Consider the following 115343-nt stretch of genomic DNA (forward strand, 5'->3'; position numbering starts at 1 on the left):
ATAGGTTACGTAGGTGTGAGTTGGCGGTACCAGCTTCGAAGTGGAAGTTTATTGAAAAGGCTTCGAAAATGAATGTTGATGCTGTTTTCCTTGATCTTGAGGATGCGGTTGCACCATCTGAAAAAGGAAATGCCAGAAAAAATATTATTACTGCTTTAAATGAATTGGATTGGGGAAGTACAACTCGGATAGTAAGAATAAATAGTTTAGATACAGAATTTGCCTATAAAGATATTATTGAAGTTGTAGAAGCTGTAAAAGAAAACATTTTTATGTGGTAGAAACACTTCTTTCCCAATTGGAAATGGCAAATAATATTAGTAAAAGAATTGGTATTGAGTGTTTAATTGAAACAGCACAAGGGACGAGTAAAGGAAGCTGACCGTTTGGATGCAGAAATTGAGAATTGGACACGTCAACACAATCTAGATGATTTAATGGAAAAATTAAACTCGGGATGTATTCCAGCTGGTCCGATATACAATATTGAAGACATTATGAAAGATCCACAATATCATGCTCGTGATATGTTTATCACATTGCCTGATGAAAGAGTCGGTGAAATTGTTATGCCAGGTATTGTACCAAAATTAAACGAAACACCAGGAGAAGTTAAGTGGGTAGGACCTGATTGTGGTACGCATACGGAAGAAGTTCTTACCAAATTGGGGTATTCACAGAAACAAATTGAAGGTTTACAAGGAAAAGGCGTTATTAAAGCTGTATCAAAGGTCAACTGATTGAAAGTTCAATCTGAACAATGGTGTTAAATGTTTGAGAACATTGAGAGGAGTTTTTGTCTATGACAGTAAATGAATTTGATTTAATCGTCCTTGGAGGTGGAACGGGTGGTTATGTAGCTGCCATTCGTGCGAGCCAGTTAGGGATGAAGGTAGCCGTTGTTGAAAAAGACAAACTTGGAGGGACCTGCCTTCATAGAGGGTGTATACCAAGTAAAGCACTTCTACGATCAGCTGAGGTCTTTCATACAGTTTCAAAAAGTCCTGAATTTGGAGTAGAAGCTTCAAATTTATCGATTAATTTCCTAAAGATGCAGGAACGAAAGCAAAGAATCGTTGACCAACTGCATAAAGGTGTTCAATATCTTATGAAAAAAGGAGAAATTACGATTTTTCATGGGGATGGACGGATACTTGGTCCTTCCATCTTTTCACCACAAACGGGAGCAGTGGCAGTTTCCTATAAGGATAAAGAAGCAGAAATATTAGTTCCTAAAAATTTACTAGTAGCGACTGGTTCTAAACCTAGTACTCTACCTCGCTTAGAAGTAGATGGAGAATTTGTTCTAACTAGTGATGAAGCACTCGAACTTGAACATCTTCCTAAGTCTGTCCTCATAGTTGGAGGAGGGGTAATTGGAATAGAATGGGCTTCGTTACTTAACGATTTAGGTGTTGAGGTCAAAATTGTAGAATTTGCAGACCGTATCTTACCACTTGAAGACGTTGAAGTAAGTAAGGAAATGACTCGTTTATTGAAAAAAAGGAAGGTTAAAATTCAAACGAATGCAAGAGTACTACCCGATACCCTTTCAAAGGAAGGGGGTCTAGTAACAATTGACGCTGAAAAAAATGGAGAATTAGTTTCTTTTAAAACGGAGAAAATTTTAGTTTCAGTTGGGCGTAAAGCCAATGTCGAAAACATCGGAATTGAAAATACAGAAGTGGTTGTTGAGCAAGGTGTTATTCAAGTAAATGAATGTTTTCAAACGGCTGAAAGTCATATTTATGCTATCGGTGACGTAATTGGTGGGTTGCAATTAGCACACGTAGCTTCTCATGAAGGAATTCTGGCAGTAGAACACATGGCAGGATTAAATCCACATCGAATGAATTACGATCAAGTACCGAAAATTACCTACAGCCGTCCCGAAGTTGCTAGCCTAGGTCTGACAGAAGATCAAGCAAAAGAGCAAGGTATTAGTATTAAAACAGGTGTATTCCCATTTAAAGCGATTGGGAAGGCTTTAATATACGGTGAAGATGACGGATTTGCCAAATTAGTCATTGATGAAAAAACGAATGATTTACTCGGGGTCCATATGATTGGCCCGCATGTTTCGGATTTGATTGCAGAGGGAGCACTGGCAAAAGTTTTAGACGCAACTCCATGGGAAATTTCTAAAGCCATACATCCTCATCCTTCTCTAGCTGAGGTCTTAGGTGAAGCTGCCCTTGCGGTAGATAACCTAGCAATTCATTCATAGATTATTAAATTTACTAACGAATCTTTTTGTAATCCTTATATATAATCATAAATTTCAATAAAATTAGGAGGGAAGTTTATATGGAAAGATTAGCTTCTACAGAAGTAAAAAATAGGCATACTGAGTTAGGTTTGTCAGATGAACAAGTTATTAGTATGTATCGTGATATGCTTTTGGCACGAAAGGTGGATGAACGGACTTGGCTCCTAAACAGGGCTGGAAAGATCCCATTTGTACTCTCGTGCCAAGGACAAGAAGCAGCACAAGTAGGAGCGGCCTATGCGCTTGATAGAAACAAAGACTTCTTATGTCCATATTATCGCGATATTGGTGTAGTGACCGTCTTTGGTATGACGGCAAGGGATTTAATGTTAAATTCATTTGCAAAAGCTGAGGATCCAAACAGTGGAGGACGACAGATGCCAGGGCATTTTGGTGGTAAGAAATATAGAATTCTTACTGGGTCTAGTCCAGTAACGACTCAAGTTCCCCATGCAGTTGGTATGGCTTTAGCTGGAAGGATGGAAGGTAAGGATCTAGTTGTTTTTACTTCGTTTGGTGAGGGTTCAAGTAACCAAGGAGATTTCCATGAAGGAGCTAACTTCGCAGGTGTTCATAAATTACCCGTCATTTTTTTCTGTGAGAATAATAAATATGCCATTTCAGTTCCATATGAAAAACAAGTCGCTTGTGAGAGTATTGCTGACCGAGCTAAAGGATATGGTTTTCCTGGAGTTAGTGTAGATGCAAGTGATCCATTGGAAGTCTATAAAGTTACTAAAGAAGCAGTGGATAGAGCTAGACGTGGAGAAGGACCAACATTAATTGAAGCCCTATGTTTCCGCTTTACACCGCACTCATCTGATGACGATGACCGGGGTTATCGACCAGAAGGAGAAGTAGCAGAAGAGAAGAAGAAAGATCCGCTTCCGTTGTTTAATGCCTATTTAAAAGAAGTGGGTGTACTAACAGCAGAGGTAGAAAAAGAAATTCATGATTGGGTGGATAAGGAAGTGGATGAGGCAACAGAATATGCTGAAAATGCCCCAGCTCCAGCACCAGAAAGCACGCTAAAACACGTATATGCAGAAAAGGGGGAATAATATATGCCAGTGGTTTCCTATATCGAGGCTATTAATCAAGCAATGAGAGAGGAAATGGACCGTGATCAAAAAGTATTTGTTTTAGGAGAGGATGTAGGATACAAAGGTGGTGTATTTAAGACCACTCAGGGACTATATGATGAATTTGGGGAACAACGCGTATTAGATACTCCATTAGCCGAATCAGCCATTGCTGGTGTCGCTATTGGAGCCGCTGCTTATGGCTTAAGACCAATTGCTGAGATGCAATTTGCAGATTTCATTATGCCCGCTGTTAATCAAATCGTAAGTGAAGCTGCAAAAATGAGGTATCGTTCAAATGGTGATTGGAATTGTCCTCTTGTTATCCGTGCTCCATATGGGGGAGGAATACATGGAGGACCTTATCACTCACAATGTATTGAAGCGATGTTTTGCAACATACCTGGTTTGAAGGTGATTGCACCATCAACTCCGTATGATGCAAAAGGAATGTTAATTTCAGCAATCCGGGATGAAGACCCTGTCCTTTATTTGGAACACAAGCGATGTTATCGACTGATTAAAGGAGAAGTACCCGTTACGGAATATACTGTTCCAATTGGAAAAGCTGAAGTAAAAAGAGAAGGCGAAGATATTACCGTAATATCCTATGGATTAACTTTACACTTTGCTTTACAAGCTGCTGAAAAATTAGAGAAGGAAGGATATAGTACACATATTTTAGATTTGCGTACACTTTATCCTTTAGATAAGGAATCGATTGTTGCTGCCGCTCAAAAAACGGGGAAAGTCCTAATTATCCATGAAGATAATAAAGAAGGAGGCGTTGGGGGAGAAGTTTCCGCTGTTATCTCAGAGGAATGTCTGTACGATTTAGATGCCCCAATTAGACGTCTTTGTGGTCCAGATGTTCCAGCTACACCCTATAACGGTGGTATGGAGAAGTTTTTTATGCTAAATCCAGATAAGGTGTACAAAGCAATGAAAGAGTTAGCAGAATACTAGAATTAGAGGTGGTAGTTAATGAAAGAACAGGTTTTAATGCCGCAACTTGGAGAAAGTGTAACAGAAGGTACCGTAGTAAAATGGTTCGTTAAAGCGGGAGATCAAGTAAAAAAATACGAGCCTATTTGTGAAGTTGCAACCGATAAAGTAAATGCCGAGGTACCTTCAGTCCAAAATGGAACGATATCTGAAATTATTGTTCAGGAAGATGAAACCGTTTCCGTAGGGGAGTTAATTTGCTATATTACTACAGATGCTACAGGTTCAGAACCAACAGCCGATAATCAAGTAGTAGATGCAAGTTCTACTTTTGTAGAAAATAAGGAAAATGAAAGTTCAGGTACAAAGAAAAGATATTCACCAGCTGTACTAAAACTTGCACAAGAAAATAACTTGAATTTAGAAGATATCGAAGGCACAGGAAATGGTGGGAGAATTACTAGAAAAGACATTTTGGAAATTTTAGAAGGAAAGCGTCAAGTAGCCGCAACCGCAGTCCAAGAAGTGGAACACTCAATCGTTTCGGAAGTCCCGAATTCAGAACCAATACAGGAAGTATCTAAGAAAGCAGCACAAAATAATCGGACTCCTTCTTCTAATGTATCCCATGATGGAGATCAAATCATTCCTGTAACAAGTGTCAGGAAAACGATCGCAAACCGAATGGTCGAAAGTAAACAGACTGCTCCACATGCATGGATAATGGCTGAATGTGATGTTACTAATTTAGTAGAATTTCGAAACAAAATAAAGGGTGAATTCAAAAGTAAGGAAGGTATAAATCTTACATATTTACCTTTCTTTATTAAGGCAGTAGTAGAGAGTTTGAAGGAATATCCAATTCTGAACTCACAGTGGACTGATGAACAAATTATTGTTAAAAAAGCGATCAATATATCGGTGGCTGTCGCTACTGAAAAAGAGTTGTTTGTTCCTGTTATTAAGGATGCCGATCAAAAGAGTATCTTCGGTTTAGTAAAATCTTTAGATGAAATTGCGAGGAAAACGAGGGAAGGAAAATTATCGATGAATGATATGAGCGGTGGGACATTTACTGTAAATAACACAGGTTCATTTGGTTCCATTCTCTCTAACCCAATTATTAATCAACCACAAGCAGCCATTTTAAGTGTTGAAGCGATCGTGAAACGCCCAGTTGTAAAGGATAATATGATCGCTGTACGTGATATGATGAACATTTGTCTTTCGTTGGACCACCGTGTTTTAGATGGACTAGTTTGTGGACGATTCCTTCAGAGTGTTAAAGAAAAAATAGAAGGTTTTGGTTCAGATACAAAGATTTATTAAGGGCTGGATTGAGAATTTACTCATAGGGAGGAAGATATGAAATTGCGTAGATTTTTTTCTGAATGTTATAAAGGGCAATTAGCTAAAGCAGCCATTAGCGCAGAAAATAAATCATTAATAGCTCAAAAATATATTATTAATGTGGGGGCATTAATAAGTGGGTAAAACAATATAATTTAGATGTTTTTAAATTGGAAAAATGAATATAATATTTGAAAATAATAAAACATTAATAATTCAATCTGCAATTAACTTATATAGTGAGAAAGGGTTTGAAAAAACCACTATCAATGATATTGCTAAATTTGCTAATACTAGTGTTGGTAGTGTTTGTAAGTATGGTGAAAGTAAAGGGAATATCCTTTTTTTGGTGATTGCAAGTATATACGAGGAACTCATGGAAAAAATAATTGAATTTGGTGAACAAAGAAGTACAGATCGAAACCTTTTTCAAGAGTTTATATCATTTTATATTAGAACTATAGATGAAATGAAGGAAGAAATACAAATCATTTTTAGGCATTCAAATAGCATACCTAAATATAAACGTAATTTATTAAAGAAAAAAGAAGAAAATCTTTATAAAAAAGTAGAAGAATTAATTAATTTATCTATCCGAAATAAGGGTATTTCTATAGAAAATTCAGATGTGAATCTCTTAACACACAATATAATATTTGCTAGTGAAATGTTGGCAATACGCTCACACGCGTTAGAAAATACAGTTGAAATGTATATTGATTTTTATGTTAAATTATTTCGAAAGGTTATATCGAAATAATATGTTATTAATTGCTAGTAATTAAGGGAAATTTGATATTTATCAGTTTTGGGTTCGTTATGTAAAGCCAGGTGAGTAAAATTAAGCTCTAAGTATAAAAAAAGTTTCTTAGAAAAAGTTTAGGAGTGAAAAAATGCATAAACTCAATAATGAAATTTTATTAGAAACATATAATAATGCTTTGCTATTTAATATTAATGAAGATTTTATAAGTTTAGTAGAGAAAGAAATAAATAAAAGATTAAGGAATGGATTACTTAACACGGATGCTTTATATAAAAAGTTAGGTGCTAAACACGTAGAGGTTATACAATTGCAATTGTGACACAACAATTAAGTATATAACAAAGCTCAGAGGACTTATAAAATGATAACAAACTTTAATGTATAAAAGGGTAGTTTATGAATATGTGGACTATCCTTTTTTCATTATTTGAATGTATCAAGTAAAGTAATTTTGGAATTTATGAAACCAAAAGAAAGAGAAGAAGTGATGAGCGAGAAAAAGCAGGATAAACAAAAGCTAGAAGAAGATGATCTTATTTAAGGACATTGGAGACTGGCTTGATTTAAATGAAAGTCCAGAATGTAACGGCACAGAGTAGCGAGTGAAAGTCCCGAAGTTAATGAGTAACTTCGGGACGTGATTAAGTCGCGTTAGCGATTTTGTTTTTTGTATCGAATTAGTTATTGCAAAAATCAAGGAACGTGTCTTTTACTTCAAATATTTAGCCATAACGTTATATATCAACGTATTGGCTTTCTTTAACAAATCCTAACGTCCTTTTCGCCTCTTTGACAGGGGGGAGATCGTGCAATTGGTAGAAAAGGGTATGTTTTATTATTTAAACTGAAGTTTTAAAAAAACTTTTCTTTTCTAACCTCTTGGAAAATAAGATGTATTGATGACCACATTTTGACCACATTTTAATAAAAAACAGTTCTTTTTCTTCAAGAAATTAATTTTAGGAGAATCAGTGAAACTGTTGACATATCAAGGTTTCTTGGCACTTGTTGATATAAGCTGAAACATAAGACTCTAGATTGACAGGGTGGAGGTCGGCGGTTCGATCCCGTCACGGGTCACCATACATATTAATGTTTAACCCCTTGTCCTGCAAGGGGTTTAGTTGTGTTTGTAGTTTTACTACTTGACCACATTTTGCTCCTCAAAATCGTTTTGACCATATTTTGACCACATAATATTTCAAATTAGTTTTTATTAATTATTACAATAGATGATAGCTATGAGTTAATTTAAGGCATCAATTCGGATGATTTTAACGATTAATAGATTTAAAGGACCGTGTAGGTCTAAATACTTAATTTGATAAATGAGAAAGAACCACATAGTATATTCCGTGGTTCCTTAATGGTTATTTAATATTTAAATGTAAAACTTTCTCTTCATTTGTTTTCTTTTTTCTTTTCCTGTCTTGGGTCTATACCAATATCAATATATTAGACTTCGGTCAATTTAATTTGGAGAGTGTTTCAATTATGAAATAAAACTTTTTAAAATTAAGACATTTGTTGTTAATAAAAAGCTAAGGAAAACTCTTAATAAGTTCTAAAAGGAAGATACTATAAGGATTTCTTAGATTAAATATTTTTTGGCATGAAAAATGCATTGCAAAGAATATAGTCATATTCATACGCATTCATAGATTGAAACTTAGAAAAAAATGAAAGGAGAAAATATTACGTTCTTAAGAGAAAAAAATGAAATATTAAGTGTTATAATTTCAGATCCTAGGCGTCTATTACAAATAATACTTCAATTTTGATTTCTGGTACTAATAAGGAGAATTTAATTACACCATTAAATTAGGTTTTAGATAAAAATTAAGAAGGGTGATTTTTATGTCAGAAAAACTTGTTCTAATAGAGAAAAAAGGAAAAATAGCTTACTTGATTTTAAATAGACCTGATAAATTGAATGCTCTAAGCGTAGAATTGTTTAATGATTTCGACTTGGCTTTAGACGAAATTGAAACCGATAATGAAATCAGCGTTGTGATCATTAAAGGTAGCGGAAAAGCGTTTTGCGTAGGTTATGATGTTGGTTCATATGAAGAACCTAGTGTGACAGAAGATAGAGATTATCTTGAGGTATGTACAAGACGTTGGATTAGATTATGGGAGTTTCCAAAGCCAGTCATCGCACAGGTTCATGGGCACGCCCTTGCTGGTGGAACACAGCTCCTCGCATGCTGTGATATCGTAATCACCGACAAAAATGCCAAATTTGGTTTCCCTTCTTTACCATTAGGAGGAGGGTTTGTAGGGATTTATTGGGGTTGGCATGTTGGACCACAAAGAGCAAAACTACTAGATCTTACTGCAGGTAGTAGAATTAGTGGCGAGGAAGCAACTGAATACGGAATTGCTGCTAGGTGCTTTGATGGTGAAATCCTAGAAGAGGAGACTTTAAAAATTGCTCGTGGGATAGCAAAAACACCTGGAGATGTTCTTAAACTCAAAAAAATGGCCCATAATCGCATAATGGATTTACAAGGATTCCGTACAGGGATAATGTACGGTCCTGAACAAGATGCTATTATTCATACTGCAGACGGGATTAAGCTTATGTATCAGAAAATCAATGAGCTTGGTTTAAAAGGTGCCATTCAGTGGTTTAATGATCAGGAAGTATAAAGAGTATTTTCAAATGAGACAGAGGTTGGTTAAAGAATAAAATATTTAGATTGAGGTGCTAGGTTTTGATAAAGGTAAATAGGCAAATCTTGTTAGCAAAGCGACCAGAAAGTGTGCCTGATGAATCTACTTTTAAAATGGTAGAAGCTCAAATCCCTGTTCCAGATGAAAACCAAGTTCTGGTTCGAACCCATTATTTATCTGTAGATCCATATATGCGAGGAAGAATGAAAAATATAAAGTCATATGCTAAACCATTCCAAATTGGTGAACCGCTTACAGGTGATAGTATTGGGGAAGTCATTTTGTCAAAAAACCCAGACTTTAGTGTAGGTGAGATGGTAATAGGGACGTTCGACTGGGCAGATTATTCATTAAGAGATGGATCGGAATTACGTAAAATTAACCTTGATGAGGCTCCAATTACAACCCATTTGCATGTAACAGGAATGACTGGTTTAACAGCCTATTTTGGTTTACTTGACATTGGAAAACCAAGACCTGGTGAAACGGTTGTAGTTTCGGGTGCAGCGGGTGCGGTTGGTATGGTTGTAGGTCAAATAGCAAAGATAAAGGGTTGTAGAGTAGTAGGAATTGCTGGTTCTGATGAAAAATTGAAATATTTAAAGGAAGAACTTGGTTTTGACGATGTGTTGAATTATAAAAAAGTTCATGATATCTATCAAGAACTGGAGAGAATTTGTCCAAAAGGAATAGATGTTTATTATGATAACGTCGGTGGAGAGATTACAGATGCTACTATTTCTTTATTAAACTTTTATGGAAGAGTTCCATTATGTGGACAGATATCGATGTTAAATTCAGAAAATATCGAAAATGGACCGCGGCTGTTTACGCACATCATCAGGAGGAGCATACTTCTCAAAGGCTTTATTTATAGTGACTATAAAGATCGCTTTGAAGAAGGAAGGAAAGCCTTGGCGCAATGGATTAAGGAAGGAAAAATTAAATACAAAGAAAATATTGTGGAGGGTCTAGAAAATGCTCCAGATGCTTTTTTAGGACTTTTCCGTGGTGATAATCTGGGTAAGCAACTTGTGAAAATTGGAGAATAATATTTTTGGACGTGTTACTTCACGATAATTCTAATAAATTTTCAAAAATGGTTGGATTGGGGGGATTACCATGATGGATACACAATTGACAATTGATACTTTATTAGTGAGAGCTGAAAAGTATTTTACAAAAAAGGAAGTCATTTCAAGAACATCAACAGGAATCACTCGCTTAACATATGGAGATTTTGCAAAAAGAACGAGGGCTTTAGCTAGTGTACTAGACATTCTAGGTGTAAAGTATGGTGATAGAGTTGGTACATTTGCATGGAATGACCATCGTCACCTAGAAGCATACTTTGCAATTCCTAGTATGGGTGCAGTGTTGCATACAATAAATATTCGCCTTTCATCTGACCATTTAAAATATATCATTAATGATGCAGAGGACAAGGTTTTACTGATCGATCAAGGTCTTTTGCCAATGATTGAAAATATTAAAGATGAAATCCCTACTGTTGAAGCTTTTATTGTACTTTCAGATAACGAGGAATTACCAGAGACGAACCTTAAACCTATCTATCATTATGAAAAGCTATTGAAAGAAGGAAATATAAACTTTTCATTTCCTGATAATTTAAATGAAGATGACCCAGCAGGCATGTGTTACACTTCAGCAACAACAGGGAACCCAAAAGGAGTTTTATACACACATAGAAGTATTGTGTTACATAGCATGATGCTCGGACTAGCTGACACGTTTGGTATTTCTGAGTCAGATAGAGCCATGCATGTAGTTCCTATGTTTCACGTAAATGCGTGGGGATTTCCATTCGCTTCTGTCTGGTTTGGTACTACACAAGTATTACCGGGTCCCAATTTCACGTTTAATACAATTGGAGAATTAATTGAAACAGAAAAGGTCACGATCACTGCTGGAGTTCCAACCATCTGGATCGGATTGTTGAATGAATTGAAAACCAATATGTATGATTTATCAAGCTTGCGTTTTATAGTATGTGGTGGCGCTGCTATGCCAAAGGGAGTCATTCGCACATATCAAGAGAAATACAATATTCTTTTTGTTCATGCGTATGGAGCAACAGAAACAAGTCCAGTTACAACGCTTTCTAGATTGAAAAGCTATCAACAAGAAATGGAAGACGAAGATAAACTGGAGTTTATATCAAAGCAAGGAATTCCTGTTCCGGGAATTGAATTAAAAGTAATCAATAATCAGGGAGAAGTGGAGAAGAACGGTAAAGATATGGGTGAAGTACTATTACGAGGACCATGGATTACAGATCATTATTACAACAAACCAGAAAAAACTGCTGAGGCGGTAAAAGATGGTTGGCTTTACACAGGAGATATTGCAACAGTCGATTTTGAAGGAAACATTAAAATCGTTGATCGAACAAAAGATTTGATTAAGAGTGGCGGAGAATGGATTTCTTCTGTAGATCTTGAGAATGCATTGATGGCTCATGAAGGTGTTTCAGAAGCTGCTGTGATCTCGGTTCCGCATGAAAAATGGCAAGAACGTCCTGTAGCTTTTGTTGTCAAAAATGCAACGTATGGAAAAGTAACAAAAGAAGTGCTATTGGATTTTTTAGAGCCACAGTTTGCCAAATGGTGGTTGCCAGACGATATCATCTTTATCAATGAAATACCAAAAACTTCTGTAGGTAAATTTTTAAAACGAAAGTTACGAAATGATTTTAAAGATTATTTTATAAGTGGCTAATGTAAGACATTAAGTAGGAAAAATATCTAAAAAAAATATAGCAAACCGAAACGCGTTCCAACAAAATGTAAGTGCTTACAAATGATGAATAAGCAATATCTACGCAAAGAGGAGGAAAAAATTTATGGTTAGTAAGGATCCAGTGAGAACAGAAAATGAGAATAAGGAGGCAGCTGCTTCTTATAAAAAAGAGATGGGGTACTGGAATTCAACATTAAATTATTTACTAGAAGAAGATAAAGAATTCTTTGAGATTTATAAAAAATTAGTTTCTACTCCTTACAAAAATAATATTATTGATGCAAAATCCAGGGAATTAATCAATGTTGCATTAAGCTCCTCTCCAACAAATTTAAGTAAGGATACATTGAAAATGCACATTGAAAACGCTGTTAACCAAGGTGCGACAGAAAGAGAAATATTAGAAGTTTTTAAACTAGTAAGTGTGTTAGGTATGCATACCTGTGCTGTTGGAGTTCCGATTCTCGTAGAAGAAACCAGCGAATTTAAAGACGCAAAACTGAATGCAAACCAGGAGAAGTTAAAAGAAAAGTTCGTTGAAAAGATGGGCTATTGGCATGATTTTCGAAACACTCTCTTACTAAATGATGAGCATTTCTTTGAAAGTTATTATCAATTTCTAACGAATCCTTGGGATAGTGATATTTTAAGTCCAAAATTAAAAGAATTCATCTACATTGCGATCGATAGTGCAACAACTCATCTTTTTGATGTTGGGATTAGGGTCCATATTCAAAATGCCCTAAGATATGGCGCGACATTTGAAGAAATTATGGAAGTGTTGAAACTAACAAGTGCTCAAGGTGTGGATACCTTTTATGCAGGAATTGAGATATTAAATTCAGTAATTGCTGAAAAGGAATAGTTTTATGTGACACTATTAAACAGCAGGATATGTTGATATAGTAAGAGTTTGTTTATTGCAGAATTTACCATTACTGGTATGGGTAATACATTTTATTAAGCTAAAATTTTAAGATAAGGGGTGCTAAAGGTGACGATTTTAGGAAAGGATATGACATTTGGATTATTTTTCTTGAATTCTGTAGCTCCGTGGAAAACTGATGCAGAAGAATTGCGTGATGGTTTAGAGCAAATTAAGGCCGCAGATCGATTAGGTTTTCACTCCGCTTGGATTGCAGAGCATAATGCACGATTATACGGTGTCGTTAGCTCTACACAAGTATATCTAGCAGCAGCAGCGGCTCAAACCTCAAATATTAAGTTGGGTTCTGCAGTCTCAAGATTACCTCTACATCATCCGTTACAGCTGGCGGAAGATATGGCTTTAGTAGATATTATCAGTGATGGCAGATTATATTTGGGAGTTGGGAAAGGCTATGATGCCTTGGAATTTGAGGCATATAATATGGATTTCGATGAGAGGCATGAAAAGTATCTAGAGTCATTAGATATTCTGACAACAGCATTAAAGAATAATAGAGTATCTTATTCTGGAAAGTTCTATGATATTAAAGATATTCCAGTCTATCCCAGGCCCGTTCATCTTGAAGGACCGCCTATTTTTGTGATGGTATCTGGTAATGATGCTTCGATGATAAATGCAGCTAAACAGGGACATTCATTCGTATTAGGTGGAATAACAAATGAAGATACGAACCATAAGATAGAGTTGTATAAAAAGACAGCTGTAGAATCAGGTTTTTCAGAAGAAGATATAACAAATGCAATTGCAAGATCAGGAAAACTATTGTTCTGTAATGTCGCGGAAACTACTGAAAAAGCCCAAAAAGAGTATAGACAAGGTTTAGAATGGTATATGGGTGAACGAGATAATCGACCAACATTTGGAGTAGTGCAGAGGGAAAGACATTTAGATTATGATAAGTTCTTAAAATCTGATAATGCAATAATTGGGTCTCCAGAAAAAGTAATCGAAGACATTCAAAAATATAAAGAAATAACAGGTCTAAATAATATTATTTTATGGATGAATATTGGCGGTCAACCACAAAAACAGGTATTGAATTCGATGGAATTGTTTTCTGAAGAAGTTTTACCGCATTTTACAAAAAAGAATACTATAGTCAAATAAATAATTTTAAAATTCAAAATTTTAAAGCACCTTGGTTGAGTTATGGATATTCAGGAAGGGGGTGGTCTATTGTTCTATTGATGAAGCTATATGATCATAAAAGAAATTAGTGCATTTACAAAAAATTGCTAATGGGGGGAATACGAATGAAAAAAGTGTTTTTAAATTTTACAGTATTAATATTGGCAATAGTGTTCTTAGCAGCATGTGGGCAAGTTGAAGATACTTCATCGAACGAATCCTCAAATGAATCTTCAAACGAGTCTACAAACGAGTCAAATAATAGTGGTGAAACTTATGAATTAAACTATAACGTTCTTGCTCCACCCACTCATCCATATACAAAAAACGTTTCAGAACCTTGGGCAGAATTTGTCCACAATGAAACAAATGGAAGGGTTACAGTTCATCTTTTTCCTAGTGCTGCACTTGGAACTCCAGATACTGGTTATGATGATGTTAGCGGCGGTGTATTTGATGTAGGACTTTTGTATGCAAGTTCTGACAAGAATGATATTTTGTACCCGCTATCGATTGGAGACTTGCCTTTTGCAATTCCTAACCCTGATGTAGCAGTTAATGTAATGAATAAATTTTATGATAAGTTTTTGAAGGATACATTTAAAGACGCAGTATGGCTAGGTGCTTCCTCAACCGATACATCACAGCTATACAGTACTGATCCAATAGCAACAGTTGAAGATACTAAAAGCAGAAAAATAAGTAATAGTTTATATTCTAGAAACCAATTAATCGAAATGTGGGGTGCAGTTCCAGTCTCAATTGCCAATACAGAATTATATGAATCTGTTGAAAGAGGAATAGTTGATGACATTATTTATAACACAACTGGAGCGATAGGTTTTAACTTAAATGAAGTTGCACCTTATATGACAAAACTTGATTTAGGTGTTTCTTCTAATGGGTTATTTATTAATGCAAATGCGTTTAATCAATTCCCAGAAGATCTACAAAAGCTTTTTGTAGAAAAATTAGGTCCAAAACATCAAGAATTAATGGCTAATCTTTATATGTCTTCAATGGAAAACTCTATTAAAGAGTTTGAAAACCGAGTGAAAGATAAGGGAGGAAAAGTTATTGTTCCAGAATCTGCAGAATTAAATAAGTTTAAAGAACCTGCTAAAAAAATGTGGGACGAGTGGGTAACCGAAGCGAATAAGAGAGGTTATCCAGGTGATGAAATGATGGAGTTCTTCAAACAAGCTCTAGAGGAAGAAGGAGTGGAAATTCCATTCTAATAGTTTACTAAATTGTTTTATCTTGACTAGGGATTATTCTATTCCTAGTCAAATTCCTTCATTATTTTACGGAAAGAAGGCATTGTTATGAATCTTTTCTTAAAAACGATTAATTACATTACCTCGATAAATAAATGGGCAGCTTATTTTACTTCTATACTGATGGTAGTCATGGTTGGCATTTTCGCTGCTGCAAGAACTTTAGGGTATCCGATTGTTGGAGATATCGAACTGGTGCAATTTACAATGGTGTTAATGATTGTGTTTTCACTCGCTTATACTGAAAAAACAGATTCACATGTATCTATTACATTACTATATGACCGATTACCTTATAACTTCCAGTTAGTGTTAAAGCTGGCAGCGAAAGTATTAACAATTGCTTTTTGTTTCCTTGTGTGTTGGGTATTTCTTTCAAAAATGGAATTTTCATCAACATCTAGTTTATTAAAGATCGTCTTTTATCCTTTTAAAGTAATGTTAATCATTGGTTTCTTTGCATGGGGACTTGAAGCATTCCAAAGATTTATTGTTGAACTGAAAGAGAGAAAGGCGGCTAATAATGCTGTTGAAGTGAGCGAGAATGTAAAATATTTTGCTAATGGGGAGTGAGCCTAGTTGTCAGTTTCTATCGTTGGTTTAGTTGTAATACTATTCGTTTTTCTTCTAATGTTCTTACGTATTCCTATTGCGATTGCGATGGCAATTCCCGCTAGTGTTGGGATCCTCTATTTAAAAGGATGGCCTACTTTGTTATCAGCGTTGGATACGATTGTTTGGACGAAAAGCTATTCCTATACCCTAACGACAATCCCGTTATTTGTATTAATGGGGCAGTTAATTTATTCTTCGGGAATAAGCAATGAATTATATACTACTTTTCGTAACTGGTTTAGTGGTTTAAGAGGCGGATTGGGAATGGCCACGATTGGATCATCCGCTATGTTTGCTGCCGCATCAGGGTCTAGTTTAGCCACAACAGGAACCATTGGCGTTATGGCCTCAAAAGAAATGTTAGCTGCTGGTTACAGTAAAAGCTTAACGGGAGGTTCTATTGCTGCAGGCGGAACACTAGGTATTCTAATCCCTCCTAGTACGATGTTTATCATATATGGCATGATGACAGAGCAATCCATTGGTAAGCTATTAATGGCGGGAATTATACCAGGAATCCTACTTACTCTATTTTTTATCATCACCATTTATGTGGCCAGCATCATTAACCCAAGTTTAATCACAAATGAAAAAGAAGAAAAAGTCAGCTGGAAAGAACGCTTTAATTCTTTAAAATCTACGATATGGATTCTTCTTCTTTTTATCATTGTTTTAGGCGGGATGTACTTCGGTATTTTTACAGCTACTGAATCGGCTGGAGTAGGTGCTTTCGGGGCGTTTATGATTGGCTTAGTACGCAGAAAGTTAACTATACCAAAAGTGAACGAAGCTGTTTTTGAAACTATCAAAACAACTGGATTTATTTTTGCGATAGTAATAGGAGCATTTATCTTAAACTATGTGTTAACGATTACCCGTGTTCCGCATTTAATATCCGACTTTTTGTTTTCAGCAAATCTTTCGCCAGCTATGTTCTTTCTTATAATTGTTATAATGTATATCATTTTAGGCGCGTTTATGGATACGCTTTCAATGATCGTAGTAACCATACCAATTATTTTACCATTAGTCGAAGCGGTTGGATTTGATTTAATTTGGTTTGGCGTCATTATTGTACTTGTTGTCGAAATGGGATTAATTTCTCCACCCGTTGGAATGAATTGTTTTGTATTGAATGGGGTTGTAAAGGAATTACCACTTACGCAAATTTTTAAAGGAGCATTCTTATTCATCATTCCGATTTTAGCCCTGGTTACATTGCTTTACATTTTCCCTGAAATTGCATTATTTATTCCAAATTCAGTGAAATAGAAGTTGTAAGAAAAAATAATTAGAAGCTTGCACTTACTAGAAGGGACCATTTCCACTTGTACTCCAAATAGTACTAGATACCTTTCTTTTGGTGAACATTGTAATATACATCTAAGACTTTTACTTTATGTGTCAAATGGAAATTAAAAAGAAGGAGTTTTATATGAAAAAAGATTTAAGAGAATTTGAAGAAGAGTTAATGAAAAATAACAATTTTCGAAATTTACTTGGAATCCAAATAGAAGATATAAGTGAAGGGTTTGCAGTTCTTTCTTTACCAATACGTGATGACTTGAAACAGGCGGGTAATATGGTTCATGGGGGAGTTCTTTCAGTTCTTATAGATTCCGTTATTGGTACAGCAGTTAGGACAGTCTTGAACACAAATGAGTATTCTGTTACGGCTGAGATGAATATTAACTACTTTAGACCAGCAATAAAAGGGAAAATCATTGCAGAGGGAAAGGTACTTAACAGAGGAAAACTTTTAATTGTTGGAGTAGCGGATATTAAAGATGAAGAAGGTAGATTACTAGCAACAGGAAGAGCAACGTTTGCAGTAAAGAGAAAGAATGGATAATAAATGTGGAATATCATTCCATATAAACGGAGGGAATTATGAAGTTCATTAATTCAGTTGCGGGTAAGATTGGACTTGAGCAATTAGGAAAGACTTTAATTCATGAACACGTCAGAACAAGGTCTGAGTGTGTACCAGTACAATTTCCTCGTTTATATGATGCTGAGGAAGAGTATCGATTGGCCATGGAGCAAGTAGTTGCAGTTAGGGATAGAGGTGTGAAAACAATCTTTGATCCTTCTGTAATGGGTTTGGACAGAGATGTGAGCTTTATGAAGAGAGTTTCTCAAGACTCAGGTGTTCAAATCATTGCAGCTACAGGTATATTCACTTTTCATTATTTACCGACACGATTTGAGGCAAATGACATTGATTTTATGGCTGAACAGTTTGTAAAGGACATTGAGGAGGGGGTTCAAAATACCGAGGTAAAAGCAGGATTTTTAAAATGTGCTACGGAAATTCAAGGACTTACTCCGGGTGTTGAGAAGGTATTAAGAGCTGTGGCAAGAGCACATCATCGAACTGGGGTTCCAATTATGACTCATTCCGCTCCTTCAGAAGAAACTGGGTTGTTGCAAATTCAGATATTTGAGGAAGAGGGAGTAGAACTAAATAATGTATTGATTGGTCATTGCGGTGATACTGATAATTTGGATTATATCGAGAGGGTCCTTGATAAAGGTGTATACATTGGATTGGACCGTTATGGTATTACAACTACCATCACTACAGAACAAAGAAATAAAACGGTAAGAACTTTGATAGAAAAAGGTTATGTAAAACGGATGTTTTTATCTCAAGATTATTGTTGTACAACAGATCGTCTTAAGCCAGAAAGTCTTAAAAAATCTCTTCTCCCCGATTGGTCGATGACTTTTTTACTTGATAAAGTAATTCCAACACTTTTATCACAAGGAGTTACTGAAGAAGAAATTAACATCATGATGAATGAGAATGTAAAAGATTGGTTGAGTTAATTGAGACAGACTATTCATCTAATTTCATTACGATAATAGGTATGACTGTAACTGAATAAAGAAGAATTATTTATAAGGAAGCAACTCAAATTGTGAATATATTCATTTTAAAGTTCATGATTTGGTTGAGATATAAAAGACACCGTAGATTTGCAAACATTTAGCAACAACAGCACTTTAAGAAAGGACATGAGGAAATAAACTAGTAAAAACATGGAGGTGACCAATAATTTAGTATTAGGGTAATTCCGATTAAAAATTTAAATTATTAAAAAAGAGGAGGAAGAAAATATGGAACAAACAATGAATTTAAAAAATAAGGTGGTTAATTTTTTACAAGGAAATAAAAAACTATTTATTAATGGGAAATGGGTAGAGTCAGTAAGCGGAAAGACATTTGAAACAAAAAATCCTGCAACGGGAGAAGTTTTGACATTAGTATCTGAAGCACAGGAGGAAGATGTAAATCGTGCTGTTGAGGCAGCTAGAGAGGCCTTTGATAATGGTCCATGGTCAAGAATGAGTGCTTCGGAAAGAAGTCGACTTATTTATAAATTAGCTGACTTGATGGAAGAAAATCTTGAAGAGCTTGCCCAACTTGAAACAATTGATAATGGGAAGCCGATTAATGAATCTCAGGGCTTTGATGTACCAGCAGCGATTGAGCATTTTCGTTATTATGCCGGTTGGTCTACTAAAATAGTTGGTCAAACGATTCCAGTTAACGGTAATTTCTTTAATTATACAAGACATGAACCTGTTGGTGTAGTTGGACAAATCATTCCATGGAATTTTCCACTACTTATGGCAGCATGGAAGTTGGGCGCAGCACTAGCAACTGGATGTACAGTAGTATTGAAACCAGCTGAACAAACACCATTAACTGCATTATACTTAGCTGGATTGACTGCAGAAGCTGGATTCCCTGAGGGGGTTGTAAATGTTATTCCTGGATTTGGAGAGACAGCAGGTGAACCACTAGTAAGGCACGAAAAAGTTGACAAAATAGCCTTTACTGGATCAACAATAGTAGGTAAACAAATAATGCGTCAAGCCGCTGATACAGTTAAGAGAGTGACTTTGGAACTTGGTGGTAAGTCACCAAACATTGTTCTTCCAGATGCTGATTTGACTAAGGCTGTACCAGGTGCATTTATGGGTATCATGTTTAATCAGGGGCAAGTTTGTACGGCAGGTTCTCGTCTTTTTGTACAGAAGAAAGCATATGATAATGTCTTAGCTGATCTGATCTCTCAATCAAAGAGTATTAAACAAGGACCTGGAATAGATACAGGAACACAAATGGGTCCATTAGTATCTGATGTACAGCAAAAGCGAGTATTGAATTACATTGAGAAGGGACAAGAAGAAGGTGCAGAGTTGCTGACAGGTGGTAGAGATCCATTTGATCGTGGTTATTTCGTAGAACCAACGATATTTTCAGCTGTGAAGGATGATATGACAATAGCAAGAGAAGAAATCTTTGGTCCAGTTCTAGTTGCGATGCCGTTCGATGATATAGATGAAGTCATTCAACGTGCTAATAATACCCCATATGGTCTTGCTGCCGCGGTATGGACTGAAAATGTACGTAATGCGCATTATGTGGCAAGTAAGTTAAAAGCAGGAACGGTTTGGATCAACAGTTATAATGTTGTTGATGCTGCTTCACCATTTGGTGGCTTTAAACAATCTGGAAACGGCCGTGAAATGGGGTCTTATGCACTAGACAACTATACAGAAGTAAAAAGTGTTTTCGTAAATATGGATAATTAATTAAGTATTATAAAACATAGAGGGGTCACTAACAGGAATCTTCTACGTAATGACTTGTGTAAAAAATAGAACATTAGTACTATATTACTCTATTTTCTTAGAAAATAACTAATGCTATTTATTGACAGGAAGTCCAATTTCATATCATGAGGTTGTTCCAAGTAGAGTTTTTATGGCTATTTGGAGCAACCTCATTTTTATGACTCGTATTGTGTTTTAAACTACTTTAATATCCTTAAACTCTCAAATAGAAATTATGAACTATGGGCTGGTAGAGAATGAAACAGTTTTCAATTCAATAAAAAAGCATTAGGAGCGGAGGCATTCCTAATGCTTGAGTTAGGTATTTAATTTTAGATGAATACTGTTATTTTAACTTATCAAAATGCTAATTTTGTTAAAACGTGATTCTACTGGGCTGTATAACCGCCATCTATGATTAACTCTGAACCAGTTACATATCGAGACTCATCAGAAGCTAAATAAAGAGCACCATAGGCAATATCGATCGGGTTTCCTAATCCTGGCCAAGGGATTTTATCTTTCAAAGGATGTTCCCCGTTTTTGCCTCCTGACATTTCTGTTTCAATGACACCAGGGTGGATAGAGTTGACTCGAATAAAATCTTTTGCAAGCTCAATTGCAGCAGATTTGGTCATTAACCTTACTGCCCCCTTTGAAGCATGGTAGGCTGTGCTTCCTGGACTTCCAACTAATCCTGAGCCTGAAGAAGTATTAATAATAGATCCCTTTCCTGAAGTTTTCTTTATTAACGCTGCCCCGTATTTCATTCCTAAAAAAGTACCTAATGTGTTTATTGATTGGATCTTTAAGAATTCATCCACTGATGTTTCTGCTAATCCATTTCTGCTCAATATTGCTGCGTTGTTTAAAAGAATATCTAATTGACCAAATTCTGCTTCTGTTTTTGAAATGACCTCTTGCCAATCTTCTTCACTAGAAACATCTTGTTTAATACCGACCGCTGTTCCTCCAGCTGTTTTAATTGATTCAACTGTTTCGTGAAGCCCTTTTTCATCAATATCAGTAACTATTACTTTTGCCCCATTTTTAGCAAATAATATGGCCTCCTCTTTACCAATACCATTTGCTGCTCCGGTAATAATGGCAACTTTATTTTCTAATCTATTCTCAGCCATGGTTTTAAACTCCCTTTCTAAAAAAATTTTAATTAGAACTCTCATCTATGTGACTATAAGAAATCGATGGTTTTTATAGTTTTATATAATTTCGTCACTGGGCTATATATCCACCGTCTATGACTAGTTCTGTACCAGTTACATAGCGGGATTCATCAGAAGCTAAGTAAAGAGCACCGTAGGCAATATCAATTGGTTCTCCATATTCTGGCCAAGGAATTTTATCTTTTAAAGGGTGTTCTCCATTCTTTGCTCCCGACATAGGTGTCTCAATAACACCAGGGTGAATAGAATTGACTCGAATAAGGTCTTTAGACAACTCTAGCGCTGCAGATTTGGTTATTAGTCTTACTGCTCCTTTTGATGCATGATAAGCAGTGTTTCCTGGACTGCCAACGATTCCATACATAGAAGAAATATTAATAATTGAACCTCCACCTGTTTTTTTCATTAAGTTAGAACCGTGTTTCATTCCTAAGAAAACACCATCAGTGTTTATGGATTGAACCTCTTGAAACTGTTCTAGTGAGGTTTTATCTAATCCATTTCTTGTTCCTATCCCTGCATTGTTCATAAGTATATCTAATCTACCCAGTTCTTTCTCTGTTATTGAGATTACGTTTTGCCAATCTACTTCTTGAGAAACATCATGTTTAATAGCGATAACTTGTCCGCCGTTCTCCTTGATTAATTGGGTTGTTTGATGAAGACCATCCTCATTAATATCTGTTACAACAACCTTTGCCCCATGTTTAGAGAATACAATTGCTGTTTCTCTTCCTATTCCACTACCAGCTCCGGTAATGATAGCAACCTTATTTTGTAAGCGATTTAACGCCATTGCGTTCATCATCCTTTCTAAAACAGTATTTTATTTTTTCTCTATTACTTTAAATTGCAAGAAATATGCCAGAATTCAAATTTTGATAGAGACAAAACCTTTGGTGCGTTTAGAATGAAATTTACAACGCAAAAAATACTTTGAAGCCGTCGTTATTACATATGCGTACATCTCTTTTGATGTTTAATTTTTATCCCGTTTAACTGGCGCTAAGACTCACACTTCAAGGCTTTGAGGGAACAAAAAGGACTAAGTGGAAGATAAGCGCAAGTAACAACCCGATTGGTTCAAATAATATTCAGTGGGAATGAAGTTTTACTTTATGGAGGCCACTTACTTACACTCAGAAAGATGTTTAGTTAATTATAGTGTTTTATTCGTTTCATTTTTGAAACTTATACTATTTAAAGAAACATTAAAATCTAAAATATTTTTTTCTAGAATAGAATAAATTAATAAATTTTACTTGAATTAAATCTTCAAAACCGCATGGTCTATATAGTTTGAACTTTTTTCACTTAAATACTGTAAAGTTTGGCACATAACTTGCAAGTATGTGATTAAGCAAGTAAGAAAGGAGATATGTATGAAGAATGATTTGAAACCACTATTTGAACCAGAACGAATTGCAATAATTGGTTGTTCCCCAGATGCAAAAAAGATTGGTGGTAGACCTTTTGATTACTTAATCAAATATGGATATCAAGGACAGATATATCCTGTTAATCCGAATTATAAAACAATCCGAGATTTACCTTGCTATGAAACGATATTGAGTGTTCCAGATGATGTTGATCTGGCTATTATCGCACTACCACAAAAATTAGTACTCAGCACGTTTCAATCTTGTATCGAAAAGAAAGTTAAATCTATTGTTATTTTTAGTGCTGGTTTCTCTGAATTGGGTGAGCAGGGCAAGATAGAACAGGAACAAATTACAAAACTTGCAAAAGAACACAATATCCGAGTGTTAGGTCCAAATTGTTTAGGTCTATTCAATGTTAACAAGGGCATGTACGCTACCTTTTCAACAATATTAGAGGAAGAAGAGCCTCTTCACGGCGGCAGAATTGGTTTTGTAAGTCAAAGTGGAGCATTTGGCTCACATGTTTTTACATTAGCGAGACAGCATCAAATTGGATTTAGTCATTTTGTTGCTACTGGCAATGAAAGTGATGTTGATGTAGCAGACTGTATCAAATTTTTGGTTGAAGACGAGAAAACAGATGTTATTGCATGTTATATAGAAGGTGCAAAAGATGGGAAAAAATTAATCGAAGCGTTTCAGCTGGCTGCGAAAAAGAAAAAACCTGTTGTGGTATTAAAAGTAGGAAAAACAGATGTAGGAATGCAGGCAGCAATGTCACATACTGGTTCACTAGTTGGTTCTGATTCGGTCTATGATACGATTTTTAATCAATATGGCGTGTACAGAGCGGAGACGATTGATGAATTTATAGACATCGCCAAGGCTTTTGCAGAACTGCCAGAAGTACAAGGAAACCGTGTTGCAATTTTTACCGTGTCTGGCGGCGTTGGCATCATGCTATCAGATCAGGTAACTGAACATGGTCTCACCTTACCTGAAACACCTGCAAATATACAAGACAAATTAAAATCAATTCTTCCTATCGCAGGAGTGAAGAACCCGCTTGATACAACAGCACAAATATCATATATGCCTACTTTATTAGAAGAGTTTATGGAAGCGGTTTTAGGAAGCGGGCAATATGACGCTGCGATTGTATTTTTAGGTTTCTCTGGTTTAAAACCAGATTCACTGAATACGAATATTAAGTCAATTCTTAAAATAAAGGAGCTGTTTCCCAAAATCCCAATGGTAACAGTCACACTATGTAATCCAGAATCTAAGAAATTAATTTATGATTCAGGCTTAGTATTAAACGAAGATCCAACAAGGGCAGTGAAAATGCTGTCAGCCTTATATAAGTCAAGGAAATCCATGGAGCTTAGCCAAAAAGTAGAAAGTCTAATAGATAGTCTAATAGATCAAGAGGCAATCGATATTGGAAGTTTGGTTTCCGTTGATACAAAAGAATTAACTGAATATTCAAGTAAACAGATAATTTCACAATTTAATGTGCCAATTACAGAAGAAGGATTGGCTCAAAATGCCAAAGAGGCCATTCGACTTGCTAACTTAATAGGCTATCCTGTTGTGTTAAAAGGAATGTCACCTCAAATTTTACACAAGACAGAAAAGGAATTGGTTCTTTTAAACATTGAAAATGACAAGGAAGTGGAAGAAGGATTCCATCAGCTGAAAGCCATTATTGATGAAACTGAAAATGCCGAATTTGAAGGTGTGTTAATTCAGGAAATGCTTAAAGAAGAATCGGTGGAAATGTACGTAGGTTCTAAGAGAGACCCTGTTTTCGGGCAAATGGTTCTTGTAGGGCTAGGTGGCATTTTTATTGAAGTGTTCAAAGATGTGGCCATGAGAAAAGCGCCTGTTTCAATTGAGATGGCTCACGAAATGATAGAAGAATTAAAATCCAGTGCCATACTGAAAGAGTTTAGAGGTAAGGCTCCGTATGATGTAACAGCTTTAAGCAAGCTGATTTCACAATTTAGTTATTTGATTAATGCTCTTGAAGATCAAGTGGAAGAAGCCGACTTAAATCCAACCATGGTATATAAGGATGGAAAAGGCGTAAAGGTTGCAGACGCATTAATGAAGTTATTATAAATGAACAAAGAGGAGGAATTAAACAATGAATTTTACCATGCCTGAAGAAACAGTAGAAATTATTAGCGGATTGAAACAATTTATTGATAAGAGGGTCATTCCTTTAGAGGAGAAAAATGCCGATTTACTCTACAATGAAAGAAATTATTATTTGGAAGATGGTAGACATCATCCGAAGGTAGAGGAACTGAGAAAAGAAGTAAGAATGGTATCAGCAGAAGCGGGATTTTATACGATGTTTGGAGACAAGGAACTTGGTGGTGAGGAGCTTGGTCCGATTACGGCCCTTTTGGTTCAAGAAGCTATTGGGAAAAACTATCCAGATCGAAAGCTGATTGATCCAATTGTTATTCCATCTCCTTTTACAAATGGACTTACTCCTGTATTGCGAGGTTTGAAGCAGGAACTGAAAGACGAGTACCTCGAAGGGATCCGTACGGGAGAGAAAACATTGTGCTTTGGATTAACAGAACCTGATGCAGGATCTGATGTATGGGGAATGAAAACGAAAGCAGTCAAGGATGGAAATGAGTGGGTAATTAATGGAACCAAACAATGGATCACGAATGCACCATATGCCGACTATTGTATGTTATTTGCCGTAACGAATCCTGATCTGCAGGCTAGCAGAAAAGGCGGAATTACTTGTTTCTTTGTGGATACAAAGAGTGAGGGCTTTACCGTTGATTCTGTAATACCAGTCATGGGTGAATTGGGTGGTGAAGCTGGAATTATTAGCCTCGATAATTTACGGGTACCTGAAGAAAACATTATTGGTGAACTGGATAATGGATTTTCAAAGGCGATGCACGGAATTAATAATGGGAGATTAGGAATGAGCGGGAAGTGTATTGGATTAGCTCAATGGGCTCTTAAGCAAGCAGTCGAGTATGCGAATATCCGGAAGACGTTCGGCAAGACAATCGGTGAACATCAAATGATTCAACATATGTTGGCAGAATGTGCAATGGATATCTATGCTGCCCGAAATATGGCCCTTCATTGTGCTTGGAAAATTGAAAATACGAAAAAACAGCCTGTGAAAGAGATTTCAATGGTAAAAGCTTACTGTACGGAAATGCTGGGGCGTGTCTATGACAAGGCGATGCAGATTCATGGGGGAATGGGTATTTCCAATGAACTGAAATTAGAAGCCGGATACCGATTTGCTAGAATACTACGTATCCCAGATGGAACATCTGAAATTCATCGACGTACAATCGCCCGTAGTCTGTTAAAAGGAGATCTTAACTTTAATTAGTCAAATTGTGGTTATTGTAAAATTCTAAAAATGACACCGTTTTCAAAGGTTTGAAAAAAATTAAAGAATTAGTAAAAGAGAGGATTTTAGAACCATCATTATATTTAATAAAAGAGGTAAACATATGGCCAAAAAAAATAGACAATTTTTATTAGCTGAAAGACCTGTAGGGTTACCAGATGATTCAACGTATAACTTTATAGAAACTGATCTTCCTAAATTAAAGGAAAATGAAGTCCTTGTCCAAGGTGAGTACTTATCTGTAGATCCTTATATGCGTCGAAGAATGAGCGAAGGACAATCCTATATAGAACCATTTAAACTGAATGAACCGTTAAAAGGTGGAACGGTTGGTACAGTGATTGAATCAAAGCATCCAAGCTTCCAACAAGGTGATACGGTGACTGGTCTTCTTGATTGGGCAGATTATACGGCTGTTCCTGGCGAGCAGTTACGCAAAATTGACCGAGACCAAGCTTCGATTACGACAGCTCTTCATGTGAATGGGATGCCAGGATTAACCGCCTACTTTGGGTTGCTAGATATCGGCCAACCGAAAGAAGGAGAAACCGTAGTTGTTTCAGGAGCAGCTGGTGCTGTTGGAATGGTAGTTGGTCAAATCGCTAAGATAAAAGGATGCCGTGTTGTCGGTATTGCAGGCTCTGAAGAAAAAAATGCTTATCTAATAAACGAGCTAGGTTTTGATGCAGCTATCAATTATAAAACGACAAATAACATTGGCCAAGAATTAAAGGAAGCTTGCCCGAATGGAATTGATATTTACTTTGATAATGTCGGTGGAGAAATATCAGATGCTGTATTTTCACTTTTGAATTTCCATGCTCGTGTCGCTCTTTGTGGTCAAATTGCTCATTACAATGATACGAAAGTCGAAATGGGACCAAGATTTTTAACAACTTTTTTGAAACGAAGTTTGCTATTAAAAGGGTTTATTGTTACCAATTATTCAGATCGACACGAAGAAGGCACTCAACAATTAGCCAAATGGTTAAGTGAAGGAAAAATTAAGTACAAAGAAAACATCGTCGAAGGATTAGAAAACGCCCCTGATGCATTCCTTGGATTATTCCGAGGCGATAATCTTGGGAAGCAACTAGTAAAAATCAGGTAATAACTGTTTGTGATCATACAAACTAAAATCTCTAAAACTCTTATAAGCACGTAACTAGAGAAGTGCTGACGGTAAGAATCCAGATAAGGAGGAAGACGATGAAAATAGCTGTCATCTCAGGTACATTAGTAGGCAGTAAGCCTGCTGTATTGGCAAATCAGGCAGTGGTAAATTTGCAGCAAAAAAATATTGAGGTTGTTTACATTAATTTCAAGGATTATGAGCTTGAGTTTTGTGATGGTCGGCCAATAAATCAATATAACCAAGATACCCAGGAGTTAATTCGTTTACTTAATGATGTTCAAGGTTTCATTATTACGACTTCTATTCTTCATGGACAAATTCCTGGAGTGCTCAAGAACTTTTTTGAAGTGCTGCCTATATCTATTTTTGAAAATAAGGTAATGAGTTTTATGGCAAGTGCTGGTAATGAGAGGCATTATTTAGCAATAGAACATTCATTCAGACCGCTTTCCTCCTATCTCAATGCTATCTCAATACCAGAATATGTGTATTCTGTAAGTTCTGATTTTAATAAATCCAATGAAATTATCAATAAGGATATTGTAAGTGAAATAGAATCACTGGTTGATAAAGTCATTCATATAGCAAGACTTTATGAACGGTTAATTATTTGATAAATTAAAATATTTAGAGATTTATTATGCTTATTACTATATTAAGATGATAGAATTATATTATATGAATGGGAGTGTTTTTTAATGGCTATTTTAGGTAAAGATATGACATTTGGATTATTTTTCTTGAACTCTGTAGCTCCGTGGAAAACCGATGCAGAAGAATTACGTGATGGTTTAGAGCAAATCAAGGTTGCGGATCAACTGGGATTTCACTCCGCTTGGATAGCCGAGCATAATGCGCGTGCATATGGTGTTGTTAGCTCAACATCTGTATACTTAGCGGCTGCTGCAGCCCAGACTTCAAATATTATGTTAGGTTCTGCGGTATCAAGATTACCTTTACACCATCCTTTACAAGTAGCGGAAGATATGGCGTTAGTAGATATTATCAGTGATGGTAGACTATATCTCGGAGTTGGTAAAGGTTATGATGCCTTGGAGTTTGAGGCATATAATATTGATTTCGATGAGAGGCATGAAAAATATTTAGAATCATTAGATATCCTGACAACAGCATTAAGAAATAATAGAGTTACTTATTCTGGAAAGTTCTATGATATTAAAGATATTCCAGTCTATCCTCGTCCAGTTCATCCTGAAGGACCGCCTATTTTTGTGATGGTATCTGGTAATGATGCTTCGATGGTAAATGCAGCTAAACAGGGACATTCATTCGTACTAGGTGGAATAACAAATGAAGATACGAACCATAAGATTGAATTATACAAAAAGACAGCGCTAGAATCAGGTTTAACACAAGAATATGTTGATAATGCTGTAGCAAGATCAGGGAAACTTTTATTCTGTCATGTTGCAGAAACGACTGAGCAAGCTCAATATGAATATAGAAAAGGTTTGGAATGGTACATGAGTGAACGTGATAACCGTCCGACATTTGGAGTCGTTGATAGAGAGCACCATATAGATTACGAGCGTTTCTTGAATTCAGAAAATACGTTAGTAGGATCACCAGAAAAGGTCATCGAAGATATTGAACGATATAAAAAAGATACTGGACTGAATAATGTTATCCTCTGGATGAATATTGGTGGGCAGCCGCAGCAACAAGTACTAAATTCAATGACCTTATTCTCAGAAAAAGTTATGCCTCACTTTTTAAATAGTAAGAATTTAGTTAGATAAAGATGTACATGGACAAATAAATTTCATGATATATAACAACGTGAAAAATTGGTTAAGTTAATTTTGAATAACAAGCCCCTTTATGATTTTTTAAATCTAAAGGGTCTTGTCATTCAAAAAAAAAGGTTAATTATTGGAAGGAGGGTGACCTATGAAACTATTTGTGACTGGTTTTTCTCCATTAGATAAATATGTTGAGGAAGAGATCTCAAGAATAAGAAAGGATTTTCAGGAGCTTATAGTACAAAAATTAGAGGTTGATGATATCTTGAAAAATCCTACATACATTCAGAATGATGATGTACTAATTTGTGGTGCGACCATCTATGAAGACTTTAAAAAATTGAATGTTAGAGGTCATTTGATTCCATTACGAGTTCAGACAAATGACTTTTTAAGTGCCTTAAATCAAGCTGCAAGAGTAGGAAAGGAAATAAATCTTATAAATTATAAAGAAAAGTATTTGAAGAATGATTTATCCGATCTAGAAAGTGCTTTCAACATAAAGATTAATCAGTATTATTATTCAGATATGAAAACAATGGATGCACTCTTAAATCAACTTGTGGAAAATGGACAGAATACTGTAATTGGTTCTGGATTAATCGTCTCTAGAGCCATAAAAAAAGGTATGAATGGGATTATTTGGTATGGAAGAGAGACGGTCAAGCTTGCCGTTGATATTGCATTTAATGTCCTAAAAGGACGTTTTGAAGAACAAAGTAATATGAAAAGGCAAGAATATATACTTGATAATTTCGCAGCAGGTGTAATTAGTTTAAATGTAATAGGAAGAATTATACAAATAAATCATAAAGCGATTGAACTTTTAGAACTTCAAGAATATAGAGATTTAATGGGGATTACTGTGAACCAAATAGATGCATTAGATTGGCTTTCAGATTATGTAAAAGATATTGTTCCATTGAAAGGAAAATTATTTGAGTACAAAAATAAAACGCTATATTTAGATTCTTTTCCTATTTATGTAAAGGGTAATTACGATGGTACTGTTATTATCATATCTGATACAAATGAATTACAACAACAGGAGAAAAAAATCCGGAGAAAAATGTACGATCAGTCCAATCAAGCAATCTATGAATTTAAAGATATTGTTGGAAAGAGTGAAAAAATACAACAAGCAATACTTAAGGCTAAAAAATTTGCAAAAACGGATGCAAATGTTTTGATTATTGGAGAATCTGGTACAGGAAAAGAGCTATTTGCTCAAAGTATTCATAATCAGAGTTCACGATCTAAGGAACCATTTCTTGCAATAAATTGTGCAGCAGTTCCAGAAAATTTAATAGAATCTGAGCTCTTTGGATATAGTGATGGAGCCTTTACAGGAGCAATAAAAGGAGGAAAACCTGGATTATTTGAACTCGCCCATAAAGGAACTGTTTTTTTGGATGAATTAGGGGAAATTCCATTAAGCATGCAACCAAAGCTGTTAAGAGTTCTTCAGGAGAAAGAGGTAAGAAGAGTAGGAAGCGCAACGTCAATTCCTATTGATGTGAGAATTATTTCAGCAACCAATGTTAACTTGCTAGAACAAGTCGATCAAGGAAAGTTTCGTTTAGATTTATATTATCGTATCAGTGTTCTGAATTTATTCCTACCTTCTTTAAATGACCGTAAAGAGGACCTGGAGGAATTAGTTTTATTCTATACAAAGCGTAATTATCCTAATTTTTTGGATATTGTACAAAGCTCGATTAAAGAAATGAGATCTTTATTAGAAAGATATTTATGGAATGGTAATATTCGGGAATTTGAAAATACCTTGGAGAGACTATTTGCATATCTGGTATCTCCAGAATCTATAACTAAACAAGATGTTTTAAGCAACTTGGCAGAGGCTTTGAAAGATAACGACATTTTAAACTTTAATTTGAATAAAGAAAATGAAACCTACCAAGATGTTATTAAGGAAGTTGAAATTCAAAAAATAAAGGAAACTTTGCAAAAAACGAATGGCAACAAAAAAGAAGCAGCCAAAATATTGGGAATGAGTAGAAGTACATTATGGAGAAAAATTAATGAATATGAAAAATTAATAAGTGAAACATAATTTAATTTTCGGATAAACGGTTATTACTTAATGGTCAATCTAGAACGATAAGAGAATACTTTAATCGTTTATAAAAATCTGTGAGAAATTTAGGGTGAAAGGCATAATGGAATTCAGAAAATTCAAAATAAATATTTGGAGGTAACTAATGCTCAGTTCAGTTTTTAAGCCTTACTCTTTAAAGAAGTTGTTTGAGCCGTACACCATTAGAAATTTGACTCTAAAAAACCGAATTGTTATGTCACCAATGTGCATGTACTCTTGTTACAACAAGGATGGAAGAGTTACAGATTGGCACTTAACGCACTATACAACACGTGCTGTGGGTCAAGTTGGTCTTATCCTAACTGAAGCAACAGCAGTAAGTACAGAAGGACGAATTAAAAACGAGGACCTTGGAATTTGGGACGATGCACATATCTCAGGGCTTTCACAACTTACTGATTGGGTCCATGCAAACGATGCAAAAATAGGTATTCAGCTTGCACATGCAGGTAGGAAGTCGAAGCTAGAAGAACCTATCATAGCACCTTCGGCCATTCCATTTTCTGAAAACAGTAGAGTTCCAGGAGAGATGTCACTAGAAAAAATTGAAGACACCATAAATGCCTTTCGACAAGGTGCTAGAAGGGCACGAATGGCTGGATTTGATGTGATCGAAATTCATGCTGCTCACGGGTATTTAATACATGAATTCTTATCACCATTGTCAAATAAAAGAACAGATCATTTTGGAGGAACAAAAGAAAATCGATATCGATTCTTGAAAAAAATTATTGAAGGAATAAGAGAAGAATGGAATGGACCATTATTTGTAAGAGTATCTGCAAATGACTATGATGAAAACGGAAATAACTGTAATGATTTCGTTGAATACGCAAAATGGATGAAGGATCAAGGCGTTGATTTAATTGATTGTAGTTCTGGGGAAGTCGTCCCTTCATCTTACCATGTATACCCAGGGTACCAAATTCAGTATGCTGAACAAATCCGTAAAGAGGCGAAGATTCCCACAGGGGCTGTAGGAGTGATAACAGAAGGGGTTCAAGCTGCTGAAATCGTACATGGAGAACGAGCAGACTTGGTATTTATTGGGAGAGAGCTCTTAAGAGATCCATATTGGCCACTTAGCGCGGCAAAACAACTTAAAGTTGATATTGAAGGACCTAGACAATATAGACGTGGTTGGAATCCATAAGAATTGGGACGGTTATATCACCGTTAAGAAGTGGTATTTACGATCCTCAGTTACTATTAAGCTACTAGAGAAAGCCTATAAATTAGGTGAAGGAGAAAACGATTAAGAAGAAAGTTTTTTTGTCAGAGCTCTATACGCGGATACGCTTGGAATCCATACTACCATATTTCTGGCTCTGAGGTTTATGCATATATAACAAACACAGTCTATTTCAAGCACTGGGAAATTACGAATCAAGAGTTTACCTTTATAAAACCATGAAAGTATACAACGACAATATATTAAGGAGTTAAGAGGTGTAAACATGAAAAATTTATCAGTTATTGGATCAGGTGTGATGGGACGTGGGATTGCCTATGTTGCTGCTTTAAGTGATTTTCAAGTTAATGTCCATGATATTAAACAAAAAGCACTTGATAATGCTAAATCGTACATTGAAAACGAGTTTAAAAAAAGTGCTGCTCGCGGCTTTATTCAAGCTGCCGATGTCGATAAAGCAATTAATAATTTAACCTATCATGTTGATTTAAAAGAAAGTGTAAAAGATGCTGATATTGTCATTGAAGCGGTATTAGAAAAAATAGAATTAAAAATTGATATTTTTAAAAAGCTTGACGAATATTGTCCAGCGCATACGATTTTAGCTACAAATACGTCAACTATGAGTCCAACAGAAATTGGCGCCCAAACATCAAGGGCAGATCAAGTGATTGCTATGCATTTTTTCAACCCTGTCCATAAGATGAAGTTGATTGAAATCATTAAAGGGCTTGATACATCTGCAGAAACCGTTGAAATTACAAAAGCAGTAGGAGCTAGATTAGGAAAAGAAACAGTAGAAGTCAATGAGTTTCCAGGGTTTGTAACAAGTCGTATGAATTGTTTAATCGGAAATGAAGCGATGAATATGTTATTGGAAGGTGTTGCATCGGCTGAAGATATCGATAAAGCGTTAAAGCTTGGTTTAAACCATCCAATGGGTCCACTCGAGCTTGCAGATTTAGTTGGTTTAGATAGCCGACTACGCAACATGGAGTACTTATATGAAACATTAGGAGAAAAATATCGTCCATGTCCGTTACTCATTAAGTATGTAAAAGCAGGGAAACTTGGTCGTAAGTCAGGATCTGGTTTTTATAATTATGAAGAAAACAAAGGATGAAGCCGAATGTATGAAAATTTAAAACTGGAAATCAGTAAGGGTTTAGGGTGGATAAAAATCAACCGTCCAGAAGTTAGAAATGCATTAAATGCCGTGACTCTATCAGAAATGGAAAAAGCGATTGATGAGTTTGAAAGTCATGACGAAGTGAAAGTGATCGTCATTACAGGAGAAGGTGAAAAGTCATTTGCCGCTGGTGCTGATATTAAGCAATTAAGAGACCGACAGATGCTTGAAGCACTCGTTCCTGGTATGCAAGCAACTTATAAAAAAATTGAAAATTGCAGTAAAGCTACCATTGCTGCCATTAACGGTTTTGCTTTAGGTGGAGGTTGTGAGCTGGCCCTTTCTTGTGATATTCGGATCGCAGCAAACCATGCAAAACTGGGGCTTCCTGAACTAAAACTAGGTATTATTCCAGGCGGTGGTGGAACGCAAAGACTTTCCAGAATCGTTGGTAAAGGAAAAGCTATGGAAATGGTTTTAACTGGAAAAATGGTTGACAGTAAAGAAGCGGAGAGAATTGGACTCGTATCCCAATCTGTAGATGGAAGTGAGTTAAAAGCAGTGGTCAAAGAAGTCGCAGGTTCCATCATGTCAAAGGGACCAGTGGCGATTAAGCTTGCAAAAATGGTTGTAAATCGTGGGTATGATGTCGATATCGATACAGCATTAATGATGGAAAAAATGGCGCAGGCGCTTGCTTTTGGTACAGAAGATAAACAAGAAGGAACACAAGCATTTTTAGATAAAAGGAAAGCTATTTTTCAAAACAAATAATAATTGTCTTAAGTTTAACATGGAACAAAACCGTGAGTACCCATTAGTGAAGGGAGAAGAGAGTAGAATGAGAAATCCAGTTATAATTAATTCGGTTCGAACAGCAATTGGACGAATGGGTGGAACTCTGCAAAATGAGCTAGTAGACTTTTTGGGAGCACAAGTCATTCGTGAGATCGTTGAACGGACAGGTGTAGCCAAAGAAACGGTAGATGAAGTCATTTTAGGGCAAGCGAAACAAAGTGCAGATTCCTCAAATTTAGCACGATTAGCCTTACTTCGTGCAGAACTCCCTATAGAAGTACCAGGATATACTGTGCATCGTCAATGTGGGTCAGGTCTGCAAGCGATCAATAATGCTGATCTGCAAATTCGCCAAGGACTTGCTGATGTTATAATTGCTGGTGGAGCGGAAAGTATGAGTACAGCCCCTTACTATATTCGTAATGCTCGATACGGTTTTGGGGCTGGAAACGGACTCATTCTCGATCCGAATACAGAAAGTCAGCCGAGGTCTCAACCGTATGAGGTGTACGGGGATTTAACGATGGGCTATACAGCTGAAAATTTAGCAGAAAAGTACGAGATTAGTAGGGAAGAACAAGACGAGTTTGCCTTAAGAAGTCAATCGCTTGCCAGCCAAGCGATTGAAGCTGGACGTTTCGAAAAAGAGATCGTTCCATATGAAGTCAAAAAGCGAAAAGAAACGGTCCTCTTTAAACATGATGAACATCCACGGCAAACAACTTTAAAAAAGTTAGCGACGTTAAATCCAGTATTTAAAAAAGGTGGAACAGTCACAGCTGGAAGTTCAAGCGGCCGTAATGATGCAGCATCTGTTGTGTTAATGATGGATGAAGCGGTAGCAAAAGCCCAAGGTCTGACTCCGAAAGCGAAAATTATCGGTCAAGCATGTGCTGGAGTATCACCGGAAATTATGGGGATTGGTCCTGTGTATTCGACGAAAAAAGCATTAAAGATGGCGGGATTAAAGATGGACGATATTGGCTTAGTTGAATTAAATGAGGCATTTGCAGCCCAAGCGCTAGCCGTCGTCAAAGAACTTAATATTAACCTAGGCACGCTAAATGTGAACGGTGGGGCAATAGCGCTTGGACACCCAATTGGAGCAACAGGTGCAATCTTGATGACAAAGCTATTACATGAGATGGAGCGTCGTGGTGAGAAGTATGGACTCGTAACCCTTTGTATCGGCGGCGGTCAAGGAATTTCTACGATTATTGAAAACTTGCAAGTCTAGTATTTAGGAAAATAGGTACTAATAAAAAAGGAAGATTTGCTCATTAAAGCTATTGCAAATTTTGTTTATCTATCACCCTAAAGAAGAAAATTATGTAACAGTTAGAGAGAACGGTAAAAACAACTTCTTATCCTGGGTATAAAAGTAAAGTATTCTGTAAATTTTACAGTTCAAAAGTTATTAACTATAACGAATAAATGAGGTTTATGATATTGAAAAAGTGAAGGCCTAACTAATCTAGGTAACTTTTAAGGGAGGAAATCAAATGAATATTTTCGTTATTATGAAACGCACTTTTGACACTGAAGAAAAAATTACGACCAATGATGGTCAAATTGATGACAGCGGGGCTGAATTCATCATCAATCCTTATGACGAGTACGCGATTGAAGAAGCTATCGTATTACGTGATGAGCATGGCGGGGAAGTTACAGTTGTAACTGTAGGAACAGAAGATGCTGAAAAAGAACTACGAACAGCTTTAGCGATGGGTGCAGATAAAGCCGTTCTTATCGATAGTGAAGAGATTGAAGCAACAGATCAATTCACAACAGCTACATTACTTGCAACATATTTAAAAGGTCAAGAGATTGATATTATTTTAGGCGGTAACGTTGCAGTTGATGGTGGTTCAGGTCAAGTTGGACCTCGCGTTGCTGAAATGTTAGGTATGCCTCAAGTAACAACAATTACTAAGCTTACTGTAAATGGAAATAAAGCGACAATCGTTCGTGATGTTGAAGGTGACGAAGAAACGGTTGAAGTAACTTTACCAGTGCTTGTAACAGCACAACAAGGTTTAAATGAGCCGCGCTATCCTTCTCTTCCAGGGATTATGAAAGCGAAGAAAAAGCCATTAGAAAAACTTGACTTAGATGACTTAGATTTAGAAGAAGATGTAGAAGCAAAAACAAAAACGGTAGAAATTTTCCTACCGCCGCAAAAACAAGCAGGTAAAGTTCTCGAAGGCGAAATTGATGCACAAGTACAAGAGCTTGTTTCATTACTAAAGACTGAAGCGAAAGTCATATAATTGGGGGGATCAACATGGCAAAAAAAGTATTAGTTTTAGGAGAAATTCGTGACGGTGAATTACGTAACGTTTCATTTGAAGCAGTTGCAGCAGCAAAACTAATCGCTGATGATGGCGAAGTTGTTGCTGCCTTGTTTGGTGAAACAGTAGGTGAGCAAGCGAATGCAATGATTCACTACGGTGCAGACCGTGTTGTGAAAGTGGAGCATGCTGATTTAAAAGCGTTTACGACAGACGCTTATCAGCAAGCGATCTTACAAGTCATGGATGTTGAACAACCAGAAGGCGTAGTGATGGGACATACAGCAGTAGGTAAAGACGTATCTCCTCGAATTGCTACAAAATTAAATGCTGGTCTAGTATCAGACGTAGTAAACATTGAAGTAGAGGGTGGAGAAGCTGTATTTACTCGTCCAATCTATTCTGGTAAAGCGTTTGAGAAGAAACAAGTGGAAGAAGGAACCGTATTAGTAACCATTCGTCCAAATAACATCGCTCCATTAGAGAGAGACGAGTCTCGTTCCGGAGATGTTGGAAGTGTTACTGTTGAAATTAAAGACCTTCGTACAGTTATTAAAGAAGTTGTCCGTAAAGCAACAGGTGGTGTTGATCTTTCCGAAGCGAAAATCATCGTTGCTGGTGGCCGTGGTGTGAAGAGTGCTGACGGTTTCAAACCACTTGAAGAGCTTGCTGAAGTGTTAGGTGCTGCAGTTGGTGCATCTCGTGGTGCGTGTGACGCTGAATATTGCGATTACTCATTACAAATTGGCCAAACAGGTAAAGTGGTAACACCAGATCTTTACTTTGCATTTGGTATCTCAGGGGCTATCCAGCATTTAGCAGGTATGTCTAACTCCAAAGTAATCGTTGCCGTGAACAAAGATCCTGAAGCACCGATTTTTGAAGTAGCTGACTATGGTATTGTTGGGGATCTGTTTGAAGTAGTACCAATACTCTTAGCAGAATTTAAAAGTATCGTTGCAAGTTAAGTGAAATATTCTTGGGTGTGAATATGTGTACCAAAAAGAAAATTTTTTTACTATTCATCAAAACGGTAACATCGGCACCTGTTTAGCAATCATATCAAGTTTAATTTAATTGAAAATTATAATAGTGGAGCTGAGTAAGAGGACGATAGGTTTTATTTTAGTTATAAATACTTTTATAAAAAAGGAATGAATGAAATGAGTTTTACTTCAAGAGAGTTTAGAAATTTGTGTGGGGAATTTATGACAGGTGTCACAGTTGTAACGACGAGAGATGAAAAAGGGAAGCCAACTGGTTTGACAGCAAACTCCTTTGCGTCTGTTTCACTAGACCCTCCGATGGTATTAGTTTGTGTAGATAAGGGTTTAAATTCACATCAAGCTATATTAGATAATAAAAATTTTGCCATTCATATATTAAATGAATCTCAACAAGATGTTTCAAATCGTTTTGCTAGAAGTGGAAATGACAAGTTTGCTGGTATTAACTATACAAATGGTGAAAATAATGTTCCAGTATTAGAAGAATATAACGCTTTGTTTGAATGTAGATTAGCTCATAGTTATGAAGGTGGAGATCACACTATTTTTGTTGGAATAGTAGATAAAATTACAAATAAACCAAATGACAAGAAACCATTAGGTTATTTCAGAGGTAAATATATAACTTCATCATAATTGGAGGGAGTAGGATGTCTCAAGTCAATGAAAACAATAGAATAAATGATCCTGATTTGACATTTGTAAATTATTGTATTGAGAAATATAAAATTAATAGAGGTGTCTATAATACTATTGACACTTGGTTCTTTAATAACGGAGAAAGAAACATATTAAGGCGTCGAAAAATGATTATTTTATTTTTATCTTCTTTATATCTCCCACAAAAAAGGTTTATGAGTTTTGGTAAAGGTGGACTAACAGAAAAGCTAAATTATTTTTGGTATAAACAAGACGAGAGTGTTTTATAAGAAAAAATCTTTTGGAATTCTATTGAAGATTTGCAAAATGAGGGAACAAATAGAGTGAAATATAAGAGTCAAAAAGAGATTGAAAAATAAAGAACTTTACAAAATTCTTTAAGTGGAGGGGTGTCACGGGTCACCATACATACGTAAAGTAGCGTTCTATCAACGGATAGAGCGCTTTTTTTATGCGTTGATTTATACACTGATTTATTCGACGGGGTTGCGTACTACGCAAAACAACTTGTTAATGTTGAATCATCGTATCCCCCCACTCAAATTTGATACTTTAATTATACATTAAAAAAGGTATAGCACTCTCAAATAATTGAGATACTATATCTTTTTTAATATTACAGGGACTATTTTAGCGGCCTCCCAACTTATGGGGCCTTTGTGGTTGGAATGAAGAAAACCCAAAGAGTCCCAATTTATTAAATTTTCTAAAAAAATATACAATATTATAATTCGAAATTTATTGACAATTCTGAATTGAGTGGTTATTATAAGACTAACCCATTTCACATTACGTTCTTTCGTTGCGCAATGCGGAACGGGTGGCGCGGAAATGAAACGATTTTGTATGAAGATACAAATTGTATTGGGGAATGTTAGTGGTTAGGAGGGTAACGATAACATTTGCTTTGGTAGGGTTTACATAATAAAAGGAGATGTTCCAAAGTGCATGATAAATCAATTGTTCAGTCTGTAGAGAAGGCCGCAGCTATTTTGCGGTTGTTTTCAAAGAAAGATCCCAAACTGACTCTTAGTGAAATTTCAAAGCGGACATCGTTTAATAAAACGACGGCTTTGCGTTTGTGTAATACGTTGGAAAAAGTGGGGTTTATTGAAAAGGTCTATTCATCCTCAACACCGTATTACAGACTCGGAATTGAGTTGTTTAAAATTGGAAGTGCTATTTTACATTCTTTGGATATTACGTCGAGAGCGAAGCCGCATTTAAAGAGGATAACAGAATTGACTGGAGATAACTCCTACTTGTTCATTGAAAAAAATAATCTGGCCCATTGTATCGATACCGTAAAAGGGGATTACCTAGTCAGGGACACAACGACCGAGCTTGGTGATACGTATAATCTAAACCAAGGCGGAGGGCCCTTGGCGATGCTGGCTTTCCTTGACAATAAAAAGAAATTTGAAGTATTTAATGCATTGAATTTGAGTAATGAAGAAGTAAGAAAGCTTGATGATCGTTTAGACCAAATTAGGGCTAAGGGGTACTCGATTAGCAGGGGGGAGATTTATCGGTCTGCAGCAGCGATGGGAGCACCGATTCTTGACTTTCAAGGAAATGTCATTGGCGCTTTAAGTGTAGGGGGGATTATTGATCGTTTTTCAGATGAAAGAATGCCGCATATCGTTGAAGTGTTAACAAACGCTACCGAGGAACTATCGAGGGAATTTGGCTGGGAAGGGAAAGTGGTTCAGTAGAATCTCCGCTTCCTATCATATGTCAGAAAAGAGGTTTTCGATTAGCGTGACTCCCATAATCGTAAAACGCGAAAAACTAGTTTCATTTTCTTTATTTGTAAATGGACTCATTATGGTAATGAATACATCGATGTTCACCGTAGCGATTCCGACAATTGCCCAAGGGTATCAAATTTCACCATCAATGGCTGCATGGATGGTAACAAGTTATTCCGTGTTCTTTGCGATAGGGACTTTATTGTATGGTAGAATGACTGTTTTCTTTTCTGTCCCAAATCTTATAAGTACCGGTCTTGGACTGTTAGGGGTAGGTTCGGTTTTAGGGATGGTTACAGATAGTTACCTCCTTCTTGTGTTAGTGAGAGTGATCCAAGCATTGGGGATGTCTGCGATATCAGCACTTGGGATTGTTATCGTTTCCTGGCACTTTCCTAAGGAGTCAAGGATTAGGGCGTTAGCGACGATTGCCTCAGCTTCGGTATTAGGCTTTGGGTTAGGTCCGTTAGTTGGGGGACTAGTGAGTGATTATTTAGGGTGGCGTTATCTCTTCACGATTAGTTTAATCGGGGTGTTAACACTCCCAGTATACCGCCGCTTTATTCCGAATACGAAGCCGGTGAACGGTCAATTTGACGGAGTTGGTTTTGTCTTGTTTTCAACAGCTGTCATTTCATTGCTGTTGACTGTCTCGTCAGGAATCCTATGGTTTCTGCTAGGCCTGATTTGTTTTCCGTTATTTTTTATTCATATTCAATCGAAGGAGCAGCCATTTTTATCTCTTTCGCTGTTGATAGATAACATTTATCAAAAAGCATTGTATTTAGCCTTTTCGATCTTCTTTATTCATTTTTCAATTTTATTTATTACACCGTTGTTATTAGTGAACGTCCATGAGAGAAACATGTCATTTATTGGTTGGATTCTTTTCTTTGGCGCACTAGCTTCTAGTTTTTTGATGAAATGGATTGGAAGAGTTGTAGATGTGATTGGGGTACTGTTCATTATTGGACTTAGTACGGTATGCATGGCGACGGCAACATTTCTTTATTCAGGATTAAGTAGTCATAACGCATTTTTTATTACATTATTTTTCTTTATTTCTAGTACAGGCTTCTCATGTATCACCTTGGGCATGTCTACGTTCATCACACGGTATATGCCAGCTGAGAGGTTGACCGCTGGCTATGGGACAATGCAATTAATTCAATTTTTTGGTGGAGCATTTGGTGTCGCCGTAGCAGGAAATATGCTAGATAGTGAGATTGCTAGTCAAAAGACATGGAACCCATTATGGCTTGGGAGTGGGCAAGCCTATAGCAATGCTTATTTTATCTTATTTATTGTCGCTTTGCTTGCTTTTGCAGTCTATATTCGATTTTATGCAAATGCGAAAAGAGTGTCCTATATACAGAGTAAAAGCAATAGTCAGATGAAAAGTGAATCACAATAAATCAAAAAAATATACTGGAGGGTTTTATTCAATGAGTGAAGTTAAAAGTATGAATCAAGATTACCAAACTACGATTACGGAAGAAACTCCGACACTTAAAGCGATCTGTCAGGTGCTAGAAGAAGCTGGAGTGGAATATTTATTTGGTTTACCTGGTGGAAACATGAGCAAAATGTATCCGTACTTGTATGGAAATGAAAATATAAAGCCGATTTTAGTTAGACATGAGCAAGTTGCAAGTATTATGTCAGAGGTGTATGGACGATTAACAGGGAAACCTGGTGTCTATGCTTCACAAGGTGCATGGGCGATTGCTAATGGTACGATGGGAGCAATTGAGGCGCTGCAAGGTAGCAGTCCCATGATGATTCTAACAGATATGTCGGACAATGCTCCTTATTCCCAACATGCGCCGTATCAAATTGGTACAGGTGAATATGGTGGCTATGATGTAAAAAAGGCGATGGAAGCTGTAACGAAGTACACGACAGCCGTTTACTCTCCAGAACAAGCGGTTCAAGGTACGCAAATTGCTCTAAAGCATTCGTTATCTGGCAACCCTGGACCAGTTTCCGTTGTGTTTCATAGTAATTCAATTAATGGAGTTGTTGATTCAACAAGCTCACCAAAAATTTATCATACTCAGCACTATTTTAAATTTAGTGAAAAAACCGAAGATCCTGAAAAAATACAGAAAGTGGCTGATGAACTAGTCAAAGCTGCGAAACCATACATTATTGCTGGAAGCGGTGTACATAGGGCAAAAGCTTACGGAGAACTTAAAGCGCTTTCAGAACAAATTGGGGCACCAATAGGCACGACGGCTGGAGGAAAGACCTCAATTGAAGAAACACATCCGAATGCTGTTGGTGTGATGGGGAACTGGGGACAAGATGTGGCCAATAAGTTTTTACAAGAAGCAGATGTTGTCTTAGTCGTTGGTTCTAGATTAACTCCAACAGATACAGTGTTTGAATCACTTGACTTAATTGATCCTGCAAGACAAACGCTGATTCAAATTGATATTGAGGAGAAAAATGCGAGCTGGACATACCCAGTTGATCAGACGTTAATTGGAGATGCCAAGGCGATTTTAACGCAAATCCTGGATAATCTAAATAATAACGGTAAAAACGTGGATGCGAAAGAAGTGGAAAGACGAATCACTGAGATCACATATCAAAAGGACTTATTAAGCTTTATGGAAGTTGAGGAAGGCAAGTCGGACGTTCGACCGATTTTAACGCAAAGAGTCGTGAAGGAAATTGAAAAGGCAATTGATGAAAAAACAATCATTACGCTTGATTCAGGTGAAAACCGCGTGTTCATGACAAATCTATTAATATCAAAAGCGCCGGGCAGTATCATTGCTCCGACTGCATCAGGGGCGATGGGATATTCGATGCCGGCGGCACTTGCAACAAAACTCGTTCATCCTGATCATGAAGTGTTAGCCGTCTGTGGTGATGGATCGTTCCCAATGACGATGAATGCCTTGCTAACTGCTGTTCAGTATGACCTTAAGATCGTTGTTCTTGTTATGAACAATTCAAGTTTAGGTTGGGTGAAGAATAACCAAGGAGATAAGGTGATTGCTTCTACGTATGATGATTGCGATTTTAGTGCAATGGCGAAATCATTCGGATGTGAAGGTATTCGAGTCACCGATCCAGATAAGATTGGCGAAGCATTGGAAACTGCTTTCCGTTCTGAAAAATGTACTGTAATCGATGTCATTACAACCGATACTGAAAGCTATAAAAAAGCTCAATCATCGCTAATGCAAAATAGATAATTGGTAAACATGAGGATGCTGGCCCATTCAAATGGGCGCTAATCCCCCTAACTGATGATTCTGTGAAAAGGAAAAGGGGAGCATTCTGATTGGTTCATCTAACCGTCAATGGGAGAAAGAAAAACCACTGATGCAAGATTCACTTATAGGAGGGTGTTTATGGTACAAGCAAAGATAGAATCGGAACAAAAGTTATTTATCAATGGGGAGTGGAGAAAAGCAAAAGAGTATACTCCCCTATACTCTCCTTATTCTGGGGAGGAAATTTCGAAGGTCCCAATGGCATCGTTACAAGAAACAGAGGATGCCATTGAAGCTGCGGTACAGGCACAGGCTGCAATGCGAATGTTAACAGCCTATGAGCGTAGTGAGATCCTATATAATCTTGTAAATCTATTAAAACAAAACTATGACAGAGCAGCTGTGCTTATTGCCCTAGAAGCTGCGAAGCCGATTGGGACAGCAAAAGCTGAGGTTGATAGGACAATTCAAACATACAAATTTGCGGCACAGGAAGCGAGCCAATTATTTGGAGAAACGATACCGCTTGATGCTGCGCCTGGTGGACAAAACCGGCTAGGGTATACAAAACCTGAGCCGCTAGGTGTCATTGGGGCGATTACACCGTTTAATTTTCCTATGAATCTCGTCGCTCATAAAGTGGGGCCAGCGATTGCAACAGGGAACACGATCGTATTAAAACCAGCTTCGCAAACACCGTTATCGTCTTTTTTCTTAGCTGAATTATTACACGAAGCAGGACTGCCAGCGGGTGCATTAAACGTCATTACGGGCAGCGGGCGTGTTGTTGGTGATCATATTGTCACTCATGAGAAGGTGAAGATGATCACGTTTACAGGAAGTCCTGAAGTTGGCAAGCAAATTCGCGAGCGCGCTGGTTTGAAGCGAGCCACACTTGAACTTGGTTCGAACTCGGCAGCGATTGTAGATGAGGATACAGAGATCGATCGAGTGATTGGTCGTTGTGTGCAAGGAGCATTTAGTTTTCAAGGACAAGTTTGTATTTCTTTACAGCGGGTCTATGTTCACGAGAATATATATGATGCGTTTGTAGAAAAGTTTATTCAAGAAACGAAAAAGCTTACGATTGGCGATCCTCTAGATGAGAAAACAGACGTTTCTGCGCTGATTTCAAAAGGTGATGTAGATCGTGCCTTAGCCTGGATCAATGAGGCGAAGGATCGAGGAGCGACAGTGGTTACAGGAGGAAAGGCAGAAGGGAATATTCTTTTACCAACTGTAATTGTAAACGCTTCATCTCAATTGAAGGTTTCTTGCCAGGAAGTATTTGCTCCGATTGTAGTGATCAATCCAGTGTCTTCGGTGGAACAGGCTGTTGAAGAGGTCAATAATTCACGATTCGGGCTGCAAGCAGGGATTTATACAAGAGATATTCAAAAAGCCATGTGGGTTTCTGACCGCTTAGAAGTAGGCGGGGTCATGATAAATGATATCCCAACATTTCGCGTAGACAATATGCCATATGGTGGTGTAAAAGAAAGTGGTACAGGCCGTGAAGGCATTAAATATGCAGTGAAAGAAATGACAGAGACAAAGCTTGTAGTAGTTAATAACAACTACTAAGAGCAATTCACCACATTTCTAGGGGGCTCGAACATGATACAGTGGCGTGAGCGTTATGTATATCTATTCATGATCGTCTTTTGTTTGGTTATATTCTTTATCATCCCTAGTCAAGTTCAGGAAGGTGGGCCGCGAATTGCCCCCTATATTGCACTGGGAATTATCGCTTTAACATCAGTTGTATGTTTTGTTAGGTGTTTGCGGGGAGAAGAGAAAATCATTACTTTCCCTAAGAAGGTTCTATCGATACTTGGTCTGATCGTCCTTCTTTACGGTATTTACATTTTTGCGATAGATATCTTTGGCTATTTTGTATTAAGTGTTTTGTTTATTGCAGTAGTGTTGTGGATTTTAAAGGTAACAAAGGTCAAAATTCTATTAATTTCAACCCTTGTTCCATTATTTGTTTACTTATTACTAGGCGAATTATTAAATCTTAAGTTTCCAAATGGTTTGCTCATGTAACGTTACTAGGGAGGTGAAATAGTGGGTGCTGATATTCTATCTGGACTGGAAATGATGTTCCAGCCTCAGCATGTCATATTAGTTTTTTTGGGAGTAATGCTAGGTACGATGCTGGGGGCGATACCAGGACTATCTTCAACGATGGGAATTGCCTTATTGCTTCCTATTACATTTACGTTAAGCCCAGTTGCTGCGATCGCCATGCTGACCGCTATGTATAAAGGTGGATTATTTGGTGGAAGTATTTCTTCTATTTTATTTAATGCACCAGGTACATCTGCAGCTGCTGCCACGGGAATAGATGGTTATCAATTAACTAAACAAGGGAAGTCAGGGAAAGCGATACGGATGGCGCTGATTGGTTCGTCTGTCGGTGATTTAATCGGTTGTATAACCTTAATCTTACTTGCTGGTTTAATTGCCAAGGCTGCCTTGATGTTTGGACCACCGGAATATGTCGCTATTATTTTATTTGCCTTTACTATGGTCTTAGGGGTTGCAGAAAGAGCCTTAATGAAAGGGTTTCTAGCACTAGGGATTGGGATCTTAATTTCAACAGTTGGATATGATCCAGTGACTGGTGTTCCCCGTTTCGAATTTGGTTCGATGGAAATGTCATCTGGTTTTTCTTTGATCGCCGTATTGATAGGACTTTTGGCTGTGCCGGAAGTATTTAGGCAAATTGAAGATGTCATTCGCGAAAAAATCAAGGATCACAAAGAAAAGAAAGCAGAGCAAAAAGTGGATGTACAACTAGGAGATTCAAAACTGACTTGGAAAGAAGTGAAGGGAACAAGGAAGGTGTTGTTTACTTCTGCCGGTATCGGAACATTTATTGGCGCCCTTCCCGGACTTGGACCGACCATTGCTGCATTTATGGGATACCGCTCTGGTAAGAAAATATCCAAAGATCCAAATTACGGAAAAGGCTCTCTTCATGGAGTTGCTGCCCCAGAAGCCGCTAACAGTGCTGTAGCTAGTGCGAATTTAATTCCGCTACTTGCACTTGGTATTCCGGGCGATGTTGAAGCTGCTTTAATCTTAGGGGCATTAACAATTCAAGGGATCACACCTGGTCCGCAAATATTTGTGAATAATGGTGCGATCGTCTATGGGATTTATGCTGGGATGATCATGGCAATTATCATGAACTTTGTTTTTAATTGGTACTTTGTAAAAGGGGTTGTCAAAGTAAAGAACATTTCAATTAGTGTAATGATCCCAATCATATTGGTGTTATGTATTGCTGGGACCTTTGGCTACAACCAAAACATTTTCGATATTAAGGTTATGTTTGTGTTTGGTTTGATTGGATATATCTTAAATAAGTTCGGTATTCCAACAACTGCACTTCTGATCGGTTTTATTTTAACTCCGATATTTGAACGTTCTTTACGTCAAACGTTAGCACTTTCAGATAACGGGCTTTTGATGTTTTTGGAAAGACCGATTGCTTTAGTTTTTATCGCGATTACATTAGTTACAATTGTTAGTTATTTTATTAAATCAAGAGCTGAAAAGAGGAAGGATGAAAAATCTATAACTCTATAGTGTAACTGTATGAATGAATTCCATTTAGGGTGGTGATATACAGATACAATACAAAGGAGCAAAGCTATCAATCTCTAAAAAAAATTAGGAGGGTTATTGAAATGCAAAAGATTATCAAGTTCTTGGCGGTAGCAATGTTAGTTTTATTCTTAGCAGCGTGTGGTTCTAAGGAGACTCAATCGGGAGATGAAAATGGAAATAATGAAGCTAGTAATGGAGGAGCATCTGAAGAGGAAGCAACTGATTCTGGAACTAGTTATCCAGAAGGACCAGTGACGTTCTATGTCCAATATTCAGCGGGTGGAGCCACTGATTTAGCATATAGACAATTTTTCTCTGTAGCTGAAAAATATTTAGGCGAAACAGTCGTAGTAGAAAATGTTACTGGTGGCGGCGGTACTGTTGGTTTAGCAGAACTAGCTAAACAAGAACCAGATGGATATACACTAGGAAATACGTCTTTGCAGCCGTTAACGATTACACCGCATAATCAAACCGTATCATATACAGCAGATGACTTTTCATACATTGGCGGTTGGGGTAAATATCTTTACGGTATCGCGGTGAAAGCTGATGCACCTTATGCTGATTACTCTGAATTTTTAGAAGCATCACTTGAAAATCCGGGCATGGCATATAGTGATTCTGGTCCTGGCGGTATTACAACTCTAGGTATGATGATGCTAGATCAAGCAGAAGACAATGTACCATCTTGGAAGAGTATTGGTTTTGATGGCGGGGGAGAAGCAATGTCTGCGTTACTTGGCGGGCACACTGCTTTTGGAATTAACAACCCTGGAGCCTATAAGAGTGGTTTAGAAAATGGTGATCTGCGATTACTTCTTTCTTTAAGTGACACAAGATGGGATTTGGCACCAGATACACCGACAGCAAGGGAAGTTGGATATGACTTTGACATTACATCATGGTTAGCCTTTGGCGGTCCAAAAGGGTTACCTGATGAAGTTATCGAAGTGTGGAGCGATGTAATCCAAAAGACAATTGAAGACCCAGAATTTATTGAAGCAGCAGAAAATATGGATTTACCACTTGGTTGGATGCCTGGTGATGAATATGAAACAACAGTTAACGAAATGTATGGCGTCTATGGTGAGCTCATTGAGCAATTGAATCAATAAAAACTAAAGTATATAGTGTTGTGGGCAGGTATTTTATCGATCGATAAAATACCTGTTCATCCATTTAAGATTTTTAAAAGGTGGCGAAATAATTGAAAGCAGTATTAGTAGATGATCAATCAAAAGAGTTGTATCTGGGAGATTTTGAAGATCCTAAGTGTGGAGAAAATGAACTGTTGGTTTCCGTTAACGCAACTGCACTGAACCGTGCTGATTTACTTCAGAAAAAAGGACTATATCCACCTCCAAAAGGTGAATCTCCTATTCTAGGACTGGAAATGGCTGGTGTTGTTGAAAAGGTAGGAGCAAAAGTAAGTGATTGGAAAATTGGTGACCGTGTGTTTGCACTTCTTCCAGGCGGAGGATATGCAGAAAAGGCACGGATTCCTGCGAGCATGGCCATGAGAATGCCAGAAAATTTTTCATTTGAAGAGGCTGCAGCAATTCCTGAAGCCTACTTAACGGCTTACTTAAAGCTGATCCAACTTGGAGAATTGCGTGAAGGCGAGACAGTACTCATCCATGCCGGAGCGAGCGGGGTCGGAACAGCAGCGATTCAATTAGCAAAAGAGATGGGAGCAACATCGATCGTTACCGCTGGAAGCGCAGAAAAGTTGGAAGCATGTAAATCCCTTGGTGCTGACTATACGATCAATTATAAGGAAGAAACATTTTCTGAGCGAGTGCTCGACATTACAGACGGCAAAGGTGTTCAAGTCATCTTAGACTTTATTGGGGCATCGTATTGGGATGATAATGTTAAGTCGATTGCAGTAGATGGCAGATGGATCATTATTGCTGCTTTAGGTGGTTATCAAAAGGAAATTAATCTACGAGATATTTTAATGAAAAGAATTCGGATTAAAGGTTCGACACTCCGTTCCAGGACAATTGAGGAAAAAGTAAAACTCACTCAAGACTTTTATAACTTCTCATCTGCTCGCTTCGAGGATGGCAGGCTAGTACCTGTGATTGACACTGTCTTTGGCTGGGCGGAAGCGGAAGCTGCGCATAAGTATCTAGAGGACAATAAAAATATCGGAAAAGTTATTTTGAAAATCGGTTAACTACAAAAGAAGGGATGTTGATCGTTTTAATGTCAATGAAGGGAATTGTCTTACGTAAAAATGATAATCAAGTAGCTGTCGAAACACTGCCCATCCCTCAAGTGGGGGATGAGCAGGTATTGGTCAAAGTGATCTTCACTGGAATTTGCGGTACAGATATTAAACTACTAAAAGGCCAATACCATTTAAGGGAAAATATCGAGAAAGTGGTTGTCGGACATGAGTTTGTCGGAACCGTAGTCGAACTTGGAGCCTCCGTCGAAAATGTAAAAAAAGGTGACCGTGTCACCGCTCAGCCAACGATGCGTTCATGTGGGACATGTCAATATTGCCTAACAGGTCAATTTAATTTGTGCAAGGACCGAATTCGAATTGGATTTGATTCAGATGGTAGTTTTGCGGAATATATTGTCCTTCATAAGGATCAAATCTATCACCTCCCTTATCAGATCAGTGACGATGCAGGAGCAATGATTGAGCCTTTAACGGTAGCAGTGAGAGCTGTGTATAAAGCAAAAATCAAACCAACGGATACAGTATTAATTACGGGTCCTGGAACAATTGGATTACTCACTCTGTTGGTTGCTAAACAACACGGATGCAGAACATTAGTCTGCGGGACAAAAATGGATCAAAAGAAATTGAAAATCGCATCAGCTATTGGAGCGGATAAAGTGTTCATTAATGATCAATGGAAAGAAGAAATCGGGACTGAAAAGATTTCAATTGTGTTTGAGTGTGCTGGACATGAAAGTGCCGTTAATATGGGGCTCGAACTGATTGAACCAAAAGGACAATACATTCAAGTGGGAACCAAATCATCGAAAATCGAAGTCGATTTTATGGCCGTAGCTTATAAAGAATTAAGAATTACGGGCAGTATTGCCGCGGTTCGCGAAGATTGGATCCATGCGATTGAATTAATGGTTCAATGTGAGGACAAAGCACAGCTACTGATTGATAAAATCTATCCATTAGACAAATGGGAAACGGGTTTGGAATCGCTTCTCAATAATGGAGGACCGAAAATTCTTCTACAACCTTAAGTGAGGAGGTGGAGTTATGGAGTTACATCTAAAAGGAAAAAACGTACTTATTACTGGAGGCTCGAAAGGAATCGGCAAAGCAATCGCTTCGTCTTTTATCGAAGAGGGGGCCAATGTAGCGATTATGGCCCGCTCAAATGAAGGGTTAGAACAAGCCAAAAAAGAGCTGAAAGATGTGTATACAATTCAAGTCGATGCAATGGATCAATCGGAGAGAGTCAGAGCTTTTGTCGACTATGTAGAGAAATTCGGAACGATTGATATTTTAGTAAATAACGTCGGTGGAAGTAATGGGACAACCGTTTATGAAACACCGCTCGAACAATTTGAAGAAGCTATCAATCTAAATTATTATACCGCCGTTCATTTTAGCAAACTGGCTCTGCCAATTATGAAAGAACAACAGTCAGGATGCATTATTAATATCTCCTCGATTACAGGCAGGGAGTCAGGCGGCAAGCCAACCTATAATAATGCAAAAGCAGCAATGATTAGTTTTACGAAAGCATTAGCAGACGAGGTTATTAAAGAAGGAATTCGTGTGAATTCCGTTGCACCTGGTGCACTCTTGCATCCCACTGGCAACTGGCAGAAACGACTAGAGCAAAATCCTGACAAAATTAAAGCATATGTTCAGCAAATGATCCCAGCAGGCAGGTTTGGCACTGTTGAAGAAGTAGCAAATGTTGTTCTTTTTTTAGCCTCGGAAAAAGCCTCTTGGGTATCCGGTGCTACGATCAATGTCGACGGCGGCCAATCAAGAATGAATATGTAACGACGAGAACTTACGCGTTCATTGAAGAACCAACATTTAATATAATAGGATGTGAAAGGAATGGAACTATCAGATCGAATTACGGTGATTACAGGTGGAGCCCGAGGAATTGGTGCTGAAATAGCTGCTGAGCTAGCAGCCCAGGGTGCAACACTAGTATTAACAGATATCATTGAGGATGAACTACAAAAAACGGTTGAAGATTTCAAGGGAAAAAATGTAAAAGTTGAAGGAGTCACGCTTGACGTAGGTAATGAGCAACAAGTGATCGACGCCTTCAAATATATCGGTGAAAAATACGGCACAATTCATATCCTGATCAACAATGCTGGAATTTCTCCAAAAGTCAATGGAAAGCGCCGCAGCACTCACGAAATCCCGCTAGATGAGTGGGAAAGTGTCCTAAATGTCAATTTGACGGGTACATTTTTGTGCACGAGGGAAAGCCTGCCTTATATGCAACGCGGCGGGTGGGGCCGCATTGTTAACATTTCCTCACTAGCGGGACGAACAAGCGGCAGAATTGCCGGCTCTCATTATTCAGCCTCTAAAAGCGGAATGGGCGGTTTTACCCGGACGGTTGCCTCGGAATATGGCTCATACGGAATTACCGCAAATTGTATCGCCCCGGGCAGAATTGAGTCCCCAATGACCAAGACGGCCACAGAAGAGGCGAACCAAAAATTTATTAGTGAAATCCCGGTTGGTCGCTCTGGGACCCCAAAAGAGGTGGCATCCCTAGTATCCTACCTCTGTTCCGAAAAAGCTGGTTATATCACCGGAACTACTGTAGATATAAACGGCGGTATTTTTATGGTGTAGGTAGAGGGGATTTGTGGCCAGGGCGGGGGATGGATTGTTGGGAGACGATGAGTATGGGGAAATTCCTGAAGGGATGGTCCCCCTAAGCGTTCCTGCACAAAAGTATGCAGTCATTGAGTTCCGTGGACATGCATCCCAAATTTATCATGTATATCCTCATTTGCATCAGTGGGTTGATGAAAATGGATATAAGAGGGTGTCAGAGAGGTGGAAACTTGAAATTTATTCTAAATGGTCAAAATCTAAAGATCATGTCCATCTTTGCGAACCGATGTTTTAGATTTAGGGAGTTTGAAATAAGAAGCAAGGGGACAGTTCGAGACCAGTGAAAAAGTCCAGTCAAAAAGCAGCTATTAGTAATGATAGCGTTAAAATACGCGTAAAAAAATCCTCTTAAACCCTGTTATAATAGGGATTTCAACAGAATAAAGCCCCCATAACTGGTATATATAAGTGCGACCAAATATCAACCAATAAGGGGGCTTTTTCATGCTACGATTTGAACCAAAGTAATTAAGATTTCACTCTGTATTATATAATAAAATTCCAGAAAATCATATGCTAAAAAAGATTTCTAGAGTAGTGGATTTCAGCTTTACTAATGGTTTACTTGAGGACACATAAACGCCAAATATGAACGCTCATATTGAATCTATCCATCGTATATTAGAAGATAAATGTTTTAGTAGATTCCAATTTGAATCCTATGAAGAAGCGTATCGAGAAGTTTCAAAGTTTATGAAGTTCTATAATGAACGCCCTATGCATTCAAGTATTCTAGATCTGTCACCACAGGAATATTATACGAAGCAACAGGTTTAAAAGCTAGAGTTCAAAGAGATACATCTGTAGGATGATAACGAAACAAATTTAAAAACACAGCTTGATATGGAGTGGCGGGCATGATAGCCTCGTTTGGCGTTGCCAGCTACCTAATAAGGCTGGCTTCCTGGCAAGAGAATGATGCCCGCAGAGGCTCCTTGTCAAGCTACTTGGCCCTAGCGAATTATATTGAAAGAACGCATAAAAAACCAAAAGATAAGATTAAGCAAGAATAAGAGAGCTTATGTCAAAAATTCGGGGGTTAATCCGCTTTAACTATATTAACTTAATTGAACACCGTTTTTCATTTATTATTTTGATAGAGTGGAGGTCGGTGGTTCGATCCCGTCTATGCAATGTTGGAGTCAGTATTAGAATTTGTATTGTGGTTACAAGCCTCTTGTGTTCTTTTAGAACATAGGAGGTTTTTTTGTGATTAAAAAAGAGGTATTTGTAGAAATATTAGAGGGTACTCGCTTTCTTTGTCGAAAATAAATAGTGCGAAAATTCATAAAATTATTATAAAGGTGGTGGTAATACTGATATTTCATATTGTAGTGGGTCTGATTGTTCCATTGTTATTTGCTATATGGCTATATAAAAAAGAGCGTAAAATCGTAATAATTATTTTTCCTTTAGCTATAGTAGTTTCATTGTTATTTAATATTGTTGGTTTTTACATGGGATGGTGGCTTGTTCACCCTATTTTAAAAATTAACTGTGTAACAGCTTTAGCATATGATTTAGGGATGTATCCTGTGTTAGGAAGCTTTTTGATTTTGGCTATAAAGAAACTCTTTGGATTTAGGTTTTTATTAATTTTAATTTTTAGTTTTGCAACTACATTCTTTGAATGGATAGCAGTTTTATTAGAAATAGTTGAATATGGACAAGGCTGGAATATTTTTTGGACATTTATATCTTACTTTGTCGCATATTTTTTAGTTTATTTATACTATTTATGTGTATTAAATAAGGTTGTTAAGCTTTAAAAGTAATGTATAATTTCAAAGTAAAGGATCAACTAAAAATAGAAATGATAAAACTATGTAACCATCCATATATTAAATCTAAAAAAACGATTCCATACTTGAAATGGGATCGTTTTATTTTTGAAATTTATATTCAATAGGCCAAATTTGTCTATTATCAAATTAACCAGTTATTTGATTTCCTTCTCCCCATTATCAAACACCTTCTCCCTATAGCCATCATATAAAAAGGGTTAACGGTTCTGAACGTTTAAACATTGTCTATAATTTCAAGTGTAAAAAGTAAAGGGATCTATTATTCTTCTTGACCTTCTTCAGGTTCTTTACAATATTTTCGTATTAATTTTGCTGCTTTCGTTTGGCTTATAGACAGGTCTTTGGCGACTTTTCGTGAGCTTTTATACTTTTTGTAAGAGTTCAAAATTAAGGTTTTTTCTACATCTTCTACCGCTTGATCCAGTGAAGTATCATACGAATAATACAGTCTCGGTTTTGTCGTTTGTAGTATGGATTCTGGTAAGTCAGTTAATTGGATAATAGAGTCACTAGTTACGACTAACCGCTCTATTAGGTTTTCAAGTTGACGAATATTGCCTGGCCACGAGTAACTGACAAGTGTGTCCAGGACATCTTGAGAGATAATACGGTTAATTTCATATTTCTTATTAAACCTATTTAAGAAATAATAAGTTAACGGAATAATATCTTCTTCTCTTTCTCGTAAGGGAGGTAATTTAAGATCGATTACATTTAAGCGATAATATAAATCCTCTCTAAACTGTTTGTTTTTGACCATTTCTTCTAAATTTTGATTAGTAGCAGCAATAATTCGAATATCTACTTTTTTTAATTCCCTACTTCCTACAGAAAAAAATTGACGATCTTGGATGACTTGAAGGAGCTTTGCTTGAAGCTTTAAAGAAATTTCACCAATCTCGTCCATAAATATTGTACCGTGATTAGCAGCTTCGAATAGCCCAATTTGTCCACTTTTTTTTGCCCCAGTAAAAGCACCTTCTGAATAGCCAAATAACTCAGCTTCTAATAGATCTTCTGGAATAGCTGCACAATTTATCGTTAAAAAAGGACCGGTATTGCGATTGCTAACTTTGTGAATATAATTAGAGATGACTCCTTTTCCGGTCCCTGATTCCCCTTGAATCAAAATAGTAGAATCAGTCGTTGCTATGCGCTCGCAAAATTTAATTAGCTTTTTCATTTTTTCATTATTTGTGATGACATGTTCTAATGAATCTTCGTTTTTTGTTTTATTAGCTTCTGTATTTGTATTTAATAGAAGTTCTTTAAAGCTTTGTTCTTGTGCTGTAGTAACTATGAATTCGATTTCATCATTCGCATTTAAAATAGGGATAGCTGTTGTAATTAGTTCGCCACCAATATAAGTTGTTTGTTTAATCGTAACAGGTTTCTTTTCTTTAAAAACAATCGGAACAATGGAAGGTTTCCAAAAATGATTGGATACGAAATCGTAATTGGATTTGCCTATTACTTCTGCGGGCTTTAAGCCATAATGACGTTCCGAAACTTTATTAACATAAATAATATTGGCATCTTTATCTAGTACAAATATTTCATTCGATGAATGATCAAGTATTTTCATTAAGGTCTCTGTACTTATATCGATCGTTTCATTTTTTAGTTCCATTTTAAGCCCTCCTAACCTAACATATATTAACCTATTGTATTGCATTTACAATGTAAAAGAAATGAAAGATTTACTTAATGTTGCAAAAGTAAAAATAGAGTTTAAATCACTTCATGTGAGTATATTTTAACTCAGATATTAGTTGAATAAGCAGAATTATTAGAAAAAAATAACTTGCTCTATAATTTAAGGATAAAAATTACTACTATAAAATGAGTGGAAATAGGCGAAATAAATGGCTTTGATTAACGTTTCGCTCAGCTACCATTCTAAAGGATAGATAGTTGGCATATATTTTGCATCTTAATATAGTGAAAAGGTTTGAAAAGTTAGAAAAATTAGAAAGGATGATTTATATGTACTCCAATATCAGATAGAATAGAGTTTAGTGATTTTTATTTTGAAAGCGTTTAATTATTCTTTTATGTAATGAATAGGAGAACCTATTATTTTTTAAAGAAAGTTTGGAGGAGATATTATTGAAGCAACCTAAGATTGATAAAGTCATATTTTGGACAGGACTGATTATGATCTGTGCCATTTCGCTACCGATACTCTTTACACCAGAAAAGACGACTGAAATTTTTTCAATCGCATTAGGCTTTATTACTGGAGAATTTGGCTGGCTTTATTTATGGGGGACTGTTATCGTTTTTGGTTTATTAGGCTGGCTGGCCTTTGGTAAATATGCAAATATTAAATTCGGATCGGCTAATGATCAGCCAGAATTTTCGTTTCCTAGTTATTTAGCAATGTTATTTACGGCAGGAATTGGGATTGGTCTTATGTATTGGGGGCCGATTGAATGGGCGTATAATTATATTTCACCGCCGTTTGGCATGGAACCTAGAAGTGTAGAAGCTGGAGATTGGGCGAATGCTTATCCGATGTTTCATTGGGGATTTACGGCATGGGCAATTTATTGTTTACCTGCGTTACCGCTAGCTTATGCCTTACACGTCAGAAAACAATCGACATTACGCATTAGTAATGCCTGTCGTGGAGTGATTGGAAAACATGCAGACGGTCTAGTCGGCAAAGTTATTGACGTGTTTTTTATGTTTGGATTAGTCGGAGCAGTAGGGACTTCTTTAGGGCTTGGTTCTCCGCTAATTGCCGAAGGTGTTTCCCAGTTATTGAACATCGAGAGAACATTAACATTAGATATTATCATTGTTCTTTGTTGGACAACTTTATTTGGAACCAGTGTGTTCTTAGGGTTGAAAAAAGGAATTAAGCGTTTAAGTAATATCAATACGTATCTTTTTATAGCCTTGTCCTTATTTGTTATTATTTTTGGTCCCACTGTTTTTATTATCTCTGCTTTTACAGAAAGTGTCGGGATTGTTTTACAAAATTTTGTCCGCATGAGCTTTTACACAGATTCGATTGGACAATCAGGATTTCCACAAGGATGGACGATTTTTTATTGGGCTTGGTGGGTTGCGTATGCCCCGTTCATGGGGGTCTTTGTCGCCAAAATTTCAAAGGGACGAACGATCAGACAGGTGATCTTGGCACAATGTATTGGTGGAACGCTTGGATGCTGGGCCGCATTTGCCATCTTAGGGAATACAAGTATTTATTTTGAAATCAATGAGATTGTACCCGTCGTTAACATTTTAAATGAAGCGGGTGCACCAGCAGCAATAATATCCGTAATATCCGCACTGCCACTAGGTACCTTTGTATTGCCTGTTTTCATTGTGCTCGGTTTCATATTCTTAGCAACGACAATCGATTCATCAGCATTTGCATTAGCATCTGTTGCTTCGAAGGAATTACACCCTGATCAAGAGCCAGCACGTTGGCATCGATTTTTCTGGGCATTAGTACTAGCGACGGTTGCCATCTCGCTATTGTATGGTGGGGGCTTAAGTACGTTACAAACTTTATCAGTTATCACATCGTTTCCTGTTGTCTTTATTTTGATCCTTATGACGGTATCCTTCATCAAATGGATCAAAGAAGACGAAATCAACCATGCGAACACCCAAAAAGAGAAGCTTAATAAAAAGGTTGGCTGATAAGATTTTTATGGAGTAGGGAGAATTGAAGTGAAAGAGGTCCTTCTGATCTTGTTATTACAGCTTTTATATGTTCCTTGTTTTACGTTGCGTACGATATTCATTGTAAAACAATTACGTTTACAAGCATCTTTTTTAGGATTTGTCGAGTGTTTAATCTATGTTTTAGGTCTATCGCTTGTATTTACGGGGGAACAAACGTTATTAGGTATCTTAATTTATGCCCTTGGTTTTGGGGTAGGTATATTTCTAGGAACACAAATAGAACAAGCGCTTGCGATTGGTTATACGACCTTGCTCGTTAATTTGCCTAGTAAAAATCAGGAATTAATTGAGCAATTAAGAAACGAGGGATATGGAGTTACTGTATTTTATGGTGAAGGTCGTGATAGCACTCGATATAAACTTGAGATATTAACAAAAAGAAATCAAGAGGATGGATTATTTGATCTAATCGAGGAATATGAACCACACGCTTTTATCGTTTCGTATGAGCCTCGGAAATTTAAAGGCGGCTTTCTATTAAAATCAATGAAACGAAGAAAGAAAAAACGAAAGAAGATGACGCAAAATATACAAGACGTAAATTCAAATTAAATAGTAAATAAAAACAACCCAGTTATGGGAAATGGGCGTTGAAATGCCCTGAAAAGTCAAAAAGGTATAATTCCTCAGCTTTTGAGAGGGTTATACCTTTTTAGTTGTATAATCATTCCCGATACGCTCCTAACCCCAACATTTGGTGAGTTATTTTTGATTTATTATTCGTCAATTTGAGTTGCTTTTAATTCAAATTGATACCGCTTCCATTTAAGTAAATTATATATTCAGTGTTTTTATAGTGTTTTTAATTTTGGCACATTAATTGCAATATTGAAAATGAACACGGTGTTAACCATGTTATTAACGGTTGGATTATTAATATAGTCCAAACTTTTGAATTGAAAACACTGAAAAAGAAGGAGGTTTAGAAAATTTACCTTCAAGATATGAAGGAGAGTAATAAAAATTTTAAAATATCATGACTAAATGCACCTAAATAGGGGGAATGAAATTATGGCTTATAATAAAGTTGAAAACGTAACTAACCGGACATTTGAAAGAACGTTAACCTATGATAAATATACAGATCCTAAAGTACTTGAAAAAGAAATGGATCTGATCTTCTCTAAATCGTGGCAGCTTGTCGGACACGTCAGCCAGTTGGAAGAACCAGGTGCTTTCTTTACGACAGAAGTAGCGAAAGAACCAATTATCGTTTCGCGAAGCCAAGACCATACGATCCGAGCTTTTTATAATGTCTGTCCACATCGTGCAACGAAGCTTGAAAAAAGTGAATATGGAAAGAAGAAGATTTTTCAGTGCGGCTACCATGGCTGGACATTCAAATTAGATGGAAAATTAAACAAAGCACCGAACTTTAGAGGGGATGATGTAGCATGTGTACAGGACGCTTGTTTACGCTCGGTCCGCATGGAGATTTTGGAGTCTTTAATCTTTGTCAATTTGGATGATAACGCGAAGCCACTTAGTGAATCTTACGGCGATTTCTTTGATCGTTTGAGCAAGCTTCCGTTTTTAAGTGAGTTAAAAAGAACGAATCAAAAAACACGGGTGATTAAAGCGAACTGGAAAGCGTTTATTGATAATTATTTAGAGTGCGATCACTGTCATGTAGCTCATCCATCCTTTGTGCAAGCACTCAACATGGATGATTATCAAATCATTACTTGTGATAACTATTCCTTACAAGGATCCATTGTAAAACAAGATAAAAATTATGGATCCGTTGATTTAAATCAGGCAGAAATGCAAGGAGGATCCTTCTACTGGTTATGGCCAAATCTCATGGTAACAATTTACCCAGGCCCTGGAAACATGGCGACGATTCAAATGTTACCGATTGACCATGAAAATACTTTGGCTGTTTATACTTATTATTTCCGTGATGAGAATTTGACTCAGGAAGAAAAAGACCTAGTTACTTTTGCTGAACAAGTTCGGCAGGAAGATGTCGATCTTGTAGAGTTAGAACAAATCGGATTCCGATCTCGTGCATTTAATAAAGGAGTCTATTCATCTTCAGAAAAAGCAATTGTACAATTTCATGAAATGGTATTGGAGGCCCTCAATGAGTAAATTTGTAAATGAAGTAAATTCGACGAAGCAGTATCTTATGATAAATGGAGAAAAAGTTGAAACAGAAAAATATGCTCCGCTATACTCCCCTTATTCTGGGAAGGAAATCGCTCAGATTGCAATGGCGGATAGAGAGCAGACGTTACAGGCAATTGCCGCTGCCTACAAGGCTCGCGACATAATGGCGACAATGCCAGCTTACCAGCGAGCAGAAATTTTAGAAAACGTTGTAACTATCTTAAAACAAAAAGCAGACGAAGCGGCAGATATTATTGCTCGTGAAGCCGCAAAGCCGATAATGTTCGCAAAAGCTGAAGTGGCAAGAACGATTGAAACGTATAAGTTTGCCGCTGAAGAAGCCAAAAGAATTCATGGAGAAACGATTCCCTTTGATGCAGCAGCAGGTGGTGTAAATCGAATCGGCTATACATTAAGAGAGCCGATTGGTGTTATTGGTGCGATTACGCCTTTTAATTTTCCAATGAACCTTGTGGCACATAAAGTGGGACCAGCAATAGCTGCTGGTAATACGATTGTCTTAAAGCCAGCTTCACAAACTCCGCTATCAGCGCTTTTTATCGCAGAAATTTTTGAAGAAGCGGGTCTTCCAGCGGGCGTATTAAATGTCGTAACAGGTCCTGGTGGCATCGTTGGGGACGCGATTGTGGAAGACGATCGAGTAAGTATGGTTACTTTTACAGGTAGTCCTGGCGTCGGTATCGGGATTCGGAACAAGGCGGGTTTGAAAAAGACGACACTTGAACTTGGTTCTAACTCGGCATTAATTATCGATAAAGATATTGACGTCGGTCAAATTATTGACCGTTGCATCATGGGAGCTTTCTCCAACCAGGGGCAAGTATGTATTTCCTTGCAACGTGTATATGCCCATGAGGATGTGTATGAAGAATTTGTTGCAAAATTCACTGAAGCAGCTAAGAAACTGAAAATCGGTGATCCTCTTGATCCTGACACGTATATTTCCGCGTTAATCTCTAAAGGAGAAGCAGAACGTGTCCTCGGTTGGATTGAGGAAACGAAAGGCAGTAATGCGACGATTGCTGCGGGTGGGAAACTACAAGATGGTGTTCTCGAGCCAACCATTGTTAGAGATGCAGATCATTCTCTAAATATCTCTTGTCAGGAAGCATTTGCTCCAGTTGTCGTTGTCAACAAAGTAAGTTCAGTTAAAGAAGCGGTTGAACAAGTCAATGATTCTCGCTTCGGATTACAGGCCGGTATTTATACAAATAATGTTAAAAATGCCTTGTATGCTTCAAAACAATTGCATGTGGGTGGCGTAATTATTAATGACGTGCCGACCTATCGTGTCGACCAAATGCCATATGGTGGTGTAAAAGAAAGTGGTACAGGCCGTGAAGGAATAAAATATGCAGTGGAAGAAATGACTGAAATGAAATTGGTTGTTTGGAACCAAAGCTAAAAGAGGGAGATCTATGTGAAACAATTAAAAATAGCCGTTATTGCAGGAGATGGAATTGGTCCTGAGGTCATTAATGAAGGAATTAAGGTATTAAACAAAGTAGCTGAACTTGATTCAAGTTTTCAATTTATCTTTACTCATTTTCCATGGGGATGCGAATTTTATTCAAGAAATGGTGTTATGATGGATGATGACGGAATTGAGCAACTAAAGAAATTTGATGCAATTTACTTAGGAGCAGTCGGTTTTCCTGGTGTCCCAGATCATATTTCATTGTGGGACCTGTTATTAAAAATCCGAAAAAGTTTTGACCAGTATGTTAATATTCGACCAGTAAAACTATTGAAAGGTGCGCACTTGCCACTTGTAAATGTAAAGCGAGAAGACATCGATATGCTGTTTATTCGAGAAAACAGTGAAGGCGAGTATTCAGGAGCAGGGGAATGGCTGTTTAAAGGGCAGGAACACGAAGTTGTTTTGCAAAATGGAGTATTTTCCCGTAAAGGAACAGAGCGAATTATCCGTTACGCATTTGAAATAGCTAAAAAAGAATGCAGGTCACTGACGAGCATTTCGAAAGCAAACGCTCTTAATTACTCAATGGTTTTCTGGGATCAGATCTTTGATGAAGTGAGTGCAGAATACCCTGAAGTTGAAACAGCTTCTTATCTCGTGGACGCGGCGGCAATGTTGATGATTAAAGATCCAAAGCGCTTTGAAGTTGTGGTAACTTCGAACTTGTTCGGTGATATTTTAACGGATTTGGGTGCAGCGATCGCTGGTGGTATAGGTCTTGCTGCTGGTGCGAACATTAATCCTGAAAGAAATTTCCCGTCCATGTTTGAACCGATTCATGGATCAGCACCTGACATAGCTGGAAAAGGTATAGCGAATCCACTCGCTTCGATTTGGTCAGCAAGCCAAATGCTCGACTTTTTTGGGTATGAAGCGTATGGACAGGTTGTGCTAGATGCAATTGAACAGCTGCTACTAGAGGGTGAAGTATTAACTCCAGATATGAAAGGTACTGCTTCAACATCCGAAGTCGGAAACAGAGTGACTGATATTATCGAGTCCATTATTTCATCTAATAAAGTGTGACTTCCAAACCAGCTAGAGACCTTCTCCAACTTAAAGAAATACTAAAAGAAAAAGGTGTCAAACAGGTTATTGTCGAAAGCCAATGGAAGAGCTTTTAAAGGATAAGGTAATATTTGCTAGCGCCCTAAATAATTTGTAATCCATTTAAACTAGTCCCCTTAGCTTGTAGATATACATATCATTCCCTGTGAAATAAGATACATGTAAGGTACAGAAATTTTTCAAGTGAAAATTGGTCCAGATGGGAAAGTGTATGCTACTACTGGGAAGAGGAGAAGTTTGTGAGATGGTCGTGATTGAATTCCTAGCTTCGGCCATTAATGTTGCGAAGGACTGTGTCTTATTGAATGGATGGTCACCGCGGCAAAATTTGATAGAGGTACAATTTCCATACCAATATTTACTATCTATGATTTTGAAATGGTAACACATTCTAAAAACTGAAGTCTCATATAAAAGGATGGGTCATAGTGAAGCGAAAAGAAAAAATGGAGAATGTTGAACCGACCATTGCCACTGGAATTGATGATGATGAGGAATTAAGTAGAGATGCTACAAAGGAAGATATTAAAAGAGGAGATTATACAAAAGTTGTAACACTTTCTTGGGATGAAGATCCGCAAGAATGAATAGAGAAGTATCGTTTGGCGTTAGTTTAATAAGAAACAGGAGTCAGCACTTAGTGTTGGCTCTTTTATTTTATTGGAAGTTAATGGTAATAACAGGAATTAGCTCTAAATATTTAATACATAAAAATTAAAAAACTTAATTATCTAAATATATTGACATTGTAGGGGAGGTTATTTATTATCAAATTAGAGAAAATATTTCACCAATTAGATAATAGTTTTCATTGACGTTGATTGAAAGCGATTACAGATTGAGTTTATTTTGAAAACTATTACATTTTACAAGGTGAATTAATTTTTAAAATGGAGGGATTAGGATGAAGAAACAAAACACTTTTCTTACAGTTTTGTTGGGAATAATTGTATTTTTACTAGTTGCATGTGGTGGAACTAAGGATGCTCAGTCTGGTGAATTAGGTGGGGAGCAAACATATAACTTTAGAATATCGTTAGTTACACCACCATCTCATGGTTGGACGGTAACAGCGGAGAAATTTAATGAAGAGCTTCAAAATCGCTCAGGTGGACGAATGAGTGTACAAATTTTCCCAAGTGGACAGCTGGGATCAGAAGCAGATATGGTTCAGCAGATGGAATTTGGTACATTAGACTTTGGATTTATTACAAATGCATATATGAGTACAAGGTCTGAATCCTTAAATGCTTGGTTTATGCCGTTTCTATTTGAAAATTTAGAAGAGGCGAGTCAAGCTAGGCACTCAAAAGAAGCAAATCAAATGTTAGCAAAGCTTGAAGAGCAAGGACTAGTCGGTTTAGACTTTAGCTTTGCTGGTGAGCGACATGTATTAATGAAAGACGGTGCGATTGAATCTCCTGAAGATTTAAACGGAAAGAAATTGCGTATCATTGGAAATCCAGTGATGCAAGATTTTTGGACAGGGCTAGGTGTGAGTCCGACCCCGATGCCACTTGGGGAAGTATATTCTTCTTTACAAACAGGGGTTATTGATGGGATCGATATTGATTTAGATGCTCTAGTGTCTCTAAACCTACAAGAGATTGCAAGCGACTTAACATTGACGAAGCAAATGGCATTTCCAGCAGTTGTTGTTATGAGCAAAGGCGTATTTGACTCATTGTCAGCTGAGGATCAAGAAATTGTAAAAGAAGCGATGCAGGCTGCTGTAGACTGGGGGATAGAAGATGCGATTAATCGTGAACAAGACAATCTTGAATTTTTGAAACAAGAAGGATTAAACATTATTGATGGTCTTGATACATCAGCTTTTACATCTATTCAAGGAGAAATTTTTTCGAAGTATAGTAGTAATTCAATAATTGAAACATTTATTCAAAACAATCAGTAAGACGATAGGGGGGGCATGGAAGTGAGTGTAACAACTATAACTGGAAAATTTAGTGATACTATATTTAAAATTGAGAAAGTAATCGTAATGATCTTGATTATTGCAATGTTTTTAACACTTACAGCTGGAGTATTTTTCCGTTACTATCTAAATAGCCCCTTATTTTGGAGTGACGAGTTCGCGATTTTCACTTTAATTTGGTTAACTTTTCTCGGTGGAAATATAAGTATAAAGCGGCAGCAAACAGCTGCCGTTACGATTCTATTTGATAAATTAAATAAAAAGAGTAGAAAGGTAGTCGCAAGTGTCGGCTTTCTAATCATCATTCTTTTTTGTTTATTAATCGTTTATTATTCAATTATTTGGCTGAGTTCACCAAATATAGTATTACAAAAATCAAATTCGATGCAACTTCCAATGATTTACCCTTATTTAAGTGTTCCTATAGGCTTTTTCTTTATGAGTATACATTTGGTTCATCTATTTCTACTAAGTCTTAAGGAAACGATCTAAGGAGGGGTTATCATGTTAATCGCGTTAATTGTGTTTATTATTCTATTATTATTACGTATTCCTATCGCGATTGTTTTAGGAATAACGAGTGTTTCGTATATTGTGATTAGTGGTAGTTTAGGACTTTTGAATACGGTTCCACAACGATTATACTCAGGTTTAGAAAGCTATGGACTTTTGGCCATTCCTTTATTCATGCTTGCTGGCGAATTAATGAACTCAGGGGGGATTACAACACGGCTTGTTCGTTTTGCTAAAGTATTGTTTGGCCATTATCGAGCTGGCTTAGCCTATGTAAATGTTGTTGCAAATATGTTTTTGGCTTCAATCATTGGTTCAGCGACCGCACAAATTGCGATGATGAGTAAAGTTATGGTTCCCTCAATGGAAAAGGAAGGATATAAGCGATCTTTTGCAGCTGCGACTACATCTGCTGCTGCTTTACTTGGTCCGATCATTCCTCCGAGTATGTTATTTATTATTTATGGTGTTCAATCAGGAACATCTATTGGTACGATGTTTTTAGCAGGAATTATGCCAGGGATCTTATTAGGTCTCTCTTTTATCCTTGTCATCATGTACGTTGGGTATAGGCTGCAGTTACCACGATCAGAGAAAGAGCCAATGAAGTATGTATTTGTTGCTAGTTTTAAAATTATCCCTGCCTTGCTTGTCCCTGGAATTATTATAGTAGGGATCATTAGTGGGGTTTTTACTCCTACTGAATCAGCAGCAATTGCATGTTTGCTTGGGGCTATAGTGGGGTTCTTTTTATATAAAGATTTAAAACTTAAAGACATTCCTGATATCTTAGTAAATACAGCGATGACAACAGCTACTGTTACATTGCTTATTGCAATGGCGAATATATTTGGATGGGTATTAACGTTTGAAGGAATCCCGCAAATGCTAGCAAAAGCAATGACAGGCATTACAGAAAGTCCTTTGATCTTCCTTTTACTAACAAACCTATTATTACTATTAATAGGAACAGTAGTCGATGGTATTGCAGCTCTAATTATTTTAGTACCAATCTATCTACCTATGGTTTCCATGTATGGGATTGACCCCGTTCATTTTGGGATTATCATTTGTATTAACCTAACAATAGGGTTGTTAACACCACCAGTAGGGGCTGGTTTATTTATAGCATCTTCAATCGGACAAGTAAAAATTGAAGTGCTAACCCGATCGATTTTCCCTTTCTTAATTGTGTCATTTATTGTTTTAATTGTTATTACGGTTTGGCCAGATCTCGTATTATGGATTCCGAATCTAGTAAGTTGATCGTTTGATGTTGTGTCTAAGATAAAATAAAAATGAACGATGCCTTTCCCTTCGAAATCTACAATTTTTGTAAGGGGAGGCGTTTTTTTGCTTGGTATTCAGTAAAATTTGGAGCACAGCATGGTGTCAAAAACAAATTATCTATCCTACTGATTATAAGGTTTATCCAGCAGAAGAACTAGTGAGGGAGTTTTTAAATAAAAAGTTCAAATTATATACGCTGTATGTTGAACGTGTTTTCTTAGAGTTTCCTTTTGTGGTTACTGTGAAGCATCTATGGTGTATGGATTCATCTAGATTATCCTTTTGCGTTTCAATACAGCCTATTCTCAAAATCGAAAGGACTCAGCAAAAATAGCTGAGTCCTCCATATTAATTCCTCCCTATATAATAGCCATTTCCTAAAGTTAATCTCCTGCTACTTTATCCAATTTAATTTCTTGAGAGTCATTTTTATCTAATTGTTTATAATAAGCATATTTTTCAGGTACAAACGATAATGCGATAGCTGCAATAATTCCAGGGATTGCAAACGCAAGGAAATTCATTTGCATAGGTAAGCTAGCTGCAAGTAAGATACCTCCTAGCGTTGGAGCGATGATCGCTCCGATTCTTCCGACACCAGAAGCCACCCCAAGAGCAGTTGAGCGAATTCGAGGAGGATAGTACTGTGATACAAAAGCATTGACTATGTTTTGAGAGCCAATTGTACATGCTCCTGCAATAGCGACGAGAACATAAAGAACAAATATATTGTTCTTAAACCCAAGTAGGACTAAACAAATACCACCTATAACATACATTGGGATTAACATTTTTTTAGGACCCCACTTATCTGCTAATCTACCGATAATAAGTGTACCAACAATTGCCCCGAAATTAAGAACAATTAGAAACGTTAAACTTGAATCAAGAGCATAGCCGGCTTCAAACATTAAGTTAGGAAGCCATGTATTTAACCCGTAGATCATTAACAAACTCATGAAAAACGTGATCCAAATCATTCCTGTACTTAGTCCGCGCTTGTTTTTAAATAACTGCCCAACAGAGGAGCCGCTTTCAGAATTTGTTTTCACTTCAAATTGATCGTTTTTGTTATGGGTAAAACTTGGACTCACTTTTGAGAGAATTTTGCTTAATTTATGGCTTTGGCCTGTAGCTATAAGGAAATTAGGCGTTTCTGGAATCTGTTTATACATAATAGGTAGAAGTAGAAGCGGTATTCCAGCAATCCAAAAAATAATTTCCCATCCAAACATAGGGAGTAAAAAAATACTTAATGTCGGTGCCATCATTCCTCCTACTGAATACCCACAAAGAACAATCGAAACTAGCGTGCTTCTACTCGTTTTAGGTGAATAATCTGTCATCAATGCAATAATATTAGGCATAATACCGCCAAGCCCTAAACCAGCAATAAAGCGATAAATTGAAAAGACTTCGGGATTAGGAGCAAAACCACATAATGCTGTAAATAAGCTAAATAGCACGATACATAAAATAATGACATTTTTTCTTCCGATTCGATCTGCTAATATTCCAAAAGAAATAGCACCTATCATGACCCCAATATACCCATAGCTTCCTATTGCTCCGGCTTGGACAGTAGTTATTGACCATTCCTCAATAAGATAGGGAACAACCGAACCGTATAGGACAAGATCATATCCATCAAACGCAATGATAAAAGTACACCAAAATAGCAACATAAAATGAAAGCGGTTAAATTTACTCGTTCCAATAACCTCTGTTGTATTAATATTTGCCAATTTACATACCTCCTAAAAAAATAGAAATGACAGCGCTTACCTGCTAATTCTAAAAAATAGCTGTAATAACTCAACTTATTCTATTTTATAATAATAGTGAAATTCATTTCATAATAGTGATTATAAACTTGTGGTTTAGTAATTGGCAAGTCGAAATTTGAAATAATTTAGTATATTCACATTATAAATAGTGCTAACCATGAAAGAAAAGAGGGATAAAATGGACGTACTAATTTTAAGTGCAAATAAAAAAGCATCTCTTTTATGAATAGAGAGATGCTTTTAGTACTAATTATTGTGAAGGTTAAAATGCTTACCGCTTATATCCAAAACTTCCAGAAATCTCTTGACTAATATTGATTAAAAATTGACTAAGTTCTTCTTCTTCGCTCGTTGGAATGATATTGGAAAATCCAACAACTGTAATAACTCCAAGCAGTTTCTTTTTGTAATTAAAAACTGGAAAGGCGACTGAAGATACAGATGAAACGATTGGTTCCTGTGCAAACGAAATTTCTTTTTCTTTAATTGAATTACATTCTTCTTTAAACTGACGAATTTTTTCTTCTGGCATATTGGAAAATTCTTTCTCGAGCCATTCGTTAATGGTTTGTTCTTCTAGAAAGGTTGCAAATATTTTTCCTGTCGCTGAAAGAACGGGAAGAAATGTCCCCACTTGAGCTCCAATATTAAACCCTTGCTTTGTATTTACTTCTTTCACGATCATTGGTCCATTGATTGTCCATGTCGAATAAAGAACTGTACTTAAACTTTTGATATTAATTTCTTGCATAAAAGGAGTAACTCGATCAACGACATTTTCTTCAGCAGTAGCTGCCATACCATACTCAATTAATTTACTTCCGAGTATATACGAACCAGATTCTTTATCACGATAAAGAATGCCTAATTGAGTAAATGTGTTTAAGTATTTATAAAGATTACTTTTCGTAATATTCGTTAACTCGTTAATATCTGAAAACTTCAGCGGTCTCCCTTGTTTGGCAATCATGTCTATGATACTCATGCCAACCTGTAATGACTGAATTGTTGTTCCTTTCTTAGGTTCTTCCATAATACCCTCCCACTTCTCTCTATTAAAAACTATATCAATCTTGAAAAACAACGAAGACAAACTTCCTAAGTAATGCATAAAGCTAATTATAAGATCAACTAAAGTATAACATTAAGACTCAAAAAACGAAAAATAGATTTTGGACAAGAAGAAAGTAGATAAATCCGAAAAAAGTTTAAAATTTATTGACAAATTTAAAAAAGTACTTTAAATTTATTATATAAATAGTGAACAAAGTTATCTAAAAAGATAATTTGAATTACCTAGAAAGATAGTTTGCAGTTAGAAAGGTGGGGAACAGGTGGAAAAATTTCTTGTCATCATTGAAAGAAAATCTACTTTCACAGGAAGCTTTGTAAAAAGTCATCGAGAATATTTAGGGAAACTAAGAGAAACTTCCTTAGTTTTGGCTGGCGGCTTTGAAGATCAAACAGGTGGAGCTTATGTAATCTATGCTGAATCTTTAGAGGATGCACAAAAAATTGTAAGCGAGGACCCAATGAATAAAGAAAATGAAGCCGTTTACAAAGTAAAACAATGGAATGTTAGTTAAAAAATAAAAGGATAGGAAGAGGAGACGAATTATGAAACTTATTACATTTACACATGCAGGAATTTCTCGTATAGGAGCAATTGTTAATGAGGATGTGATTGATTTACATGCATCTTATAAAGCTTTACTCGAATCAGAAGGAAAACTTCGTGCAAAGCAAATCGCTGAAGCGTTTGTTCCAGCAGACATGAGTGGTTTTTTACAAGGTGGCGAAGAAAGTATGGAGCTAGCAAAAAAAGCGATTAACTATGCATTAGAAAAAAAAGAGAATAATGGCTACCAACTTGTTTATTCGTACAGTGAAGTAAAAGTAGAAGCGCCAGTTCCACAGCCAGGAAAAATCTTTGCGGTTGGACATAACTATCGTGAACATATTTTAGAGATGGGGCGTCAACTACCTTCGCACCCAGTTGTGTTCGCAAAGTTTGCAAATACCGTCGTTGGACCACAAGATGATATTCCATTTCATCCTGTATCAGAGCAATTAGATTATGAAGCAGAATTCGCATTTGTTATCGGCAAACGTGCGAAAAACGTTTCAGAAGAAGATGCCCTTGATTATGTTGCAGGATATGCAGTAGCAAATGATGTTACTTATCGCGACATTCAACGACGCACGCTTCAATGGCTACAAGGTAAAACAGTCGATGGTAGTTTACCAATGGGGCCATGGATGGTTACTTCAGATGAAATTCCTGATCCCCAAACGTTGGAAATAGTCTTAACAGTCAACGGAGAAGAACGACAACGTACCAATACAGCTAACCAAGTATTCACAGTAAGAAAATTAGTATCCTTCTTATCAAATCTTGCAACATTAGAGCCTGGTGATATCGTAATTACTGGAACTCCTGGTGGAGTCATTCAAGCAATGGAACCTCAAGTTTGGTTGAAAGATGGAGATGTGGTACGCGTGGAAATCGATCAAGTAGGCGTGTTAGAAAACACAGTACGTACTGTGAAAGGAGAGTAAGAAGCATGACACAAAGTAATATTACTTCCGTTAATGAATCGATTGATCGGATTATTGAAACTGTGAAAGGTTTACCAGAAGAAACCATTCGGTGGAAACCATCAGAGGATGAATGGTCGATCATGCAAATTATCGCACATATCGTTGAAGCCTTACCGTATTGGGTAGGTGAAATCGAACAACTTGTGCAAACTCCTGGAAAACAATGGGGCAGAAACCATTTACACGAGCCGCGACTAGAAGCGGTTAAGCCTGAAACGGTAGACCCAATTAGCGTAGATGAAATGATTCAAGCGCTTGAAAAAGTGAAACAAACGGTTCAAGCAGGAATTGAAAGCTTGACGCCTGAACAACTTGTGGCAGAAGCAACAAGCGTTAATCCGAACTTTGGAACGAAGCCGCTCTCATTTATTATTGATCATTTAATTGATGAACATGTCAATAAACATGAAGGTCAAATTCAGCGCAACCTATCAAAAGTAAGCATTAATAAATAAATGAGAGGTGGAGGAGAACATGGCAGAAAAAATGGACTTTTTCAAGAGTAAAATCGTTCAAGATTTTACGAAAGATATTCGGCAGTATAATCTTGGGCCGCTGTGGGAAGCGATTCCAGAATTAATGCATAAAACACCAGAGCCCCATGCACAAGCCTATCTTTGGCGCTGGGATCTATTAAAAAAGAAGTTAGATGAGGCAGCACAAATTTTCACACCAGAGCGTGGTGGAGAGCGAAGAGCGATTTACTTGCAAAATCCAGGTCTAGATTATCGTCAACCATGGGGATGGGCTTCGACAAGTCAAACGCTATATGCAGCTGTTCAGTTGCTTCAACCAGGTGAAGAGGCTCCATCTCATCGTCATACACAAAATGCGCTTCGTTTTATTACTCATGGAGAAGGTGCTTATTCGATTGTTGAAGGCGAGCGGATCTTCATGGAAGAAGGAGATTTCCTCATTACACCAAAAGATCTATGGCATGGTCACGGTCACTTAGGAACAGAACCAATGATTTGGATGGATGTTCTCGATATTCCAACCAAGTATATGATGGGTGGAACATTCTTTGAGCCATATCCAGAAAAGATTGAACAACCGAGTGTACCTGATAACTATTCTTCGCAACGTTATATGGGTGGAATGGTTCGTCCAATTTCGGATCGCCATCCGAAAAAAGCTCCACTGGGTTCGTATAAGTGGAAGCAAACTTTAGCGGCTATTGAAGGCTTAAGTCAGTTTGAGCCAGATCCTTACGATGGATATGCTGTGGAATTTATTAATCCATCAACGGGTAAAACAGCTAACCCTACAATCGCTGCTTGGATGCAGAGGCTGCCAAAAGGCTTCAATTCAAAAGCACATCGCCATACACATTCAACAATTTATCAAGTGCATAGAGGTTCAGGTTACACGGTTATTAATGGTCAACGCTTTGACTGGTCAAAAGGCGATTACTTCATAGTTCCAAACTGGGCATGGCATGAACATGTTGCTACTGAAGATACTTTCCTCTTCTCAGTAAGTGACCTACCAATTATGGAACACTTTGATGTTGAGAGAGAAGAAACGTACGAACAGGGAAATGGTCATCAGGAAGTAAGAAGTGAGTTCCAGCCAGTATTAGTTTAATAATTGTTTCTACTTTATTAAAGGGGGAGAAAAATATGTTTAAGACTGAAGATACAATGATTATTGTTGGTGGAGGAATTGGAGGTTTGGCAGCTGCTTTAGCAGCTGCTGAAGCCGGGGAAAAAACAACAGTACTTGAACAAGCGCCTGAATTCGGAGAAGTGGGTGCAGGGATTCAAATGGCACCGAATGCAATGGCTGTATTAGATCGTTTTGGTGTAGCAGAAGAAATTGCAAAAGTTGCCGTATTTCCAAAAAGATTAGTATTAAAAGATGTGTATACAGCTGAAGAATTATCGGTGCTAGATTTAGGTAATGAATTTAAAGAAAGATACGGTTTCCCGTACATTGTGTTACATCGTTCAGACTTACACCGTGTCCTTTTGGAAGCATGTCAAAAAAATCCGTTAGTAAACCTTGTCACGGACCAACACATTGAAACGGTAGAAGAGACATCAGACGGTGTTGTGGTTAAAAATGCTAGAGGAGAAAAGTTAGTTGGTAAAGCATTAATTGGAGCAGATGGACTGAAGTCGAAAACTCGTAAACTATTTGTTAATGATGAGCCAATCTGTTCGGAATATGTTGCTTATCGCGGAACGATTCCAATTGAAGAAATTAGTGACGATGCTAGCATGGACGATGTTATCATGTGGATTGGTCCAAATCTTCATGTTGTCCAATACCCTGTACGTCGTGGTGAATTATACAACCAAGTAGTCGTGTTCAAGAGCTTAAATTATAAAGAAGATTCAGATGATTGGGGTACACCAGAAGAAATGGATCAAGTCTTTGAAGATGCACATCCAAAAGTAGAGAAAGCGCTTTCGTTCATTCAGCGTCAAATTCGCTGGCCGATGTATGATAGACTTCCAATTTCTAATTGGACGAAAGGAAATATTACTCTACTTGGAGATGCAGCACACCCAATGCTTCAATATTTGGCACAAGGTGGTGTTCAAGCGTTAGAAGATGCTTCTTACTTAGCTGATATGCTTAAAAAGCATGGTGCTAATTATGAAGACGCATTCAAAGAATACCAAGAAGAACGTATTCCAAGAACAGCAAGGGTTCAAAGAAGTGCACGTACATGGGGAGAAATTATCCATGCAGAAGATCCTTTAGCTATTTTGCTACGAGATACGATTTTTAAACAGCGTCCTGCAAATGACTATAGTCATACGGACTGGCTCTATGGTCAGAAATACGGACAAGGATCTAAGAAGGTAACTGTATAATATAAATCAGTTTTTAAAAATCTAACTTCACTATAAGAGGAAAAGACTGCCACCATTTTTAATCAAGGTGGAAGTCTTTTTATTTTATAATGATAAAAAAGTATCTGTCCATTTTGGTTGTGCAAATTATAGGATTTCTTTTTATTGGTACAGGAGTGATCTTAGGCTCTAAAAATAGTAGATCAGTAGCTGTTAAGAAAGAAGAGAAAGAAATAACCAGCGTTCCGATGTATTCTAAATAGATTATCGGCAGGGAAAATGATCCTTTGAAGTAGATTTCACATGTTTCTAAGTATTTACTAGATTGGGTTTGCGTCGATGGTCTGACCCACAATTTTAAAAGCATTTTATAGATATTTATTTATTTTGAGGGCAAACTTTTTCCATAAGAGATTTAAAGTAGATGAATATACCGAAAGTTTCTATACAAACTAAATGAAAATAAGCTGGGGAGGAACTGTATCATGGATCAAACCATTTATTTGTTGAATAGTTTGTGGGTCATGTTAGCGGCAATTTTAGTTATATTAATGGTCGGTGGGTTTATTTTGCTTGAAGTAGGTTCGACCCGTATGAAAAATGCCGGACATATTGCCGGGAAAAAAATATTCACGTTTGGTATTGCCTCTATTGTTTTTTGGGCAGTAGGCTATGGATTTATCTTTGGAGAGGGAACTAATTTTTTTGTTGGACTATCTGATTTTTTTTATTCAGGTTTTGAAATAGAGGGTATGGGGCTAGCTACTCCGGTTTTCTTTGTATTCCAGATGGCATTTGCTGGAATTTCATTAACGGTCGCATTTGGAGGATTTGCAGAGCGGGCAAAGCTAGCATCTTACCTCATTTTTTCCGTGTTGTTCACCTCACTTGTATATCCAGTAGTTGCCCATTGGATCTGGGGCGGCGGATGGTTAACAGGACACGGAAAACAGGATTTTGCGGGCTCCACCGTTGTTCATTTAACAGGGGCGATGGCAGCATTTGCGGCCACCATCCTCTTAAAGCCGCGAATGGGAAAATACAATGAAGATGGAACGGTAAATCATCTTCACGGACATAATCAAGTATTTACAGCATTAGGCGTTTTGCTTTTATGGGTTGGATGGTTTGGGTTTAATGCAGGGAGCACATTAGAAGTAGCAGATGGATTTTTTGGGTATGTGGCTTTAAACACAAACTTAGCAGCTTCTGCTGGCGCTATTGCTGCACTTTTAATTTCCTGGATGATTGTTGGAAAAGCAAATATACCCACGATGTTAAATGGGGCTCTGGCAGGTTTGGTGGCCATTACAGCTTCTTGTGCATATGTAACTCCCGGAAGTGCCGTTATCATTGGATTAATTGCAGGCTTACTCGTTTTCTACAGCATGAAGTTTTTCGATAAAATAAAGGTAGATGATCCGATTTTTGCTTTATCTGTTCACGGAGTTGCTGGTGTATGGGGAACATTGTCAACTGGATTTTTTGCGACTCCTCATTTAGCAGAATTATATGGAGGATTACCAGGATTGTTTTACGGAGGAGGCCTGAAACAACTTGGCGTTCAAGTGATTGGTGTTTCTGCATCAGGGGTTTATGCATTTGTTGTTTCTTTCATTCTATTGATGATTATACAAAAAATGTTGAGTGGACTGCGTGTTACAGAGGAAGAAGAGATTATGGGGTTGGATTTAAGTGAACACGGTACTTACGGATATCCAGAGTTATTTCAATCGAAAAAAAACAATAATAATGAGTAACAAACTGCTTCATTTTGTCTGGGGGAAGTTTGATGGTTGTAAACAATGACAAGTATAAAAAGGTAAGACAATGGCGGGATGATCATATTGGTAATCATCTATCAAATAATGATGAATTAAATCAATTTCATCATAAGATTATGAATAAAGTATTGAAGATAGCGATAGATGAATTGAAGGAAAAGTTTGGAGATCCACCCTCTGAGTTTAGTTGGTTTGTGATGGGTAGCGGAGGGAGATTGGAGCAAGCTATTGTCAGTGACCAAGATCACGGTCTAGTTTATGAACGAAACGATGTCCGCTCAAAGACATACTTTCATGCTTTAGGGAATGAGATTACAAAAGGTCTGTACCTAACAGGTTATCTTTATTGTGAGGGGAATGTGATGTGTTCGAATCCTTTATGGTGCAGGTCAATGGAAGAATGGCAAGCACAGATTAATAAGTGGATGGAAGAAAAAAGTTGGGAGTCGATTCGTTACATACTTATTTTTTATGATGCAAGGCCATTAATAGGCAATGACCAATTTGTTCGAGGTTTAAAACAAATAATTTACCAATATATAAAAAAGTATCCTTATTTTTTAAATCGATTATTAAAGAATACGATGCGTATTCAAAAGGGGATTGGTTTTTTTGGACAGTTTTTGACGGAAACACACGGAATTCATACTGGTTCCATTAACATTAAGAATTATGGATTTTTTCCATATGTTAATGTGGTACGTTTCTTGTCCATTAAAGAAAATCTCCAAGTCACCTCAACCTTAGCTCGCTTCGAGCAACTTTCCCAGCTTCCGAGTTATAAACAATTGAATAGACACCAAATGAATTTTAAAAGGCTGTTGGACTATCGTCTAATGAATAGCCAACAAAAAGATAATTATGGAGATATTCACTATCTCAATATTCAAAAGATGAATGGAAAACAAAAAACAGAATTAAAACAGATTTTAAGAGATGCAGCCTTGTTCCAGCAGTGCATTCAGAATAGTATACTAAAAGGAAGTTAGTATGAATTTTTCTCAAATTGCTCAATTTATGAAACAGTTGCAAGGAAAAATTGGTTCAGGGTCATTGGCTTCAATTGAAGCTCAAACAAATCCTCACCATATAGCTCTTCTAAAGCAGGTGCAAAAAGAGATACAGGAAGAACAGATCTTAACAGTTCCTTTTAAGAATTTAAATGTAGTTGTAGTTGATATTGAAACAACCGGCTTTTTCCCAGAGCAAGGTGATCAAATTTTATCAATTGGTGCGATCAAAGTTAGGGGCGAGGAGATTTTAGAAAACCAAACCTTCTATTCGTTCGTCCAATATGATAAGGAAATTTCACCTGAAATTAAAAATTTAACTGGTATTACAGAAAAAGAAGTAAATGGTGCTCCCCCGCTTTCAGAAGTACTCGTTCAATTTTTAGAGTATGTAGGACATAGTACCCTCGTAGCCCATCATGCCAATCATGAGAAAAATTTTTTTGAATTCGCCACTTGGAAGCTATTTCGTTCCAATTTTAAACGCCGAATTCTTGATACGTCTTTTTTGATTCGTGTTGCTGAACCTGAAAATATTCACACAAGATTGGAAGACTATTGTGAAGCATGTGGTATTGAGGTTGAAAATCGGCATCATGCACTGGGAGATGCAAAGATGGCAGCAAAGTTATGGAGTATTTATTTAAAAAAAGTTCAGATGTTAGGATGTAATAATTTAAGGGATTTATATCGATGTCTAGCTAAATTAGGATAAGTAAAAAGGGCTTGGATTATTATTTTAATTCAAGTGCCTTTTATATTGAATAAAGGGAGTTGAATGATGGTTAGCGGACTAGATCCGTAATTAAAACAATTAAATATTCATTTGAATATAATATTGACATTTTATAATATGAAACATAGACTATAATCAAATGATTATTTGAATGTAGGTGGTCGTATGAGCCAAAAAATAAAACAACATCAAGATACTTGTGAGATTTTTTGTTATGACGAAGAAAAGGTCAAACGCATTTCATCAATTGTCGAGGCAGAAAACCTTGCCCCAGTTGCAAGCATATTTAAGGCGTTATCCGATGAAACGAGGCTGAAAATTGCCTATTCCTTATTACAAGAAGGTGAGTTATGTGTTTGTGATGTCGCCAATATTATTGGTGCGACAATGGCAACGGTATCTCATCATTTACGTCATCTTCGAAATGTAGGTATTACCAAAAGTAGAAAAGAAGGAAAATTAGTGTTTTATTCTTTAGATGATGAGCATGTCCGAATGCTTGTACAGACAGCGGTTGTACATAGTAAGGAGGTGAAAGATCGTGGATGAAACGAAGGCATTAGAACCTGAAAAAACGGTCTACCGCGTAACGGGATTTACTTGAGCAGGCTGTGCGACTACGTTCGAAAAGAACGTGAAACACCTGGATGGTGTTGTTGATGCAAAAGTAAACTTTGGGGCCTCTAAACTTACCATTTATGGAGCTACAACGAAAAAAGATTTAGAAAAAGCTGGAGCATTTGAAAGTTTGAAAGTGACTCCAGAAAATGGTCAAGGTGGTAATGCGGAGAAAAAGCAGCCGTTTGTTTTGAAATATTTTAATGTTATTATGGCAACTTTTTTAGTGATATTTGGGTATATTTCACAAGCCTTTTATGGAGAAGGACATATTTTCTCTGTGCTTTTATTTGCTGCATCTATTGCAATTGGAGGGTTTTCGCTCTTTAAAGTCGGTTTTAAGAATTTACTACGATTGCAATTTGATATGAAAACATTAATGACGGTTGCAGTGGTCGGGGCTGTAATTATTGGTGAGTGGACAGAAGGAGCGATTGTAGTCATTTTGTTTGCAATCAGTGAAGCACTTGAGCGCTTTTCCATGGATAAAGCAAGACAATCGATTCGCTCATTAATGGACATTGCTCCAAAAGAGGCATTAATTAGGCGAAATGGTCAGGAAATGATGATAAAAGTCGATGAAATTGAAATTGGCGATATCATGATTGTGAAACCAGGTCAAAAAATCGCTATGGACGGCGTGGTTCGAAAAGGACACTCTTCGGTCAATCAAGCAGCGATTACTGGAGAATCAGTGCCTGTCGAAAAGTCTGTAAATGATGATATTTATGCAGGAACGTTGAACGAAGAAGGCTTACTTGAAGTTGAAATCACAAAACACGTAAATGATACGACGATTGCCAAAATTATTCATCTTGTCGAGGAAGCGCAAGGAGAGCGCGCTCCTTCCCAAGCATTTATTGATAAATTTGCTAAATATTATACGCCGGCTATTATGGTGGTAGCTGTACTTGTAGCTATATTACCACCGCTGTTATTGCAAGCTAGCTGGGAACTTTGGGTTTATCAAGGGTTAGCGGTTCTCGTTGTCGGTTGTCCTTGTGCTCTTGTCATTTCAACACCCGTTTCTATTGTTACGGCCATTGGGAATGCTGCTAAAAATGGGATCCTTGTCAAAGGTGGAATTTATTTAGAAGAAGCTGGTGCATTAAAAGCAATCGCTTTTGATAAGACGGGTACTCTAACAAAAGGAAAACCCGTTGTAACAGATTTTACGACTTATCAGGAAAAAATTGATCTAGAAGAGTTACTAGCTATCATTGCTGCTTTAGAATATCGCTCTCAACATCCCCTTGCTTCGGCTATTATGACCAAAGCTGAGCGAGAGAGTATTCCTTACATGGATATTGCAGTCGAAGATTTTACGTCGATCACAGGTAGAGGGATTAAAGGGATCGTTAATGATACAGAATATTATATTGGCAGTCCTTCTTTATTTAACGAATTATTAAACGATAATATACCGCCTCGAGTAGTAGATGACGTTCGATTACTTCAAGAACATGGGAAAACGGCGATGATTGTTGGAACGAAACATGAAATATTAGCTGTCCTTGCAGTAGCTGATGAAGTGAGAGAAACAAGCCAAGAAGTCATAAAGAAACTCCATGATTTAGGCATTAGAAAAACGATTATGCTCACTGGTGATAATAAAAGAACGGCAGCAGCAATTGGTGAATATGTAGGTGTGACGGATGTGCAGGCAGAACTTATGCCTCAAGATAAACTGGATTATATCAAGCAATTACGGTCTGATTATGGAAGTGTAGCTATGGTTGGTGATGGGGTAAATGACGCACCTGCTCTAGCAGCATCTACCGTTGGAATTGCGATGGGGGGAGCTGGAACAGATACAGCACTAGAAACCGCAGATGTCGCGTTAATGGGTGACGATCTATCAAAGCTTCCTTACACGGTGAAACTCAGCAGAAAAGCACTGAATGTCATAAAGCAGAATATTACGTTTTCACTAGGCATTAAATTAGTCGCATTGTTGTTAGTCGTTCCCGGTTGGCTAACCCTTTGGATTGCCATCTTAGCGGATATGGGGGCTACCTTACTTGTTACATTAAATGGATTACGACTTTTACGAGTAAAAGATAAATAACTAATAACTACAAAGAGTTCAAATTTACGCTTTTTTCGCTACTATTACGCTACTTTCCTTGCGTGGCCTATATGGGTAAAAAAAAATGAATAGAGATGACAGCATCAGTACGGATGTAAACAGTACTGGTGCTTTTTTATGATTTTTATTTAAAATAAAATTTCTTACCAATTTTTTTGTCTATCATATTTTCAACACAATTTCTTGCTATATTTAATGAACAAGAACAAAAGCGCTATTACTTTTTGGAAATTTAAGGGCCAAGTTACATGTATGATAAAACAATCGAATAACCGGACAATAACAATTACGATTGATGATACAGGTAGCGGAATACCCGATGATGAGCTTCCTTTTATTTTTGAACGTTTTTACCGGGTGGAAAAATCACGCTCAAGGGAGTATGGGGGTACAAGATTAGGCTTAGCAATTATAAAAATGTTGGTTGAGTTACATCATGGTACCATTTATGTAAAAAGTAAGGAAAAAGAAGGAACTCAATTTACGATTACTTTACCTGTTCAACCTCCTGACAAGATGGGAGGAGAAGACTTATGAAATGGATGGATTGGTTTATTGTTATTCTGTTGCTTTTTATTGGCTTATCTTGCTTAAGTATGTCGATGACTTTAACAACAGATGAAAATTCTATGTACATGTTTATTGTCTCCTTAGTTAAAATTTGTCTTTGGGTAGCAGTCCCCTCATTATTGCTAGGTGTTTTCTACTTATGGATAAAAAAGAAAAAAAGAGATTAGAATTAGGAGAGAAGGGGATAGGATGAGGAATAGATGATAAAAAATAAAGGAGTATTTCTTGGACTCATATTTTCTTTGTTTGTCGTCGTTTTATTTGTAAATCAACTCGAAGGGCAAGCGCATTCAAAAATAGAAACTGTAAACCCAAGTATTAGTGAAATAGTAGAGTATTCACCAGATCAAATAGAAGTAACCTTTGCGGATCCCGTGGAAATCTATTCGGATTCAATTCGTGTCATTGCGTCTAATGGAGCAACCGTACAAACACCTAAACCTGCTATTGATTCAATGAATAAACGGAAAGTCGTACTTTCTTTAGAAGAACCGTTATCAGCTGGAAGGTATACGGTAGAAATTCATGCCATTGCGATGGACGGGCATGAAATTAAGGAGCGCTATCAATTTGAAATCGAGAAAGATAAGATACCTGAATCAGAGTTTTGGAGAAACCTTCAGCTAACGAAATCTATTCCTGCAGATGGTGAAGTTGTTTCAGTTTCTCCAAATCAAATAGAGCTATGGTTCTCTGACGATATTGAACTTGAAGTCGTTGGTTTATTTGACGATAATCAAAAAATGATACAAGTCGTGGATTATACAGGGGGCCATCAAGGTCCGCGGCAACATTTTACCATCGAATTAGACAGTGAATTGCCTAAAGGAACCTATGAAGTGAATTGGTATGTTAAGAAAGATAATAAGAGCAAAAATGGAACCTTTTATTTTGCAGTAGAAGAAGTAACTTCAGTTATACCGCCCGAAGGACAAAAAGTAAAAATGATAGTGTTGTCTAATATTGGGCTGAATGAGATCGCTAGTTGGTTATCCTATATAGGCGTCTTCATTCTATTTGGCGGCATGTTCTTTCAATTGTTCATTGCTAGAGGGAGTGGCTGTACAAACAAGTGGAAAAAAGCCAAACTTGTATTATATCTAATAAGTTTAGTTGGATTTCTATTATTGGTAACTACTCAAATTTTTGAGTTTCCCAACATTTCCTTAGGAGAATTCTTGAAATTCCAATTTGTCTGGGGAATTTTAATTCAAATTGCACTAGTAATGATCGCTTTTGTACTTATGTCTACAAAAGCACCGTTCATTTTGCTTTATGGAGTCATTTTTATGTGGGCACTGTCTGGACATGCTGTATCAGAACGTTATGGTGGTATTCTCTCGATCATTTTAGACGCAATTCATCTATTTTCCATAGCGATTTGGTTAGGTGGTCTCGTTACATTATTATTGATGATCCCAAAAGATAATGGGTTAACATGGTTAAAAGAGAAAGGAAAGATCTTTTCCAAATATGCTCTTATTAGTATGGGGGTCATGCTTTTATCGGGTCTAGCGATGTTATATCGTTATTTACCTTCTTTTTCCTTGGAAAGTTTAACGATAAGCAGCTGGGGGCAATTTCTATTAATCAAAATCGTTTTATTTATAGCGATTATCCTTTTGGGTATGCTGCAAATAAGGTTAATAAAAAAAGACCTGCAAAACCGAGCAAAAGTTTTTCGTACTCAATTAAAAACGGAATTATTCCTTGGAATTATTATCATTTTCTTTGCGGCCTCTTTAGTTAATGCTTCTCCACGGACGGCGGAGCAGGGGGTCTATCCTGTAAATTCAGATCAAGCGATGAATGTTTCGGTAGAAATTAGTCCTTTTAAACCAGGATATAATGATTTAGTTATGGAATTTCAAAATCCGAATGAAATCAAGGCTGTAGATGTTGAACTGTTTATGCCTCCTATTATGAAACGAACACTTACTGCGTTTCCAGTTGAAGATGGACGTTTTAAAGTTACAGGTAGTCTCTTACATGGCTCTGGAGCAATCTACTTAACGATCCATGTTAAGAAAGTAGATGGAGAAAAAATTACAATTCCTTATGAAATTCAAGTACCTGGAGAAATGTATTAACATAATAATGAAATACTGTACAAATCAATATTGTACGGGAATTTAGGAGACCGGAAAAAAACGATTCCACAGATTGGTGTGGAATCGTTTTTATCTGAAGTTTTACTCGAAATATGCATTCTTAAGAGGATATATAAACGTATTTAGAGGTAGTTCATAATAAAAAGAACGTAAAATAAATACAAATACATTTATCCATTTTGGTCAAAAGTGTGTTAAACTAATAGTAATTAAAATTGAGAGAAAGGGGTGAAGTTATGATAGCAAACTTTTTAAGGAATCATACTACATCAACACTAAAGCGTGATTTGATTTCTGGGTTAACATTATTTGTTATGCTAATTCCTCAAGGAATGGCATATGCAATGCTCGCGGGGCTTCCCCCTGTTATGGGTTTATATGCGTCAACCATTCCTGTATTTGTCTATGCTATGCTAGGTTCTTCAAGGCATTTATCTGTAGGTCCGGTTGCTATCACATCATTACTCGTTTTCTCAGGAGTTTCTGTATATGCAGAGCCTAATTCTTCCTCTTACATTTCAACAGTTATTGTTCTTGCTTTTATGGTTGGAGCCATTCAAGTACTATTTGGATTATTAAGGTTAGGATTTATTGTGAAATTTATTCCTCATTCTGTCATGAATGGTTACACATCAGCAGCAGCGATTGTGATAGGAGTTAGTCAGTTAAAGCACCTACTTGGAATTGAGTTAGGAAATTACTTGCAGGTTCACCTGCTTCTCCTTGAGGTTTTTCAGAAGTTTAATGATATCAATTCGTTAACAATACTGATTGGCGGAGGGTGTATTGTACTTTTATTAGCAATGAAAAAATGGACTCCGAAACTTCCCGCTGCTCTTGTGGCTGTCGTTTTATCAATAGTAACCGTTGTATTTTTCCGTTTAGAGACACAGAATCTTCGCGTGGTCGGTGATATACCAAACGGCTTTCCAGGTTTCGCTTTCCCTCATATATCTTTTGAACTTATAAAAATGTTAGCCCCTCTAGCCTTAACCATTGCAATGTTGGGAATCATGGAGTCTCTATCGATTGCAAAGACAGTTGCGAAGAAAGAAAAATATGAGATTAAACCAAATAAAGAGTTTACAGCACTAGGTTTTTCTAACATCGTTGGCTCTTGTTTTTCCTCGTTTCCTGTGAACGGCAGCTTTTCAAGAACGGCGGTTAATCATCAAGCTGGTGGTGCAACTCAGCTAACCGCAATTATTACAGGACTGCTTGTTATGATAACGGTCACTTTTTTTACATCTTTCTTTTACTATTTGCCTAATGCGACACTTGCTGCAATTATAATGGTAGCTGTTTATAAATTAATTGATATTAAGGAAATGAAACACCTCTTTAAGGTTAAACCATTTGAGGGTTGGATATGGGTTGCTACGTTTTTAACAACATTGTTTGTCGGAATTCAATGGGGGATTATTTTTGGTGCACTCTTTACATTAGTTCTTATTATTAAAAAAAGTGCAGAACCAAATATTGCTCAGTTAGGATATGTTGTAAAAGAAAAGAGCTTTCGTGATATAAGTCGTTATCCTGAGGCGATTACTGCAAACGAAGTCGTACTCCTACGAATTGATTCGAGCCTTCACTTTGCCAATATCTCATTTTTAGAAGAAAAGATTAAACAACTTCTTAATAACAATACAATCCAATGGCTCATTATTGAAATGAGTGGAGTAAATGATATTGATACGATTTCGACTCAAAGATTAGGCGAGCTCATCGATTCCTATCAGCGTAAAGGGGTTACTGTTTTATTCGCACATATGAAGGGGTCTGTTCGTGATACGGTTAATAGGGTCGGATGGCAGGAAAAATATCAAGGTCAACAATATCATCTAACGATTGACCAACTATTGAGAGAAAAGGGTCTTCGCTCGTATTTTGATCCATCTTATCAATATGTAAGTGCTGGGAAGGATGTTTGGAATAATGATTATATCATTTAAATTTTGCTTCGATTTTGGTAACTTATATCAAGGTCGAGGCTTTTTCTTTAGATAGAAAAGGTGACAGTGTTAAGTTTCAAGCATGGTATAATAAAGCAAAGCTTTAGCGAAAGTGGTGTATACCTTGATTAGGGACTTCTTATGGGATGATTCGAAAAAAAATAAAAATAAAAAATCACTCTATCATCTGATTCATAGTAAAGGGCCAATTTCAAAATCTGATGTGCTGAAATCATTTTCTGTACCTCAAACGACCTTGACAAGAATGGTAGCTGAACTTGAGAGTAATGGGTGGATTAGGTCAGGAGGCTTCGGCCAGCCAAGTGGTGGGAGGCCTCCTATTTTGTATAAGGTACAAAAAGATTCAGGATTTTTGATCGGAATTGAAATTGCTAGAGTTGTTCAAGTGTTACTATTAGATATCGAGTTTAACATTTTAAATCGAAAAATGTTTTCGGTAACGACAGAGCATACGCCAGAGGTCACCATTTCTATCATTATCGATATGATCAAACAGCTAATTCAAACCCATCAGCTTTCGGCTAACGATATCATTGGTATTGGAATTGGGGCAGTAGGGCCACTAGATCGAAAAAATGGAAGAATGATTAATCCAGAATCATTTATTGCACCGGGATGGGACAATGTACCGATTATTAACGAACTGCAAAAAGAATTTCCGGTCCCAATTATAATAAACAATGGTGCAAATACAGCGGCCCTTGCAGAATACCAAGCCCAACTCTTTTCAAGTGAGAACCTCTTATATTGTATTAGTGGGTACGGTATTCGCTGTGGTTTTATTCATGCTGGGATTTCTCTTAACAGTCGTCAAGGAGATGCTAGCTCGTACGGACATATTATTGTAGAACCTGGAGGACGACTGTGCTCCTGTGGGAAAAGAGGTTGTTTGAACGCTTACAGCTCCTTTGGTGCCATGTTTGAGCAAATTAAGCGAGAAGTACCAAGCTTGGAACTGACATCTTCAAGTCAATTAGTAGAAGCTCTCACCCAAAAAGTACAAATTGTTGAAAAAGTTGTTCTTGAGTCGGCATATTATTATGGGTTGGCGATTGCAAATATGATGAATCTTCTTCATCCAGACGTAGTATTGCTACAGGGGAGGTTGATCGAAGAAAGCGGAGCCTATTTGAATAAGGTAATTAGCATTGCCACTGATCATGCGTATTCAAGCCGTAGCCAAGATATCATTATTCGTAAAGGACAATTAGGAAGAGATGCCGTTGCGGTTGGAGCCGCAGTAGAAGTGTTTCAATCATTTTTTAGTAAAGAGTAATTAGTTGTAATATAGAATATGAAAAATAAGAAATTTATTATGTAAAGTATTTGACGATGCTTTAGTCAAAATAGCCTGATATGAATATATTCAAGGCTAATTAATATAATGTAAGAAGAAGCAGAATTTAAATTTTAAAATTCTGCTTCTTCTTATATCCTCTACATAACTTCATTTATTTTAAACTTCATTCTTTGTATATAAACCTTTTGTATAAAGAATGGTCATATGTTTAACTAGTTCATCACTATACAAATGAAATGTTTATGTGGGAACTTATAGCTAGTGACACTAATCATATAATTCAAGTATATATAAATAGGGGTGAGTATGTGAAATGTCGAAGGACGTGAATACAGTTGGTTATGCTATAAGCAAAGATAGAGAAGACACTCTATCTAATTATCAGGAAGAGTTTTATATTGGAGATAAAATTTACTTGGATGGAAATTCGCTTGGATTAGTCTCGAAGCGGGCTGAAGGTGCTTTAATGAAAGTTTTTAATGCTTGGAAGCAATACGGAATCGATGGTTGGACAAAAGGTGAATTTCCGTGGTACTATTTGTCGCAAAATTTAGGGGAGAAGCTAGCCCCACTCGTTGGAGCGAATCCAAGCCAAGTGATCGTTACGGGGTCAACAACTGTGAACATTCACCAATTAGTTTCTACTTTTTATAAGCCGACTTCAAGGCGATACAAAATTTTAGCTGATGATGTGACATTCCCTTCTGATATCTATGCTCTTAAAAGTCAAATTCAACTAAAGGGATTTAACCCAAATGATGCGCTAATTAGGGTTGAAAGTAAAAACGGGATGTTATTAGAGGAAGAAATTATCAATAAAATGGGAGATGAAGTTGCACTTATTCTATTGCCAAGTGTCCTTTATCGGAGTGGGCAAATTCTAGATATGAAACGCCTTACGATGGAGGCTCATAAACGCGGAATTATAATCGGATTTGATTTATGTCATTCTATTGGAGCCATTCCCCATTACTTAGAAGATTGGGAAGTAGATTTTGCTGTCTGGTGCAATTATAAGCACATCAATGGCGGACCTGGTGCTGTAGGAGGATTGTATGTGAATCGTAAGCACTTTGGTCAAGAACCAGGGTTAGCTGGATGGTTTAGTTCTAGACAAGATGTTCAATTTGACATGAGTCATGATCTACAAGTGGATGTTGATGCAGGAGCGTATGAGATTGGTACGCCACACGTTTTAAGTATGGCTCCTTTACTGGGGTCATTAGAGCTCTTTAACGAAGCCGGTATCGAAAAAATAAGGAAGAAATCTCTTGATTTAACCAATTATTTAATTAAGTTAATTGAACTTGAATTAAACAAATATGACTTTGTCATTGCGAGTCCATTAGAAGAATCAAAAAGAGGGGCCCATGTTTTACTAGAACATGAACACTCAGCAAGTATTTGTAAAGCATTGAAGAGTTATAATATTATCCCTGACTTTCGAGCACCGAATTTTGTAAGACTCGGCCCTGTTGCTTTATATAACTCATTTTATGATATTTGGAAAACAGTTAATACATTAAAGAAAATTATGGAAGAAGAGCATTACAAAAAGTATAAAAACACACGCGATATTATTGCTTAATGAGGTGTAGTAATAACGAGTGAAAGTAGAATGAAGGAAGGTCTGTGATAATATTTTGATCACAGACTTATTTAATTTGAATTACAAAGTTTTTTAATCTATTATCTCTCTTTTTGAAGAAGCGTGTTAGAGAATAATTCGATATGTTCCTGTTTGTATTATTATTAAAGTCGATTTTAAATTCTATTAAAAGGAAATAAAATTAGGTGAAAAGTACCGCATCAAACTATATTTTGATGTAAAATAAGAAGGTGTCGTATTTCGAGTAGTTTTGTCGAATAGAGAGTTTTCTAAAGGTTATTTAAGGAGAGGTAATTTCAAATGGAGAAATATAGACAAGCCTTATTGCAAAAAATTCAAAAGCAATTACATCAATGGTTTAATCAATATAAACCTGTTTTTCACTTTGAAGTTTATCGATTCCTTCATTCTATTCAAGGTACAGCAGCAACGATTGGATTGGATGAAATTTATCGTATCAGCGTGCGATTAATTTCTGAAGTAGATAAAAATGAAGACAAAGAGTGGGAAATCTATAAGTTACAACATTTCTTAAGTGAACTTGTTACGGTTTGTTATCAAAATATAACGGGGGATCTATCATTCGAAGATGACCCAGTCGTAACTGTTAATACTGATCTACCAGAAATTTTGTTAATCGATGATGACATAACACTACTAATGTACTTAAAGGAAGAATTAGAAAGACAAGGCTGGCATGTATTTGCAACAGCTGATCCAGAAAAAGCAATTTCATTCTTTTACGATTATCAGCCTGACTGTGTCATTATCGATTTGTATTTGAAAGAAAAAACAGGGTTTAGTATTCTAAGTATATTAAATCACAAGTTAAAACAACAGTTTGTGCCTCAAATTATGATAAGTGTAAACAATGGTAAGGAAGTTCGTATGAAAAGTTATGAACTAGGAGCGGATGATTTTATTGCCAAACCATTTGATATTCATGAATTTATTATCCGAGTAAAGCGTCAACTGGAACGTAAGACCTTAGTCGATAGTCTTGTTCTTAAGGATGAATTATCGCTTGTATATAATAGAAAGTATTTAATAATTGTTTTTGAGAGATTGTGTAATGATATCTATCGTGAACAAAATAGCTTTTGTTTAGCGATTTTAGATTTAGATTATTTTAAGCGAATTAATGATCAATATGGCCATTTAGTTGGGGATGAAGTCATTAAAGAATTTGCTGCCTATCTAAATAAATATAGTAGAAAAAATGATACAGTTTTTAGATATGGTGGTGAAGAATTTATCATCCTTTTTTCAAATACAAGGATGTATGAAGCAGCAAAAGTATTAAATCGACTACTGCAAGGATTTTCAGAAAAAGTATTTGAAACTGGTAAAGAGGAATTTAGTGTTACTTTTTCAGCAGGGGTAGTTGAAGTAAGTGACCCTGATATTGAAATAGAGTCATGGCTGAAAGTAGCTGATAGTGCTTTGTATAATGCAAAAAAACATGGCAGAAATCAAATAAAACTTTGGGATAGTAAACTATTAAAAGCTCAAATGCGAACTGTTCATGTAGCAATTGTTGATGATGATCTAATCATTCGTACAATATTAATTGATATCTTAAAAAGAATAGTAGATGAAGGTCATATTGAGTTAGAAGTTTCATCATTTAAAAGTGGTAAAGAACTTTTTCAACAAGAATGGCATAAAACAGAAAAAACGGGTTTGATAATTCTCGATGGTATTATGCCTGATATAGATGGGAATGAAGTATTGAAACGAATTCGGTCATTAGAAAATAATAATCGCTTTACAGTTCTAATGCTAACAGCTAGAAAAAGTGAAAAGGATATTTCACAAGCTCTACAGTTGGGAGCAGACGATTATGTAACGAAACCTTTTAATATTCATGTGATAGAAGACAGAATTAAACGTTTGCTTCGAAAATTAAAATAAAAGTTTTATATATAGAGAGAGGAAGGTTTGAATTGAATAAAATCTTGTTAGCTGAAGATGAGGAAGTTTTACGAATGTTGGTCGTTGATACATTAGATGATGAAGGTTATACAGTGGATGAAGCGACTGATGGTGAAGAAGCTTATGAACTAATTCAAAAAAATGATTATGCTTTACTCTTATTAGATTTTATGATGCCAGGAATGACTGGGTTAGAAGTGATTGAGAAAGTTAGAGAGTTACCTGAAAAACAAAATTTGAAAATTATGATGCTCTCTGCGAAAAATCAACAAGTTGATAAAGAACAGGTTAAGCTGGCAGGTGCGGACTATTTTATCTCAAAACCGTTCAGCCCTATGATGTTAGTAGAAGTGATAGGAGAGATATTAGGTGATTCAAGCGACTAAAAAAAATTTACATCGACAAATGATAGGAATGCTAAGTGTTGTCACCATATTGATATTAATGGCTAGTATTATTTTTCATTATTATGGATTAGCTCATGATAAACAGTTTGAAGAAAGAAATAATTATTTAAAAGAAAAAGAAACAGCGGCTACTCATTTGGAAAAGGCTTTTAATCGCGTATTTTTTGAAGCAAGAGGGTATATTGCCTTTCAACAGATAGAAATGCTAGATGAAATTGATAAACAACGTGTAAACGTTGACTCTATTATTTATCAGTTGAATAATAATGCAGATAGTAATCAAGACTATTTATTTTTGAGTCAAGTTACTGATTTTTATAATTATTATTTTCAAGAACTTTTACCAAATGCAAAGCTATATATAGAAGAAGGTCAATTTGAGGAATTACACAATTTTGCAGCAGAAGAGCAAGCGACAATAAAAGTTAATGAATTTCAACATACTTTGTCTACCTACTATGATTATATCAATCAAGAAGTAGTGGAACATTTTCATTTATATGCAAAAGAAAAAGCAAATTTGCGCTGGATATTTATTATCTTTAATACTCTGATGATGCTTATTATTTTAATGTTGACAAGAAGGATGTTTGTGCGGTTAGAAAAACCGATTCAACATTTAGCAACTGTTGCAGAAAAGATAAGTGATGGAAAAGAGGTTGGGGTTATTGAGAATGTTGAGCGCCAAGATGAAATAGGTGTTTTATCAAGATCCTTCCAAAAAATGCTAATCAATGTTCAACAAAATGAACAAGAGTTAGTAGCACAAAACGAAGAGTTAATTGCCCAACAAGATGAGCTACAAGCTCAACAAATTGAGCTACAAGAAGCATTAAAGTATAAAGAAGAAAACGAAAGAATTTTAAAAAGACGAAATGAACTAGTGAATGCTCTTTCAAACACTCTAGATAGGAAAGAGTTATTAAATGGTTTTATCTATAACATGGCAAAGTTAATTGATGCTGATAAAGGGATGATTGTGCTATTAGACAATCGCGATTATGCGTCAATTGGTGTATGTGATAATGGTATTCAACAATTTTTACGAGATGTTGATAAAAGCTTTTTAGTGCGACTAAAAGAAACGAAAAGACCGTTTATTCTTGAAAGGGAAAGTTCCACCGATGAAAAGGGATATTTTACTGAGTTTATGAAGAGCTTTGATATTATTATTCCTGTTTTTTCCACTGATAAAGAGATGACTGCTGTAATGGTATATACTCGCATTGGAAAGCGATATACAGATAATGAATTAGTAGAATTTGAAGGGTTAGCAAAGGAACTTTCTTTATCACTAGATAAAATAAAATCGTACGAAGAAACAGAAAGCCAGCGTCGTCTAACAAAAGAGATTATAGATACACTTCGTGAAGGAGTCCAATTAGTGGATGAAGATGGTACCATTCTACAATCAAATGTTCAGCTTAGTAAGTTACTAGGGGTTGAAGGCTCTCAAAGTCAAATTCCATTGTCTCAATGGCTAGGTCATTTATCGGGACGGATCAAACAGGAGAAAGAATTACATCAGTTTATGATGAATATCCACAATAGAAACATCATAGAAGCTGACTCATTTATATATGAAATTATTGAACCTAAACGAAGCGTAATTAAACTTTATTATGAGCCTTTATATAGAAATAATAAAAAAATTGGTTCTGTTTTTGTTCATCAAGATATAACAAAACAATATGAGATTGACCAAATGAAATCAGAGTTTGTAAGTACAGTTAGTCATGAGCTTCGTACACCACTTTCTAGTATTTTAGGATTTTCAGAAGTTCTTTTGCATAAAGAGTTAAAGCCTGAGCGTCAACAGAAATACCTGACTACTATTCATCAAGAATCAAAAAGATTAACAGCATTAATAAATGATTTCTTAGATGTTCAAAGGATGGAGTCTGGTAATCAAACCTATGAAAAAAATTATTGCGACGTGATTCCAATTATTCAAAGAGTTATAGAAGCTCAAAAGGTGAATACAGATATTCATCAGTTTAAAATTAAGCAAGAAACGGATTATTCGAAGATTTTAGGGGACAAAGATAAGTTATACCAAGCATTTAATAATGTCATTGCTAATGCAGTAAAATATTCACCAAATGGTGGATGTGTAACCATTACGGTTTATGAAAAAGAAACAAATCTTAATATTGATATTAAAGATGAAGGATTAGGTATACCAAAGGAGGCGGTACCTAAGTTATTTAAAAAATTTTATCGTGTAGATAATTCGGACAGGCGTAAGATCGGTGGTACGGGACTCGGATTATCTATCGTAAAAGAAATTTTGAAAGCACATGAGGGCGATATTACAGTTCAGTCAGAGCCACAATCTGGTAGTACCTTTAGTCTTTATTTCCCACTAGTTAAAAGTTTAAATTGGATAAAAGATGAAAGTTTCAATCAATCAATACTAGGAACGGTTGTCATTATAGAAGATGACTTAAGCCTAGGTTCATTACTACAAAATGAGCTTCTAGATACTGGCTTTAATGTGAAGTACTATCAAAGTGGAAAAGAAGCCATTAAGGATATGAAAGCTATGAACGATAAGCCAGGTGCGATTGTAATTGATATTATGTTAAGTGAAGATGTGAATGGATGGGAAATTATTACAAGCTTAAAGAAAGACGAGCGGTTAAAAGATATTCCTATTTTCATTTCATCTGCGTTAGATGACACCGAAAAAGGGAAAAAGCTTGGTGTAAGCAATTACTTAGTAAAACCATATGAACCAAGTAAACTTTCAAAAGCAATTCTTCAAACATTTTTGAAAAACGACAGCTTCGGACAAGTCTTATTTCCTGTAAACAAGAGCTCAGTAGTAAAGTCTTAAAGAAAAAAATGAAATTACCATAACCTTATCAAGTAGACAATGAAAAAAAGAGTATTTTAGCTGCGGCCTTTTCTCGACATTCAATCGGGGATAGGCTTTTAATTTTTTCTTTCGGCTTTATATAATTAATAATTTGGTTTTTGTGCTTGTTATTGAGACGATCGTGTAATTATTGGAGAGTAGCCTAATAAATTAGGTATTTACAATAGTAACAATACCTACTATTTTTTCATAGTTTGTTGGGAAGAGTATTCTAAGTATTCGTGAATTCTCTTGTTGTGAATTTCGTTCTGTTTCCCCTTTCGTGCTGCTGGTGTCCATTATTATTTTAAAATATGGAGGTTATAAAAAATGAATGATTTTCAAAGAGAACTTCAAATGTTGAATGTTGGTGATTTCCAGGCGAACGAGGCAGTTCCTTGGGAACAAAACCAATATTATATTGATCAGGCTCGACAATGTGGTGGGTTTGGACGTTGCTTCAGCTGCTTTATTTGCTTTTTTTGTTTTAACTGCTTTAACTGTTTCCGTTGCTCTAATTGCTTCCGTTGCGCTAACTGCTTTAGATGTGGTGGTCGTTGTGGCGGTCGTTGTGGTGGCTGTTTCGGTGGTCAATCTTAGTTTCTTTACGCTAAGTGGGGTACTTAAAAGGAGAAGAGTCTGTCCCTGTATGAGTTGTACAGGGACTCATTCTTCTTTATAGACATAGTAGACAATCTGAAGTACATAGATTATAAAGGTGAAAGTAATATTGTAAAGTGAGCATAGCTTGGGTAAGGAGGAGCGAAATGACAAATTTAACCCCTTCAATGCGACTAAAAGTGAAAAGGGACACGTTTTTTCTCCCGGACCAAAACAGCAGTGTGTATTTTCGGAACAACGTAAATTCGTTCCGTATGGAAGGCAGTGCGATCGATCAGTGGGTTGAAAAGCTGATGCCGATGTTCAACGGGGAGTATACGCTGGGGGAGTTGACGAAAGGATTACCTGGTGCATACCGGGACAGGGTGTATGAAATTGCAGAAGTACTATATCAAAATGGGTATGTTAAGGATGTAAGCCAGGACCGCCCGCATCAATTGGAGGAAAAAGTTTTTAAGAAATTTGCTTCGCAAATCGAATTTTTGAATAGTTTTGGGAATTCCGGTGCATACCGTTTTCAAACCTTTCGTCAGGCTAAAGTGTTAGCAATTGGTTCTGGGGCTATTTTTGTCTCGCTCGTTTCAGCGTTAATTGAATCAGGTTTGTCCAAGGTCCACGTCTTGGTCACCGACTCGGTGCCAACCAATTGGTTGAGGTTAAAGGAATTGGTGGCTTATGCCCATAAAACAGACCCAGAGGTTGCAATAGAGGAGGTTCCTTTAAAGAACAAGAAGGAAAGTTTTTGGCGTGAGGTTGTACAGCCGTTTGATTCCATTTTGTATGTGTCACAAGGAGGAGAGGTAGAGGAACTACGTGTTCTTCATCAGGTTTGTAAGGATGAAAAGAAAGTGTTGCTCCCTGCCATTTGTCTACAACAGGTCGGTCTAGCAGGTCCGCTGGTGGATCCAGATTCTGATGGATGTTGGGAGTCTATGTGGCGCCGTATCCATCACACCGTATTTGGTAAAGAACAGCCATTAAACTCCTTTTCCCCCATAGTGGGAGCGATGTTGGCCAATGTGATCGTGTTTGAATTGTTTAAAAAGGTGACGGGTGTGTCCGAAATGGAACAGAAGAATCAATTTTTCCTGCTTAGAGTTGATACGTTGGAAGGTAACTGGCATTCATTCTTACCACATCCATTGTTAACAGGAGGTGTTGCAGCCGAATGGGTTCGCGATGCCGACCTCCGGCTTAAACAGAGATCAAATAGAGGTGAACTAAGTGAATTATTTTTGTTTTTTAGCCAATTGACATCAGCGGAATCAGGAATTTTCCATATTTGGGAGGAGGGGGATTTAAAGCAGCTGCCGCTCGCTCAATGCCGTGTTCAGGTAGTCGACCCGTTGTCAATTGGACCGGCTAAGCTGTTGCCAAGTATTGTATGTACAGAATTGACCCATCAGGGGGCACGTCGAGAAGCAGGTTTATCTGGTGTTGAAACGTATGTGTCACGAATGATTGACCTATTTACTGCGACATTACCTGTACATCAGGAAATAGAGAGCACTATGCAAAATCCCGATCAGTTTATAGGTGTCGGTGCGGGAGAAACGTTTACGGAGGCCGTTTGCCGTGGATTACAAAGGTGTTTGACCGAAGAGCTGAAAAAGTGTCAGACCGATCAAAAGTATTCGGTTTCCGCAGTGCAATTAACAGCTATAGAAGATGAACGTTGTCGCTTTTATTTACAGGCACTGACTACAATCCACGGGGCACCTAAAATCGGTTTAGGAGAGGAAGTGTCCGGCTTTCCTGTTGTATGGGTTGGTACGAACGGTTGCTGGTATAGCAGTGTAGGTTTGAATATAACATTAGCGTTTCAAAAAGCATTACAACAAGCGATAAAGGCAGAACAAAACGAAGAGGGTGGCATTACGACACAAGGGACGGAGTTTTCGTCAGTACTTTTGGATGAAAATGTACAGCGAAACCTTGTAATCGATCCGTGTGAAGAAACGTCACATTTCGAGGTTTTACAAACCGCCATCCAGGTCTTGAAACGGCACGGTAATCGACTATTGGTCTTTGAACTAGGAATCGAACCATTTTTTAAAGAGAAACTGGCAGGGGTATATGGCGTGTTGTTTCGAGAGGAGGAATCCTAGTGAGTGCTGAAGTCGTAATTGTTGGAGAGGGATTATTGGCAGACTACGTAAGCGGAGAACTGTCCAATCAATACGAGGTGGTTTGCCAACCCAATTTTAAGGCCGAAATTCCAGTAGCGACAAATTTGGTTTTAGTATTACATGATTCCTGGAATCCTTCCGTTCATCAAATGGCGGAAAAGGTATTGCGACCAAAAGGAATTACATGGATGCGAGGCTTTGTTTCATTTGGTGAGGGGGTGGTCGGGCCAGTAGTTCTTCTGGATACTCCAGGATGCTCCCAGTGTGCGGACTTGCGGCGTCTCATGGCAGGACGCGATCGTAAAGAGATGTGGGAGATTCAGAAGAACCTGGCTGCACAAGGTGAAATGTCGCGTGACGTATGGGCATCTCGCATGGGCCTCTTGCAAATGGCTTATTTGATCGTAGAGAAAGCACAAAGGGTGCTTCAAGGGAGTTTGGCTCACATGGAAGGTCGCATGTTTTTGGTTAACTTAAAAACACTGGAAAGTAAATCACACTTCGTTCTACCTGATTCTTTGTGTCCAGTTTGCAGCTCGGTTCCTGATGATTCAGCGACAGCAGCCAAAATTTCACTGAAGCCAATCCCAAAAATCAGCACCGACACATACCGCTGTCGATCGCTGGATGATCTAAATAAATTTTTGAGCAAAGACTATTTGGATCACCGGACTGGATTTTTAAATGGGAAAATGTACGACTTTACCCCCCCTTTCGCTGATGTAATCGTTAACCTACCGCTGTTCATGGGAGACGAAGGAGTAGCGGGCCGGACTCATTCTTATGCGGTAAGTGAGTTGACGGCGATATTAGAGGGATTGGAGCGGTTCTGTGGGATATCACCACGTGGAAAACGGACAGTAGTAAATGATAGTTTCCGTAACTTGAAAGATCAAGCTCTTAATCCGTTCAAAGTAGGGGTACATGCGAAAGAACAATATTCACGTCCTGGATTTCCATTTAAACCGTTTAACCCTGATCATCCAATAAATTGGGTATGGGGATATTCATTTTTACAAGAGCGTCCAATTTTGGTTCCAGAGTTACTTGCTTATTACAGTTTGGGCTGCGGCCAAGGATTTGTCTATGAAACTTCCAATGGATGTGCGTTAGGAGGAAGTTTGGAGGAAGCCATTTTCTACGGTATTTTGGAAGTAGTCGAGCGAGATTCGTTTCTGATGACTTGGTACGCGCAGCTGCCTCTACCGCGTCTTGACCCAAATTCTGTAAACGACCAAGAATTGCAGTTAATGGTCGATCGTGTGCGTACGGTGGCAGGATATGATCTGTATTTGTATAACTCGACGATGGAGCACGGAATTCCAAGTGTTTGTGCATTAGCAAAAAATAGGAAGCAAACAGGATTGAATATCATCTGTTCAGCTGGAGCTCATTTGGATCCAGTACGCGCAGTCAAAAGCGCGGTTCATGAGTTAGCTGGGATGATGCTGACGCTTGACGAAAAATTTGAGGCGAACCAAGAGAAGATTATGAGAATGTTACATGATTCTTCCTTGGTGAAACAAATGGATGATCATGGCATGCTGTATGGATTGCCGCAAGCGGAAGAGCGTTTACATTTTTTGCTGGATAATCATCGTCCGTTACGAACGTTTGGAGAAGAATTCAAGTGGAAGACGTCACATACAGATCTGACCGCTGATCTTATGGAGGTTCTTCAGGTGTTTCGCCATTTGAACCTTGATGTAATAGTGGTGGACCAGACAACTTCAGAAATCAAACGAAATGGACTGAATTGCGTAAAAGTGTTAATTCCAGGAATGCTACCGATGACTTTTGGACATCACCTTACTCGTGTAACAGGCCTAGATCGGGTGTTAAAGGTTCCATTGGATCTCGGATATGCGAAACAACCACTGACATATGAACAGCTCAATCGATATCCCCATCCGTTTCCATAAGGTGCAGTAATTAGGAGGGAGTAGCATGAATCTAGATGGTTTTATACACAATCTACATTTTAACATTGATAAGATAACGCCACCGGACTGGGAAGTGGACTGGGAAGATGCACCACTTGCATATAAACTCTACTGCGGCTTACCTGTTATTCCATTTTCGCTCGAAGTACCGCTGACGCTTGAAGATCGAAAAATAACTGAATTCCCTAATCAGAGTGAAATTGGGAATTTTTTATGGTATCTATACGGTCTTAATCAAGTTAGCCAGTCAGTTTTTACCTTTGATTTTTCAAAGCAAGCATCTGATTACATGCAATCATATCGGAGATTTGTTCCTTCTGGTGGAGCGTTATACCCAAACGAATTGTACGTGTATCTGAAGACAGAGGATTTGCCTGCTGGGGTGTACCATTATGACGTGGCACATCACCGCTTAGTGTTGTTGCGAGAAGGTAATTTCGATTCGTATATAGCTCGGGCCCTAGGTAATCGCTGTGACCTGTCGAATTGTTTTGGTACTGTATTTGTGTCGACTATGTTTTGGAAAAACTTCTTTAAATACAATAACTTTTCATATCGCCTGCAAGGGTTAGATGCTGGTGTACTGATTGGACAGTTAATAGAAGTGGCGAAGCGGTTTGGCTTTTCATTGCAGGTATATTTTCAATTTCTTGATCGGGCCATCAACCATCTACTTGGACTATCCGAACAGGAGGAGAGTGTATATACAGTTATCCCACTATCTGTAGAACCTCCAATTCAGGTAATGAACGGGAGTGACATAGATGAGAATGTTTCTGCAGCAGAATTGTGCCTAGACTTAAAAACGATTCAGTATGATCACTACGTCAGGTCTAAGAGGGTCAAAGAATATCCAATGTTAATTAAAATGAACGAAGGATCCATGCTAGAAACAACGCGATCGATTCGGCAAATGAAGGAGAAAGTAAGCATGGATCATGGTAGTCAAACGGTTTCATTGCCTCACGTAAAGCGGTTATCATATGATCTAGCAGCCGTTTGCCGAAAACGTTTTTCACCGGACATGGATTTTATTTTAGGAAAGGTCAGTCAAGTGCAACTCGCCACACTAATGCAGGAGGCGATTTCTTCCTTCTCGTATGTAAATGATTTAGATGGAACAAAAAAGATGTACGGACCCAATGTCTCACTTTATGTCTGTTTATATAATGTTGAGGGCATTCCGAATGGAGCTTATCATTATGACAGCAAAGCTCATGTGTTACGACAAGTACAACTTGGAGATTATCGACTCCAATTGCAAGCTGGAATGTCTGCAGATAATGTGAATTTGTTTCAAGTACCTCTCTGTCTACATGTTGCAGGCGATAAAGATCACTATAAAACTGAGCTGGGAAACAGAGGATATCGAATACAACAGATGGAAGCGGGCATAATTGTACAACGATTACTGTTAGTGGCCTCAGCTATCGGAATGGGAGGACATCCGATCCTTGGATTTGAAGCGAACGTGTGTGATGAGATTTATAAGATGGATTTAGAAGGGAAAACGAGCTTAATTCAAATCCCAATCGGTCCTTTTCGACCTCGCCCCTGGTTAAGAGGAAGTTTGCAGAGCTAAGTAAGGAAGAAGGAAGGTATATAATAAATAAATGACTATCCGTAGCTTTGTATCCTGTCGAGGCTGGCTCAAATTGGTCGCTAATGCGACCTTTTGAGGATCTTCCTTTTACACTCCTAAACATAAAATTGCTGTATATAATTTAGCAATTAAAACGAATGGGCTAGGCCCGATAAGAGCGTAAGCATAATTACAGAAGATTGATAAGGAGCCTGCATATTTAAATTTGGACAGGCTCCCTTTACAAGAAACATGTGGCTAGCTAATTTTTTACTGTAGGTTAGCCTTATTTAGTTATTTCATGTCTGCGGCAAAAACAATTCCTGCATCCTTTCTTGCAGCTTCGAGTACTTGCATAACGGAATAACTATAGTCTAGTAATTCATAACAAAGATCTAGATCTTTTTCCTTGTAAATCTTATTAAACGCCACTAACTCATAATACAATTTGTTAGGGTTGGTTTGCGCATTTAGTTCGATTTCTTGATCATCGGAATGAACGATAATCTTCAGGCAACCGTTTGCTCCATGTTCTACATGCAAATACCCTTTTTCTCCTTGAATAAGGACAAAATTCAGACTCTGTGTATCTTTACAACCGACGCACTCCGCGATAAATTCCTCGTATTTTAATACTAATACTCCCGATGTATCTATTCCATTAGCATGTTTATTTGCTGTATAGCTAATAGATTGTGGAGTTCCAAATAGGTTCATTACAAAATGTAGATTATAAATATTTATATCGACTAAGGCTCCACCTGAAAAAACGGGATTAAACACATTTGGTGTTTCACCGCTAAGAAGCTGATTATATCGACTAGAATACTGACTGTAGTTACACTGAATAAACTTTATTGGTCCAAGTCGTTCAATATTTTCTTTGATCAATTGATAATTAGGCAAATGAATCGTCGTAATTGCTTCAAATAAAAACAACTGATTTTCTTTAGCGAGTGTCATCAAGCTCTCCAGTTCAGATACCGTTGAAGTAAAAGGCTTTTCACATATGACATGTTTACCGTTTTGAAGTGTTTTAGATGAGTGTTCATAATGAAGACTATTTGGAGAGGCAATGTAGACAAAGTCAATCGTTGGGTCTTGTAGCATCTTATCTACGTCCGTATAAATACTTGGAATGTTATATTTTTCAGCTAATGGTTTTGCCGTGTTTTCCTTGCGAGAATATAACGCAACGCATGAAGCATCTTTAATGTTTTCTAATCCTGAAAGGAAAGCATCTACAATCCTTCCCGTTCCAATGGTAGCAATTTTCATTTGAATCATCCTCCATTTACAAATTGCAAATTTGTAGTTATTACTCTATTTTCTAAAATCTCTTACACGTATATTCTCACTTCTTTTAAGATAAGGCAAATCATAGTTTTGCAATCCTCGTATTTTTAAGTATATTCATATCGTTCGACGTAAATCTTTCTTTTTCGATTCATATCTATCAAGTTATGTCGAGAGTTAATCGATTTTTCTGAAAAGAAAGATATTGACGAAACTACAGGTAGCATCTATAATACGTTATATAACGTTATAACTTTAAATGAGATGTTATAACATATTTTGATAGTAAAGGGGGATAGGTGGTTACAGTAACAAATAAAAATTTTATTGGGGGAATAGTATATGCCTACAAATGAACAAGTAAAGGTTTTAAGCCAAGTCCAAGAAGTATTAGACATTGTCAAAGAACGGAAAATTGAAAATGTATTTTTTGTAGCTTGTGGTGGTTCATCTGCACTTATGTATCCTAGTAAATATGTTCTTGACCGTGAAGCAAAAACAATCAAATCTGACTTATATAGTTCTAATGAATTTATTCATAGAAATCCTGTAACATTAGGAAAGAACTCACTCGTTATTCTATGTTCTCTAGAAGGGAAAACTCCTGAAACAGTCTATGCAGCACAGTTTGCTAAAGAAAAAGGAGCACTAACAGTAGGTTTGACTAATGATTTAGGATCTTTAATAGCAAGAGATGTTGATTGTGCTGTAAAGTTTGAATTTGGTGATGAAGCACAGGCATTCAATACAAACTATAGTATTATGTACCAACTTACAATGGGACTATTACATATAGTCGAAGGAAATGATAAGTTTGATAAAATGTTAACGAGTCTATCGAACTTACAAACTGTTTACGACAAGGTGAAGGTCGCTGTAAAGGAGGAAGCCTTAAAGTTTGGTGAAGATTATAAGGATGAAAAAGTAATTTATACAATTGGAAGTGGAGCTAACTATGGAGTTGCCTATGCATTCTCAATTTGTATACTAATGGAAATGCAATGGATTCATTCACACGCTATTCATGCAGGAGAATATTTCCACGGCCCATTTGAAATCCTTGATGAAAGTGTTCCGTTTATTCATTTATTAGGTCTGGATGAAACTCGTCCATTAGAAGAACGTGCACTTGAATTTGCCAAACGTTATGGGAAGAAATTGATCGTTTTAGATGCAAAAGAATATGACTTTGATGGAATTGATGAAGAAGTAAAAGGATACATTGCCCCTCTTGTATTGAACTATGTATTACGTGTTTACGCCAATGCAATAGCTGACGCTCGTAATCATCCACTCTCAACTAGAAGATACATGTGGAAAGTAGACTACCATTTGCCAATTGATTAATCGATATTTTGATTTTGTTCTGAATATGAAAGTTATTTAACTTTTATATTCAGAACATTTACAATTTTTTTAAAATATAAGGAGGGAATATATAAATGAAAAGGCTTACATTTGCTTTTTTAATGGTGTTGTTCTTACTTATTATTGGTGCTTGTTCAGACACGACAAACTCTGATTCATCTACTGATTCAAATTCTTCATCAAATACAGACTCAGGAGAAGCGACTGAAACTCAAGAGACTGTAACATTAAACTTTTTCCATCGTTGGCCAAACGATCCTCATAATCAATATTTTAAAGATGTTGTAGCGGAATTTGAAAAAGAGAACCCACATATCAAAATTGAAACAGAAGCGGTATTAAATGACTCATACAAAGATAAAGTGAGAGTGTTACTTGGAACATCGACAAACATTCCAGATGTTTACTTTTCATGGAGTGGTGAATTCGGACATAACTTTGTACGAGCAGGTAAAGCCCTTGATCTAACTCCTTATTTAGAAGAAGACACAGAGTGGAAGAATTCATTTGTTGAAACACAGCTGGGACCATTCAGCTTAGATGAAAAACAATACGGGGCTCCTTGGGCAATGGGAGGAAAAGCGTTCTTTTATAACAAAGACATCTTTGCAGAATTAGGCTTAGAAGTTCCTAAAACTTGGGATGAGTTTATCACGGTGCTTGATAAAATAAGTGCAACTGACTATACACCAATTGCTTTTGGAAATAAAGCACCTTGGGCTGTATCTCACTATATTGGTACATTAAATCAAAAGTTAGTAGATCATGAACAAAGAATGACAGATTATGAAGCTGCTACAGGGGAGTTTACGGATCCTGGTTATGTCGAAGCGATGGAAAAATTAAACGAATTGTCGCCATATTTTAATGATAGTCCTAACTCGCTTGAGCATCAATTTGCTAGAGAAATGTTTATTAATGGTCAGGCTGCTATGGCCTATTTAGAAATGGGTGAAACGAGACTAGTAGAACCTGAAGCCGATTTCAAGCTAGGATTTTTTGATTTCCCAACTCTTGATAATGAACAAGGGGAAGCTGGTTATATTTCAGGAGGCCCAGAAGGATTTATGGTATCTGCTACCACAGAACATCCAGAAGAAGCTGTTGCATTTGTAAAGTTCCTAACATCGAAAGAAATGGGTGAAAAGCTACTATCTGATGTTGGTCTCTTTAGTGCAATTAAAGGAGCAGTTAATGAAAGCAATTCAACGGAGTTACAACGAGAAGCGGTTGATGTCATTCTAAATGCAAAAGGTATTGCTTTATGGCTTGATACTGATATCAATATTTCGGTTGTTGATGCATATTTAAGTGGAGCTCAATTAATGCTTACTGGTGATAAAACACCACAGGATGTCATCAACGATGTACAAAAAGTAGCAGAATCAATTAAGTAAATTTGCTACAATGTAGATATGGGTGGAGTCGAATGACTCCACCATAAAAAAAGGGGGTACTTCTGTTGAAACTAAAAAAATTAACCCCATATTTATACTTGGGTCCTTGTATTATAATGTTACTTGTATTCGTTTATATCCCGATTATTCGAAATATTGAATATAGTTTATTTGAATGGAGTGTCTTTTCCCCTGATAAAACATTTGTAGGATTAAAAAATTTTATTGTTTTATTTCAGGATACTGTGTTCTATACCGCTTTGAAGAATAATTTTCTTTATGCAGTCATTTCTGTTGTCTTCCAAGTAGGTGGTGGTTTAATTGTAGCTGCAATGTTGGAGGACAAGCTGGTCAGACGCTTATCCCCGATTTTTCGAACAATGTATTTCTTACCGGTTATTATTTCCATTACGGTCATTGCATTGTTATTTGATTTCTTCTATAACCCACAAGTAGGGCTACTTAATAAGTTTCTCGAAGGGATTGGTTTAGAAAATTTAACGAGAGCGTGGCTTGGTGAAACAGGAACAGCTATTTATTCTGTAATAGCAGTATCACAATGGCAAAGTATCGGATATATTATGATGTTATATATTGTCGCCATTCAAAAAATACCCTCTGAATTGTATGAAGCAGCAGAAATTGATGGAGCATCAAAAATTCAACAATTTTTTTCTGTTACTGTTCCTCAAGTAAAAGAAATGACATTTGTCGTAACGTTAGTAACTGTGACACAAGCTTTTACAGTATTTAATGAACCATATATTTTAACAGGAGGAGGACCTGGAAATTCCTCTCAAGTTCTAGGAACTTACTTATACCAGAATGCATTTTCTCGTGATGCCATGGGCTATGCAGCAGCAATTGCAACCGTTGTATTAGTCATTACATTGTTAATTTCTTTAATTCAAATTAAATTGTTTAAAACAGGAAAGGAGGAATAAGTTTTGGGTACAAATGTAAACATCAATATTGAAAAAAAGCCAAATGTAGTTCCTCCTAAAAGAAAGAAGCCTCACCCAAAGAAGGTGGTTGGTGTTACTTCTGTATATTTATTTTTAATCATCTATTTTATAATTATAGCTTATCCATTATTTTGGATGATAACAAATTCATTAAAAGAAACTAGCGAAATTTATGGGAATAGCTGGGCTCTACCGTCTAGTTGGTTATTCGAAAACTATGTAACTGCATGGAATAAAGGGATTTCCAGTTACTTTTTAAATAGTGTCATTGTAACGACTGTTACATGTGTATTAACCGTCTTTTTAAGTGCATTAGGAGCATATGGATTAGCTCGTTTTCACTTTAAAGGAAAAACATTTTTATTAATATTTTGTTTAGGTGGTTTGATGCTCTCCCCCCAAGTAAGTTTAGTACCACTTTATAACTTGGTACAAGCGTTTGGGATTCACAATACACATTGGGCGTTAATCCTACCTTATGTAGCTTATCGTATTCCATTTACTATATTATTAATACGAGCTTATTTTCTTTCGATACCAAAAGAATTAGAAGAATCAGCCGTATTAGACGGTTGTTCACATGTGGGTGTATTTTTTAGAATATTCCTTCCATTAAGTGTCCCGATTTTAGTCACAGCAATGATCTTAACAGCTTACTTCTCTTGGAATGAGTTTATGTTTGCGATTATTTTCATTGATAGTGAAAGCCTTAAAACAGTCCCAGCAGGTCTTATGCAATTTAGAGATGCGCTTGAAACAAATTGGGGAGTATTATTAGCGGGGTTAACGATCTCAGCAGCTCCAATTGTCATCTTATTTTTGTTTATGCAAAAGTACTTTGTGAGAGGACTAACGAGTGGAAGTGTAAAAGGGTAAGAACTTCTAGTGAGGTGTTGATAAAGATGAAATTATTGGCTATTGGAGATAATGTTGTAGATTACTATAAAGATAAAGAAATGATTTACCCTGGTGGAAATGCATTAAACGTAGCTGTACTAAGTAAAAGATATGGTACAGAAAAGAGTTCATATATGGGTATCATAGGAAATGACTTACCGGCAAAGCATGTGCTGGAGACATTGAAAAAGGAAGATATCGATGTAACGAAAATAAGACAGGCATTTGGAGAAAATGGGATGGCAGTTGTCACACTGAACGAAGAAGGAGACCGGATCTTTTTAAAGGGAAATAAAGGTGGAATTCAAAAGTATATTTCCTTACGTTTAACAGAAGAAGATTATGAGTATGTCAAGGCTCACGACCAAGTGCATTCTAGTGTTTATAGTTATTTTGAACATAATCTTCCAGAGCTTAGCAAGGTTATTGATATTTCTTTTGATTTTTCAACGCGAAGAGATCAGGAGTATTTAGACCTTGTATGTCCATATATTAAACAGGCTTACTTTTCTGGTAATGATTTAGAGAGACAGGAATGTGAGAAATTAATCGAAGTTGTTCATTCATATGGTGTTGAAATCGTTGGAGTAACAAGGGGAAGTGAAGGAGCGCTATTTTCAAAAAATGGGATAAAATATGAGCAATCGATTATTCCTATAGATGTAGTCGATACGTTAGGAGCTGGAGATTCGTTTATAGCTAAATTTATCGTTGAAAACTTCGAACATGGTAACATGGAAATCGCGTTGTTAGAGGCTGCAAAAGCAGCTGCAAAAACTTGTACTATTTTTGGAGCGTTTGGTTATGGATTAGCTTTTTCTAGGAACGAAAGTGCTCGATTATAAAATATATAAAGTTTTATAAAACGATACCTCTTAGGTAGACTAAAAGCTACTAGGGGGTATTTTTGTGTATTCGTATACCAAGTGTTGTGTTATAACTAAGAATATATGTAGACAATTAGAATGATGTAAATTATGATAAATATTAAGAATACAACAGTGATAACCCTTACATTCTGAATATTCTCATTATTTGACAACCTACTACTACTAGTTATTCAAGCTATAAAATTATAATGTTGTCTAGAAAAAGGGGGAGACTTGATGAAAATGAAAAAATTTTTAGTTTTTGTTTATAGTGCTCTTATTCTATTAATATTTGTAGGCTGCTCGAGTGAGTCTACTAAAACAAGTTCTGAAGAAGATTATATTACGTTAAAATTCTTTCACAGATGGCAAAGTGACCCTCATCATCAATATTTTAAAGGTGTAGTAGCACAATTTGAGAAGGAAAACCCTCATATTAAAATTGCAATGGAAGCAGTAGCAAATGAAGCATATAAAGATAAAGTGAGGGTTTTACTTGGTACGAGCTCTAATATTCCTGATGTGTTTTTTTCATGGAGTGGTGAATTTATCCACAATTTTGTAAGGGCTAATAAAGTCCTTGATTTAAGTCCTTATTTAGCTGAGGATACAAATTGGGCTGCTTCATTTGTTGAAACACAACTGGAACCGTTTAGCCTAGAGGATAAACAATATGCAGCGCCGTGGCAAATGGGAGGAAAGGCTTTTTTTTATAATAAAAATTTGTTTAGAGAACTAAATTTGGAACCTCCTAGTACTTGGGAAGAATTCTTAACTGTACTTGATAAAATAAGTACAACTGAATATACACCGATTGCATTTGGGAGTAGAGCACCATGGGCCGTATCTCACTACATTGGGGCATTAAATCAAAAGTTAGTCGATCATGATACTAGAATGTCTGATTATGATCGTGAAACGGGTGACTTTACTGATCCAGGATACATAAAAGCACTGGAAAAACTGACAAAATTGTCGAAATACTTTAATGACAACCCTAACTCTCTTGACCATCAATTTGCTAGAGAGATGTTTAGTAGTGGACAAGCAGCCATCGTATATTTAGAATTGAGCGAATTGCGGTTTGTCGAACCGGTAGCTGAATTTGAACTAGGCTTCTTTGATTTTCCTGAATTGGATGAGGAGAAAGGAAGACCGGGTTATATTTCTGGAGGGCCAGAAGGTTTTGTCGTTTCTTCCACTACAAAGCATCCAGAGGAAGCTATAGAGTTTTTAAAATTTCTAACATCAAGAGAAATGGGAGAAAAGTTGCTTGCTGATGTTGGTTTTTATAGTGCGATTAAGGGAGCTGTTAATGAAGACAATTCGACGCCATTACAACTAGAGGCTGTTGACATTCTCTTAAATGCCGAAGGAATGGCATTATGGCTTGATACGGATATGGATATTGCGGTAGTGGATGCTTATTTAAGTGGCACTGAATTGTTATTAACAGGTAATAAAACCCCTCAAGACGTGATGGTTGAAGTGCAGCGCGCTGCTAAATCAATAAGGTAAAAATCCTAAGATTTCATGTTGAAAAAAATGTACTGTTCTTGAACTAGGTTTAATATAAAATGATCAGGTCTTATTCGAAACTAGGACCTGATCATTTTTATTAATTATTTGCTGTGTTTATTGTAAATTTTGCTCGATCTGCCCGAAGATATAGAAAAGAAGTGTGAACGGGCACCTTATTCACATCATAAGCAACCTTTTCGATAAAGTATAAAGGTTGACCTAAATCACATTTCAAATACTTGGATTGCTCAGCATCGGCCAAAACAACATTTATTGTTTTCGTATTACTAGCGAACTTCACACCGTATTTTTTTGAGAGGGTTCCATACGTTGATTTCGATTGCGTAATATATTCTTGCAAGTTTTGAAATCTCTCAAGTGGGTAATGCGCAATTTCTAAGACGAATGGCTCGTCATCTATATATAGGAGACGTTTTAGTTGGAGCAAGGGAGAGTCTTCGTTTACATTTAACATTTCATATAGTTCTGAATTCCCCTCTACCTCGTCACATGATAGAATTTGTGAATTAGGCTTCTCGCCTGATTCGATAATATGCTCCGAAAAACCATTTACAGAAATCAGTTCTCTTTTTAAAATTTTTTCCTTAACAAAAGTTCCTTTCCCCTGTTGTCTTTTTAAGAAACCTTCTTCCACTAAATCAGATACTGCTCTTCTAGCTGTAATTCGACTAACTCCATATATATTGCAAAGCTCAACTTCTGTTGGAAGCTGCTGGTTATGTTTATAATGTCCATTATTAATTTCTGATTTGATAATATCTTTCAATTGGACATATAAAGGTATTGAACTCGAATTATTTAGTTTCATTAGAATCACCTCTTGATTAAATTATATCAATAATTATGGATATACATAAAATAATAAGACAGTAAAAAGTATATATAAATTAAAAATAACAGCTTTGATTATCGGAATACACTTTGTATGTTGATATATTTCATATAAAGATATAAAATATATTATAACATTATATAACGTATTGTAGTAGCCTTAAATTAAAATTCTTAGTGAAAAAGTTATACCGAATCAATAGTTAGAGAAGGTGAAGTGATGGATGCTGAAACAAGTTGGCATATTTCTTGCAATATATAAGTGTGAATGGGAATAAATTTACTTTGAAAGGGAGTTAAATTAATGAAAAATTATATTCAAGAGTTAGAGATGTTGGATAAAAAGCACTTTCTTCATCCGACTTCTTCGATCCAACAACAACAACAAAATGGCCCTAGTTTTATCTTTACGAAGGGTGATGGAGTCTTTTTAGAAGACATCAAAGGAAATCGAATTATTGATGGGATGTCGTCTTTGTGGAATGTTAACATTGGGCACGGCAGAACTGAAATGGGTCAAGTCGCAATGGAACAAATGTCGAAATTAGCGTTCAGTTCTTGTTTTGCCACCTTTAGTAATGAACCAGCGATCAAGCTAGCTGCTAAACTAGCACAACTCTCACCTGGTCATTTATCGGCAACGTTTTTTACTTCAGGTGGATCAGAATCCAATGATACGGCCTATAAGCTGGCAAGACATTATTGGATTTTAAAAGGAAAACAAAATAAACAAAAGATTATTACGAGAACCAAGTCGTATCATGGAGTCGCAATGGGAGCGACTAGTGCCACAGGATTAAAGCCGTTTCGGGATTTTACGAATTCATTAGCGCCTGATTTTCATTATGTAAATCACTTTTCGCCGACTGCTTTACGTGAGTTGATTGAGAAAGAAGGTCCAGATACGATTGCAGCCTTTGTCGCTGAACCTGTCCAAGGAGCTGGGGGCGTCCATCCCGCACCTGAGAATTATTTTAAAGAGGTAAGAAAAATTTGTGACCAATATGGAATTTTATTGATTACTGACGAAGTCATTACTGGTTTTGGGCGAACTGGAACTTACTTTGGGATTGAACATTACGGTGTGGTTCCTGATATGATGTGCTTTGCCAAAGGGGTGACTAGCGGTTATGCACAGCTAGGCGGTGTGATGATTTCAGAACAAATCCACAAAGATTTTACTGAGCTCTCAACAGGTACGTTACTACATGGCTATACGTACAGTGGTCATGCAATGGCATGTCAGATTGCGTTAAAAAATCTAGAAATTATCGAAAATGAAAACTTAATAGAAAATGCAAAACAAATGGGACACAAAATGCTGGCTGGATTTAAGTGGTTGCAAAGTAATCATAATCTGATTGGAGAAGTAAGAGGCCTTGGGTTAATGGGAGCGATTGAAATCGTAAAAGATAAAGAAACGAATGAACGATATGCATCTCCTCTAGCTCCACTGATAGTTGCAGAAGCAGCAAAACGTGGTCTTGTTGTTAGGTCAGTCGTATTTGACGGGCAAGATACACTGGTGTTTGCACCACCATTAGTGATCAACGAGAAGGAAATCAATCAAATGATTATGATTTTGTCAGAAACGTTTTCAGCGATAGAAAATCAAGAAAATATTAAGTTATAAGTCCGCCTTGAAACGATAAATTAACGATTGAACATTTAACTAAAGTCGTCTAGCACTAAAAAAGCTTTCACCTCATAGATAATCCAAACAACAAAACATGTTAAGGATGTAAGTTTTTTTGAGATCCGAGCTATGTATTTTAGAAGAGGAGGAATTACAAATGAAGAAACATCTATTTATAAATGGAGAATGGATAGAAGCCCAAAAATATACGTCACTGAAAGCTCCTTATAGCGGCGAAGAAATCATACAAGTAGCTACAGCAAATGAAGAAGAGGTAGAACTGGCATTAGAAGCCGCATATCAAGCAAGAGAAACGATGGCTAAATTACCGAGTCATCGGCGTGCAACTATACTAGAAAATGTCGCTAGATTACTAGACGAAAGAAAAGAGAAAGCTGCTGAAATTATCGCTATTGAGGCAGCAAAACCTATTACGATTGCAATGGGAGAAGTCCAACGAACCATTCAAACGTATAAATTTTCAGCAGAAGAAGCAAAACGGATTCACGGTGAAACATTACCACTAGATGCAGCACCTGGTGGGGAAGGAAGGGTGGCCTATACTGTTCACGAACCAATAGGTGTTATTGGAGCAATCACTCCATTTAACTTTCCTATGAATCTAGTTGCACATAAAGTAGGACCAGCACTTGCTGCAGGGAACACCGTTGTCTTAAAGCCAGCGAACCAAACTCCATTGTCTGCCTATTTTATTGCAGAATTATTTCATGAAGCTGGCTTACCTGCGGGAGTTCTAAATGTTGTAACGGGAAGTGGCTCATTGATTGGAGAAAAAATTGTAAAAGATGAGCGGGTTAGTAAAATCTCGTTTACCGGAAGTCCTACGGTGGGCATTGGGATCCGCAATAAAGCTGGTTTGAAACGAGTGACATTGGAACTCGGCTCAAATGCTGCTGTCATTATAGATAAAGGGGTCAACCTTGATAAAATTATCAATCGATGTGTAACTGGGGCATTTTCATTTCAAGGTCAAGTGTGTATTTCTTTACAACGGGTTTACGTACTTGAGGAAATGTATGAAGCCTTTGTAGAGAAGTTTGTAGAAAAGACAAAACAATTAAAGATTGGAGAACCACTAAAGGCAACTACTGATATTTCTGCGCTCATCAGTCCTAAAGATGTAGAGAGGGCGTTAACTTGGATTAATGAAGCGGAACAAAATGGAGCGAAAGTAGCTGTTGGAGGAACAGTTCAAGGCAATGTTTTAATGCCGACCGTTTTACTAGAAGTAGATCCTTCCCAAAAGGTTTCTTGCCAAGAAGTTTTTGCTCCTATTGTTCTTATTAATAAAGTGAAGAATGTAAATGAAGCCATTGCATTAGTAAATGAATCTAGATATGGATTGCAAGCAGGAATTTATACAGAAAATATTCATACCGCTCTACATGCTGCAGAACATTTACATGTAGGCGGAGTGTTAATCAATGATATTCCAACATTCCGTGTCGACCATATGCCATACGGCGGAGTAAAAGAAAGTGGAGTAGGACGAGTAGGAGTAAAATATGCAATTGAGGAAATGACAGAAAAGAAGCTAGTCATTTTTAATCGGAATTAATTAAACTACTATTAATGAATAGAGCTTTTCTGATACAAGTCAGAAAAGCTCTATTCATTATTGATTAAATTATTCTAAATTGCATAAAAGATATAACAATCTCCTCTAAAAGCATAGGTGTATTAGTTTTAATAAATGGCACAAAAATTGCAATATTCAATATTGAATGCTCAAAAAATTAATTTTTTGAAGGAGGAAAAAAATGAAAACTTTAACAAATGTCATTGATTTAAAAATGTATATTAATGGAGAATGGGTAGATGCACTTAGTGGACAGACTCATGATGTAATTAACCCAGCAAATGGAGAAGTGATAGCTAAAGCGCCCCTTGGTGATGTTGAAGATGCAGTTCGAGCTATAGAAGTCGCTCGGCAATCTTTTGACTCTGGTGAATGGGCAGATACACCGCCAGTACAACGAGCAAGCTATCTAAATGCAATCGCGGATAAATTGGAAGAACGAGCCGATGAATTTGCATTGCTGGAAACGTTGAATCAAGGAAAACCTATTAAAGAGTCAGAGATTGACGTAGCCGATGCCGTTGCTTGTTTTCGTTATTATGCAGGTATGATTACGAAACCGGACGGACAAACGTATCATGTAGCAGATCCAATGCAGGCCATGGTCGTTCGTGAGCCAGTAGGTGTATGTTCTTTAATTGTTCCATGGAACTTTCCATTATTAATGTCCGTTTGGAAAATTGCACCTGCTTTAGCTGCAGGAAATACTATTGTCTATAAGCCATCAGAAGTGACTCCAGTCTCTGCTATGAAGCTTTTTGAAATAATAGATGAAGTTGGAATTCCTAAAGGAGTTGCTAATATGGTGATGGGACCTGGACCGACAGTAGGTAATGAACTGGCAGAAAGTCATTTAGTTGATAAAGTATCCTTTACAGGCGGAACCGTAACAGGTCGCAGTATTATGAAAGCAGCAACAGGGAATATAAAAAATATTTCTCTAGAATTAGGTGGGAAATCCCCTAATATTATTTTTGCTGATGCTGATCTTGAAACTGCTTTAGACTACACCTTAATGGCAATCTTTTTTAATCAAGGTGAAGTATGTTCAGCAGGTTCCAGGTTATTAATTGAAGATAAAATTCACGATCAATTTGTTGAAAGACTAATCGAACGAGCAAAGAAAATTGTTGTTGGTTCTGGTCACAGCCCTGAAACTGAAATGGGGCCATTAGTTAGTCAAGCACATATGGAAAAAGTTTTAAAGTACATTGAAATTGGTAAAGAAGAAGGCGCTCGTATTGTACTAGGTGGAAATCGCCTGATGAATAATGGATTAGATAAAGGATTCTTTATGGAACCAACGATTTTTGTAGATGGAACGCCAGATATGAGAATTGTTCAAGAGGAGATATTTGGTCCGGTATTAGTCGTTCAAAAATTTAGTAATGAAAAAGAAGCGATTGAGCTCGCCAATAACACAAAATATGGGCTAGCAGCTGGAGTATTTACTCAAGATGCTGCAAAAGGACTAAGAGTCATTAAGAAACTTCGTGCAGGAATTACATGGTTAAATAACTATGGCCCAACTTATAATGAAGCACCATGGGGAGGGTACAAACAGAGTGGAATTGGTAGAGGTCTAGGAACATTTGGACTTGATGAATATACAGAAATTAAACAAATTAATATTAATTTACAAGTGGAGCCGGTTGGCTGGTATAAAAATTAACCATTCATTACTGTAATAGGTTATATATTTGAATTTTAACACTCGAAAAGGTATATAGCTTTTCGAGTGTTGCATTATAAATGATTTAAACAATAGTAGGTTCAATCGAATAATATTAATTTGATATATTGGCACAACTATTGCATTGATAATAGTGATTAAAATAAATGAGGTGTATAAAATGGTTGTTTCAAACTTGAATAAAATCAATAAAGACAGTCCATTGGAGCAGTTTCAAGGGATATTAAAGGAAGCTATCCAGAAATTAAACTACTCCGATGAAGTTTATAATTTATTAATGGAACCGCTTCGCTTCCTTGAGGTAAGAATACCAGTACGGATGGATAATGGTGAAACAAAAATATTTACAGGATATAGGTCACAACATAATGATGCAGTTGGTCCAACCAAGGGAGGAATTAGATTTCACCCAGATGTAACAGCAGATGAAGTGAAGGCCTTATCTGGTTGGATGAGCTTAAAATGCGGGCTCACTTCTTTACCTTATGGAGGCGGTAAGGGTGGAGTAATTTGCGATCCGAGGAGTATGAGTCTAGGTGAATTAGAAAGGTTAAGTCGAGGTTATGTTAGAGCGATTAGTCAACTTGTTGGACCAACCAAAGATATTCCTGCTCCTGACGTTTATACGAATTCACAGATTATGGCATGGATGATGGATGAATATAGCGAAATTCGAGAATTTGAGTCACCTAGTTTTATTACAGGAAAGCCTGTTGCTTTAGGAGGTTCCTTAGGAAGAGAGACAGCTACATCAAAAGGGGTTTTCTATACATTAGAGTTAGTAAGTAAGTTAAAGCAAATTCCTATCAATGAAATGAAGGTAGTAATTCAAGGGTTTGGAAACGTAGGAGCTTTTTTAGCTTTAGAATTATTTAAGCACGGTGCAAAAGTCGTTGGGATTTCAGATGTTTTAGGAGGTATTTATGATGCGAATGGTTTAGACATTCCATACTTGCTAGAGCGAAGGGATTCATTTGGCACAGTGACAAATTTATATAATACGACCATTACTAACAGTGAATTACTAGAAAAAGAGTGTGATGTATTAATACCAGCTGCGATTGGTGGCCAGATAACTAGTGATAATGTTGAACAAGTGAAGGCAAAAATAATTATTGAGGCAGCGAATGGACCTACAACTCGAAAAGCAGTAATACGATTACAGGAAAAAGGTGTCATGGTTGTACCAGATATTCTCGCTAATTCGGGTGGCGTTATCGTTTCCTATTTTGAATGGTGTCAAAATAATCAAGGCTATTATTGGTCGGAAAAGTTGGTAGAAGATAGGTTAAAAGAAAAAATAGAAGAAAGTTTTCATGAGGTTAATGATACCGCTAACAAATATAAAGTTGATATGAAGTTAGGAGCTTATATGGTCGGTGTTAGAAGATTAGCCATAGCATCAAAACTAAGAAGTTGGGTGAAATAATTTAATCTAAGGGGGAAAAATATGAAATTAGATATATTACAAGATGAAATAGAACAACAGAATGCTAGATTTATATGTTTTTTATCAGATACTCATAGGTATGATTTTTGGATCTTTTACTCGCACAAATTTTACGGTAAATCAATGGTTTATTCACTTCATTCAGGAAAACTCCTGTTATTATGCCCTTCTGAGCTAGAGGATCTAAATAATTGGCAAGTTTCACTCGGGGTGGTAGATGACGATGTTGAAAGTATTTTTGAATTATTAAAACAAGTTCTTGAGTCATCAAAAGTGCTAAAACCACAATACTAATAAGGAGGCAAATATAAATGAAGGTATTAGAAGTTGTTACTTCGCCTTATTTTGGAGAAGTAGAAAAAGTAAATATCCAATCAGGCGATTATGTGTATGAATGGGCTACATTAGTCGATATTAAACAACCAAACGGTGAGTTAAAACAGGTTTCCATTGCGGTTAGTGGAATTATTGAGGATATTAAGGTGGAAGAAGGAGAAAAAGTAACGCCTGGAAAAGTACTTGTATTTATTGAAGATGATCTAAAAATTACAGGAACTGACTAATAACAGTGGTTTCACGTGAAATAACAATAGGGAGTGTACACATTATGATATATGCAGGAACGGAAGTAGTAAAGCGTGGAATGGCAGAAATGCAAAAAGGCGGCGTCATTATGGACGTTGTCAACGCCGAACAAGCAAAAATAGCAGAAGCAGCCGGGGCAGTAGCGGTCATGGCATTAGAAAGAGTTCCAGCGGATATTCGCGCAGCTGGTGGGGTTGCACGTATGGCTGACCCAACGATTATAGAAGAAGTGATGGGTGCAGTATCTATCCCTGTGATGGCCAAGTGTCGAATTGGCCATATTGTGGAAGCGCGTTTACTTGAGGCGTTAGGTGTCGATTATATTGATGAGAGTGAAGTGTTAACACCTGCTGACGAAGTGTATCATTTAAACAAACGTGAATTTAAAGTTCCTTTTGTTTGTGGTGCTCGTGATATTGGTGAAGCTTGTCGACGTATTGGTGAAGGAGCATCGATGATCCGAACAAAAGGTGAACCAGGAACTGGAAATATTGTCGAAGCTGTACGTCATATGCGGATGATGCAATCACAGATTCGCAAAATCGTTTCGATGTCTACAGATGAAATCATGACGGAGGCTAAAAATACGGGGGCTCCTTATGAACTTTTATTACAAATTAAAGAATCAGGAAAATTGCCAGTTGTAAACTTCGCTGCTGGTGGTGTTGCTACTCCTGCAGATGCAGCATTGATGATGCAGTTAGGAGCAGATGGTGTATTTGTTGGTTCTGGGATTTTTAAATCAGATAACCCAGAAAAATTTGCTCGTGCTATTGTGGAATCAACAACTCACTTTGAAGACTACGAGCTAATTGCGAATCTCTCCAAACA

General features: G+C 36.9%; 100 protein-coding genes (1 of these 100 running past the window's edge). 93 read left to right on the forward strand and 7 right to left on the reverse strand.

Annotation, left to right across the window (positions count from 1 at the left end):
- From J0N78_RS12985 to J0N78_RS13075, 20 genes are all read left to right on the forward strand, one after another.
- On the forward strand, positions 1–281 hold a 281-nt coding region (locus J0N78_RS12985), incomplete at its 5' end, for an aldolase/citrate lyase family protein (protein ID WP_247747294.1).
- 66 nt (positions 282–347) lie between these two features.
- Positions 348–740: a CoA transferase gene (locus J0N78_RS12990; RefSeq protein WP_209123537.1), complete on the forward strand. Its 393-nt coding sequence runs from the start codon at positions 348–350 to the stop codon at positions 738–740.
- A 62-nt stretch (positions 741–802) separates the two neighbouring features.
- The gene (gene lpdA / locus J0N78_RS12995; RefSeq protein WP_209123538.1) at positions 803–2227 is read left to right on the forward strand and encodes a dihydrolipoyl dehydrogenase; all 1425 of its coding nucleotides are present in this window, start codon (positions 803–805) and stop codon (positions 2225–2227) included.
- An 80-nt stretch (positions 2228–2307) separates the two neighbouring features.
- The gene (locus tag J0N78_RS13000) at positions 2308–3330 is read left to right on the forward strand and encodes a thiamine pyrophosphate-dependent dehydrogenase E1 component subunit alpha (protein ID WP_209123539.1); all 1023 of its coding nucleotides are present in this window, start codon (positions 2308–2310) and stop codon (positions 3328–3330) included.
- Positions 3331–3333: 3 nt separating this feature from the next.
- Positions 3334–4317: an alpha-ketoacid dehydrogenase subunit beta gene (locus tag J0N78_RS13005; protein WP_209123540.1), complete on the forward strand. Its 984-nt coding sequence runs from the start codon at positions 3334–3336 to the stop codon at positions 4315–4317.
- An 18-nt stretch (positions 4318–4335) separates the two neighbouring features.
- The gene (locus J0N78_RS13010) at positions 4336–5625 is read left to right on the forward strand and encodes a dihydrolipoamide acetyltransferase family protein (protein ID WP_209123541.1); all 1290 of its coding nucleotides are present in this window, start codon (positions 4336–4338) and stop codon (positions 5623–5625) included.
- 36 nt (positions 5626–5661) lie between these two features.
- The gene (locus tag J0N78_RS26170) at positions 5662–5790 is read left to right on the forward strand and encodes a hypothetical protein (RefSeq protein ID WP_280637219.1); all 129 of its coding nucleotides are present in this window, start codon (positions 5662–5664) and stop codon (positions 5788–5790) included.
- A 34-nt stretch (positions 5791–5824) separates the two neighbouring features.
- Positions 5825–6406, forward strand: coding sequence for a TetR/AcrR family transcriptional regulator (locus tag J0N78_RS13015; protein ID WP_209123542.1), 582 nt, complete (start codon positions 5825–5827; stop codon positions 6404–6406).
- A 133-nt stretch (positions 6407–6539) separates the two neighbouring features.
- On the forward strand, positions 6540–6731 hold the full coding sequence (sda, locus tag J0N78_RS13020) for a sporulation histidine kinase inhibitor Sda (protein WP_209123543.1): 192 nt from the start codon (positions 6540–6542) through the stop codon (positions 6729–6731).
- Positions 6732–8269: 1538 nt separating this feature from the next.
- Positions 8270–9064, forward strand: coding sequence for an enoyl-CoA hydratase/isomerase family protein (locus tag J0N78_RS13025; protein ID WP_209123544.1), 795 nt, complete (start codon positions 8270–8272; stop codon positions 9062–9064).
- A gap of 65 nt (positions 9065–9129) precedes the next feature.
- Positions 9130–10140 carry an NADP-dependent oxidoreductase gene (locus J0N78_RS13030; protein WP_209123545.1) on the forward strand — a complete coding sequence of 337 codons (1011 nt, stop codon included), beginning with the start codon at positions 9130–9132 and terminating at the stop codon, positions 10138–10140.
- Positions 10141–10210: 70 nt separating this feature from the next.
- Positions 10211–11827, forward strand: coding sequence for a long-chain fatty acid--CoA ligase (locus J0N78_RS13035; protein ID WP_209123546.1), 1617 nt, complete (start codon positions 10211–10213; stop codon positions 11825–11827).
- A 124-nt stretch (positions 11828–11951) separates the two neighbouring features.
- Entirely contained in the window at positions 11952–12713 is a 762-nt protein-coding gene (locus tag J0N78_RS13040; protein WP_209123547.1) for a carboxymuconolactone decarboxylase family protein, read from the forward strand.
- A 129-nt stretch (positions 12714–12842) separates the two neighbouring features.
- A complete protein-coding gene (locus tag J0N78_RS13045; protein ID WP_209123548.1) occupies positions 12843–13904 on the forward strand; it encodes an LLM class flavin-dependent oxidoreductase in 1062 nt (353 codons plus the stop codon).
- Between the two features lie 146 nt (positions 13905–14050).
- A complete protein-coding gene (gene dctP, locus J0N78_RS13050) occupies positions 14051–15163 on the forward strand; it encodes a TRAP transporter substrate-binding protein DctP (RefSeq protein WP_209123549.1) in 1113 nt (370 codons plus the stop codon).
- An 87-nt stretch (positions 15164–15250) separates the two neighbouring features.
- Positions 15251–15775 carry a TRAP transporter small permease gene (locus tag J0N78_RS13055; protein ID WP_209123550.1) on the forward strand — a complete coding sequence of 175 codons (525 nt, stop codon included), beginning with the start codon at positions 15251–15253 and terminating at the stop codon, positions 15773–15775.
- A 6-nt stretch (positions 15776–15781) separates the two neighbouring features.
- Entirely contained in the window at positions 15782–17089 is a 1308-nt protein-coding gene (locus tag J0N78_RS13060; protein ID WP_209123551.1) for a TRAP transporter large permease, read from the forward strand.
- Positions 17090–17252: 163 nt separating this feature from the next.
- Positions 17253–17669 carry a PaaI family thioesterase gene (locus J0N78_RS13065; RefSeq protein WP_209123552.1) on the forward strand — a complete coding sequence of 139 codons (417 nt, stop codon included), beginning with the start codon at positions 17253–17255 and terminating at the stop codon, positions 17667–17669.
- A gap of 38 nt (positions 17670–17707) precedes the next feature.
- Positions 17708–18649, forward strand: a complete 942-nt coding sequence (locus tag J0N78_RS13070) for a phosphotriesterase family protein (protein WP_209123553.1) — start codon at positions 17708–17710, stop codon at positions 18647–18649.
- 291 nt (positions 18650–18940) lie between these two features.
- On the forward strand, positions 18941–20425 hold the full coding sequence (locus J0N78_RS13075; protein WP_209123554.1) for an aldehyde dehydrogenase family protein: 1485 nt from the start codon (positions 18941–18943) through the stop codon (positions 20423–20425).
- A gap of 410 nt (positions 20426–20835) precedes the next feature.
- Here J0N78_RS13075 and J0N78_RS13080 read toward each other — a convergent pair whose 3' ends face one another.
- Both J0N78_RS13080 and J0N78_RS13085 read right to left on the reverse strand, forming a co-directional pair.
- Positions 20836–21585 carry an SDR family NAD(P)-dependent oxidoreductase gene (locus tag J0N78_RS13080; protein ID WP_209123555.1) on the reverse strand — a complete coding sequence of 250 codons (750 nt, stop codon included), beginning with the start codon at positions 21583–21585 and terminating at the stop codon, positions 20836–20838.
- Between the two features lie 94 nt (positions 21586–21679).
- Positions 21680–22426: an SDR family NAD(P)-dependent oxidoreductase gene (locus J0N78_RS13085; RefSeq protein ID WP_209123556.1), complete on the reverse strand. Its 747-nt coding sequence runs from the start codon at positions 22424–22426 to the stop codon at positions 21680–21682.
- A 586-nt stretch (positions 22427–23012) separates the two neighbouring features.
- Here J0N78_RS13085 and J0N78_RS13090 point away from each other — a divergent pair.
- The 28 genes from J0N78_RS13090 (at position 23013) to J0N78_RS13225 (ending at position 53756) form a co-directional block, all read left to right on the forward strand.
- Positions 23013–25136 carry an acetate--CoA ligase family protein gene (locus tag J0N78_RS13090; RefSeq protein ID WP_209123557.1) on the forward strand — a complete coding sequence of 708 codons (2124 nt, stop codon included), beginning with the start codon at positions 23013–23015 and terminating at the stop codon, positions 25134–25136.
- A 25-nt stretch (positions 25137–25161) separates the two neighbouring features.
- The gene (locus tag J0N78_RS13095; RefSeq protein WP_209123558.1) at positions 25162–26397 is read left to right on the forward strand and encodes an acyl-CoA dehydrogenase family protein; all 1236 of its coding nucleotides are present in this window, start codon (positions 25162–25164) and stop codon (positions 26395–26397) included.
- A gap of 124 nt (positions 26398–26521) precedes the next feature.
- The gene (locus tag J0N78_RS13100; protein WP_209123559.1) at positions 26522–27529 is read left to right on the forward strand and encodes an NADP-dependent oxidoreductase; all 1008 of its coding nucleotides are present in this window, start codon (positions 26522–26524) and stop codon (positions 27527–27529) included.
- Positions 27530–27627: 98 nt separating this feature from the next.
- Entirely contained in the window at positions 27628–28167 is a 540-nt protein-coding gene (locus J0N78_RS13105) for an NADPH-dependent FMN reductase (protein WP_209123560.1), read from the forward strand.
- Positions 28168–28251: 84 nt separating this feature from the next.
- Complete coding sequence (locus tag J0N78_RS13110; RefSeq protein WP_209123561.1) at positions 28252–29313, forward strand: LLM class flavin-dependent oxidoreductase; 1062 nt, start codon at positions 28252–28254, stop codon at positions 29311–29313.
- 151 nt (positions 29314–29464) lie between these two features.
- Positions 29465–31390, forward strand: coding sequence for a sigma 54-interacting transcriptional regulator (locus J0N78_RS13115; RefSeq protein WP_209123562.1), 1926 nt, complete (start codon positions 29465–29467; stop codon positions 31388–31390).
- A 148-nt stretch (positions 31391–31538) separates the two neighbouring features.
- A complete protein-coding gene (gene namA / locus J0N78_RS13120) occupies positions 31539–32588 on the forward strand; it encodes an NADPH dehydrogenase NamA (protein WP_209123563.1) in 1050 nt (349 codons plus the stop codon).
- Positions 32589–32892: 304 nt separating this feature from the next.
- Positions 32893–33750, forward strand: a complete 858-nt coding sequence (locus J0N78_RS13125) for a 3-hydroxyacyl-CoA dehydrogenase (protein ID WP_209123564.1) — start codon at positions 32893–32895, stop codon at positions 33748–33750.
- 6 nt (positions 33751–33756) lie between these two features.
- On the forward strand, positions 33757–34530 hold the full coding sequence (locus J0N78_RS13130) for an enoyl-CoA hydratase/isomerase family protein (RefSeq protein ID WP_209123565.1): 774 nt from the start codon (positions 33757–33759) through the stop codon (positions 34528–34530).
- Positions 34531–34597: 67 nt separating this feature from the next.
- On the forward strand, positions 34598–35791 hold the full coding sequence (locus J0N78_RS13135) for a thiolase family protein (protein ID WP_209123566.1): 1194 nt from the start codon (positions 34598–34600) through the stop codon (positions 35789–35791).
- Positions 35792–36056: 265 nt separating this feature from the next.
- Positions 36057–36824, forward strand: a complete 768-nt coding sequence (locus tag J0N78_RS13140) for an electron transfer flavoprotein subunit beta/FixA family protein (RefSeq protein ID WP_209123567.1) — start codon at positions 36057–36059, stop codon at positions 36822–36824.
- A 14-nt stretch (positions 36825–36838) separates the two neighbouring features.
- The gene (locus J0N78_RS13145) at positions 36839–37813 is read left to right on the forward strand and encodes an electron transfer flavoprotein subunit alpha/FixB family protein (RefSeq protein WP_209123568.1); all 975 of its coding nucleotides are present in this window, start codon (positions 36839–36841) and stop codon (positions 37811–37813) included.
- Positions 37814–38008: 195 nt separating this feature from the next.
- Positions 38009–38488, forward strand: coding sequence for a flavin reductase family protein (locus J0N78_RS13150; RefSeq protein WP_209123569.1), 480 nt, complete (start codon positions 38009–38011; stop codon positions 38486–38488).
- A gap of 14 nt (positions 38489–38502) precedes the next feature.
- Positions 38503–38781 carry a hypothetical protein gene (locus tag J0N78_RS13155; protein WP_209123570.1) on the forward strand — a complete coding sequence of 93 codons (279 nt, stop codon included), beginning with the start codon at positions 38503–38505 and terminating at the stop codon, positions 38779–38781.
- A gap of 675 nt (positions 38782–39456) precedes the next feature.
- The gene (locus J0N78_RS26350; RefSeq protein WP_209123571.1) at positions 39457–40227 is read left to right on the forward strand and encodes an IclR family transcriptional regulator; all 771 of its coding nucleotides are present in this window, start codon (positions 39457–39459) and stop codon (positions 40225–40227) included.
- 19 nt (positions 40228–40246) lie between these two features.
- Positions 40247–41677 (forward strand): MFS transporter, encoded by a 1431-nt coding sequence (locus J0N78_RS13165; RefSeq protein ID WP_280637225.1) that lies wholly within the window; start codon positions 40247–40249, stop codon positions 41675–41677.
- Between the two features lie 31 nt (positions 41678–41708).
- Positions 41709–43472: a thiamine pyrophosphate-binding protein gene (locus J0N78_RS13170; RefSeq protein ID WP_209123573.1), complete on the forward strand. Its 1764-nt coding sequence runs from the start codon at positions 41709–41711 to the stop codon at positions 43470–43472.
- Between the two features lie 159 nt (positions 43473–43631).
- Positions 43632–45077, forward strand: coding sequence for an aldehyde dehydrogenase family protein (locus tag J0N78_RS13175; RefSeq protein ID WP_209123574.1), 1446 nt, complete (start codon positions 43632–43634; stop codon positions 45075–45077).
- A gap of 33 nt (positions 45078–45110) precedes the next feature.
- A complete protein-coding gene (locus J0N78_RS13180) occupies positions 45111–45542 on the forward strand; it encodes a tripartite tricarboxylate transporter TctB family protein (RefSeq protein ID WP_209123575.1) in 432 nt (143 codons plus the stop codon).
- A gap of 21 nt (positions 45543–45563) precedes the next feature.
- Positions 45564–47093 (forward strand): tripartite tricarboxylate transporter permease, encoded by a 1530-nt coding sequence (locus tag J0N78_RS13185; RefSeq protein ID WP_209123576.1) that lies wholly within the window; start codon positions 45564–45566, stop codon positions 47091–47093.
- Between the two features lie 101 nt (positions 47094–47194).
- Positions 47195–48232, forward strand: coding sequence for a tripartite tricarboxylate transporter substrate-binding protein (locus J0N78_RS13190; RefSeq protein WP_209123577.1), 1038 nt, complete (start codon positions 47195–47197; stop codon positions 48230–48232).
- 92 nt (positions 48233–48324) lie between these two features.
- Positions 48325–49299, forward strand: coding sequence for an NAD(P)H-quinone oxidoreductase (locus J0N78_RS13195; protein ID WP_209123578.1), 975 nt, complete (start codon positions 48325–48327; stop codon positions 49297–49299).
- A gap of 29 nt (positions 49300–49328) precedes the next feature.
- Positions 49329–50345, forward strand: coding sequence for a zinc-dependent alcohol dehydrogenase (locus tag J0N78_RS13200; RefSeq protein ID WP_209123579.1), 1017 nt, complete (start codon positions 49329–49331; stop codon positions 50343–50345).
- Positions 50346–50361: 16 nt separating this feature from the next.
- Positions 50362–51120, forward strand: a complete 759-nt coding sequence (locus tag J0N78_RS13205) for an SDR family NAD(P)-dependent oxidoreductase (protein ID WP_209123580.1) — start codon at positions 50362–50364, stop codon at positions 51118–51120.
- A 60-nt stretch (positions 51121–51180) separates the two neighbouring features.
- Positions 51181–51942: an SDR family NAD(P)-dependent oxidoreductase gene (locus J0N78_RS13210; protein WP_209123581.1), complete on the forward strand. Its 762-nt coding sequence runs from the start codon at positions 51181–51183 to the stop codon at positions 51940–51942.
- A gap of 37 nt (positions 51943–51979) precedes the next feature.
- On the forward strand, positions 51980–52222 hold the full coding sequence (locus J0N78_RS13215; protein ID WP_209123582.1) for a GyrI-like domain-containing protein: 243 nt from the start codon (positions 51980–51982) through the stop codon (positions 52220–52222).
- Between the two features lie 353 nt (positions 52223–52575).
- Positions 52576–52764, forward strand: a complete 189-nt coding sequence (locus J0N78_RS26520) for an integrase core domain-containing protein (protein WP_209123583.1) — start codon at positions 52576–52578, stop codon at positions 52762–52764.
- A gap of 482 nt (positions 52765–53246) precedes the next feature.
- On the forward strand, positions 53247–53756 hold the full coding sequence (locus J0N78_RS13225) for a CBO0543 family protein (RefSeq protein ID WP_209123584.1): 510 nt from the start codon (positions 53247–53249) through the stop codon (positions 53754–53756).
- Between the two features lie 295 nt (positions 53757–54051).
- Here J0N78_RS13225 and J0N78_RS13230 read toward each other — a convergent pair whose 3' ends face one another.
- Positions 54052–55422 (reverse strand): sigma-54 interaction domain-containing protein, encoded by a 1371-nt coding sequence (locus J0N78_RS13230; RefSeq protein ID WP_209123585.1) that lies wholly within the window; start codon positions 55420–55422, stop codon positions 54052–54054.
- 479 nt (positions 55423–55901) lie between these two features.
- Here J0N78_RS13230 and J0N78_RS13235 point away from each other — a divergent pair, with 479 nt between their 5' ends.
- The 9 genes from J0N78_RS13235 to J0N78_RS13275 all read left to right on the forward strand — a co-directional run bounded on the left by J0N78_RS13235 (position 55902) and on the right by J0N78_RS13275 (position 65890).
- Positions 55902–57449 (forward strand): BCCT family transporter, encoded by a 1548-nt coding sequence (locus J0N78_RS13235; RefSeq protein WP_209123586.1) that lies wholly within the window; start codon positions 55902–55904, stop codon positions 57447–57449.
- A gap of 30 nt (positions 57450–57479) precedes the next feature.
- The gene (locus tag J0N78_RS13240; protein WP_209123587.1) at positions 57480–58046 is read left to right on the forward strand and encodes a DUF2179 domain-containing protein; all 567 of its coding nucleotides are present in this window, start codon (positions 57480–57482) and stop codon (positions 58044–58046) included.
- 459 nt (positions 58047–58505) lie between these two features.
- Positions 58506–59588: an aromatic ring-hydroxylating oxygenase subunit alpha gene (locus J0N78_RS13245; RefSeq protein WP_209123588.1), complete on the forward strand. Its 1083-nt coding sequence runs from the start codon at positions 58506–58508 to the stop codon at positions 59586–59588.
- A complete protein-coding gene (locus J0N78_RS13250; RefSeq protein WP_209123589.1) occupies positions 59581–61032 on the forward strand; it encodes an aldehyde dehydrogenase family protein in 1452 nt (483 codons plus the stop codon). Before J0N78_RS13245 ends, J0N78_RS13250 begins: the two co-directional genes overlap by 8 nt.
- Before the next feature lie 15 nt (positions 61033–61047).
- Positions 61048–62133 (forward strand): tartrate dehydrogenase, encoded by a 1086-nt coding sequence (locus J0N78_RS13255; RefSeq protein WP_209123590.1) that lies wholly within the window; start codon positions 61048–61050, stop codon positions 62131–62133.
- A gap of 470 nt (positions 62134–62603) precedes the next feature.
- Positions 62604–62762, forward strand: a complete 159-nt coding sequence (locus J0N78_RS13260) for a hypothetical protein (RefSeq protein ID WP_209123715.1) — start codon at positions 62604–62606, stop codon at positions 62760–62762.
- Between the two features lie 317 nt (positions 62763–63079).
- Positions 63080–64090 carry a TRAP transporter substrate-binding protein gene (locus J0N78_RS13265; RefSeq protein WP_209123591.1) on the forward strand — a complete coding sequence of 337 codons (1011 nt, stop codon included), beginning with the start codon at positions 63080–63082 and terminating at the stop codon, positions 64088–64090.
- Between the two features lie 21 nt (positions 64091–64111).
- Positions 64112–64603, forward strand: coding sequence for a TRAP transporter small permease (locus J0N78_RS13270; RefSeq protein ID WP_209123592.1), 492 nt, complete (start codon positions 64112–64114; stop codon positions 64601–64603).
- Positions 64604–64615: 12 nt separating this feature from the next.
- Positions 64616–65890 (forward strand): TRAP transporter large permease, encoded by a 1275-nt coding sequence (locus tag J0N78_RS13275; protein WP_209123593.1) that lies wholly within the window; start codon positions 64616–64618, stop codon positions 65888–65890.
- Between the two features lie 407 nt (positions 65891–66297).
- On the opposite strand, the gene J0N78_RS13280 is transcribed toward J0N78_RS13275, so the two are convergent.
- Together J0N78_RS13280 and J0N78_RS13285 are read right to left on the reverse strand one after the other, a co-directional pair.
- Positions 66298–67659 carry an MFS transporter gene (locus J0N78_RS13280; RefSeq protein WP_209123594.1) on the reverse strand — a complete coding sequence of 454 codons (1362 nt, stop codon included), beginning with the start codon at positions 67657–67659 and terminating at the stop codon, positions 66298–66300.
- Positions 67660–67972: 313 nt separating this feature from the next.
- Positions 67973–68734 (reverse strand): IclR family transcriptional regulator, encoded by a 762-nt coding sequence (locus J0N78_RS13285; protein WP_209123595.1) that lies wholly within the window; start codon positions 68732–68734, stop codon positions 67973–67975.
- Positions 68735–69035: 301 nt separating this feature from the next.
- Between J0N78_RS13285 and J0N78_RS25810 the strand changes: the two genes are divergently transcribed.
- From J0N78_RS25810 to J0N78_RS13400, 23 genes are all read left to right on the forward strand, one after another.
- Positions 69036–69287 (forward strand): YciI family protein, encoded by a 252-nt coding sequence (locus J0N78_RS25810; protein WP_209123596.1) that lies wholly within the window; start codon positions 69036–69038, stop codon positions 69285–69287.
- A 31-nt stretch (positions 69288–69318) separates the two neighbouring features.
- A complete protein-coding gene (locus tag J0N78_RS13295) occupies positions 69319–70260 on the forward strand; it encodes a fumarylacetoacetate hydrolase family protein (RefSeq protein WP_209123597.1) in 942 nt (313 codons plus the stop codon).
- A gap of 5 nt (positions 70261–70265) precedes the next feature.
- Positions 70266–70757 carry a DinB family protein gene (locus J0N78_RS13300; RefSeq protein ID WP_209123598.1) on the forward strand — a complete coding sequence of 164 codons (492 nt, stop codon included), beginning with the start codon at positions 70266–70268 and terminating at the stop codon, positions 70755–70757.
- A gap of 19 nt (positions 70758–70776) precedes the next feature.
- Entirely contained in the window at positions 70777–71889 is a 1113-nt protein-coding gene (locus J0N78_RS13305) for a cupin domain-containing protein (RefSeq protein WP_209123599.1), read from the forward strand.
- Positions 71890–71924: 35 nt separating this feature from the next.
- Positions 71925–73127, forward strand: a complete 1203-nt coding sequence (locus tag J0N78_RS13310) for an FAD-dependent monooxygenase (RefSeq protein WP_209123600.1) — start codon at positions 71925–71927, stop codon at positions 73125–73127.
- Positions 73128–73591: 464 nt separating this feature from the next.
- Positions 73592–74866, forward strand: coding sequence for an ammonium transporter (locus J0N78_RS13315; RefSeq protein WP_209123601.1), 1275 nt, complete (start codon positions 73592–73594; stop codon positions 74864–74866).
- A gap of 32 nt (positions 74867–74898) precedes the next feature.
- Positions 74899–75879, forward strand: a complete 981-nt coding sequence (locus tag J0N78_RS13320; RefSeq protein ID WP_209123602.1) for a DUF294 nucleotidyltransferase-like domain-containing protein — start codon at positions 74899–74901, stop codon at positions 75877–75879.
- Position 75880: 1 nt separating this feature from the next.
- Positions 75881–76615 carry an exonuclease domain-containing protein gene (locus tag J0N78_RS13325; protein ID WP_209123603.1) on the forward strand — a complete coding sequence of 245 codons (735 nt, stop codon included), beginning with the start codon at positions 75881–75883 and terminating at the stop codon, positions 76613–76615.
- 186 nt (positions 76616–76801) lie between these two features.
- Positions 76802–77185 carry an ArsR/SmtB family transcription factor gene (locus J0N78_RS13330; protein ID WP_209123604.1) on the forward strand — a complete coding sequence of 128 codons (384 nt, stop codon included), beginning with the start codon at positions 76802–76804 and terminating at the stop codon, positions 77183–77185.
- The gene (locus J0N78_RS13335; RefSeq protein ID WP_307794931.1) at positions 77178–79322 is read left to right on the forward strand and encodes a heavy metal translocating P-type ATPase; all 2145 of its coding nucleotides are present in this window, start codon (positions 77178–77180) and stop codon (positions 79320–79322) included. Before J0N78_RS13330 ends, J0N78_RS13335 begins: the two co-directional genes overlap by 8 nt.
- A gap of 273 nt (positions 79323–79595) precedes the next feature.
- Complete coding sequence (locus J0N78_RS13340; protein ID WP_247747295.1) at positions 79596–79880, forward strand: sensor histidine kinase; 285 nt, start codon at positions 79596–79598, stop codon at positions 79878–79880.
- On the forward strand, positions 79877–80080 hold the full coding sequence (locus J0N78_RS13345) for a hypothetical protein (RefSeq protein ID WP_209123606.1): 204 nt from the start codon (positions 79877–79879) through the stop codon (positions 80078–80080). Before J0N78_RS13340 ends, J0N78_RS13345 begins: the two co-directional genes overlap by 4 nt.
- A gap of 33 nt (positions 80081–80113) precedes the next feature.
- Positions 80114–82003: a copper resistance CopC/CopD family protein gene (locus J0N78_RS13350; protein WP_209123607.1), complete on the forward strand. Its 1890-nt coding sequence runs from the start codon at positions 80114–80116 to the stop codon at positions 82001–82003.
- Positions 82004–82260: 257 nt separating this feature from the next.
- A complete protein-coding gene (locus J0N78_RS13355; RefSeq protein ID WP_209123608.1) occupies positions 82261–83976 on the forward strand; it encodes a SulP family inorganic anion transporter in 1716 nt (571 codons plus the stop codon).
- Positions 83977–84319: 343 nt separating this feature from the next.
- Positions 84320–85273 (forward strand): ROK family protein, encoded by a 954-nt coding sequence (locus J0N78_RS13360; protein WP_209123609.1) that lies wholly within the window; start codon positions 84320–84322, stop codon positions 85271–85273.
- A gap of 337 nt (positions 85274–85610) precedes the next feature.
- A complete protein-coding gene (gene kynU, locus J0N78_RS13365; protein ID WP_209123610.1) occupies positions 85611–86885 on the forward strand; it encodes a kynureninase in 1275 nt (424 codons plus the stop codon).
- A gap of 321 nt (positions 86886–87206) precedes the next feature.
- Positions 87207–88820, forward strand: coding sequence for a GGDEF domain-containing response regulator (locus tag J0N78_RS13370; RefSeq protein WP_209123611.1), 1614 nt, complete (start codon positions 87207–87209; stop codon positions 88818–88820).
- Positions 88821–88852: 32 nt separating this feature from the next.
- Positions 88853–89227, forward strand: coding sequence for a response regulator (locus J0N78_RS13375; protein WP_209123612.1), 375 nt, complete (start codon positions 88853–88855; stop codon positions 89225–89227).
- Positions 89211–92087 carry an ATP-binding protein gene (locus tag J0N78_RS13380; protein WP_209123613.1) on the forward strand — a complete coding sequence of 959 codons (2877 nt, stop codon included), beginning with the start codon at positions 89211–89213 and terminating at the stop codon, positions 92085–92087. The genes J0N78_RS13375 and J0N78_RS13380 overlap by 17 nt, the downstream gene beginning before the upstream one ends.
- A gap of 378 nt (positions 92088–92465) precedes the next feature.
- A complete protein-coding gene (locus J0N78_RS13385; RefSeq protein WP_374193911.1) occupies positions 92466–92708 on the forward strand; it encodes a heterocycloanthracin/sonorensin family bacteriocin in 243 nt (80 codons plus the stop codon).
- A gap of 167 nt (positions 92709–92875) precedes the next feature.
- On the forward strand, positions 92876–94837 hold the full coding sequence (locus tag J0N78_RS13390) for a putative thiazole-containing bacteriocin maturation protein (RefSeq protein WP_209123615.1): 1962 nt from the start codon (positions 92876–92878) through the stop codon (positions 94835–94837).
- A complete protein-coding gene (locus J0N78_RS13395; protein WP_209123616.1) occupies positions 94837–96780 on the forward strand; it encodes a TOMM precursor leader peptide-binding protein in 1944 nt (647 codons plus the stop codon). Before J0N78_RS13390 ends, J0N78_RS13395 begins: the two co-directional genes overlap by 1 nt.
- A 25-nt stretch (positions 96781–96805) precedes the next feature.
- Positions 96806–98383, forward strand: a complete 1578-nt coding sequence (locus tag J0N78_RS13400; protein WP_209123617.1) for a SagB/ThcOx family dehydrogenase — start codon at positions 96806–96808, stop codon at positions 98381–98383.
- A 294-nt stretch (positions 98384–98677) separates the two neighbouring features.
- Here J0N78_RS13400 and J0N78_RS13405 read toward each other — a convergent pair whose 3' ends face one another.
- A complete protein-coding gene (locus tag J0N78_RS13405; protein WP_209123618.1) occupies positions 98678–99661 on the reverse strand; it encodes a Gfo/Idh/MocA family protein in 984 nt (327 codons plus the stop codon).
- A 360-nt stretch (positions 99662–100021) separates the two neighbouring features.
- Here J0N78_RS13405 and J0N78_RS13410 point away from each other — a divergent pair, with 360 nt between their 5' ends.
- The 6 genes from J0N78_RS13410 (at position 100022) to J0N78_RS13435 (ending at position 106693) form a co-directional block, all read left to right on the forward strand.
- Complete coding sequence (locus tag J0N78_RS13410; RefSeq protein WP_209123619.1) at positions 100022–101026, forward strand: SIS domain-containing protein; 1005 nt, start codon at positions 100022–100024, stop codon at positions 101024–101026.
- Positions 101027–101121: 95 nt separating this feature from the next.
- On the forward strand, positions 101122–102444 hold the full coding sequence (locus tag J0N78_RS13415) for an ABC transporter substrate-binding protein (RefSeq protein ID WP_209123620.1): 1323 nt from the start codon (positions 101122–101124) through the stop codon (positions 102442–102444).
- A gap of 116 nt (positions 102445–102560) precedes the next feature.
- Positions 102561–103388 (forward strand): carbohydrate ABC transporter permease, encoded by an 828-nt coding sequence (locus J0N78_RS13420; RefSeq protein WP_374193912.1) that lies wholly within the window; start codon positions 102561–102563, stop codon positions 103386–103388.
- A gap of 27 nt (positions 103389–103415) precedes the next feature.
- Positions 103416–104285 (forward strand): carbohydrate ABC transporter permease, encoded by an 870-nt coding sequence (locus J0N78_RS13425; protein ID WP_307794936.1) that lies wholly within the window; start codon positions 103416–103418, stop codon positions 104283–104285.
- A gap of 26 nt (positions 104286–104311) precedes the next feature.
- Positions 104312–105151 carry a PfkB family carbohydrate kinase gene (locus J0N78_RS13430; protein WP_209123621.1) on the forward strand — a complete coding sequence of 280 codons (840 nt, stop codon included), beginning with the start codon at positions 104312–104314 and terminating at the stop codon, positions 105149–105151.
- Positions 105152–105418: 267 nt separating this feature from the next.
- The gene (locus J0N78_RS13435; protein ID WP_209123706.1) at positions 105419–106693 is read left to right on the forward strand and encodes an ABC transporter substrate-binding protein; all 1275 of its coding nucleotides are present in this window, start codon (positions 105419–105421) and stop codon (positions 106691–106693) included.
- Positions 106694–106793: 100 nt separating this feature from the next.
- Here J0N78_RS13435 and J0N78_RS13440 read toward each other — a convergent pair whose 3' ends face one another.
- Positions 106794–107525 carry a GntR family transcriptional regulator gene (locus tag J0N78_RS13440; RefSeq protein WP_209123622.1) on the reverse strand — a complete coding sequence of 244 codons (732 nt, stop codon included), beginning with the start codon at positions 107523–107525 and terminating at the stop codon, positions 106794–106796.
- Positions 107526–107852: 327 nt separating this feature from the next.
- Here J0N78_RS13440 and J0N78_RS13445 point away from each other — a divergent pair, with 327 nt between their 5' ends.
- The 7 genes from J0N78_RS13445 to pdxS all read left to right on the forward strand — a co-directional run.
- The gene (locus J0N78_RS13445; protein WP_209123623.1) at positions 107853–109181 is read left to right on the forward strand and encodes an aminotransferase family protein; all 1329 of its coding nucleotides are present in this window, start codon (positions 107853–107855) and stop codon (positions 109179–109181) included.
- 160 nt (positions 109182–109341) lie between these two features.
- A complete protein-coding gene (locus J0N78_RS13450) occupies positions 109342–110763 on the forward strand; it encodes an aldehyde dehydrogenase family protein (protein WP_209123624.1) in 1422 nt (473 codons plus the stop codon).
- Between the two features lie 202 nt (positions 110764–110965).
- The gene (locus J0N78_RS13455; RefSeq protein WP_209123625.1) at positions 110966–112456 is read left to right on the forward strand and encodes an aldehyde dehydrogenase family protein; all 1491 of its coding nucleotides are present in this window, start codon (positions 110966–110968) and stop codon (positions 112454–112456) included.
- 181 nt (positions 112457–112637) lie between these two features.
- Entirely contained in the window at positions 112638–113906 is a 1269-nt protein-coding gene (locus J0N78_RS13460; RefSeq protein WP_209123626.1) for a Glu/Leu/Phe/Val family dehydrogenase, read from the forward strand.
- 21 nt (positions 113907–113927) lie between these two features.
- Positions 113928–114221 carry an SAV0927 family protein gene (locus tag J0N78_RS13465; protein WP_209123627.1) on the forward strand — a complete coding sequence of 98 codons (294 nt, stop codon included), beginning with the start codon at positions 113928–113930 and terminating at the stop codon, positions 114219–114221.
- 17 nt (positions 114222–114238) lie between these two features.
- Positions 114239–114490, forward strand: a complete 252-nt coding sequence (locus J0N78_RS13470) for a biotin/lipoyl attachment domain-containing protein (RefSeq protein WP_209123628.1) — start codon at positions 114239–114241, stop codon at positions 114488–114490.
- A gap of 44 nt (positions 114491–114534) precedes the next feature.
- Positions 114535–115343, forward strand: partial view of a pyridoxal 5'-phosphate synthase lyase subunit PdxS gene (pdxS, locus tag J0N78_RS13475; RefSeq protein ID WP_209123629.1) — the 5' portion only. Its footprint extends 76 nt past the window's final position; the window shows 809 of its 885 coding nt (coding positions 1–809); it begins with the start codon at positions 114535–114537; its stop codon lies beyond the right edge, outside the window.

This window comes from Alkalihalobacillus sp. BA299, assembly GCF_017745675.1.
Classification (GTDB): domain Bacteria; phylum Bacillota; class Bacilli; order Bacillales; family Bacillaceae_F; genus Alkalihalobacterium.

Coding starts and splice junctions, on each gene's coding strand:
- sda (WP_209123543.1), top strand. CDS start 6,540: ATGCATAAACTCAATAATGAAATTTTATTAGAAACATATAATAATGCT.
- lpdA (WP_209123538.1), top strand. CDS start 803: ATGACAGTAAATGAATTTGATTTAATCGTCCTTGGAGGTGGAACGGGT.
- J0N78_RS13400 (WP_209123617.1), top strand. CDS start 96,806: ATGAATCTAGATGGTTTTATACACAATCTACATTTTAACATTGATAAG.
- J0N78_RS13040 (WP_209123547.1), top strand. CDS start 11,952: ATGGTTAGTAAGGATCCAGTGAGAACAGAAAATGAGAATAAGGAGGCA.
- J0N78_RS13355 (WP_209123608.1), top strand. CDS start 82,261: ATGATAGCAAACTTTTTAAGGAATCATACTACATCAACACTAAAGCGT.
- J0N78_RS13315 (WP_209123601.1), top strand. CDS start 73,592: ATGGATCAAACCATTTATTTGTTGAATAGTTTGTGGGTCATGTTAGCG.
- J0N78_RS13130 (WP_209123565.1), top strand. CDS start 33,757: ATGTATGAAAATTTAAAACTGGAAATCAGTAAGGGTTTAGGGTGGATA.
- J0N78_RS13450 (WP_209123624.1), top strand. CDS start 109,342: ATGAAGAAACATCTATTTATAAATGGAGAATGGATAGAAGCCCAAAAA.
- J0N78_RS13415 (WP_209123620.1), top strand. CDS start 101,122: ATGAAAAGGCTTACATTTGCTTTTTTAATGGTGTTGTTCTTACTTATT.
- J0N78_RS13275 (WP_209123593.1), top strand. CDS start 64,616: ATGTTAATCGCGTTAATTGTGTTTATTATTCTATTATTATTACGTATT.
- J0N78_RS13115 (WP_209123562.1), top strand. CDS start 29,465: ATGAAACTATTTGTGACTGGTTTTTCTCCATTAGATAAATATGTTGAG.
- J0N78_RS13340 (WP_247747295.1), top strand. CDS start 79,596: ATGATAAAACAATCGAATAACCGGACAATAACAATTACGATTGATGAT.
- J0N78_RS13170 (WP_209123573.1), top strand. CDS start 41,709: ATGAGTGAAGTTAAAAGTATGAATCAAGATTACCAAACTACGATTACG.
- J0N78_RS13150 (WP_209123569.1), top strand. CDS start 38,009: ATGAGTTTTACTTCAAGAGAGTTTAGAAATTTGTGTGGGGAATTTATG.
- J0N78_RS13090 (WP_209123557.1), top strand. CDS start 23,013: ATGAAGAATGATTTGAAACCACTATTTGAACCAGAACGAATTGCAATA.
- J0N78_RS13055 (WP_209123550.1), top strand. CDS start 15,251: ATGAATCTTTTCTTAAAAACGATTAATTACATTACCTCGATAAATAAA.
- J0N78_RS13350 (WP_209123607.1), top strand. CDS start 80,114: ATGATAAAAAATAAAGGAGTATTTCTTGGACTCATATTTTCTTTGTTT.
- J0N78_RS13000 (WP_209123539.1), top strand. CDS start 2,308: ATGGAAAGATTAGCTTCTACAGAAGTAAAAAATAGGCATACTGAGTTA.
- J0N78_RS13095 (WP_209123558.1), top strand. CDS start 25,162: ATGAATTTTACCATGCCTGAAGAAACAGTAGAAATTATTAGCGGATTG.
- J0N78_RS13080 (WP_209123555.1), bottom strand. CDS start 21,585: ATGGCTGAGAATAGATTAGAAAATAAAGTTGCCATTATTACCGGAGCA.
- J0N78_RS13180 (WP_209123575.1), top strand. CDS start 45,111: ATGATACAGTGGCGTGAGCGTTATGTATATCTATTCATGATCGTCTTT.
- J0N78_RS13430 (WP_209123621.1), top strand. CDS start 104,312: ATGAAATTATTGGCTATTGGAGATAATGTTGTAGATTACTATAAAGAT.
- J0N78_RS13445 (WP_209123623.1), top strand. CDS start 107,853: ATGAAAAATTATATTCAAGAGTTAGAGATGTTGGATAAAAAGCACTTT.
- J0N78_RS13465 (WP_209123627.1), top strand. CDS start 113,928: ATGAAATTAGATATATTACAAGATGAAATAGAACAACAGAATGCTAGA.
- J0N78_RS13205 (WP_209123580.1), top strand. CDS start 50,362: ATGGAGTTACATCTAAAAGGAAAAAACGTACTTATTACTGGAGGCTCG.
- J0N78_RS13135 (WP_209123566.1), top strand. CDS start 34,598: ATGAGAAATCCAGTTATAATTAATTCGGTTCGAACAGCAATTGGACGA.
- J0N78_RS13010 (WP_209123541.1), top strand. CDS start 4,336: ATGAAAGAACAGGTTTTAATGCCGCAACTTGGAGAAAGTGTAACAGAA.
- J0N78_RS26520 (WP_209123583.1), top strand. CDS start 52,576: ATGAACGCTCATATTGAATCTATCCATCGTATATTAGAAGATAAATGT.
- J0N78_RS13005 (WP_209123540.1), top strand. CDS start 3,334: ATGCCAGTGGTTTCCTATATCGAGGCTATTAATCAAGCAATGAGAGAG.
- J0N78_RS13035 (WP_209123546.1), top strand. CDS start 10,211: ATGATGGATACACAATTGACAATTGATACTTTATTAGTGAGAGCTGAA.
- J0N78_RS13110 (WP_209123561.1), top strand. CDS start 28,252: ATGGCTATTTTAGGTAAAGATATGACATTTGGATTATTTTTCTTGAAC.
- kynU (WP_209123610.1), top strand. CDS start 85,611: ATGTCGAAGGACGTGAATACAGTTGGTTATGCTATAAGCAAAGATAGA.
- J0N78_RS13105 (WP_209123560.1), top strand. CDS start 27,628: ATGAAAATAGCTGTCATCTCAGGTACATTAGTAGGCAGTAAGCCTGCT.
- J0N78_RS13330 (WP_209123604.1), top strand. CDS start 76,802: ATGAGCCAAAAAATAAAACAACATCAAGATACTTGTGAGATTTTTTGT.
- J0N78_RS13320 (WP_209123602.1), top strand. CDS start 74,899: ATGGTTGTAAACAATGACAAGTATAAAAAGGTAAGACAATGGCGGGAT.
- J0N78_RS13390 (WP_209123615.1), top strand. CDS start 92,876: ATGACAAATTTAACCCCTTCAATGCGACTAAAAGTGAAAAGGGACACG.
- J0N78_RS13125 (WP_209123564.1), top strand. CDS start 32,893: ATGAAAAATTTATCAGTTATTGGATCAGGTGTGATGGGACGTGGGATT.
- J0N78_RS13245 (WP_209123588.1), top strand. CDS start 58,506: ATGGCTTATAATAAAGTTGAAAACGTAACTAACCGGACATTTGAAAGA.
- J0N78_RS13440 (WP_209123622.1), bottom strand. CDS start 107,525: ATGAAACTAAATAATTCGAGTTCAATACCTTTATATGTCCAATTGAAA.
- J0N78_RS13410 (WP_209123619.1), top strand. CDS start 100,022: ATGCCTACAAATGAACAAGTAAAGGTTTTAAGCCAAGTCCAAGAAGTA.
- J0N78_RS13470 (WP_209123628.1), top strand. CDS start 114,239: ATGAAGGTATTAGAAGTTGTTACTTCGCCTTATTTTGGAGAAGTAGAA.
- J0N78_RS13285 (WP_209123595.1), bottom strand. CDS start 68,734: ATGGAAGAACCTAAGAAAGGAACAACAATTCAGTCATTACAGGTTGGC.
- J0N78_RS13100 (WP_209123559.1), top strand. CDS start 26,522: ATGGCCAAAAAAAATAGACAATTTTTATTAGCTGAAAGACCTGTAGGG.
- J0N78_RS13200 (WP_209123579.1), top strand. CDS start 49,329: ATGTCAATGAAGGGAATTGTCTTACGTAAAAATGATAATCAAGTAGCT.
- J0N78_RS13175 (WP_209123574.1), top strand. CDS start 43,632: ATGGTACAAGCAAAGATAGAATCGGAACAAAAGTTATTTATCAATGGG.
- dctP (WP_209123549.1), top strand. CDS start 14,051: ATGAAAAAAGTGTTTTTAAATTTTACAGTATTAATATTGGCAATAGTG.
- J0N78_RS13295 (WP_209123597.1), top strand. CDS start 69,319: ATGAAACTTATTACATTTACACATGCAGGAATTTCTCGTATAGGAGCA.
- J0N78_RS13265 (WP_209123591.1), top strand. CDS start 63,080: ATGAAGAAACAAAACACTTTTCTTACAGTTTTGTTGGGAATAATTGTA.
- J0N78_RS13385 (WP_374193911.1), top strand. CDS start 92,466: ATGTTGAATGTTGGTGATTTCCAGGCGAACGAGGCAGTTCCTTGGGAA.
- J0N78_RS13420 (WP_374193912.1), top strand. CDS start 102,561: ATGTTACTTGTATTCGTTTATATCCCGATTATTCGAAATATTGAATAT.
- namA (WP_209123563.1), top strand. CDS start 31,539: ATGCTCAGTTCAGTTTTTAAGCCTTACTCTTTAAAGAAGTTGTTTGAG.
- J0N78_RS13075 (WP_209123554.1), top strand. CDS start 18,941: ATGGAACAAACAATGAATTTAAAAAATAAGGTGGTTAATTTTTTACAA.
- J0N78_RS13310 (WP_209123600.1), top strand. CDS start 71,925: ATGTTTAAGACTGAAGATACAATGATTATTGTTGGTGGAGGAATTGGA.
- J0N78_RS13065 (WP_209123552.1), top strand. CDS start 17,253: ATGAAAAAAGATTTAAGAGAATTTGAAGAAGAGTTAATGAAAAATAAC.
- J0N78_RS13345 (WP_209123606.1), top strand. CDS start 79,877: ATGAAATGGATGGATTGGTTTATTGTTATTCTGTTGCTTTTTATTGGC.
- J0N78_RS13305 (WP_209123599.1), top strand. CDS start 70,777: ATGGCAGAAAAAATGGACTTTTTCAAGAGTAAAATCGTTCAAGATTTT.
- J0N78_RS13070 (WP_209123553.1), top strand. CDS start 17,708: ATGAAGTTCATTAATTCAGTTGCGGGTAAGATTGGACTTGAGCAATTA.
- J0N78_RS13250 (WP_209123589.1), top strand. CDS start 59,581: ATGAGTAAATTTGTAAATGAAGTAAATTCGACGAAGCAGTATCTTATG.
- J0N78_RS13460 (WP_209123626.1), top strand. CDS start 112,638: ATGGTTGTTTCAAACTTGAATAAAATCAATAAAGACAGTCCATTGGAG.
- J0N78_RS26170 (WP_280637219.1), top strand. CDS start 5,662: ATGAAATTGCGTAGATTTTTTTCTGAATGTTATAAAGGGCAATTAGCT.
- J0N78_RS13085 (WP_209123556.1), bottom strand. CDS start 22,426: ATGGCGTTAAATCGCTTACAAAATAAGGTTGCTATCATTACCGGAGCT.
- J0N78_RS13190 (WP_209123577.1), top strand. CDS start 47,195: ATGCAAAAGATTATCAAGTTCTTGGCGGTAGCAATGTTAGTTTTATTC.
- J0N78_RS13015 (WP_209123542.1), top strand. CDS start 5,825: ATGAATATAATATTTGAAAATAATAAAACATTAATAATTCAATCTGCA.
- J0N78_RS13155 (WP_209123570.1), top strand. CDS start 38,503: ATGTCTCAAGTCAATGAAAACAATAGAATAAATGATCCTGATTTGACA.
- J0N78_RS13435 (WP_209123706.1), top strand. CDS start 105,419: ATGAAAAAATTTTTAGTTTTTGTTTATAGTGCTCTTATTCTATTAATA.
- J0N78_RS13210 (WP_209123581.1), top strand. CDS start 51,181: ATGGAACTATCAGATCGAATTACGGTGATTACAGGTGGAGCCCGAGGA.
- J0N78_RS13405 (WP_209123618.1), bottom strand. CDS start 99,661: ATGAAAATTGCTACCATTGGAACGGGAAGGATTGTAGATGCTTTCCTT.
- J0N78_RS13370 (WP_209123611.1), top strand. CDS start 87,207: ATGGAGAAATATAGACAAGCCTTATTGCAAAAAATTCAAAAGCAATTA.
- J0N78_RS13455 (WP_209123625.1), top strand. CDS start 110,966: ATGAAAACTTTAACAAATGTCATTGATTTAAAAATGTATATTAATGGA.
- J0N78_RS13025 (WP_209123544.1), top strand. CDS start 8,270: ATGTCAGAAAAACTTGTTCTAATAGAGAAAAAAGGAAAAATAGCTTAC.
- J0N78_RS13325 (WP_209123603.1), top strand. CDS start 75,881: ATGAATTTTTCTCAAATTGCTCAATTTATGAAACAGTTGCAAGGAAAA.
- J0N78_RS13140 (WP_209123567.1), top strand. CDS start 36,057: ATGAATATTTTCGTTATTATGAAACGCACTTTTGACACTGAAGAAAAA.
- J0N78_RS13300 (WP_209123598.1), top strand. CDS start 70,266: ATGACACAAAGTAATATTACTTCCGTTAATGAATCGATTGATCGGATT.
- J0N78_RS13230 (WP_209123585.1), bottom strand. CDS start 55,422: ATGGAACTAAAAAATGAAACGATCGATATAAGTACAGAGACCTTAATG.
- J0N78_RS13165 (WP_280637225.1), top strand. CDS start 40,247: ATGTCAGAAAAGAGGTTTTCGATTAGCGTGACTCCCATAATCGTAAAA.
- J0N78_RS13145 (WP_209123568.1), top strand. CDS start 36,839: ATGGCAAAAAAAGTATTAGTTTTAGGAGAAATTCGTGACGGTGAATTA.